This window comes from Kosakonia oryzae (assembly GCF_001658025.2).
Classification (GTDB): domain Bacteria; phylum Pseudomonadota; class Gammaproteobacteria; order Enterobacterales; family Enterobacteriaceae; genus Kosakonia; species Kosakonia oryzae.
This window is the reverse complement of record NZ_CP014007.2, coordinates 570,189-682,555: the sequence shown is the minus strand read 5'-3', so window position 1 is coordinate 682,555 and position 112,367 is coordinate 570,189. Positions and strand designations below refer to the sequence as shown.

Here is a 112,367-nt window from a genome sequence, read left to right as displayed (position 1 = left end):
CGCCCTGTTCTCTCGCCATAAAACAGCGCATTAATGCACTTAAAATGATCATTTTTCTGCCGTTAAGCACAATAATAGTGCAGTAAAGCACGCTAAAATCCCTTCCCTCAGCGCCTCCCGGAAAACAGTAAATTACAAGTTGCTGTTTTACATAGATAATAAATAAATCGATCAAAGTGGCACCATATGTGCTTATCATGTATATACAAGACAACGTCAGTAAGCATTTATCCTGCTATCAAACAAAGAAGGTAAACCGCATGAGTAGTGAATTTTCCCGTTATCGTGATGTTGAGATCAGAGCGCCGCGCGGCACGACATTGAATGCGAAAAGCTGGCTGACCGAAGCGCCGCTGCGCATGCTGATGAACAACCTTGATCCCGAAGTCGCGGAAAACCCGAAAGAGCTGGTGGTTTACGGGGGGATTGGACGGGCAGCGCGTAACTGGGAGTGCTTTGACAAAATGGTGGAAGCGCTGAAGCAGCTTAACGATGACGAAACGCTGCTGGTGCAATCCGGCAAGCCGGTCGGCGTGTTTAAAACCCACAGCAATGCGCCGCGCGTCCTGATCGCCAACTCCAACCTGGTTCCCCACTGGGCTAACTGGGAACACTTCAACGAACTGGACGCTAAAGGGCTGGCGATGTACGGCCAGATGACCGCAGGCTCCTGGATCTATATTGGCAGCCAGGGGATCGTTCAGGGCACATATGAAACCTTCGTCGAAGCGGGTCGCCAGCACTATAACGGTTCGCTGGTTGGCCGCTGGGTGCTGACCGCCGGTCTGGGCGGTATGGGCGGCGCACAGCCGCTGGCCGCCACGCTGGCGGGCGCCTGCTCGCTGAACATTGAGTGTCAGCAATCCCGCATCGATTTCCGCCTGCGTACCGGCTATGTGGATGAGCAGGCAACGGATCTGGACGATGCGCTGGCGCGTATTGAACGCTACACCCGCGAAGGCAAAGCCATCTCTGTTGCGCTGCACGGCAATGCGGCGGAAGTCTTACCGGAACTGGTTAAACGCGGTGTTCGTCCGGATATCGTGACCGATCAAACCAGCGCCCACGATCCGCTGAACGGCTATCTGCCGATTGGCTGGCAGTGGGAAGAGTATCGCGAACGCGCGAAGACGGAGCCAGCGGTGGTGATTCAGGCGGCGAAAGCCTCTATGGCGGAGCACGTTAAAGCGATGCTCGCCTTCCAGCAGCAGGGCATTCCAACCTTCGATTACGGCAACAATATTCGCCAGATGGCGAAAGAGATGGGCGTCAGCAACGCCTTCGATTTCCCGGGTTTTGTGCCTGCTTATATTCGCCCGTTGTTCTGCCGCGGTATCGGGCCGTTCCGCTGGGCCGCGCTCTCCGGCGATCCGGAAGATATCTATCGCACCGATGAAAAGGTGAAAGAGCTGATCGCAGATGATGCGCATCTGCACCGCTGGCTGGATATGGCGAAAGAGCGCATCAGTTTCCAGGGCCTGCCAGCACGTATTTGCTGGGTGGGTCTGGGGCAGCGCGCGCGTCTGGGGCTGGCGTTTAACGAAATGGTGCGTCGCGGCGAAGTCTCGGCACCGATTGTCATTGGCCGCGATCACCTGGACTCCGGCTCCGTTGCCAGCCCGAACCGCGAAACCGAAGCGATGAAAGATGGCTCCGATGCGGTTTCCGACTGGCCGCTGCTGAATGCCTTGCTCAATACCGCCAGCGGCGCAACCTGGGTTTCCCTGCACCACGGCGGCGGCGTCGGCATGGGCTTCTCACAGCATTCGGGGATGGTTATCGTCTGCGATGGCACGGATGAAGCGGCAGAACGTATCGCCCGCGTACTGCATAACGATCCGGCGACGGGCGTGATGCGCCATGCCGATGCAGGCTATGATTCCGCTGTTGCCTGTGCCAAAGAGCACGACCTCAACCTGCCGATGATTACAAAGTAAAACCGGTGGCGCGGCGATGGCCGCGCCGAACCATGACGGGAGAACGCGGATGCGCATTTTATGGCGTCACTGCCAGATTGCCACCATGGAAGCAGGCAAATACAACCTGATTCCCCATGCGGCGATGATCACCGATGGCCCGCGCATTGAATGGCTGGGCGAAGAGGGAACGCAGCCGGACGATGCGATTGATCGTGAAGTGGATCTGCACGGACGGCTGGTTACGCCCGGACTGATCGATTGCCATAGCCATAGCGTGTTTGGCGGCGATCGCAGTCAGGAGTTTGAGATGCGTCTCAACGGCGCAAGTTACGCGGAGATCGCCGCAGCCGGCGGCGGCATTATCAGTACCGTGAATGCCACCCGTCACGCCAGCCAGCAACAACTGCTGGAAAGCGCCCGCAAACGCATTCACGCGCTACGCAAAGATGGCGTTACCACGCTTGAGATCAAATCCGGCTACGGCCTCAGCTTTGCCGATGAAGGCAAAATGTTGCAAGTGATCCGCGCGCTTAGCGCAGAAATGCCACTCACTATCTTTAGCACCTGTCTCGCAGCGCATGCATTGCCGGGCGAGTATCAGGGGCGCGCCGACGACTATATCGACGAGATTTGCCAGCACTGGCTGCCCGCCTGGCACGCACAAGGGCTGGTCGATGCGGTCGATGCTTTTTGTGAACATCTGGCTTTTTCACCGTCGCAAGTGGAGCGGGTTTTCCATAAAGCGCAACAGCTTGGCTTACCGGTAAAACTGCATGCCGAACAGCTTTCACTGCTGCACGGCGCTGGTCTGGCCGCCCGCTACAACGCGCTTTCCGCCGATCATCTGGAGTATTTGTGTGAAGAGGATATCGTGCTGATGGCGGAGCATGGCACCACAGCCGTTCTGCTGCCGGGTGCCTTTTACTTTCTACGCGAGAGCCAGCAGCCGCCGGTGGCGCTACTGCGTCAACATCAGGTGCCGATGGCCATTTCCAGCGATCTGAACCCCGGCACGTCGCCGGTGTTGTCTCTGCGCCTGATGATGAATATGGCCTGCACGTTGTTCCGTCTGACACCTGAAGAAGCGCTGGCGGGAGTGACCTGTCATGCCGCCCGCGCGTTAGGTATCAGCGATCGCTGCGGTACGCTACAGGCAGGTAAAGAGGCCAGCTTTGTCGCGTGGGATGTTGCTCATCCGGCAGAACTCAGCTACTGGCTGGGTGGAACGCTGTCGAAACAGGTTATTTATCAGGGGGAGGAAGTGTGGCATGACTAACGGATTCGAATTACATCAGGGTCGGCTGCCGCTGCTGGTCAGCATGCCCCATCCCGGCACGCAATTGACGCCGGAGATCGCCCGCAGCCTTACCGTGCGGGCGCAGCGCCTGGAGGATACGGACTGGCATATTCCGCTGTTGTATCAGCCGATTCGCGAGCTGGGTGCCAGCGTGCTAAGCGCTAATTATTCCCGCTATGTCGTGGATTTAAACCGCCCGGCGGATGACAAACCGCTATACAGCACGGCGACCACCGGCCTGTTCCCGGGGACTTTTTTTGACGGCGAGCCGCTGTTCGAAGCGGGCAAAGCGCCGGATGACGCCACGAAAGCCGCCATTTTGCACAACATATGGCAGCCTTATCACCAGGCGCTGGCGCAGGAACTGGCACGGTTGCGCGACACCTTCGGCTACGCGTTGCTGTGGGATGCGCACTCTATCAAATCGGTGGTTCCTCGTCTGTTCGAGGGCAAACTGCCGGATCTGAATTTTGGCACTGCCGATGGGGCAAGCTGCGCGCCGGATCTGAGCCGCGCATTGCTGGACTGCTGCGATGCGTTTCCGCACTACACCAAAGTGCTCAACGGCCGCTTTAAAGGCGGGTATATCACCCGCCATTACGGCGCACCGCAACAGAACATTCATGCGGTACAACTGGAAGTGGCGCAGTGCTGCTACATGGATGAGACGAGCTTTGCGTTCTGCGAAGAGAAGAGCGAACGCTTTCGCGAACTGTTGAGCGCCCTGATAAACACGGCGCTGGCATGGGGCGAACAGAACCTGAGCCGCTAAATAAAAAGGGATGCGCTAAGCATCCCTTTTTCGTGGTGGGGTTTATCAGGCTTCGATATCGGCCATATCGCCTTTTTCTTGCAGCCAGTTGCGGCGATCTTCGGAACGCTTTTTGGCCAGCAGCATATCCATCATGGCAGTGGTTTGCTGCTCATCTTCATCGCTGATGACAAGCTGTACCAGACGGCGGGTGTTCGGATCGAGCGTGGTTTCACGAAGCTGCATTGGGTTCATCTCGCCCAGCCCTTTAAAGCGCTGCACGTTCGGTTTGCCTTTCTTGCGCTTCAGTTGTTCCAGCACGCCGGTTTTCTCTTCTTCCGTCAGCGCGTAATACACCTCTTTGCCGAGATCGATACGGTACAACGGCGGCAGCGCCACGTAGACGTGGCCTTGCTTCACCAGCGCGCGGAAGTGGCGCACGAACAGCGCGCACAGCAGTGTGGCAATGTGCAGACCATCGGAATCCGCATCGGCGAGGATACAGATCTTGCCGTAGCGTAGCTGGCTGAGATCGTCGCTGTCCGGATCGATACCGATCGCCACGGAAATATCATGCACTTCCTGCGAGGCCAGCACTTCGTCCGAAGAGACTTCCCAGGTATTCAGGATCTTACCTTTCAGCGGCATGATCGCCTGATATTCACGATCGCGCGCCTGCTTAGCGGAGCCGCCCGCCGAGTCACCTTCCACGAGGAACAGCTCGGTACGGTTCAGATCCTGCGCGGTACAGTCCGCCAGTTTACCCGGCAGCGCCGGACCGCTGGTCAGCTTTTTACGCACCACTTTTTTGGCGGCGCGCATACGGCGCTGGGCGCTGGAAATCGCCATTTCGGCCAGCAGTTCAGCGGTCTGAATATTCTGGTTCAGCCACAGGCTGAAGGCATCTTTCACCACACCGGAGACAAACGCGGCGCACTGACGGGAAGAGAGCCGTTCTTTGGTCTGCCCGGCGAACTGCGGATCCTGCATTTTTACCGACAGCACGTACGCGCAGCGTTCCCAGATATCTTCCGCCGAAAGCTTCACGCCGCGCGGCAGAATATTGCGGTATTCGCAGAACTCGCGCATGGCATCCAGTAGCCCCTGGCGCAGGCCGTTAACGTGCGTCCCGCCCTGCATAGTCGGGATCAGGTTGACGTAGCTTTCTGTCAGCAGCTCGCCGCCTTCCGGTAGCCACAACAGCGCCCAGTCCACCGCTTCGGTTTCAGCGGAGAAATTACCAATAAACGGTTTTTCCGGCAGCGTCGGCAGGCCGTTGACCGCTTCGCACAGGTAGTCGTTCAGGCCATCCTGATAACACCAGCGCTGCTCGGCGTTGTTCACTTCATCTTTGAAGAGGATTTCCACGCCGGGGCAGAGTACGGCTTTTGCTTTCAGCAGATGCGTCAGGCGGGAAACCGAGAAACGCGGGCTATCAAAGAAGGACTCATCCGGCCAGAAATGGACGCTGGTTCCGGTATTGCGTTTGCCGCAGGTACCGATAACCTGCAGATCCTCGACCTTTTCGCCATTTTCAAACGCAATGCTGTAAATCTGTCCGTCACGTTTAACCTGCACTTCCACGCGACGCGACAGGGCGTTCACCACAGAAATGCCAACGCCGTGCAAGCCACCGGAGAACTGATAGTTTTTATTTGAGAATTTACCGCCCGCGTGCAGACGGCAGAGGATCAGCTCAACGGCCGGAACGCCCTCTTCCGGGTGAATGTCCACCGGCATGCCGCGCCCGTCGTCGATAACTTCCAGCGACTGGTCGGCGTGCAGGATCACCTCCACGCGTTTGGCGTGCCCCGCCAGCGCCTCATCGACACTGTTATCAATGACTTCCTGCCCGAGGTGGTTTGGGCGAGTGGTATCGGTGTACATCCCCGGACGGCGGCGAACCGGCTCAAGCCCGGTGAGTACCTCTATGGCATCAGCGTTATAGGATTGCGTCATGGTTTGTTCGTAGATAGTGACCGCATCGTTTCCCTGTCGGCTCAATGCAGCCCAAGGAAATCGATAATCTGTGTGAAATGATTCTCAAAGCCCACAAAGGCATGATTCCCGCCCTCTTCTACAGTCTGGCGACAGGCATCGTAATAGGCCACCGCCTGGCGGTAATCGAGCACTTCGTCCCCGGTCTGTTGCAGCAGCCAGATAAGATCCGGCGCTTCAAGCGGGTCAACTTGCATCACTTTGAGCTCGTAAATATGGCGAGACTCTAGCACATATTGTTCCCCAGTGTAGGGATTCTCGTTATTGCCGAGGTAATCGGCCAGTAACTGAAACGGACGCACCGCCGGGTTGATCACCACCGCGGGCAGCATAAAGCATTGCGAGAGCCAGGTTGCGTAGTAACCGCCCAGCGACGATCCGACGACGCCAAGCTGCCGCCCGCCCTGCTCAAGCACCAGCGACTCCAGCAATTCGGCAGCCGCGGCGGGATAAGGCGGCAACTGCGGCACCAGCACGTCGATGTCGGGATAGTGCTGCGACAGCCATTGCGTCAACTGCGTGGCCTTCGCCGAACGCGGCGAACTGTTAAAGCCATGCAGATAGAGAAGAGTGGACATTAGTAGCCTTCTGAAGCCGTATCGGGGCGGAACTGCGTGCTCTCCAGCCGGCAGACTTCGGTATGCAGCGTTCCGTCGTCGTAGAGATCCAGCCAGCGCCAGCCCGGTGCAATGGTATCGAGCGTAAAGTTGGCGCAGTGCGGTTTGAACTGCACGCAGGTTGAAGGCGTCGCCAGCAGGCGGCGGCCATTCCAGTCGAGATCCAGCTCCTGGTGAATATGCCCGCACAGCAGGTGGCGCACATTCGGGAAGCGCTGAAGCACATTATTCAGCTCGCCCGCGTTACGCAGGCTGTGCTGATCGAGCCAGCTACAACCGGATGGCAGCGGATGGTGATGAAGCAACAGCAAGGTGTGCCGCTCCGGACTGTCGGAAAGTTTATTCTCCAGCCACTCAAGCTGAAATTCGCTCAATTCGCCGTGCGGGACGCCAAATACCTGGCTGTCCAGCAGCAGGATTTGCCAATGATCGCCGATAAATACGCGTTTTGCAGGGGATATTCCCGCGTCCTGTAATGCGCTGTACATAGCGGGCTGGAAATCGTGATTACCCGGTAACCAGACGCAAGGCGCAGTGAATCGTGCGATGCCTTCAGCAAAATGCTGATAAGCCGCAGCGGAGTGATCCTGTGCCAGGTCGCCGGTGGCGACGATCAGATCGCAAGGGCGCTTCTGGGCCTGGATAGCCTCCAGTACCGCCTGATAACTTTCCCAGGTATTGACCCCTAACAGCGTCTCGTGCTTTTCGGCAAACAGGTGAGAATCAGTAATTTGTAAGACCCTGACTCTGGACTCACCGGCCAGAGAGAGGTTTAACAGGCTTTCCAAATGGTGTCCTTAGGTTTCATGACGCTAACAAACCGGAATCGCCATTGCTCCATGTGCTAAACAGTAACGTAGCCAATCGGCCAGAAACTGATTAATTTGATGCTTTTCGTCGCGTTGATGCAACTTTTTATTAGGATAATCATAACGCGCTTTGAAACGAAAGATCTGCTGACTTGAACACACTTCAGCGACCATCGCGTCGTGGTACAGGCGCACCGTCATGGACGGCAGGCTCCAGTAGCTCACGGCAGGCACCGTCTGTTCAATTTCCACCAGCGTCGTATAACGCGTCGCTTCAACAATCGTTAACCGGTATTGTGCGTTAGTCACCTGATAGCTCACCGTTTGGCCCGCTTCATCATTACGCGGCAACAGACGACGCAATTGAGCGAAATTGGTTTCGCACAGGCGCATCATTTCAGGGAAGTCAGGTGTATAGCGCTTCATTTTTTCCACTCGTTTCGTAAGCTCTCATGATGCAGTTGCAGCCATTGCAGGGCGATGACAGATGCTGCGTTATCGATTTTCCCCTCTTCTACCCACTGGTAAGCCTGCTCCCGACTCACCACATGAACCCGAATATCTTCGTTTTCATCCACCAGACCATGAACACCTTCGGCCTGAGTGGCATCCACTTCACCGACAAAGACGGCAGAACGCTCGCTGGTGCCGCCAGGGCTTGCCAGATAGCTCAATACTTTTTTTGCGCGCCCGACGGTTAACCCTGCTTCTTCGACAGCTTCACGGCGCACCACATCTTCTTCGGTTTCACCTTCTTCAATCATACCGGCGACCATCTCCAGCAGCCACGGGCTTTCGCTGGTATCGAATGCCGCAATCCGGATCTGTTCGATCAGCACAACTTCGTCGCGCACTGGGTCAAAGGGTAGCAAGACTGCGGCGTGACCGCGTTCAAAAATTTCACGGCGTACTTCGCCGCTCATCTCACCATTGAATAAACGGTGGCGAAAGCGGTAAAGATCAAGCGAAAAAAAACCGCTATAGAGTGTTTCTCGTGCAATAATTTCTACATCGTTTTTTGTGAAAGTCATTTCGGGGGATATTGGCTTATTCATTGGCGACATCTCATTCGGAAATAATGACAAAAATCTGGATTTCAGACCCGTTTAATTACTGTTGCAAGCGCTATATGTTACATTGGTGCAAATTTATGCCAATGGCACGGAACGCCAAGCTGAGGCGATGCCCGTTTCTGCTAGAATCGGCGATTATTTTTTCCCAATTTAGACCAGCGCTAATACTGCTTCACAACAAGGAATGCAAATGAAGAAATTGCTCTCCCTCCTTATCGGTCTGAGCCTCACCGGTTTCAGCACCATGAGCCAGGCAGAAAACCTGCTTCAGGTATATCAGCAGGCTCGTTTGAGTAACCCGGATCTGCGTAAATCCGCCGCCGATCGCGATGCCGCCTTTGAGAAAATTAATGAAGCGCGCAGCCCTTTATTACCACAGCTCGGTTTGGGCGCTGATTATACGTATACCAATGGCTTTCGTGATAGTAATGGCGTCGATTCGAATGTGACCAGCGGCTCTTTGCAACTGACGCAAACTATTTTTGATATGTCGAAATGGCGCGCGCTGACGCTGCAGGAAAAAACGGCTGGCATTCAGGATGTCACCTGGCAAACCGATCAGCAAACCCTGATTCTGAATACGGCGACTGCCTATTTTAACGTGCTGAGCGCGATTGATGCGCTCTCTTACACGGAAGCGCAGAAACAGGCAATTTACCGTCAGTTGGATCAAACCACCCAACGTTTTAACGTTGGCCTGGTCGCCATTACCGACGTACAGAACGCCCGTTCTCAGTATGACAGCGTGCTGGCGAACGAAGTGACCGCCCGCAACAACCTCGACAATGCCCTGGAATCATTGCGTCAGATCACCGGCAACTACTATCCGGAGCTGGCGTCACTGAATGTCGATGGCTTTAAAACCGACAAACCGAAGCCGGTGAACGCACTGCTGAAGGAAGCGGAAAGCCGCAACCTGACGCTGCTGCAGGCGCGTCTGAGCCAGGATCTGGCGCGTGAGCAAATTCGCCAGGCGCAGGACGGCCATCTGCCGACGCTTAACTTAACGGCGTCCACCAGCGTTTCGAATACCAAATACAGCGGTTCTGCGACGCGTGGCAACCCAGTTGCCTCCTCTTCCTATGCGGATCGGGATATCGGTCAGAACTCTGTTGGCCTGAGCTTCAGCCTGCCGCTTTATAGCGGTGGTTCGGTAACGTCACAGGTTAAACAGGCGCAGTACAACTTTGTTGGCGCGAGCGAACAGCTGGAAAGCGCGCATCGTAGCGTCGTACAGAACGTGCGCTCCTCTTTCAACAACGTGAACGCGTCTATCAGCAGCATCAACGCCTATAAACAAGCGGTTGTTTCTGCCCAAAGCTCCCTGGATGCGATGGAAGCGGGTTACTCCGTGGGTACGCGTACTATTGTTGATGTGCTGGACGCGACCACCACGCTGTATAACGCCAAACAGCAGCTCTCCAGCGCGCGTTATAACTACCTGATCAATGAGCTGAATATTAAATCGGCGCTGGGTACGTTGAACGAGCAGGATTTGCAGGCGCTGAACAACTCGCTGGGTAAAAACGTCTCCACGGCGCCGGAAAGCGTCGCGCCGGAGAACCCGCAGCAGGATGCAAGCGTTGATAACTTCAGAGGCAACGTACAGCCTGCCGCAGCACGCACCAGCGTTAAACGTTAATTAATCAGCATCGATCCGCAACGGGGGCAATCCAGCCCCCGTTTTTACGTAAGGCAACGTAAAGGCCTCCCCTCCTCGCTTTAACTTCAACCACTCATCCTCTATCCTGAGCGTTTTACGTATGCCTTTGGGATCCAGGAAGATAACAATGAAACGGACAAAAAACATCCAACACGCGACGTTCCGCAAAAGCTGGAGCGCACGTCATTTAACACCTGTCGCACTGGCGGTGACTGCCGTTTTCATGCTGGCGGGCTGTGAAAAAAGCGACGAAACGGTTTCCCTGTACCAGAATGCGGACGATTGTTCGTCGGCAAACCCGGGGAAAAGCGCTGAGTGTAAAACCGCTTACAACAACGCACTGAAAGAAGCTGAGCGTACAGCGCCGAAATACGCGACGCGCGAAGACTGCGTGGCAGAATTTGGCGAAGGCCAGTGTCAGCAGACGCCGGTTCAGGCTGGCATGGCGCCGGAAAATCAGGCGCAGGCTCAGTCCGGCGGCAGCTTCTGGATGCCGCTGATGGCGGGCTATATGATGGGCCGCCTGATGGGCGGTGGCGCAGGTTTTGCCCAGCAGCCGCTGTTCAGTTCGCGTAATCCGGCAAGCCCGGCTTATGGTCAGTACACCGATGCTTCCGGTAAAGGCTATGGCGCAGCGCAACCGGGCCGCACCATGACCGTACCGAAAACGGCTATGGCGCCAAAACCGGCGACCACAACCACGGTGACCCGAGGCGGCTTTGGTGAGTCTGTCGCGAAGCAGAACACGATGCAGCGCCGTGTAAGCGGTACGCCGACCCGCTCAATGGGCGGTTGATGGTCATGGAAAGAATCGCAATTCCCGAACGCCCGGACTGGCGCGAAAAAGCCACCGAATATGGTTTTAATTTTCACACCATGTATGGAGAACCGTACTGGTGTGAAGAAGCGTACTACAAGCTGACGCTTGCTCAGGTTGAGAAGCTGGAAGAGGTTACCGCTGAGCTGCACCAGATGTGCCTGAAAGTGGTGGAAAAAGTGGTTGCCAGCGATGAGCTGATGGCCAAATTCCGCATTCCAAAGCACACCTGGGGCTTTGTACGCCAGTCGTGGGCAACGCAGCAACCGTCGCTCTATTCGCGTCTCGATCTCGCCTGGGATGGTGTGGGCGAACCCAAATTGCTGGAGAACAATGCCGATACGCCAACGTCTCTGTATGAAGCCGCTTTTTTCCAGTGGATCTGGCTGGAAGACCAGCTTAACGCCGGAAATTTGCCGGCGGGCAGCGATCAATTCAACAGCCTGCAAGAGCAGCTCATTGCGCGTTTCGCCGAGCTTCGCGAGCAGCACGGTTTCCAGTTGCTGCACTTCACTTGCTGCCGGGATACCGTTGAAGATCGCGGCACCGTGCAGTATTTGCAGGATTGCGCGGCAGAAGCGGAGCTGGCGTCGGAGTTCCTCTATATCGAGGATATCGGCCTTGGCGAGAAAGGCCAGTTTACCGATCTTCAGGATCAGGTGATTGGCAATCTGTTCAAGCTTTATCCGTGGGAATACATGCTGCGCGAAATGTTCTCCACCAAGCTGGAAGATGCCGGTGTTCGCTGGCTGGAACCCGCCTGGAAGAGCATTATTTCCAATAAAGCGCTGTTGCCGCTGCTGTGGGAGATGTTCCCCAATCATCCCAATCTGCTGCCTGCGTACTTTGCCGAAGACGATTATCCGCCAATGGAAAAGTACGTCGTGAAACCGATTTTCTCCCGTGAAGGCGCAAATGTGTCAATCGTTGAGAACGGGAAAACGGTCGAGGCGGTTGAAGGACCGTACGGCGAAGAGGGTATGATTGTGCAGCAGTTCCACCCGCTGCCAAAATTCGGCGACAGCTATACGCTGATCGGCAGCTGGCTGATCAACGATCAACCTGCAGGAATCGGCATTCGTGAAGATCGCGCGCTGATCACCCAGGATCTGTCACGTTTCTATCCGCATATCTTTACCGAATAACGTAAAAGCGCATCTCCGTGGTGACCATAACAACCCGGCCAAACGCGCCGGGTTTGTTTTTACAGGCCCAACCGCCATCCCTAAAGTACGCCAAACAGTTTCGGCAGAAACAGCGAGATCGCCGGAATATACGTCACCAGCATCAGCACGAAGAACAGGATCGCATAGAACGGCAGCATCGCTTTCACTACCTGCTCGATCTTCTGTTTACTCACCGCGCTGGCGACAAACAAGACCGATCCCACCGGCGGTGTAATCAGCCCAATACCAAGGTTGACCAGCATGATCATGCCGAAGTGCACCGGATCGATCCCCAGCGCATTTGTCACCGGCAGCAACACCGGCGTGAGGATCAGGATCAGCGGCGCCATATCCATCAGCGTGCCAATCAGTAACAGCATGATATTAATGCACATCAGAATAACGTACTTGTTATCCGAGATACTGGTGAACGCTTCGGTGATGCGGGCAGGAAGCTGCATATAAGTCATGATCGCGCCGAATGCAGCGGCAAAACCAATCAGGATCATCACAATGCTCACCGTTTTTACGGTGCGATACATCAGCTTCGGTAACTCCGACCATTTGTAATCGCGGTAGATGAACATCGTGACGAAGAAAGCCCACAGGCAGGCAATTGCCGCTGACTCCGTGGCGGTAAAGATCCCCGAGAGAATGCCACCCATGATGATCACCACTGTCATCAGCCCCCAAAGCGTATCAACAAAAATCTTTAACGCCTGGCGAAACGGTACGCGCTCGCCTTTCGGATAACCGCGTTTGTGGGCAAATGCCACGCACATCACCATCAAGGTAAAACTAAGCAGTAATCCCGGCAGGATCCCGGCGATAAACAGCGCAGCAATCGAGACTGTGCCGCCGGTTGCCAGTGAATAGATTACCGAGTTATGGCTGGGCGGCGTCAGGATCGCCTGCACCGATCCACTGGCAGTGACGGCCGCAGCAAAATCGCGCGGGTAACCTTTTTTATCCATCTCCGGGATCATCACCGAGCCTATCGAGGCAGTATCCGCGACCGACGATCCGGAGATCGCGCCGAAAAAAGTCGATGCCACAATATTCACCAGCGACAGGCCGCCGCGAATAAAACCGACAAATATATAAGCAAAATTCACCAGCCGACGCGCAATACCGCCCTCAGCCATAATCGCTCCGGCGAGAATAAAGAAAGGGATCGCCAGCAGTGAGAATTTATTAACGCCGTTGGTCAGTTGGATCATCACGGCTTCCAGCGGAATATCGATATACCATGCGCCCAGTACCGCGCTAATCCCCACGGCATAAGCGACCGGAACACCTACCGCCAGCATAATGGCTAACGTAAAAACGAGAATAAATGCATCCATAAACGTTCCTTACTGGATGATCGGATTAACCCGACGAGCCCACTATTACCACCGGGCGGTGATATTGCGCGCCACACAACATCTTTTCGAGAATAAACAGCAGCGTAATTGCCGAGCCGATCGGCAGCGGTAGATAGGTCTCACCGGCGGTAAAAAACGGGAATTCAGCGACAGGCTGCTCCCATAATTCGGCACACAGCGCGCTGCTGTACCAGAGAATAAAGAGGCTAATCGCCATCAGCATCAGATCGGCGACCACAAAACAGATCTTACGTACGCGTTCGCTTAAGCGGTCAGTGACCATACTGACGGCAATATGTGAACCCGCGCGGTAACTTACCGCTGCGCCGACAAAGGTAAACGTCACCATGCAAATAATGGCGATCGGTTCCGGCCAGGATAAAGCGCTGTTCATCACGTAGCGCGCAAAGATCCCCACCGGAATAATCGCCACCATAATCAGCAGCGCAATACCGGCGATCCACATTGATATTCGGTAAAGGATATCCATCAACAACGAATAGCGTTCAGCCATAACGATTTTCCCGCAGCAGAAAATAAAGATATCACCGACAAAATAATTATCGGGGCAAGGTTTCCCCTGCCCGTAGCCGTTATTGCACCTCTTTAATGCGGGTTATCAGATCCTGATGGTCTTTGCCGTATTTATCGCGTACTGATTGTGTCGCTTCGTAAAAGGCAGCGGTATCCATATCATGGAATTGCACGCCGCCCGCTTTCATGGCTTCCAGCGACTTCGCATTGTAGGTTTTCCATAATTCACGCTGTTCAGCCTGGGCTTCTTTTGCCAGCTTGAGGATCAATTCCTGATCCTCTTTTTTCAATTTATCCCATTTGACTTTAGAAAATAAAAACAGCTCCGGAATAATAAAGTGCTTACTCCAGGTGTAATTCTTCACAACGGGTAAATAGTTATGGGCAACAAAAGTTGGAGGGTTATTTTCTGTGCCATCAATCACGCCGGTTTGCATACCGCTAAATACTTCACTAACGCCCATGGCGACCGAGTTGGCTCCCATGGCTTTCAGCGTATCGAGTGCAATCGGGCTGCCCTGAACGCGGATTTTCATACCTTTCAGCTCTTCCGCTTTCGTGACTGGCGCTTTGGTAATCAAATTACGCGTGCCGGCATCCATCCAGCCAAGGAATACCAACCGCGATTTACTGCTTTCCGACAGGCGATTGCCAATCTCCTGGCCAATCATTCCGTCGAGCACTTTATGCATATGATCTTCATCACGGAAAATATAGGGCAGTGTAAAGACATTGATCTCCGGTAATATTGCTGCCACTGGCGTCATCGACACGCGAATAATATCTATTGCACCGATTTGCGCCTGCTCAATAACCTGTTTCTCATCACCTAACACACCGCCAGGAAAGGTTTTAATATCCAGTCGACCATCCGTAGCTGCACTGAGTTTTTCCCCCATATGTTTTACCGCAACAACATTGGGGTAATCTGCCGGGTGAACATCGGCTGCACGAAAAGTTTGGGCTAAAGAGGCGTGAGAGATAAACAGCAGAGCGGAACTAATACAGACTTTTAGTAAGGTTTTCGCTGAATTCATATTTCCGTGTCTCCAGAGGTTTACTGTTTTTGAGGTAAATAAGAGCGACCACGAACAAGGGTTCGGGGTAACACACCAAATAATTTTTATGGGATTGTCTGAGACAGTAGACTCTTTGAGAGTAGTCACTCGGCAGGATTCTTGCGACGATAACGTTCACAAAAAAGAGTAAATTCAGCACAGCGTTTTATTTTTGCAGTACAGGTCTTTTTATTTTCAAAAAAACCGTGTTTCAGAGGTGATTTTTTGCGATCTTCCTCGAATTTCTCTACATCCAGAAGAATAAAATGGGTGGCTACCAGGGCCACCCTTCATTTTAACCTACCTGAACCGAAAGCATGCTCAGCGAACCCATCTCAATACCGTCCACCGGGATAGTAATGGCCTCGGTGCCGTTCCATGCACCCAGCATATACAGCAGCGGCAGGTAGTGATCCGGCGTTGGGTTAGACAACGATCCGCCTTCATGGTCGAGGTAATTTACCAGCGGATGCTGCTCAGCCGGCCCCTGCCAGGTGAGGTTCGCTTTCACATAATCGTTGAACGATGTCGCCCACGGATACGGCGTATTTTCGCCATGCCAGCGCGCAGTACGCAGGTTATGCACCACGTTGCCACTCGCCACCAGCATAATGCCCTCATCGCGCAGCGCCGCCAGCTTGCGGCCCATCTCAAAATGCCATGCCGCGGGTTTCGTGCTGTCGATACTGAGCTGCACCATTGGGATATCGGCATTCGGGTACATCTTAATCAGTACGCCCCACGAGCCGTGGTCAAAACCCCAGGCTTCCTTATCAAGCACAACGGGCACCGGCGCCAATAAATCAACCAGGCGCTGAGCCAGTTCCGGCGATCCTGGTGCCGGATAATGGGTATCGTACAACGCCTGCGGGAAACCACCGAAATCATGAATAGTTTTCGGCGCTTCCATCGCGGTAACACCAGTACCGCGGGTAAACCAGTGAGCGGACACCACCACAATCGCTTTCGGGCGCGGCAGCGTCTCGCCTAACATTCCCCAGGCGCGGGTATAAACGTTATCTTCCAGAACATTCATTGGGCTACCGTGGCCCAGGAACAGTGCTGGCATACGAGATGCAGACATGGTGATATCCTTACTGAGTGTGTCAATTTGATAACGACACATTACGCCTTTTCATGGCGCGAAGAACTCAGATAACCATGATGAAGATCTTCAGTAATTTTGAATGTAAGCATCAAGTAAAGATAAGGCTCCGGCCTCGCTTTTCAGGTAACAAACTCTTACATTAATGAGAATGATTATCATAAAGGAGTGATTCATGTCGGTACCGTTAATTCTGACCATCCTGGCGGGTGCAGCGACCTTTATCGGCGCGATTCTTGGCGTATTAGGCCAGAAACCATCAAACCGCGTACTGGCGTTCTCACTCGGCTTTGCTGCCGGAATTATGTTATTGATTTCGTTAATGGAGATGTTGCCCGCTGCACTGGCGACGGAAAATATGTCACCGATGCTCGGTTACGGCATGTTTGTCGTGGGCCTGCTGGGGTATTTCGCGCTGGATCGCATGTTACCCCATGCACATCCGCAGGATTTAATGCAGGGAACGCAGCAAACCTTTCCGCGCGGTTTGCGCCGTACCGCCATTTTGCTAACCCTGGGCATCAGTCTTCACAACTTTCCGGAAGGCATCGCCACTTATGTCACCGCCAGTAACGACCTGGAATTAGGCCTCGGCATCGCTTTTGCGGTCGCGTTGCACAATATTCCTGAAGGACTTGCGGTTGCCGGGCCGGTTTACGCGGCAACCGGTTCAAAACGCAGCGCGGTATTCTGGGCGGGAGTCTCAGGGCTGGCGGAGATCCTCGGCGGCGTCCTGGCATGGTTGATCCTCGGCAGTCTGGTCTCGCCAGTGGTAATGGCGGCCATTATGGCAACCGTCGCCGGGATTATGGTGGCATTGTCGGTGGATGAACTGATGCCGCTGGCGAAAGAGATCGATCCCAACAACAACCCCAGCTACGGCGTGCTGTGCGGTATGTCGGTGATGGGCTTAAGTCTGGTGGCGTTGCAGACGATGGGATTTAGCGGCTGAGGATCGGGATGCTCTTGCTGAGGGCTGAAGCGTCTTACTCGCCCTGTCCGACGCGGCGAGTTTTCTTCAGCTCTTCGAGCACCCGTTGATAAGCTTTATAGATCGCTTCGCGATCGTGGCGGCAGGCTTTGCAATGACGTTTAAGTACGTGGACATAGCCGAAAACGACGATGACAATCGCCAGAAGCCAGTACCATGAGATAAACATATTGCCTCCCTTATTTCCGGCAAACATTGGTTAACAAACCAATGACAAAATAGCATTAACTTAATGACTTATAAGGCTTTAAAAGCGTTTTTCATGTCCATTGAACAGGTACCACTTTATAAGTAGCACCGTGAAATTTCAACGTGTGAATATTATAAACGCGACAAATATTGACGCAGGACAGGCAAAAAAAAAATCCGCAGCTTTTGGCCGCGGATTTTTTATCACTCACGCAAGTTAGCTGGCTTTGCGCTCATGTTCCTGGCGGTAGGCCACCAGATCTTCAATGGTCACAACAGCCATATTGTGTTGCTTAGCAAATTCGATGCACTCCGGCGCGCGCGCCATTGAGCCATCATCATTGGTTAATTCACACAGCACGCCCGCCGGTTTAAAACCCGCCAGCGTCACTAAATCGATTGTTGCTTCTGTATGGCCGCCACGGGTCAATACGCCGCCCGGCTGCGCGCGCAGCGGGAAAACGTGGCCAGGACGGTTCAGATCGGAAGGTTTCGCGCCATCGGCGATCGCCGCGCGAACGGTGGTAAGACGGTCAGCCGCCGAAACACCGGTTGTTACGCCATGCGCCGCTTCGATGGTAACGGTAAAACCGGTGCCGTAGGCACTGGTATTGTTCTCGACCATCATCGGCAGATCGAGCTGTTTACGGCGTTCGTCGGTCAGGCACAGGCAAACAATGCCGCTGCCGTGGCGAATAGTCAGCGCCATCTGCTCAACGGTCATGGTTTCTGCAGCGAAAATCATATCGCCTTCATTTTCACGGTCCTCGTCATCGAGCACCATCACACCACGGCCTTCACGCAGCGCGGCGAGGGCATGTTCAATACGTTCGAAAGGCGTGCCAAAAGAAGAAAGCAGCGTCTGATTCATGGTAAAAGACCTCAATAAAGTTATGGTTACCAGAATCAGGGCAGTCTTAGGAGTGTCGCAATGCGGCAAAAAAATAACGCGAGCGGGCGTCATTGCCCGACAGATTCGTTACTCTCTCCCATCCGGACTTTAACCGTCGGCCCCGGAATTACACCGGATCTGCTGACCTTCAAACGTTAGCCTGAAGCGCTCGCGGGCTTTCAGCATCTGCTGATTTACCGCCGGTGGGGAATTTCGCCCCGCCCTGAGAATAAGCGGGATAACTATAACGCCATTGATAATCTTCGGCAATCCATAACCTTCAAACAATTCTGGTTTATCACCTGGGGTTATCACACTACAATGACTTATTGAGCCTATCCGAGCAGGGAACCTAAAATGATTGACCCAAAGAAAATTGAACAGATTGCGCGTCAGGTTCACGAATCCATGCCCAAGGGGATCCGTGAGTTCGGGGAAGATGTGGAAAAGAAAATTCGTCAGACGTTACAGGCGCAGTTAACCCGCCTGGATCTGGTGAGCCGCGAAGAATTTGACGTGCAAACGCAGGTACTGCTGCGCACCCGCGAGAAACTGGCGCTGCTGGAGCAACGCCTGAGTGAACTCGAAAACCGGGGTAAAAGTGCAGAAGTCAAACCCGCTCCGGCCATTCCACCGGTAGACGATCAGGCGTAATTTCTTTTGCGCCGCATGGCGCGAGCGCTTTCCGGGCCTGCGCATTATGCAGGCCCGATAACCGGCTTAATCGCCCTGCTTCTGGATCTTTTTGATGATATTGGTGGTTGAACAACCATCTTCAAAGTTGAGCACCAGCACTTCCCCGCCGTTAGCCCAGACTTCTTTGCTGCCGGCAATATCTTCCGCTTTGTAGTCACCGCCTTTTACCAGCAGATCCGGCAGGATCCCGGCAATCAGACGCTGCGGCGTATCTTCTTCAAACGACACGACCCAGTCCACCGCTTCCAGCGCGCTCAGCACGATCATGCGTTGCTCCAGCGGGTTGACCGGGCGAGTTTCGCCTTTCAGCCGTTTGGTGGAAGCGTCACTGTTAACCGCAACAATCAGGCGATCGCCGAGCTTGCGCGCATTCGCCAGATAAGAGACATGCCCGGCGTGCAGAATGTCGAAGACTCCGTTCGTCATCACCACCTTTTCACCGCGCTTACGCGCCGCAGCGACTGCCGCTTTCAGCTCTTCTTCGCTCATCACGCCGAAGCCGGTTTCTGCACGGCCGCGCACGGCGTTTTCCAGCTCGATAGGCGATACCGTTGAAGTACCGAGTTTACCGACCACCACGCCTGCGGCGGCGTTTGCAAAATAGCAGGCTTCTTCCAGCGAATTGCCCGCCGCCAGCGTTGCTGCCAGCACGCCAATCACCGTATCGCCGGCACCGGTCACATCGTACACTTCCTGCGCCTGGGTCGGCATGTGCAGCGGCGCTTTGCCCGGTTGCAGCAGCGTCATACCCTGCTCGGAGCGGGTCACCAGCAGCGCAGAAAGGTCGTAATCGGCAATCACTTTCATGCCGCGTTCAACGATCTCGTCTTCGTTTTTGCATTTCCCGGCCACCGCTTCAAACTCCGACAGGTTCGGGGTCAGCAGCGTAGCGCCGCGATAGCGCTCAAAATCAGTGCCTTTCGGATCAATCAGTACCGGCACGCCCGCTTTACGCGCCAGCGCAATCATCTGCTGAACGCTGGACAGCGCGCCTTTGGCGTAATCAGAAAGCACCAGCGCGCCAATGCTGCTGAGCGCCTGGCTGATGCGCTCATGCATTGGCAATGGATCGACACCTTCAAACCCTTCTTCAAAGTCCAGGCGGATCAGTTGCTGGTTGCGCGACAAGACGCGCAGTTTAGTAATGGTGGGGTGAGTGGGAACAGAAACGAAGTCGCATTTTACATTGACATCCGCCAGCGCCTTGCTCAGCGCGCGCGCCGCATCATCAATACCGGTCAGACCCACCAGACGCGCCGTTGCGCCCAGCGAAGCAATGTTCATCGCCACGTTCGCCGCGCCGCCCGGGCGTTCTTCAATCGTATCGACTTTCACCACCGGCACCGGGGCTTCCGGAGAGATGCGGCTGGTTGGCCCGTACCAGTAACGGTCCAGCATCACATCGCCAACCACCATTACACCCGCCTGGTTAAACTCTGGCAGCGTCACTTTCATTCCTGTCTCCTGAGAGATACAAAATTTGCGCGCGATAATATCACACTTACGCCGGGGCGCACGGTTCCACCAGCCACTTGTTCCAACTGGTTTTGATCAGCTGGCGTTCGGCGACAAAACACGACAACGCCACATGCCCCGGCAACTCCTGTAATGCCAGGTGGTGCAACTCATCGCGCAGCGTGGTGTAAGCCTGCGTCAGCGCCAGTGCTTCCTGTTCATCCATAATGTTGTTCTGCGCCAGCCCTTCCAGAATGCGCACGTTATCAGACCAGCGCGTCAGCTTCGGTTTGTCATGCGCATAGCGCAGCACCAGATACTGAGCAATAAACTCAATGTCGGTGATACCGCCTTCATCGGCTTTCAGATCGAAGCGATCTTTATGCTTGTTGCTAAGATGGGCGCGCATCTTCTCGCGCATCTCGCGCACTTCGGTTTGCAATGTTGCGCCATCGCGCGGGCTCATCAGAATATCGCGGCGAATGGCATCAAACTCCACGGCCAGTTGCGGATCGCCGTACACCACGCGGGCGCGCGCCAGCGCCTGGTGTTCCCACGTCCAGGCTTCGTTTTTCTGGTAATCCGCGAAGGATTCGGTGGTTGTCACTAACATTCCCGCCGCGCCGGACGGGCGCAGGCGCGCATCCACTTCATAGAGAATGCCGGACGAAGTACGCGTGCTGAACAGGTGCATGATGCGCTGGGCAAGGCGCAGATAGAACTGGCGGCCATCGATCTCCCGCTCGCCGTCGGTCATCACATCCATCGGGCAATCGTGCAAAAAGACCAGGTCGAGATCGGAACTATAACCCAGCTCCCAGCCGCCCAGTTTACCGTAACCGACAACGGCAAACCCACGCCCTTCCCGATCGCGCAGATGCATTGGCTGACCATAACGCGCCACCATTTGCCCCCACGCCTGCTGTACTACCGCATCGATAATCGCTTCCGCAAGCCACGTCAGATGATCGCTCACTTTCATTACCGGTAGCGTACCGGCGATATCCGCCGCGGCGACGCGCAGCAACTGCGCCTGTTTAAACTGCCGCAGCGCTTCCAGTTGTTGCTCTTCATCATCCTCCGGAACGCGGAGCAGATATTGCCGCAGTTCGTCGCGGTAGGCGTTCATCGCCGTCGGCTGATAAAGCGTAGTGGGATCGAGCAGCTCATCGAGCAGGATCGGATAACGCGCCAGCTGGCTGGCCACCATCGGCGATGCCGCACAGAGCGAAATAAGATGCTTCAGCGCGCCGGGGAACTCGCTCAGTAGCTCAAGATAAGTGGTACGCGTAATGATGCCTGTCAGCAGCGGCGTCAGGCGCGACAACGGCACTGGCGCGTCGTCGCGCGAGCAGACATCGCTCAGCAAATGCGGCATCAGATGATCCAGCACCTGGCGCCCGCGCGGGCCGATGGTGCGCTTATCCATCTCTTTTCGGAAATCAGCAATCAGCGCCACTACGCGGCGGCGATCGTCATCGGAAAGATGCGCCAGCACCGGCGTGGTGTCATCTTCCTGCAGTGCATCCTGCCACAGTTCGCGCCAGTTTTCGGAAAGCACATCTTCCGGCGAGTCGCTCTCGTCGTCGCCGATCAACTCATTGAAGACGCGGCGTACAGCGGCCATATGCGTTTCCAGCGTGCTGCTGAGTTCATCCCAGCTTGCCACACCCATTCCCCAAGCAAGGCGGGCGCGGTTGAGATCGTCGCCCGGCAAGGTCTGCGTCTGTTCGTCATTAATGCTTTGCAGCAGGTTTTCCAGACGCCGCAACCACAGATAAGCTGCCCGTAACCTGCCAGCTTCGCCTTCCGGTAACAGGTGCAGCTGATCGATGGCTTCCAGCGTTGGTAACAGCGAGCGCGATTGCAGCGCCGGTTCACGGCCACCGCGAATCAGCTGAAAAACCTGCACGATAAATTCGATTTCACGAATGCCGCCCGCGCCCAGCTTAATGTTGTCTTTCAGGCCACGGCGGCGGACTTCGCGGGCAATCATGCCTTTCATATTACGCAGCGACTGGATCACGCTGAAATCGATATAGCGGCGGAAAACAAAGGGACGCAGCATGGCACGCAGCTCACGGGCGTGTTCACCGTCGTTATCGCCCATAATGCGCGCTTTCACCATCGCATAGCGCTCCCAGTCGCGCCCCTGCTCCTGGTAATAATCCTCCAGCGCGGCAAAGCTGAGCACCAGCGGGCCGCTATCGCCGAAGGGGCGTAATCGCATATCTACGCGGTAGACAAAACCATCCTGCGTTGGCTGGTCGAGCACCTTGATCAGCCGTTGCCCAAGGCGGGTGAAGAACTGCGCGTTATCCAGCTCGCGCCGGCCGCCACGGGTTGCCCCGTTTTCCGGCCAGGCGAAGATCAGATCAATATCAGAAGAGAAATTGAGTTCGCCGCCGCCAAGTTTGCCCATGCCTAAAATCAGCATCGGCTGCGCAACGCCCTGCGGGTTACAGGGCGTTCCCCATTCACGGCAGCAGGCGTCGTACAGCCAGTCGCGCGCGGCGACGATCAGCGTTTCCGCCAGCACGCTCAGTTGTTGCAGCACATCTTCTTCCGCCACCAGCCGCAGCGCCTGCACCCAGGCAATACGCACCATCACCCGACGGCGGAACTGACGCAGAACGCGCATCAGCGCCGCTTCATCCGTGACATCCCGCAGTGCCGCACTGAGCCATTGCGCGTAGTGCTGCCACTCCGTTGCCTGCGGCGGCGCGCTTTCCAGCTCGGCCAGCCATTCAGGATATGTGATGATACTGTCCTGAACAAAATCACTGAAAGTGAGTACTGACTGCGCCTGCGCACTGAGTGGCTGCGCGGTTAGCGCCTCCGGCAGACGGGAAAGCACAGTGTGCCAGTGCTGCGATAACGGCGAGGCATGCGGCATCCGAAGTATCCTTTAGTTAGCGTTTTCCGCTGTGCAGCCAGAACGGCTCCTGCGTAATTGCGGTATTACGAAAGTGTTCGATCTCGATTCTCTGGCGCGTTTCAATGGCATGGTACAGCCCCTGCCAGTTCTCCAGCCATTCGTTTGCCAGCGCACGATCGTAATGTCCCGCCAGCAGCAATGCGCTGTCGATATCACGCGCCAGGCGCGGCAACTGGTCGCGATAGCTGTCACCCAGCGGTTGCGCGAAGGCTTTTTTCAGCTCCGCCGCGCTGCGCGAAAGATGTATATCGGCGAAGCGTTTAAATGAATCGGCAAATTTTGCCTGCGCTTTTTCATCAAGGAAGGCGCGCCAGCCCTGGGTTACCAGCCACTCAGTCAACAGCAGTTTTGCCATTGCCGAAGGCGCATCCCATACCGCAGTGTCGGCAGAAACCGCCGAAGTCAGCGTGGCTTCCACCTGCGTCAGTAAATCACGTAAGTGAGCGCTCGCTTTACGCGGCACAATACCGCCAAAAAGCGCCAGCGTATGGCGGATTAATGCAATTGCACGCAACACATCCTGCTTTGCCGCGTTGTTGCCGCGCACCCACAGCTCTTCATGGTATTGCCACTGGGAAAGCGCCAGTTCCAGCGCGGCAGCAAAAGCTTGCTCAACGCTGGCCTTCGCTACAGTTTGCAGAATGGCCGTTGGACGGCGCTCGCGTGAAGCATTGCCCTGCGCCAGATGGTAACCGCGCGCTGCTTTGCTCAGGCTTCCCTGACGCAAAATGGAGAGCTTCACTAATTGGCGCGCCAGTTTAAGGATATCCGCCGGTTCGCCACTCAGCAGCTCCAGCTCCAGCTCGCAAATCGGCTCGGCGGACTCCCCGGCTTTCACTTCGCCGAGATCAAGGCCAATCTCAATTCGGCTCTCACCCACATTGACCAGCCATTTTTCACGGTAAAAATCGGTGCTGAACAGCGGACGCGTACGCGCCTGTAAATCGGCAGGCAGCTCGCCATCCGGCCACACTTCGGCGGGAAAGCGCGCCAGATCAAGCTCCGGGCTGGTAAGCGGAATATTGTATTCAGGACGTTGATGTAAACCGCCGATCACCCGTCCGGCAATTTTCATCGTCATCTCATACTGGCCGTCAAAACCCCGGATGCGCAGCCCCATATCATGGCCGCGCAGCCAGTTGTCCGGCGTCTCATAGTAAATATTTAGTAACTGGCTGGCAGCGATATGTTCTTCGGACAGCGTATGCAGATGGTGACGGAGCGTTTCCACGCTGTCGGCATTAACGATAAACTTTAATTCGATTTCCTGAGCCATGGCCTTGCACTTATGGTTATGTCACATCAGTGAAAATTTCGGCGAACTAACGCCCCTGATGTTTGTCAGTAGATAGTATTGTGTGCCAAATTGCCATGCAATGCGCAATTTGCCGGGTGCAAAAGTTCGTATAAGCGCGCAGTTTGACCCGGAAGATTCCGATTGATGCCACCTGCCGGGTGTCGTCAGACTGATGTCACTGTTTCCCATTCACATTTAACGAAAATAATGACTGCCTGATGCCAAAATTACGCCTGATTGGATTGACCCTGGTCGCACTGAGTGTGTCCGTTGGGATCCACGCTGAAGAAAAACGGTATGTTTCCGACGAACTGAATACCTGGGTACGTAGTGGCCCTGGCGATAATTATCGCCTTGTCGGTACGGTAAATGCCGGCGAGGAAGTGACTCTGCTGCAACAAAACAACGATTACGGCCAGGTGCGCGACAGCACCGGGCGCACCTCCTGGATCCCGCTGAAAGAGTTGAACGTAGAGCCAAGCCTGCGTACTCGCGTACCGGAGCTGGAGAACCAGGTCAAAACGTTGACCGATAAACTGAACAATATCGATAACACCTGGAACCAGCGCACGGCTGAAATGCAGCAAAAAGTGGCGCAAAGCGACGGGGTGATCAACGGCCTGAAAGACGAAAACCAGAAGCTGAAAAATGAATTAATCGTCGCGCAGAAGAAAGTGAACGCGGCGAATCTGCAACTGGACGACAAGCAGCGCACTATCATTATGCAGTGGTTTATGTATGGCGGCGGCGTGCTGGGCGCGGGCCTGATCCTCGGCCTGCTGTTGCCGCATATGATCCCAAGCCGCAAGCGCAAAGATCGCTGGATGAATTAAGCACATTCGCCATCTTCTCTACACTTACGTATTATCTGTCGACTTATGTGTAGAGGAGAGTGGCGTGAAGAGTTATCTGGTCGGTGGTGCTGTACGTGATTCGTTGTTAGGCCTGCCAGTCAAAGACAGAGACTGGGTTGTGGTCGGCGCCACGCCGGAAGAGATGCTTAACGCGGGCTACCAGCAGGTTGGTCGCGATTTTCCTGTCTTTCTTCACCCGCAAAGCCGCGAAGAGTATGCGCTGGCCCGCACCGAACGTAAATCCGGCTCGGGTTATACCGGGTTTATCGTTCATGCCGCTCCCGATGTCTCCCTTGAACAAGATTTACTGCGCCGGGATTTAACCGTTAACGCACTGGCGCAGGACGAAAATGGGCACATCATCGACCCGTTTAATGGTCAGCACGATCTGCGTAACCGCATTTTGCGTCATGTCTCCCCGGCTTTTAGCGAAGATCCTCTGCGCGTGCTGCGCGTTGCCCGTTTCGCAGCCCGCTATGCTCACCTCAGTTTTCGTATTGCCGACGAAACGATGTCGCTGATGCGCGCCATGACCGATGCTGGCGAACTGGCGCATCTGACCACAGAGCGTGTCTGGAAAGAGACCGAGAACGCGCTGCATGCCCGTAATCCTCAGGTCTATTTCCAGGTACTGCGCGACTGCGGCGCGCTGAAGGTGCTGTTCCCGGAAGTCGATGCGCTGTTTGGCGTGCCCGCTCCGGCGAAGTGGCACCCGGAAATCGATACCGGCGTTCACACCCTGATGACACTGACAATGGCCGCGATGCTCAGCCCGGAAGTGGACGTGCGTTTCGCCACGTTATGTCACGATCTGGGCAAAGCGCTGACGCCAAAAGAGCTCTGGCCGCGCCATCATGGCCACGGCCCGGCGGGCGTCAAACTGGTCGCAGGGCTGTGCCAGCGTCTGCGCGTACCGAACGAGATCCGCGATCTGGCAAAACTGGTGGCAGAGTTTCACGATCTGATCCACACCTTCCCCATTTTGCAGCCCAAAACCATTGTGAAATTGTTCGACTCAATTGATGCGTGGCGTAAACCGCAGCGCGTAGAGCAAATTGCTCTGACCAGCGAAGCCGACGTGCGCGGGCGTACCGGTTTTGAAGCCTGCGACTATCCGCAAGGACGTTTACTGCGTGAAGCGTGGGAAGTGGCTCGTGCCGTTCCAACCAAAGCGGTGATAGAGGCCGGTTTTAAGGGGGCGGAAGTTCGCGAAGAGTTGACGCGCCGCCGGATAGCCGCGCTGGCGCAGTGGAAAGCGCATCGTTGCCCTCAGCCCGCAGACTGAGGGCGCGGGCCTTAGAAGAAGACCAGATACACTGCCGCTGCGACGATAAAACGGTAAATCGCGAACGGAATAAAAGAGATGCGTTTAATCAGCTCAAGGAAGGTTTTGATGGCGATCAGCGCAACAATAAAAGCGGTGATGAAACCCACGGCAAACATCGGAATATCGCCGGTGGTGAGAAACCCCATGCTCTTATAGAGATCCAATGCGGTTGCGCCCAGCATCATTGGCACAGCCAGCAGGAAAGAGAATTCCGATGCGGCGTAACGGCTAACGCCCATCAGCATCCCGCCGGAAATGGTCGCCCCGGAACGGGAAAAACCCGGCCATAACGCCAGACACTGGAAGCAGCCAATAATGAACGCCTGGCGATAAGTCATATCATCCACGCCCTGCGCGCGCGGTACTTTCGGTTTCAGCACTTCTGCGGCAATCAGCAGGAAACCGCCGACCACCAGCGCGTAAGTCACGTTGAGCGGGTTAAACAGCGTCTTGATGGTGTCATGGAATACCAGCCCAATCACCACCGCCGGAATCATACCTAAAATGATATGAATCAGCGAAAGGCGTCCCGTACCGATGCCTTCGTGCGGCTGCTTGCCGAAGTGAATGCCAATCAAACCAAACAGGCGTCGCCAGAACATCACGACAACTGCCAGAATCGAGCCCAGTTGAATCACAACCTCGAACGTTTTTGCTGTATCGCCTTCAAATCCCAGCAAATGCCCGACTATAATCATGTGACCTGTACTGGAAACTGGCAGGAACTCCGTCAAACCTTCAACGACACCCAAAATGGCTGCCACCAGCAGCGAATGTAGATCGCTCATCAATAAACCCCTAAAAAAGATATAAAAAACGGCCCCCCGAGGAGTAGCCGTAAATGGCCATCATCTATGACCTGAATACTAGCGCTTGGTTTAACTATTATGAATTTAAATACTTTCTTTCAGATTTAACCCACGCTCAATGATAACGCCGACGCTCTGCGCCCGCGCCACGGCGCCGGGTTTGCTCAATTTGATGCGTATCCATGGCGACTGAAAACGCGCCAGCAGCAGTTCGGCCACCTCTTCCGCTACACGCTCGACCAGCGCAAAACGCCCGCCTTCTACATGACCGACAACCACATCGGCGATATCGGCATAGCTGAGGCAATCATTCACATCATCACTTTTCGCCGCCTGGCGGTTATCCCAGGCCATTTCGATATCGAACACCAGCTTCTGCTCAATGGTCTGTTCCCAGTCGTAAACACCAATAGTGGTGATTACCGAAAGCTGCTCAATAAATACAATATCCATCACATTCCACCCGCAGATTGTTTCAACACTGTGCAGCCAGGCCCGATCTTTCCTGCGCTCTGGCAGATTTTGCGCATTCACTGGATACCACTTTCCAGAATTTATGCGTATTATCCATCGATGCAGAGAATAAAACGACTTTTTCACAACGGAACAGCGTCATGAGTGCAATCGCGCCTGGAATGATCCTCCTTGCGTACCTTTGTGGCTCAATCTCCAGCGCCATTCTGGTCTGCCGCCTCGCCGGTCTTCCCGATCCGCGAGTAAGTGGTTCCGGCAATCCCGGAGCGACCAACGTTTTACGCATTGGCGGCAAGGGAGCAGCCGTAACGGTACTGATTTTCGATATTCTGAAAGGAATGCTGCCCGTCTGGGGCGCTTACGCGCTTGGCGTTACACCGTTCTGGCTGGGACTTATTGCTATCGCCGCCTGTCTTGGTCATATCTGGCCGGTATTTTTTAAATTTCAGGGTGGTAAAGGCGTAGCAACGGCGTTTGGCGCGATTGCGCCGATAGGCTGGGATTTAACGGGCGTGATGGCGGGAACCTGGCTTTTAACCGTGCTGTTGAGCGGTTACTCATCGCTGGGCGCGATTGTCAGCGCGCTGATCGCACCGTTTTATGTCTGGTGGTTCAAACCGCAGTTCACCTTCCCGGTGGCGATGCTTTCCTGTCTGATTCTGCTGCGCCATCATGACAATATTCAGCGCCTGTGGCGCCGCCAGGAAACCAAAATCTGGTCGAAGCTGAAGAAGAAAAAAGAAGAGTAAGCCCGGCGGCATCTCAGCAACCGGGCTATCGACGTTTACGCCGCCGGCAGATCCGCCAGTGGCCAGCGCGGACGAACCGTTACACCAAGCCCGGCATCATTTCCTGCTTTCAGACGTACCATGCCCGCATAGGCGATCATCGCACCATTATCGGTACAAAACTCCGGACGCGCATAAAAGACTTGACCGCGACGCTTTTGCATCATTTCCGCCAGTTTCGCCCGCAGAGTGCGGTTGGCGCTCACACCACCCGCCATCACCAGACGCGTAAAACCGGTCTGATCCAGCGCGCGTTTGCATTTGATCATCAACGTATCAACTACGGCATCCTCAAACGCTCGTGCAATGTCGGCACGGGTTTGCTCGTCATCGCCATTGGTGCGAATGGTGTTTGCAGCAAACGTTTTCAGCCCGGAAAAGCTGAAATCCAGCCCCGGACGATCGGTCATCGGGCGCGGGAAGACAAAACGGCCTTCCGTACCCTGCGACGCCAGTTTTGACAGCATCGGCCCGCCCGGGTAATCAAGCCCCAACAGTTTGGCGGTTTTATCAAATGCTTCCCCTGCGGCATCGTCAATTGACTCGCCCAGCAGTTCGTAATGACCAATGCCGGTAACGCTGATGAGCTGCGTGTGCCCGCCGGAAACCAGCAGTGCCACAAACGGGAAAGCCGGCGGGTTTTCTTCCAGCATCGGCGCCAGCAAGTGCCCTTCCATATGATGCACCGGAATCGCCGGGACATCCCAGGCAAAAGCCAGCGAACGTCCGACCGTCGCGCCAACCAGCAATGCGCCGACCAGGCCTGGTCCAGCCGTGTAGGCCACCGCATCAATATCTTTTGCCGCCAGCCCGGCTTCTTTCAGCGCGGCCTGAATCAGCGGCACGGTTTTACGCACATGGTCGCGGGAAGCCAGTTCCGGCACCACACCACCGTAATCAGCGTGCAGTTTTACTTGACTATACAGTTGGTTGGCTAAAAGCCCCTGCTGGTCGTCATAAATTGCGATGCCAGTTTCATCGCAGGATGTTTCAATGCCCAGTACGCGCATGGATCTGTTTACCTCTTTGCAATACCGCGCAGTGTAGGGCGAATGCCGGTCGATGTAAAACTTTGCTCACCCCTGGTGAGGAGTTCGTGTATACTCCTCACCCTTACAAAAGTCCCTTTCAAAAAGCGCGTCGGTGCTTTACAAAGCAGCAGTAGTTGCAGTAAAATTCCGCACCATTTTGAAATATGCTGGTGTGAACGCCAGCGGCAAACCGAATTAATCAAAGGTGAGAGGCACATGCCGGTAATTAAAGTACGTGAAAACGAGCCGTTCGACGTAGCTCTGCGTCGCTTCAAACGTTCCTGCGAAAAAGCAGGTGTTCTGGCGGAAGTTCGTCGTCGTGAGTTCTATGAAAAACCGACTACCGAACGTAAACGCGCTAAAGCATCCGCTGTGAAACGTCACGCGAAGAAACTGGCTCGCGAAAACGCACGCCGTACTCGTCTGTACTAATCTCTTGAGAGCGGCACGCTCTCAGATTTAGACCGAGTTGTAGTTGTAAGGCCGTGCTTCCGAAAGGAATGCGCGGCTTATTTTCGTTTATAACCTGATATAACCAGCGTGATTTGCGCCACATTCAGCGGCCTGAAGAACGGGGTTATAAAAGATCAAAACGGGGCCTATGGCTGGACGAATCCCACGTGTTTTTATCAATGACCTGCTGGCGCGCACCGACATCGTCGATCTCATCGACGCGCGTGTTAAGCTGAAAAAGCAGGGCAAGAACTACCACGCGTGTTGTCCATTCCATAATGAAAAAACCCCTTCTTTCACCGTAAACGGTGAAAAACAGTTTTATCACTGCTTTGGCTGCGGCGCGCACGGTAACGCCCTCGACTTTTTAATGAACTACGACAAGCTCGAGTTCGTGGAAAGCGTCGAAGAGCTGGCCGCCATGCACAACCTTGAAGTGCCTTTTGAAGCAGGCAGCGGGCCCAGCCTGATAGAGCGCCATCAACGGCAAACGCTCTACCAGTTGATGGACGGGCTCAACGCATTTTATCAGCAATCTCTGACGCAACCCGCCGCTGAACCGGCGCGCCAGTATCTGGCAAGGCGCGGTTTGAGTAGCGAAATTATTGCGCGTTTCGCCATTGGTTACGCCCCTCCCGGTTGGGACAACGTGTTAAAGCGTTTTGGCGGCAATAGCGAAAATCGCAAATCTCTGATCGATGCCGGCATGCTGGTAACGAACGATCAGGGGCGCAGTTACGATCGCTTCCGTGAACGGGTGATGTTCCCCATTCGCGACAAGCGTGGCCGGGTGATTGGTTTTGGCGGGCGTGTTTTGGGTAACGATACCCCCAAATACCTCAACTCCCCGGAGACCGATATTTTCCATAAAGGCCGCCAGTTGTATGGCCTTTATGAAGCGCAACTGGATAACGATGAACCTCAGCGCCTGTTGGTCGTCGAAGGGTATATGGACGTGGTCGCGCTGGCGCAGTATGGCATCAACTATGCGGTTGCTTCGCTGGGCACCTCCACCACGGCGGATCATATCCAGTTGCTGTTCAGAGTGACGAAAAACGTCATCTGTTGTTATGACGGTGACCGGGCGGGCCGTGATGCCGCCTGGCGTGCGCTGGAAACCGCGCTACCTTATATGAGCGATGGTCGTCAGCTGCGTTTTATGTTCCTGCCGGATGGTGAAGATCCGGATACGCTGGTGCGTAAAGAGGGCAAAGCGGCGTTCGAAGCGCGGATGGAGCAGGCTCAGCCGCTCTCCACGTTTTTGTTTAACAGCCTGTTGCCGCAGGCGGATTTGACAACGCCGGATGGCACTACGCAACTTGCTGCGCTGGCGCTACCGTTAATCAATCAGGTGCCAGGCGAGACGTTACGTATTCAGTTGCGGCAGCTGTTGGGGAATAAGATTGGTATTTTCGACGATGCGCAACTTGATCGTTTAATGCCAAAACAAGCGGAAAACAGCGCTCCGCGCCCCGCTCCGCAGCTAAAACGCACAACCATGCGTATACTTATAGGGTTATTGATCCAGAACCCGGAACTGGCATCAGCGGTTCCGTCGTTAGAAGGGCTGGATCAATCCAGGCTCCCCGGCCTTGGCTTATTTGCAGAACTGGTCAACACTTGCTTGTCACAGCCAGGCCTGACAACGGGGCAGTTGCTGGAGCACTATCGCGGCACTAAAGAGGCTGCAACCCTTGAAAAACTGTCGATGTGGGACGATATAGCAGATAAGGAAATCGCAGAAGAAGCGTTTACCGACTCGCTCAATCATATGTTTGATTCGATGCTTGAACGGCGACAGGAAGAGCTGATAGCTCGCGATCGTACGCACGGTTTAAGCAGCGAAGAACGCCGGGAGCTCTGGCAATTAAACCAGGAACTGGCGAAAAAATGAATTCAACGGCTTAAGTGCCGATAACCGATCGGGTTGATCCCGACAGCCGCGATGAGGGCCAGCGGCAAAAATATAAATACACCCTCGCGTTAAATGTTGGCTGTTTATTTCGCCGACCGACACCAACCCTCATGAATTTAAGTGTGGATACCGTCTTATGGAGCAAAACCCGCAGTCACAGCTGAAGCTTCTTGTCACCCGTGGTAAGGAGCAAGGCTATCTGACCTATGCCGAGGTCAATGACCATCTGCCGGAAGATATCGTCGACTCCGATCAGATCGAAGACATCATCCAAATGATCAACGACATGGGCATTCAGGTGATGGAAGAAGCACCGGATGCTGATGATTTGCTGCTGGCTGAGACCACTGCCGACACGGACGATGACGCTGCCGAAGCGGCTGCGCAAGTGCTTTCCAGCGTGGAATCTGAAATCGGGCGCACGACCGACCCGGTTCGCATGTATATGCGTGAAATGGGTACCGTTGAACTGCTGACCCGTGAAGGCGAAATTGACATCGCCAAACGTATCGAAGACGGGATTAACCAGGTTCAGTGCTCCGTTGCCGAGTACCCGGAAGCCATTACCTATCTGTTAGAACAATACGACCGCGTCGAAGCGGAACAGGCGCGTCTGTCCGATTTGATCACCGGCTTTGTCGATCCGAATGCGGAAGAAGATCTTGCGCCAACGGCAACGCATGTCGGCTCTGAGCTCTCCAGCGAAGAGATGGATGACGACGATGAAGACGAAGATGAAGACGACGATGACAACAGCGATGATGACAACAGCATCGATCCTGAGCTGGCACGTGAAAAATTCGGCGAGCTGCGTACCCAGTACGAACTGACTCGTGACACGATCAAAGCCAAAGGCCGCAGCCATGCTGCAGCGCAGGAAGAGATCCTCAAGCTGTCTGAAGTCTTCAAACAATTCCGTCTGGTGCCGAAACAGTTCGACTACCTGGTGAACAGCATGCGTATCATGATGGATCGCGTGCGCACTCAGGAACGCATCATCATGAAGCTGTGCGTTGAACAGTGCAAAATGCCGAAGAAAAACTTCATTACGCTGTTCACCGGCAATGAAACCAGCGAAACCTGGTTCAATGCCGCGCTGGCGATGAATAAGCCGTGGTCCGAAAAGCTGCATGAAGTGACGGAAGAAGTTCAGCGCAGCCTGCAAAAACTGCAACAGATTGAAGAAGAAACCGGCCTGACCATCGAGCAGGTAAAAGATATCAACCGTCGTATGTCCATCGGCGAAGCGAAAGCGCGCCGTGCGAAGAAAGAGATGGTGGAAGCGAACCTGCGTCTGGTTATTTCTATCGCCAAGAAATACACCAACCGTGGTCTGCAATTCCTCGATCTGATTCAGGAAGGCAACATCGGTCTGATGAAAGCGGTTGATAAGTTCGAATACCGCCGTGGTTACAAGTTCTCCACCTACGCAACCTGGTGGATCCGTCAGGCGATTACCCGCTCCATCGCGGATCAGGCGCGCACTATCCGTATTCCGGTGCATATGATTGAGACCATTAACAAACTCAACCGTATCTCCCGCCAGATGCTGCAGGAAATGGGTCGCGAGCCGACGCCGGAAGAGCTGGCCGAACGCATGTTGATGCCGGAAGATAAAATCCGCAAGGTGCTGAAAATCGCCAAAGAGCCAATCTCCATGGAAACACCGATTGGTGATGATGAAGATTCGCATCTGGGTGATTTTATCGAGGATACCACCCTCGAGCTGCCGCTGGACTCTGCCACCACCGAGAGCCTGCGTGCGGCGACGCACGACGTGCTGGCTGGTCTGACAGCCCGTGAAGCGAAAGTACTGCGTATGCGTTTCGGTATCGATATGAACACCGACCACACGCTGGAAGAAGTGGGTAAACAGTTTGACGTTACCCGCGAACGTATCCGCCAGATCGAAGCGAAAGCGCTGCGTAAACTGCGCCACCCGAGCCGTTCTGAAGTGCTGCGTAGCTTCCTCGACGATTAATTTGTCGCATCGTTATAACGAAAGGCTCCCACCGGGAGCCTTTTTTATTTCCGTCGCGCTACAGCCCTCTCGTCACCAGCGCATCATCCAGTTCGCGGTAAGCGGCGACCAGTTTATCCAGCGTCGCGCGATTTAACCCACTGGGATTCGGCAGTACCCAAATCTGCGTTACGCCGATGCTCATCGTCTGCTTGCCCCAGTTAGCACCTCTGACGCTGAATGCCTGCTCGAAAGCCTGCTTACCGAGGATCGCCAGCGCCGCAGGCTGATACTCTTCAATTTTCAGAACCAGCTCTCTGCCGCCAGTACGCAGCTCATGCAGCGCCACTTCGCTGGCCTGCACCGTCGGACGTTCCACCAGCATGGTGATGCCACAGCGCGTATCCAGCAGATGCCTCTCCTCTTCCGGTCGCAGCAGCCTGTCGGTAAAACCGGCCTGATGGATCACCTTCCAGAAACGGTTGCCAGGGTGCGCAAAGTGGAAGCCAGTATGGGCGGAAGATTTGCCCGGATTAATACCACAAAACACCACGCGCAGCCCGGGAGCGAGAATATCATTGATCATAGTTATCCCTGGTCAATTGTCATAAATACCAGTATAAGAGATTGAAAATCCGTTGTTTATAAAAACATCAGCCAGTATATTCTTGCTGGATTGCAGGGGTAAGTTACTTTATAATCCCCCCGCTATGGCCCCTTAGCTCAGTGGTTAGAGCAGGCGACTCATAATCGCTTGGTCGTTGGTTCAAACCCAACAGGGGCCACCAAATTTTTCCTTATAAATCCTGCATTTAAGCCACCTTTACCGGTGGCTTTTTTGTTTTTTAAATCCTTTGTGTCCGAAAGGTGCCGCTCAAGCTTTTGACAATCCCAACCACTCTGCCGTTTCTATCGCTATAGCTACGGTCGCAGAATGGCACAGCGCTTTTCCTTCCCGATGAAGCCATCACTCAAGCGACAATATTTTCCATACAGTGTCTTCAGAAGATTAATAAGACTCGTATCTCTTCACATGAGAATAACGTGTGACCGGAGCCAACATAAACAATTAATCAAAGCCTTATTAAAAAGAATTATTCTCTGCACTATAATTTCCTTAATAAATTATCTTCCTGATATATCTTAATAGAAATTATCAGACATGAATATAATGAAAAACGTGGCAGCAACTATTAATAACCACTATCACATACGCTAGAATAAATTTTATAGCACTGTCTGGATTGCTCCAGCGGCGTGAATTATGGGTTATTTTTTCATGAGCCATGTTATAAGGCGGAAACGGATAATGTATCGCTATAATGCATTTAGCTATCCGTGTTGAGATAACCTCTTATATAAAATATATCCAGGATGATTCAATGAAGAAAATGATTTTCGGTAACAATACCCAGTCAGGACATTCAGCCAGTAAACCTGAATTTAAAAATGGTCTGGAAGCTGCAACAGCAATAACAAACGGAATGCCAAAACAAGGTTATCTGTATATCCCTTTTGCCGCAGAGGATCTGGTTGATCAAAGTCTTGGCTTAAATTTACTTCGTCACCTTAAAGGGAAAAGGCTGTACCCTTTAATTGCACCAAATCAGAAAATTCTAATCGAGATGGAAAGACTACGGGCGGTGGAGATCACGAAATTAACGGAGCAAATAAATACCATCAGCGATAAATTGCAGGATGTAGATAAGTCTTTGAAAAATGAAGCTGGCTGGAATGCTGAAACTTTAAGGAATAGGGTTTCACCAGAAGTATTCGATACATTTACGACAGGTATCGCAAGATTATCGCAGCAACTGTCAGTATTAAAGAAAATGAGTTTCATACATAAGCCATTGAGCCAATTATCGTCGGTAAGAGATAAATTATATATCCTTGGGCACGGAGCGGCCGGAAGAAACATATTGGCAGCAGATCAAGCAGCGACTCTGGGGCAGATGACGGCAAAAAGCCTCGCGGAGCAATTACACTCATGCGGGCTACCCAAAACATTCTACGATCTGCGAATAACGGCCTGCTTCAGTGCAGATTCAATCGAACCGTTCTCATTTGAAGCCGACGAACTGGATGAAACGTCCGGAACGGTTAGCGAAAAAAGGAGAGGAATAAAAGGAATATTCAAGCCCCTGAAAGACACAAATCCCCTTGCGCTCACAATAAGTAAAGAAATGAAGCGTCTCGGTTACCACAATATTCGGGTAACGGGCTACCACGGTGCAGGGGTAACATACAGCCCTACGGAATTCAGGGCGCGCAGGCTTGAGAGAGGTACGGATATTCGCCGCTCACTGGTCAGACGTACTTTTTGATATGTTTGTTCAGGGGCGTTCCGACAAGCAGAACGCCCCCGTTTCAGGACGCTAATGCTCTTTCAGCCTCTGCAGATTTTTGATCATACTCATCCTGCGCCGCCGTCAATTGCGGCCCATATTCCAGCGCCCAGCGATACAGTGCCTCAAATGGCTGTCGAAGTGATTCGCCAAGCGGCGTAATACGGTATTCAACACCCACCGGCATTGTCGGCAACACTTCCCGGTGCACCAGCCCGTTGCGCTCCAGCCGTTTCAGAGCGTCGGCCAGCGCTTTATGGGTGATACCATCCAGTCTGCGGCGGATCTCATTGAAACGAGAAGGTTTTGTACACAGCACAGTCAGGATCAAAATCGACCATTTATTGGTGATGTGCTCAAGTATCGGGCGCGTTTTGCCCACATTTCCTAAAGCGCAGTCATCGATTTTTGTCATAGCGGTATATCCAATGATATCTAATATAAATAAAGTGCGTAATTGATACTAAATATAAAACTTATATCATCGATTTTCCACTCAACAGGAGAATCATCATGAACAGACTGCACAACAAAACGGCCCTCATACTGGGCGGCGCAAAAGGAATTGGCCTGGCGATAACCCAGCGTTTTGCCCAGGAAGGCGCGACGACATGGTTTACCTCTCGTCGCGAGGAAGAGTTAAAAAATGCCGCCGCTAAAATCGAAGGAGATGCGCTGCCGCTACGTGCTGATGTCAGCCAACACAGCGAACTGGCGCGCATAATGGAAAATATTCCGCAACTGGATGTGCTGGTGATTAATGCCGGCATGTCAGAGTACGCCACTCTGGAACAAGTTTCAGAAACACACTTTGAAAACACCTTCGGGTTGAATGTCCGCTCGCCGCTATTTGCCCTGCAAGCTGCGCTGCCGCTGCTCAAACCCGGTTCCAGCGTGGTGCTGATAGGGTCGATTGCCGATGTTATCGGAACGGAAGGTTATGGTGTTTATGGTGCCAGCAAAGCCGCACTGCGCTCTCTTGCCCGAACCTGGACGCGCGAACTGGCAGCCAGAGGTATTCGCGTTAACGTCGTTGCACCCGGCCCTATTGATACCGAAATGATGGCTGCGGCATCGGAAAATGTTCGTCAGGGCTTAACACAGGCCATTCCGCTGGGTCGCATGGGCCAGCCGGAAGAAGTGGCCAACGCCACGCTGTTTCTTGCCAGTGACGAAAGCAGCTATATCGCCGGTGCCGAGATTTGTGTCGATGGCGGGTTAACGCAAGTATAAAGGATCCTTTCAGGCCGCAAAGCATGCCAGCGGCGTGGCCTGAAAGCCGCAATGCGCGCACTTTTTCACGTATTTCGCCGATTTAAGCCCCCATAAGCGCAATTTTCACAGAAACACTAACGCATTGAAATATGTCCCATGTAATATGGATGCAGACTATTGCGAGATTCACATCTATAGTCCAGATTTGATGAATAACCACACCCCTTAATAAACTCTTAAGCGCTTTGACGAAACGCCATGAACAAACCTATAAAACGGCTTGAAATCATCAAATACGCCATCGAACTGGAGGATGACGGCATCATCCTCAGTCAGCTTCCTTTGTTGAAAAATGAAGTTACGGATCCGGAGTTAGCGTTTATCGTCCATGCGCTTGAAGAGAAGAATTACAGCGAAGCGATGCGCGCTATAACCTCCTGGCTGCAAAACCAGCGTTCCGTCGTGAGCTGGCAGGATCCGCTGGTGGCCGCCAGCAAGCTGGAACTGAAAGCGCTGGAAGAACAGCTGCGCGAACTGATTGATAAACGCAACGCGCGCATCCAGTTGCTCGACGAGTTCAACGATCTCTATTTAACCCGCCTCGGCCCGCTGATGTCGCAGATCCTGCGTCTGCGCAAAACCCTGGCGGAAGCCGCCGTTCGCCGGCAGGAAGCGGAAGCGCGCCGTCGCGAAGCGGATTATTTGCGCTGCCAGAAGTATCTGTCGCAGGCGGTGGAAGTGCTGGTTACCTTGACGCAGCGCTGGCAAAGCATGCCGCCGCACTCCTTGCAGGCTGCCGAAGCACGCAAACATCTGCAACAGCAAAGCGAGCTGATCGCCTCGCTGCTGGCCGAAGCGCAGGAGCTGGAACGCGGTCTGACGCGTGAAGAAGAACCGGCACGCCAGGCGCGTGACGAAGCGCGTCAGGAATACGAGAGCTATCAGGAACAGCAGCACGATGCCGAAAAACGCTTTAGCTTCGAGCAGAAGATGTCAGAGGATGAGCGTCACGAGCTGAAGCGCCTGTGGCGCCAGGCCAGCAAACTCTGCCATCCGGATCTGGTGGACAACGATTTTAAAAATGAAGCGCACAGCATAATGGTGCAGCTCAACCAGGCGCGCCAGCGCGGCGATCTTAGCGCTATCCGCGCTATTCTGACCCGCCTGCAGAAAGGGCTGGAACCGCTAATGGCCAGCGATCGTTTAAACGATCTGCAGCGCCTGCGTCAGCGTATTGCTGAAGTGAAACAGCATATCGCCAGCCTGATTGAAGAGCTGGCAACGCTCGAGAAAGAGGAATCCTGGCAGCTCGTATCGTCGCTGGGCGATCGGGAAACCTACTTCCGCCAGCAGGAAAAAGCGCTGGGCGAAATTCGCCAGACGCTGGAGCAGCAAGTCAGCGAAGCCGAATACGACGAAGTGGCCTGAAAGCAGCAAGCCCGGTGAAATACCGGGCTTCGTCATTATTTCTTGTGCCAGTACGCCTGCGCGCGCACCCGTTGCTGATCGATATTGTCGGTCGCATAGCGCTCCATCAGCGATTTCACCACCTCACCCTCCCCGGTCAGCCAGATGAAATAGTCCTCATCGGCGATGGTCAGCGAAGCCAGTTTATCGTGCAGCGCTTGCGGGTTATGACCAACCACCCATTGAATATCAAAGCCGCTCAGATGCGCCAGATAATCCTGATACGCCGCATCGGCAACCGTCACCACTGCCGTCACTTTCGGGCGAACCGCGAGCAGGCTTAGCGCTTCCAGACGGCGGCGCAGCGCAGGCATACCGGATTCATCGCACACATAGAGTTGCCAGGCGTAATCTTCCGGCACCACCAGCGAACCGCGCGGCCCGCCAATCGTCAATGTATCCCCAGCCTGCGCATTCACCGCCCAGTGGCTCGCCACGCCGCCGTCGTGAATATAGAAATCCACTACCAGTTCGTGCCGGCTGGCGTCATAGATCGGCGTGTAATCGCGGGATGCCGGGCGCGGTCCGTCGCCCCAGACGATGCCTTCGTCAGTCACCGTCGGCGGTACAAAGTGCGATCCCGGCTGCGGAAAGAAGACTTTTGTGTGATCGTCAAAACCGCGCGACGTAAAGCCTTCCAGCTGTTCACCGCCCAGCACAATGCGCTGAAAACCACTGCCAGCGCGTTCCGTGCGCAGAACAGTTAACTCGCGAAAGCGCAGTTCATTGCGTACGCGTTGGGGATAACGTGGAGAATGAGTTGTCATAATCGGCCTTCGTGAAAGTGAATACGATATATCTAAATGTTGTGCAAATGATAATGATTGTTGATTGCACAGAAGACAAGGCATTTTTATGATATAAATACAGGGAAAGCACCGATTGCCAAAGCATGAAATAATTTCTTTTATTATCAATAAAATAAAAAAACACTCACTCCAGCACTGTCTAAATAATTAATTTAGATATAAATTAGATATATCAATTTATCAGGAGTACAGCATGCGCCATCATCACGAGCGGGCCGACCGCGAACACCCGCACCACGGCGGTGGACGACGCCAGCGCTTTTTTGGTCACGGTGAGTTACGTCTGGTCATTCTCTACTTACTGAGCACAAACGCCAGCCACGGCTATGAGCTGATCAAAGCCATTGAATCGCTGACTCAGGGCAACTACACGCCCAGCCCTGGCGTCATTTACCCTACGCTCGATTACCTGCAAGAGCAGGGTTTCATTACCGTTGGCGACGAAGAGAATGGGCGCAGAACTATTGCGATAACGGCGCAGGGTTTGCGCTGGCTGGAAGAGAGCCAGGCGCAGATTGCAGAGATTCAGGAACGCATCCGGGTGCGTAACGTCGGTTATCAGCTGCGCAGAAACCCGCAAATGAAGCGGGCGCTGGATAACTTTAAAGCGGTACTGGATTTACGGGTGAATCAGGGGGAACTCAGCGCCGCACAGCTGAAGCAGATAATTGGCATTATCGACCGCGCGGCGCTGGATATTTCACAACTCGATTAAGCCATTTCTGGCATATCACGCAGACGGAAAACCTGAACCAGTTCGCGCAGATGCAGCGCCTGATCGTTCAGCGCCGCCGCCGCCGCAACTGATTCCTCCACCAGGCTGGAGTTCTGCTGGGTGGTTGAGTCAATCAGGCCAATGGCGCTATTAATCTGCGAAATGCCATCGGTCTGCTCGCGGCTCGCCTGGCCGATCTCACGCAGGATCACATCCATCTCCTGCACGTTGCTCACCATACCGTTAATCAACCCGCTGGCTTTTTCTACCAGCGCCATCCCTTCACGGGTCTGGCTGGTTGAATTTTCGATCAGATGGCGGATCTCATTCGCCGACGAGGCGCTTTTCTGCGCCAGTTGACGAACTTCGCCCGCAACCACCGCAAAACCGCGCCCATGTTCGCCTGCACGCGCAGCTTCAACCGCTGCGTTCAGCGCGAGGATATTGGTCTGGAAGGCAATGGAATCAATCAGGTTGATAATGTCAGACATCCGGTTTGAAGTGTCGTTAATGACGCGCATCTTCTCCGTGACCTGCTTCATCATCTCGCCGTTATTTTTCACTACCGTCGCCGCGCCCGCGGAAAGCTGCGTGGCTTCTGACGTGTGATCGGCGGTATTTTTTACCGTGGCGGTGATTTGCTCCATCGACGCTGCGGTCTGTTCCACCGAGCTTGCCTGTTCTTCTGTTCTGGCCGCCAGATCCTGGTTACCGGCAACAATCTGCGCCGCCGCGCTGGAAATGCTCTCCGAACCGTTCTGCACCTGATGAACAATTTCTACGAGGCGCTCTTTCATCTCCATTAATGCCTGTAGCAGAACCCCCGTTTCGTCGCGGTAATGTGAGTCGATCGAACGGGTCAAATCGCCATTAGCAATGGCTTCTGCGAAGGTGACAGCCTCACGCAATGGGCGCGTGATCATCCGTACAATGATCCAGCCAATCAGGCTGCCGAAGCCAATGCTCAACACCGCAAGCAAAATGAGGATCAGGCGGTTCGCGGAAAAATCGTGCTGCACGACCTCACCAGCCCCTTTCATCTGCGCATCCTGGATAGCAATCAGTTCCAGCACCTTTGCTTTGTAGGCATTCTGGATATTCACCGTGTTGCTCATCATCTCCTGTATCGCAGCCGCGCGATCGTTATTTTTCACGGCATCGAGAATACGAAAGCGAGAATCAAGGTACTGCTGGCGTACGGTGCGGATTTCAGCAAGGATTTTCTGTGATTTGTCATCATGCAGGTTTTTCGCCAGATCTTCGAGCAACGCGCTAACGTGGCTGCTGATCTCAGAGAGCTGCTTCTGCGACTCGGCGGTCCACTTCCCTTCGCTATCAAGTAGCATCAGTTGCTGAATGCTGACAAAAGAGTTGAAGTTATCGATCAGCTGATTGGCTTTAACAGTGGTTGGATAGTCATCACGCACGATTTCCTGCATTCCATTATTTGCGCGATCAAGGCTGGAGAGTGACATCGAGGAACTCACCACCATCAACACAATAAAAAAGCCGAACGCCAGAAATAATTTCGTGCCTATTTTTACATTATGTAAAAACATATTTTCTCCATGGGTTTGATTATTTTACCGACGAAAGTGTCGGGCGCTTAACCCTAAAGGCCCGCTTAAGTCCCTGGCGCAAATTAAACATATGCAGCCAAAACACGTTATCGGTAACCAAATCGCTAACTTTATGAGTTTGATCGTTTTTTTAATTATTTATTGATAGATCTGATAGTTAAGAACTATTAATCGCTGTTTATCGATCGTTATATTCGCGAGAAGAATGATTTGCGCAGCACATATTAATGCTGCTTAAAGAGGTTTAATTTGTGGTTAAGTAGAAGGGCGTTAAATATATTAATACTTCACATTGAGAACTAAAATTAATAATATTTTAACAAAAAATAAGAAATATCCTTACATATTCGTACTGTATTTATTCTTTAACAGATAAAAAAACCGCCACAGTATTGCATGGCGGTTTTTAATATAGAAACAAAACATTAATGCAAGACGGATACGGCATCCTGCAGGCGACCAGCACGATGTTTCACCATCGCCGAGACGGTAGCACTTTCCTCTACTAAACCGGCATTCTTCTGGGCGATGGCATCCAGCTCAGCCACCGCGCGCGTCAGATCGGAAAGCCCCTCAACCTGTTCGGAAGTGGATCGGCTAATCTGCCCAATCAGCGACGTTACGTTCTTCACCTGGCTGACAATATCTTCCATCGTACGGCCAGCGGCATGCACCTGCTCATAACCAGACTGCACTTTGCTGGCACTGGCATCGATAAGCTTACGGATGTCGTTTGCCGCACTGGCGCTGCGGCTGGCGAGATGGCGAACTTCACCCGCCACCACGGCAAAGCCCTTGCCCTGCTCCCCGGCCCGCGCCGCTTCTACCGCGGCGTTCAGTGCGAGGATATTGGTCTGAAAAGCAATGTCGTTAATCAGCGTCGTAATGGAGCCAATACGTTGCGTGCTATCGGCAATCTCATCCATGGTTTTGACCACGGTCTCCATCGCTTTACCGCCGTGGGTTGCCGCGCTGCTGGCGGAACTGGAGAGCTGATCGGCCGCCGAAGCGGTTTCCGAGTTAGTTTGCAGCGACGCCGCCATCTGGCTCATCGTCGCCACCGTCTGCTGCACATTCACCACGGTTTGGCGGGTGCGCTCATTCAAATCATCATTGCCTTTCGCCAGCGTCTCGCTGCCGCTAAGCACACTGTTAACCTGGCCAGAAACATCATTGATCAACCAGCGGCACATCAGCCCAAGCTGGCCGATGGCGCGCAACGTCAGCCCGAGTTCATCGCTACGGTTCAGCGGCTGTATGCTGTTGCTCTCGCCGGTAGCCACGCTGAGCGCCTGCCGGGCGACATTCTCCGCCGGGCGGACAATCTGCCACTCAACCGCCATACAACCCACCAGCATCGCCAGCGTGCCGATCGCCAGCGCCATCCCGCCTGCGCCGCTCAGCCACAGCCCGGCCATCTGCGCAATCCACAGCAGCGACATCACGCTGCGCGTACGCCAGCGCAGCGACAAGGAAGCGAGTTTTCCCCACCATCCTTTGCTGATCACCAACCCTTTATGCACCCGTTTATTACAGCGCCCTTCATTCAGCGCCTTATACAACGGTTCAACCGCGGCAATCTCCTCATCGGTCGCCTGGGTACGAATCGACATATAGCCGATAGTCTTACCGTTGCGCACCATCGGTACGGCGTTAGCGCGTACCCAGTAGTGATCGCCATTCTTGCGGCGGTTTTTCACCACCCCGCTCCACGGTTCGCCCTGTTTGAGGGTGTACCACATATCGGCAAATGCCGCTTTGGGCATATCAGGATGCCGCACCACGTTATGGGGCTGGTCGAGCAGTTCGCCCAGGGTGTAACCGCTGGCATGGATAAAAGCGTCGTTCGCGTGAGTAATGTAGCTTTGCTGGTCAGTCGTTGACATCAGAGTTGTATCAGCATCCAGCATAAAACGCTGCTGGCTGACATAAGGAGGAGAAGACATGGTTGCGTCCTGTGCGGGTTATATTGCTGTTAAAAATTGATGCGAATGTTATTTCGGCGATAATGAATTTATCTTTAGATGTTAAATTTGATTTAGATCGCAATTCGCAATAAAACCCTGGTTTTTATGGGTTCGTTAACTCTCTGATTTTAATAGTTTCACTATGTTACCACTAAACAGCGTTAACATAATTGCTCCATCATCGCGCATTAAGCGCACCATATTGGCGCAACGCCGCGCTAACCCGGCTAAATAAGTACAACTTTTAATCACAAAAGATACAAAATATTAACGTGGCGGCATGATTAAATTTTGTACGCCTGCGTTTTCACCTGGTGTTTATCCCGATTTCATCTGCCCACGCCGATGTGGCGCAATCCCTGCAATAATTAAATCGGTATCATGTGATACGCCAGCCCCCGGAGGCCATTTTGAACAGGTTACCTTCCAGCGCATCAGCATTAGCGTGCAGCGCTCACGCCCTGAATCTCATTGAGAAGCGAACGCTTGATCATGAGGAGATGAAAGCATTAAACCGAGAGGTAGTGGATTACTTTAAAGAGCATGTCAATCCGGGGTTTTTGGAGTACCGCAAATCTGTTACCGCCGGCGGGGATTACGGAGCCGTAGAGTGGCAAGCGAGCAGTCTCAATACGCTTGTCGACACCCAGGGACAGGAGTTTTTAGATTGCCTGGGTGGTTTTGGAATATTTAATGTGGGGCACCGTAATCCAGTTGTGGTTTCCGCCGTACAGAATCAACTCGCCAAACAACCTCTTCATAGCCAGGAACTGCTTGACCCACTGCGGGCGATGCTGGCCAAAACGCTGGCGGCCCTTGCGCCAGGCAAACTGAAATACAGCTTCTTTAGTAATAGCGGGACGGAATCCGTCGAAGCCGCCCTGAAACTCGCCAAAGCGTACCAGTCGCCGCGCGGCAAATTCACCTTCGTTGCGACCAGCGGCGCGTTCCATGGCAAATCATTAGGCGCGCTGTCCGCGACCGCAAAATCGACCTTCCGCAAACCCTTTATGCCGCTGCTGCCGGGCTTTCGCCACGTGCCGTTCGGCGATATCGAGGCAATGCGTACCCTGCTTAGCGAATGCCGTAAAACCGGCGACGATGTGGCGGCGGTGATCCTGGAACCTATTCAGGGTGAAGGCGGCGTGATCCTGCCGCCGGTCGGTTATCTGCCGGCGGTTCGCAAGCTGTGCGACGAGTTTGGCGCACTGCTGATCCTCGACGAAGTGCAAACCGGCATGGGCCGCACCGGTAAAATGTTCGCCTGTGAACATGAAAACGTGCAGCCGGACATTCTGTGCCTCGCCAAAGCGCTGGGCGGCGGCGTAATGCCGATTGGCGCGACGATCGCCACGGAAGAAGTTTTCTCTGTGTTGTTTGATAACCCGTTCCTGCACACCACCACCTTTGGCGGTAACCCGCTGGCCTGTGCGGCCGCGCTGGCGACCATCAATGTGTTACTGGAAGAAAACCTCCCGGCGCAGGCGGAGCAGAAAGGCGATATGCTGCTGGATGGCTTCCTGGCGCTGGCGCGCGCGTACCCGGATTTGGTACACACCGCGCGGGGTCGTGGCATGCTGATGGCAATCGAATTTGTCGATAACGAAACGGGCTACAACTTCGCCAGCGAAATGTTCCGCCAGCGCGTGCTGGTTGCCGGAACGCTCAACAACGCGAAAACCATTCGCATTGAACCGCCGCTGACACTGACCATTGAGCAGTGTGAGCAGGTGCTGAAAGCGGCAGGCAATGCGCTGGCAGCGCTGCGGGTAGCGGTAAACGCTGAGTAATTCGGTGCCCGGTAGCGTCTGCGCTTACCGGGCCTGCAAATCACCCATGCCGGAGAGGCAACGGCGCTCTCCGGCATTTTTTTGATGCTATTCCGGCAGCAAACCAATAAAACTGCGTTTTTTGCGCGGCTCGGACATCAGCGTCTCCAGCTTCTCTACGCACGCCAGGTAATGCGGTGTCTTCTTATGTGCCTCAACGGCCGCATCATCCTGATAGGCTTCGTAAATAAAAAAGCGGGTCTTCACTTTCGGATCCTGCAACACATCAAAACGCAGATTGCCCGGCTCGCGGATTGCGCCTTCATGATTGGCGCGAAACACGTGCAAAAAATCCTCCACGCAATCGGGTTTAATATTGATTTCCACCAGCGTCACATTCATGGTTGCTCTCCTTGTTTTTCTTCCAGCCAGAACTGATAAGCCTCATGGGCGCTCATATTGTCGTGAACCACTTTTTTCACCGCTTTCAGCATGGCGAGCGGCGCGCTGGACTGGAAAATGTTGCGCCCCATATCCACGCCGGATGCGCCCTGATCAATGGCGCGGAAACACATCTCCAGCGCCTCCTGCTCCGGCAATTTCTTGCCGCCAGCAATCACAATCGGCACCGGGCAACTGGCGGTGACTTTTTCAAACCCCTGCTCCACAAAATAGGTTTTTACAAACTGCGCGCCCATTTCAGCGGCGATACGGCTGGCGAGCGAGAAATAGCGGGCATCGCGCGTCATCTCTTTGCCAACGCCGGTCACCGCAAGCACCGGAATACCATAGCGGCTCCCCGCATCGACAAGCTTGATAACGTTGCCGATTGACTGATGTTCATATTCGCTGCCGATATACACCTGTGCCGCTACGGCCGATACATTCAGGCGCAGCGCATCTTCCATCGCCACCGCGACGCATTCATGGGAAAGCTCTGTCAGCATCGAATTTCCGCCGGAGGCGCGCAGCACTACCGGTTTGTTGGTGGCCGGAGGCACCACGCTGCGCAAGATGCCCCGCGTACACATCAGCACATCAGTTTCACCAAACAGCGGCGCAAGGGAGAGATCGATACGTTCAAGCCCGGTAGTTGGCCCCTGAAAGTATCCGTGATCGAAGGCCAGCATTACCGTGCGATTGCTCTTCGGGTTAAAGATCCTTGCCAGTCGCGACTGCATGCCCCAGTCCAGCGCGCCGCAACCTTTCAGGGTAAAGGGCACATTCCGTTGCGGTATGCCAGGGCCAAAATCCTTCCCCTCTTTATGATCGTCCAGGTCCGCCATCTCTCCTCCCGCGCAAAGCTGTGATTGAACTGTTGATTTTGTGATTGAAGATTGTTCAAAAGCGTAGGCGCTGAACTATATTTTCGACCATACGAGGATCACAGTTTTATCTATAACGCTGGTCGAGGGGGCCAAACCCATGAGTTACCTGATGGCACTGGATGCAGGAACCGGCAGCATTCGCGCAGTGATCTTCGACTTATCCGGGCGGCAAATCGCCGCAGGCCAGGCCGAATGGAAACACCTGAGCGTCGAGAACGTTCCGGGCTCAATGGAGTTCGATCTCGACAGCAACTGGCAGCTCGCCTGTCAGTGCATCCGCAAGGCGCTGGATAGCGCAGGCCTGAGCGGCGCGGATATTCAGTCCGTCGCCTGCTGCTCAATGCGTGAAGGTATTGTGCTCTACGATCGCAACGGCGATGCCATCTGGGCCTGCGCCAATGTCGATTCCCGCGCCAGCCACGAAGTAGCAGAGCTTAAAGAGATCCACGACTGGCAGTTTGAATCCGAAGTCTACAGCGTCTCCGGGCAGACATTGGCGCTCAGCGCCATGCCGCGCCTGCTGTGGCTGGCGCACCACCGTCCCGATATCTACCGCAATACCGCGACCATGACCATGATCAGCGACTGGCTGGCGTCGCGCCTCTCCGGCTGGTTGGCGGTCGATCCTTCCAACGCCGGAACCACCGGCATGCTCGATCTCTTCACCCGCGACTGGCGAGCGGAGCTGCTGGATATGGCCGGGCTACGCGCGGATCTTCTGTCGCCAGTGAAAGAGACCGGTAGCCTGCTCGGCGAAGTGACGCAACAGGCGGCGCAAGAGTGCGGGCTGCGCGAAGGAACGCCCGTGGTTATGGGTGGCGGCGATGTACAGCTTGGCTGCCTCGGGCTTGGCGTGGTTCGCGCCGGGCAAACTGCAGTGCTCGGCGGCACATTCTGGCAGCAGGTGGTTAATCTGCCGCAGGTGCGTACCGATCCAGAGATGAATATTCGCGTGAATCCGCATGTGATTCCCGGCATGGTGCAGGCGGAGTCGATCAGCTTTTTTACCGGGCTGACCATGCGCTGGTTCCGCGACGCGTTCTGCGCGGAAGAGAAGCTGATCGCCGAACGTCTCGGCACCGACGCCTATCAACTGCTGGAAGAGATGGCCAGCCGGGTACCTGCCGGTTCGTGGGGCGTGATGCCAATCTTCTCCGACGCCATGCACTTTAAGCAGTGGTATCACGCCGCGCCGTCGTTTATTAACCTCTCCATCGATGCGGAAAAATGCAATAAAGCCACGCTGTTTCGCGCGCTGGAAGAGAATGCCGCCATTGTCTCGGCCTGTAACCTGGCGCAGATTTCACGCTTCTCCGGCGTGCAATTCGACAGCCTGGTGTTCGCTGGCGGCGGCGCAAAAGGGGCGCTGTGGAGCCAGATTTTAAGTGACGTTACCGGCCTTCCGGTACGCGTACCGGAAGTGAAAGAAGCGACCGCGCTGGGCTGCGCAATTGCGGCCGGTTTCGGTGCCGGGCTGTATGACGACATGGCGGCAACCGGCGAGCGGCTGGTGCGCTGGAGCCAGACCTACCTGCCAAACCAGGCGCATCGCGAGTTGTACGACAACATGATGCTGAAGTGGCAAAAAATCTATGCCGATCAGTTGGGTCTGGTCGATAGCGGGCTGACGACGTCAATGTGGCGCGCGCCCGGCCTTGCGGAAAAAGCCTGACGCCCCTCCTCATCCGGCCCCTTTCCCCCTGTGGGGAGCGGGGTCACTATTTTGAATTCCATCACAATCATTACCTCCCGCTTTTCCCTTTTTGACGGCGACGGCTAAAGTAGAACTCATCCGACCACATAACAATAATTTTACACTGGAAGCGCGCATGAGCCATTACCCGTCGTTATTCGCCCCACTCGATCTGGGCTTTACCACATTGAAAAACCGTGTGCTGATGGGATCGATGCACACCGGTCTGGAGGAGCGCCCGGATGGCGCTGAACGGCTGGCGGCCTTCTACGCGGAACGCGCCCGTCACGGCGTAGCGCTGATTGTGACGGGCGGAGTCGCGCCTGCGCTCTCCGGCGTGACGATGGAGGGCGGTGCCGTATTACAGGATGCCAGCCAGCTTCCGCATCACCGCTTGATCACCGATGCCGTGCATCAGGAAGGCGGCAAAATCGCGCTACAAATTCTGCATACCGGCCGTTATAGCTACCAGCCGCATCTGGTGGCACCCTCTGCACTACTGGCGCCGATCAACCGCTTTACACCGCATGCCCTGAGCCACGACGAGATCCTCGCGCTGATCGATGACTTCGCCCGTTGTGCGCAACTGGCGCAGCAGGCCGGTTACGACGGCGTGGAAATTATGGGTTCCGAAGGCTATCTGATTAATGAATTCCTCGCCGCCCGCACCAACCAGCGGGAAGATGAGTGGGGAGGCGATGAAGCCCGCCGCCGCCGTTTTGCGCTGGATGTGGTGCGTAAGGTGCGTGAACGGGTCGGCCGCGAGTTTATTATTATCTACCGTCTGTCGATGCTGGATCTGGTCGAAGGCGGCGGTACGCTGGAGCAGACCATCACGCTGGCGCAGGCAGTCGAAGCGGCAGGCGCGAACCTCATTAATACCGGCATCGGCTGGCATGAAGCGCGGATCCCGACGATCGCCACGCCGGTTCCGCGCGGAGCCTTTAGCTGGGTGACGCGCAAGCTGAAAGGGAAAGTGGGCATTCCACTGGTCACCACTAACCGCATCAACGATCCGCAGGTTGCCGAGACGATCCTGAGTAACGGCGATGCTGATATGGTGTCGATGGCGCGTCCGTTCCTTGCCGATGCCGAGCTGCTTTCTAAAGCGCAAAGCGGTCGCGCAGATGAGATCAACACCTGTATCGGGTGCAATCAGGCGTGCCTCGATCAGATCTTCGTCGGCAAGGTGACCTCCTGCCTGGTCAACCCGCGCGCCTGCCATGAGACGCAAATGCCGGTACTTCCGGCGATACGCAAGAAAAACCTTGCCGTTGTCGGTGCTGGCCCCGCCGGGCTGGCATTTGCCGTGAATGCCGCTGCGCGCGGGCACAGCGTGACGCTGTTTGACGCCCAGGCGGAGATCGGCGGGCAGTTTAATGTTGCCAAACAGATCCCCGGCAAAGAGGAGTTTTACGAAACCCTGCGCTACTACCGCCGCATGCTCGAACTAACGGGCGTGGCGTTATGCCTGAACCAGCGCGTTGATCCTTCGATGCTGATGCTGTTCGATGAGGTGATCCTCGCTTGCGGTATTGAACCGCGTATTCCGCCGATCGAAGGCATCGATCATCCTAAGGTGCTGAGCTACCTCGACGTGCTGCGCGACAAAGCCCCGGTTGGCGAAAGTGTGGCGATTATCGGCTGCGGCGGGATCGGTTTTGATACCGCAATGTATTTAAGCCAGCCAGGCGAACCGACCAGCCAGAACATTGCCGAGTTTTGCGTGGAATGGGGGATCGACACCAGCCTGAAGGAAGTCGGCGGGTTGCGCCCGGAAGGGCCGCATCTGGCGAAAAGCCCGCGGCGCATTGTGATGCTGCAACGTAAAGCCGGTAAGCCGGGAGAAAACCTGGGTAAAACGACTGGCTGGATCCATCGCGCTACGCTGCTGTCACGCGGGGTGAAAATGATCCCGTCGGTCAGTTATCAGAAGATCGATGATGCCGGGCTGCACCTGTTGGTTGGCGGCGAACCGCAACTGTTGGCGGTGGATAATATCGTGATCTGCGCCGGTCAGGAGCCAAAGCGCGAGCTGGCGGAACCGCTGCGTGAGGCGGGCAAAGTAGTGCATCTGATTGGCGGGTGCGATGTGGCGCTGGAGCTGGACGCTCGCCGGGCGATTGCCCAGGGCACCAGGCTGGCGCTGGAGATTTAATTGGCGGCTTCGCCTTACCCGGCCAGGAACAGCGGCAAATATCACATGCCTGATAAGCGAAGCGCCATCAGGCATGCGGTTCATTTAACCGTTAGCGCTTCTTACGCACTTTCACCGCTTTAAGGATCACGAATTTGTTGTTGGTCGCGATCGTTTCGCAGTTACCAAAGACGCGCTTCAGCTTGCGGAAGTAATCCAGGTGGCGGTTGCCGACAATGCGCAGCTCGCCGCCATATTTCAGGCAAAAACGCGCATCGTTAAACATCTGCCAGGCAATATGATCGGTGATGGCGCTTTGCTGATGAAACGGCGGGTTGCACAGCACCGCATCAAAACGATCCGGCTCAATCCCGGCGAGCGAGTTGTTGATCATAAAATCGCTGCGCGCGCTGGCTTCCGGGAGATTGCTTTCCACATTCAGCCGCGCGGATGCCACAGCCATTGCCGACTCATCAACAAACAGCACGCGGCCAGGATTTTGCGCCAGCAGTTGCAGGCCAATCACGCCGTTGCCGCAGCCGAGATCCACCATCTCGCCTTCTATCCCTTCCGGCAGATGTTGCAGAAAGAAGCGTGCGCCGATATCCAGCCCGCTACGCGAAAAGACATTGGCATGGTTATGGATAGTCCAGTCGGTGCCATCCAGCTTCCAGCTGGCGAGTTGCAACCCGCTGGCCAGCGCAGGCGCAGTAAAGGTGCAGTTGATCAAACGCGCCTTTTTCCATGCCAGCGTGGTTGTCGTTGGGCCAAGAATTTTTTCGAACAGCGCCAGCGTCGAATTATGAATATCGCGCGCTTTCGCCCCGGCGATAATCCGCGTTTGCGGCGTCACCACATCGCGCAGCGCGTGCAGTTGTTGCTCCAGCAACGCCAGTTGTTTCGGGACTTTGATCAGCACCAGCGCCGGGTTGGCAGGCAGCGGGCTAAGGCTGTCTTGCAGCGTGACGGCGTTTTCATCCATCGCATTGATGCGCAGATTATGCTGCGTTGCTAATTCGGCAATGTATGAATCATTAATGCAAACCGGGTGATGCTCCGCCAGCGCACAGGCCAGCGCACCGAAGCTGTCATTAAAGATCAGAACCGGGCCTTCGACCTCATTCACCTGTTGCAGCAGATATTCGTCCGCCGCGTCCCACGCCTGTAATGACGCCTCTTCCACGCCGACAGGAAAGCGGTCTAAAGTAAATGATTGTCCGTTTAACTCAACCTGGCTCATCGCCCCTCCGAAGTGCTAAAATTCGCGCGTTTTATCGCTTAATTATCCGGAGATGTAAACACATTTCGCCATGAATACGCTTACCTACCTTCAGGGCTATCCTGAATCCCTGCTGGCGCAGGTAACCACGCTTATCGAACAGAACCGGCTTGGCGAGGTGCTGCAAAAACGCTATCCGCTCAGCCACGACATCACCACCGATAAAGCGCTGTATCAGTACACGCAGGAGATGAAAAACCAGTATCTGCGTAACGCCGCGCCAGTTAATAAAGTGATGTACGACAGCAAAATTCACGTGCTGAATAATGCGCTCGGCCTGCATACGGCGGTTTCGCGCGTGCAGGGCGGCAAACTAAAGGCGAAAGCGGAAATCCGCGTAGCAACGGTGTTTCGCGAAGCGCCGGAAGCGTTCCTGCGGATGATTGTGGTACATGAGCTGGCGCATCTGAAAGAGAAGGATCATAACAAAGCGTTCTATCAACTCTGCTGCCATATGGAGCCGCAATACCACCAGCTTGAGTTTGATACCCGCCTGTGGCTGACGCACCTGGCGCTGAAATAATCCCACCTTTGCGCCGGGCAAAAAACTGGTAGTCTGTTAGCCACTCTTTTTTGCCCGCCAGGCAGACCTATGTACAACATTGATGATTTCGATCTGAAGATCCTGACACTGCTGCAATCCAACGGTCGTTTAACCAACCAGGAGTTGAGCGAACTGATTGGCCTCTCCGCCTCGCAGTGTTCCCGCCGCCGTATTGCGCTGGAGCAGGCGCAGTTGATTCTCGGCTATCACGCAAGACTCGCGCCGGATGCCGCAGGCCAGGAGATGCTGGGCCTGATCGAAGTGCGTCTGCTGAACCATACGCCGGAGTGCGTGGCGAGCTTTCATCAGATGGTCAGCGGCGTGGATGCGATCATTGACGCCTATAAAACGACCGGTGACGCGGACTATTTACTCAAAGTGGCAGTTGCCGATCTGCCGGGACTAAACCACTTAATTAGCGGCATCCTCGCGCAAAATAAGAGCGTCGCGCATCTGAAAACCTCGGTGGTGCTGAATCGCCTGAAAGAGAACGGGTTGTTGATGCCGGGCAGCAGCGCATTGCCCTGAAATGGGGCGTAACGCCTCTTTCTGGTGCACCGCAGTGATGAATTCATGCATAAATTATCACCGATACGCACGCATCACCCGAAAATAACGCCATATACGCACGTAGCGTGCAAAATCATCTTTTCGACATTTCAATATGTTAACGAGTGAGTCGGCGCTTTATCCACCGTTCGCACTTCGCAACCCCGCCATCTGGTGCATTTATTGCAGGTGATACTTATCTTTATCACTCAAACGATTGTGCACACTTATGGATAACGTCCTTACCCCAGATAAACTCGCCCATAGCTGGCTGGAAGATGCGCTGGCACTGCTGTTTGGCACGCTGATGATCTCATTTGGCGTTGTGCTGTTTCGTCAATCCGGCGCGCTGACCGGCGGGACGGCAGGGCTGGCGTTTCTGATCCACTACACCACTCATGTTTCGTTTGGCGTGGCGTTCTTCCTGATTAACCTGCCGTTTTACTGGCTCTCCGTGCGCCGCATGGGCGCGCAGTTTACGTTGAAGACCTTCTGCGCCGTGGCGTTGGTATCGCTCTTTTCCGATCTGCATGGCCGCTTTATTCATATCGATCAGCTCAACCCGTTCTACGCCACGCTGTTTGGCAACATCATGATGGGTATTGGTTTTGTGGTGCTTTTCCGCCATAAAGCCAGCCTCGGCGGTATGAATATTCTGGCGCTCTGGCTTCAGGAAAAGAGCGGGATCCGCGCCGGGAAATTCCAGATGGTGGTGGATGCCTGCATCGTCACCGCTTCGCTGTTTGTGGTGAATTGGCCAATGCTGGTGGTGTCGGTTGTTGGCGCGACCATCCTCAATTTGATTATCGCCATGAACCACCGCCCCGGACGCTACGCGGTGTAATGGATTGAACCTCTGACCAACCCCAGGAGTTGTAACGTGTTCCAGAATGTTGATGCCTATGCGGGCGATCCGATCCTCTCTCTGATGGAGGCTTTCAATCAGGATAACCGTGGCGACAAGGTCAATCTCAGTATCGGTCTTTATTACAATGAGCAGGCGATCATTCCGCGCCTCAAGGCCGTACAGCAGGCAGAAGAGCGCCTGCAAAGCCAGCCGCAAAGCGCCAGCCTCTATCTGCCGATGGAAGGTTTTGCGCCTTACCGCAGCGCAGTGCAAACGCTGCTGTTCGGTGAGTTACATCCGGCGCTGCGTGCCGGGCGTATAACCACCATCCAGACGCTGGGCGGTTCCGGTGCGCTGAAAGTGGGCGCGGACTTTCTGAAAAGCTACTTCCCGGACTCCGAAGTCTGGGTCAGCGATCCGACCTGGGAAAACCATATCGCGATTTTCGCCGGTGCCGGGTTCACGGTGCATAGCTATCCCTACTTTGATAACGCCAGCCGCGGCGTCGATTTCGCAGCCATGCTCGCCACGCTGAAAACGCTGCCGCCGCGCAGTATCGTGCTGTTGCATCCCTGCTGCCATAACCCAACCGGGGCGGATCTGACGCGTAACCAGTGGGATCAGGTCATTGAAGTGCTTATTTCCCGCGAACTGATCCCGTTCCTCGACATCGCCTACCAAGGCTTTGGCGAGGGGCTGGATGACGATGCCTATGCCATTCGCGCCATTGCCAGCGCCGGTTTGCCTGCGCTGGTCAGCAACTCGTTCTCGAAAATCTTCTCGCTCTATGGCGAGCGCGTCGGCGGATTGTCAGTGGTATGTGAAGATGCGGACGCCGCCGCCCGCGTACTTGGGCAGCTTAAAGCCACGGTGCGGCGCAACTACTCCAGCCCGCCGAATTTCGGCGCACAGGTGGTTTCACTGGTGCTGAACGACCCGCAACTCAATGCACTCTGGCGTACTGAAGTGGAAGCGATGCGTAGCCGTATCAGCGAAATGCGTCACGCACTGGTGGCAGCACTGAAAAGCGCGTTACCGCAGCAGGATTTCAGCTTCCTGCTAAGCCAGCGCGGCATGTTCAGTTACACCGGTTTTAGCCCTGAGCAGGTGGAAAAGTTGCGTGAACTGTTTGGCGTTTACCTGATCGCCAGCGGCCGTGCTTGTGTGGCCGGTCTGAACCATCACAATATCGCCCGCGTGGCGCAGGCGTTCGCCGCCGTTCAATAAGCCCTGGCGGGTTCCGCAAGGACGCGGAACCCGGTTTGTTAATGCATGGTCATGCCACCGGTGACATTGATGGCCTGCCCGGTCATATACGAGGCTAACGGGCTGGCGAGAAAGGCGACCACGTTGGCGACATCCAGCGGCTGCGCCGTGCGCCCCAGCAGCACTTGCGAACAATCTTCCGCATAGATATCTTCCGCCGTTAAACCGCGCAAAACCGCACCTTCGCGCCGTTCGCGCCACTTCATTTCGGTCTCAACAATACCGGGACAAACGGCGTTCACCAGAATGTTATGCCGCGCCAGTTCGATAGCCATCACCCGCGTCAGCCCCAGCACCGCATGCTTGGTGGCGACATATTGCCCCATCAATCGGTAACCGTTTTTCCCGGCCTGCGACGCAATATTGATGATGCGCCCGGCGGATTGCGGTTTCATCACGCGGATCGCCGCTTCTGACAGGTAACTCAGCCCTTTAACGTTGATGTCCAGCAGCCGCTGCCAGTCGCTATCGCGCATTGCATCTACCGGGCTCATCGCCGAAACGCCGCAACTGTTGACCAGAATATTCACCCCGCCAAACGTACTCATCGCAGCGTCGATCAAGGCCTCCGCCTGCGGGCGCGAAGCGACATCGCAGGGTTGCAGCAGATAGCGTGAATGCAATTGTGCGGCTGTGGCGGCGATATCGCCGACAACAACATTCGCGCCGCCATGATGCAGCAGATCGGCAATCGCTTTGCCGATCCCCTGTAACCCACCGCTCACCACGGCGGTTTGCCCGCTAAAGTCGAGGGCAATCATGGTTAGTTACGCCGAAACGGGTCATCGCTGATCCCGGCTGCAAGCACCTGTTTTGCGTACTCCTGCGCCGAGAAAAGCGAATGGTCGCGATAGTTGCCGCAGGCCAGCGGCGTCACAGCCGGAACATCCGTCGCGTCAAGTACGCGGCGCAGGACGCACGTCAGAGCGGCAGCCACATCGGCAGGTTTGTGCTCATCCCACAGGATCAGGTAGAAACCGGTACGGCAGCCCATCGGCGAAATATCGATAATGCCGTCCAGCTCCTCGCGCAGGCCAAAGGCCAGCAGATGCTCCAGCGTGTGCAGCGCCGCCGTGGGAATGGCGTCGGTATTCGGTTGCAGCAAACGCAAATCAAACTTTTGCACCACGCTGCCCAGCGCGTGGCGTTCAACACCGGCAACGCGAACGTAAGGGGCTTTTACTTTGGTGTGGTCGAGCGTAAAGCTTTCAACAACAGGCATGATTTTCTCCTCAGGGTTACCGCGACGACTCGCGGCGCAGACGGCGCGCCAGGCGGGTGCCGAGGGTCTGGATTAACTGCACAATGACAATCAGAACAAGGGCGGTCACCAGCGTGGCAAACGCATCAAAGCGCTGGTAGCCGTAAGTAATGGCGAGATCGCCGATGCCGCCGCCGCCAACCGTTCCGGCCATCGCGGTGGCGCCCAGCAGGCCAATGGTGGCGGTCGTTAATGCAAGGACCAGCGAAGAGGCGGCTTCCGGCAGCATAAAGTGCCAGATCGTCTGCAACGGAGAAGCGCCCATCGCATCCGCCGCTTCCAGAATGCCGTCATCAATATCCAGCAGTGAACTCTCCACCAGCCGCGAAATATACGGGGCGATAAAGACAATCAGCGGCACAATCGCCCCGGCAGTACCGATGGTGGTGCCAACCAGCAAACGGGTGAAAGGCAGAATGGTGATCAGCAAAATGATAAAAGGCAGCGAGCGCACGACGTTGATCACCGGGTTTAGCACCTGATGAACCACGCGATTAGGCACAATGCCGCCGGGTCGGCAAATCACCAGTACAATTCCCAGCGGAATGCCAAGCAACGAGCCAAATCCTAACGACACGCACACCATCACCAGCGTGTCATGCAGCGCCAGCACAAACTGGTCACCGGTTACGGCAGTATCAAATAACTCAAACATCGCTGATTTTTACCCCCGCCTCGTGAAGATCGGCAATCGCGCTCGTTATCGCCGCGTCATCTCCCTGAATTTGCACAATCATAAAACCGATAATGCGGTTCTGGACTTCCGACATGCTGGCAAAAAGAATATTGATTTCAATCGCATAACTTTTAATGATGCGGTTGATGATCGGCTGTTGCGCGGTGCTGCCGACAAACTCCAGCCGCAAACCGCGCCCGTGCGCCTGAAGCAATGCATCAACGCGCGCCGGAAGCCGGTCATGGATCACCGACTGCACAAAGCTGGCGGTTACGGCATGACGGGGTTCAGCGAACAACGTAAACACTTCGCCGTGCTCCACGACCCGGCCCCGCTCCATCACCGCCACTTTGTTGCAAATCTTTTGCACCACTGACATTTCATGAGTAATCAACACAATAGTGATGCCATAGCGCTGATTAATCTCTTTCAGTAGCAGCAGGATCTGTACGGTCGTGTGCGGATCCAGCGCCGAGGTCGCTTCGTCGCACAGCAGCACTGAAGGGTTGGTTGCCAGCGCACGGGCGATGCCAACGCGCTGTTTCTGCCCGCCGGATAACTCGTCCGGATAGCTGTGCGCCTTGTCGCCAAGGCTGACGAAATCGAGCAGTTCCGTAACACGCGCCTGAATAAAAGCTTTATCTTTGCCTTGCAGAATCAATGGGATGGCTACGTTATGGAAAACGGTTTTCGCATTCAGCAAATTAAAATTCTGAAAGATCATGCCGATGTTTTTTTTGATCGCCTGCAAGCGCTTTCCGGTTACGCCCTGCAGCGATTCGCCATTCAGCACGACATCGCCTTTCCCTGGCGATTCAAGACGATTGATTAAACGTAGCAAGGTACTTTTCCCTGCACCGCTGTAACCAATAATCCCGAAAATATCGCCCTTTTCAATTTTCAGCGTAATGTTATCCAGCGCCTGGATTTGGTGGCCGTTACGCGCAAAGGTTTTACTGACGTTACGAAACTCAATCATCGGATTATTTATTTAAAGTAATCAGGCAACAGATAGCCGCTATATTGCGATTGCCCGTGAATATAATTTTTGAATTCGGCTGAGTGATAGCCAGCAATAATATCTTTGGCAAACTGCGCATCTTTATTTTTGCCCGCGATGGTCACCACATTAATAAAGTTGCTGGTGGGATCTTCCAGTTTTAATGCTGAAGCCAGTTTCATTCCGCTGGAAACCGCAAAATTACCCTGAATTAATCCATAATCCACATCCGGCAGGGCGCGAACCTGCTGGGCGTTATCCATCTCTTTCAACACGATTTTATATGGGTTTTCGCGGATATTGCGCTGGGAGAAGGTGGCCGGATCGCTCTTTGGATCGATCTTTATCCAGCCCAGGCTTTGCAGCACCAGCGCGGCGCGATACTCGTTCGAGGGCTGATTCGGTACTGAAACCGTGGTGCCCGCCTCGGGTTTCGCCAGTTGTTTTATCTTCGCGGAATAGAGGCCCATCGGCGGTGTCGGCACCTGCACAATGCCGATATTATCGATGCCTAAACGTTCATTCACCGATTTAAGGTACACCGGGTGCTGCATGATATTGGCTTCAATATTCCCGCGCGCCACCGCGTCATTCACCTGAATACCGTCGCTGAAATCTTTAAATTCGACGGTGTAGCCTTTCGCCTGCAGGAAAGGGACCACGCCTTTTTCAAACTGCTCTTTATAAGGGCCAGGGTTAAAACCTACGCGGATGAGTTTAGTTTGTGCATCCGCCGCCTGCGCCAGCGAAGAGGAAGTGGCGAATAAAGCAAAGATAACACCCAATATGACTGGCCTGCTCATTAACAATGTCCCCATCAGAGTAAATTTCGATCTGATTAAATCACAGGCGATATATTTTTATTTTGCTTTTTTGTCATAACGATAATTGCCTACAGAATATTCAAAAAATAAAAAACCATTGCCGCTTTTATTCTTTAGTGAATCCGCCATTTGCTGTTATGCCATAGGGAATAATAAATATTGTGTTGAGCAAACTATGCCTGATTTTTCCCCTTCACCGTTGATCGATGCGCTGGAAGAGAACCTGTTTAGCGCGCTGGAAAAGGTGGCGGCAACCATTGATACCGCCGCGTTGCCGCTCGTCGATCTCTCCAGCGGCAGCCCTGGGCAACCCACACCGCCGGAAATCATTGCCCGCCTGCAACAGGCCGTTGCCGATGAGCAGAACCACGGCTATCCCTCGTTCTGGGGCAAAACACAGGTGCGCCAGGCGATTGCCGATTTTTACCGGCAACGCTATGGCGTCGAACTGGATCCGGAGCGGGAAGTGGCGGTTTTCCAGGGATCGCACATCGGCGTCAGCGGTCTACCGCGCGCACTGCTCCACCCGGGACAATACCTGATCTCTACCGACCCTTGTTACCCCATTTATCGTTCAGCGGCGCTACAGGCGCAGGCTCGCTTTTATGGCATCCCGCTGGAGGAAGCCAATGACTTTTTGCCGGATTTCAGCCGCGTGCCCGCCGACGTCGCCCGTCATGCCGGTTTGTTGATGCTCAATTATCCGCACAACCCCACCGGCGTACTGGCCACACCAGCGTTGTTCGCGGCAGCGCTCGATTTTGCCCGCGAGCACCATCTTCCGGTGGTGCATGATTTTGCCTATGCGGCGATTGGCAGCCATGCAGAGGAAGCGCCATTAAGCCTGCTGGCAATGCCCGGCGCTAAAGCGTGGGGCGTGGAGACCTATACGCTGTCGAAAACCTTCAGCATGGCGGGCTGGCGTTTTGGTTTTGCTGTCGGCAATGCGTCTGTCATTCAGGCGTTTAAAAAGCTGCATACCCACAGCTACAGCACCGTTTTTGGCGCGGTGCAGGATGCGGCAATCGCGGCGTTAGCGCTGCCGCCACAGCGTATGCAGCAACTGGTGGCGGTTTACCATCGGCGACGCAAATGGGTGCTGGCAACGCTGGCCGCGATGTCATGGCCGGTACATGCCAGGCAAGGCACATTCTTTCTCTGGCTGCCCGTACCTGCAGGCTTTAATGCCGCTACGTTTTCCGCTTTACTGCTGAACGAGGCGCATGTGCTGGTTGCGCCGGGTTCTGGCTTTGGTAAAGGAGGCGAGCGGTTTATTCGTATCAGCCTGACGGCCAGCGATGAAGCGCTCGAAACCGCACTTTCACGCATTGCCGCGCTGCGTCTCTTTCCCGGTTGAGACCATTTGTGCTTCTGCGTAGCAGTGCACTGGTTTTGTCATTCTGACGTGGTAGAGTGCACAAATCCCCCCTTTACGGAGAAATTGCGCCCTTATGATACGTTTCGCTGTCATAGGTACAAACTGGATCACCCGCCAGTTTGTCGACGCCGCCCATGAGACGGGCAAATATAAACTCACCGCCGTTTTTTCCCGCAGCCTTGAACAGGCGCAAACGTTCGCCAACGACTACCCGGTAGAACATCTTTTTACCTCTCTGGATGAGATGGCGAAAAGCGATGCCATTGACGCGGTGTATATTGCCAGCCCGAACTCTCTGCATTTCCCGCAGACCCGGCTGTTTCTGAGCCACAAAAAGCATGTGATCTGCGAAAAGCCGCTGGCCTCGAACTTACAGGAGGTCGAAGCGGCGATTGCCTGCGCGCGGGAAAATCAGGTGGTACTGTTTGAAGCCTTCAAAACCGCCAGCCTGCCGAACTTCATCCTGCTGAAACAGTCGCTGGCGAAAGTGGGCAAAATGCGAAAAGCCTTTATTAACTACTGCCAGTACTCTTCGCGCTACCAGCGTTATCTGGATGGCGAAAACCCAAATACCTTTAATCCGGCGTTCTCTAACGGTTCGATTATGGATATCGGCTTCTACTGCCTGGCATCTGCAGTAGCGCTGTGGGGCGAGCCGCACAGCGTGCAGGCCACCGCCAGCCTGCTCGACAGCGGCGTTGATGCGCACGGCGTAGTGGTAATGGATTACGGTGATTTCAGCGTCACGCTGCAACACTCGAAAGTGAGCGACTCCGTTTTGCCAAGCGAAATCCAGGGTGAAGCCGGTTCGCTGCTGGTAGAAAAGATTTCCGAATGCCAGAAAGTGTCGTTCGTGCCGCGCGGCAGTAAAGCGCAGGAGCTGACGCAGCCGCAGCATATCAACACCATGCTCTATGAAGCAGAGACCTTTGCCCGGCTGGTGGAAGAGAATGAGATCAACCATCCGGGGCTGGCTATCAGCCGTACCACGGCCAAACTGCAAACGGAAATCCGCCGTCAGACCGGCGTGAAATTCCCGGCAGATGATGTAGGTGTCGAACTCACTGCGTAAAGGTTCGTAAACCAGGGAGGCCGACTCATTGACGGCATGAATGGACTGACATATTTTGTTACTCGCAAAGGGGAGTAACTTCATTGCCGGTGGATCGTCATTACGATGCGTTACTGCATCCGGTCGCCGGGCGTCTACACCGACGTAAGTGAGACCTTGCCGGAAGGCGAGACTCCCTGCATCTAAAGCAAGCGGCTGACGTCTTTCGACGTTAGCCGTTTTTTGTTTTAGGTAAGGAATTCATTATGAATACAGTCGGCACACCGATGTTATGGGGCGGGTTCGCTGTCGTGGTCGTGATTATGCTGGCCATCGACCTCTTGCTTCAGGGACGACGCGGCGCGCACACCATGTCCATGAAGCAAGCGGCCGTATGGTCGATCGTCTGGGTTAGCCTCTCATTACTCTTTAATGCCGCGTTCTGGTGGTATCTGACGCAAACCGAAGGGCGCGCGGTGGCCGATACGCAGGCGCTGGCGTTTCTCACCGGTTATTTGATTGAAAAAGCGCTGGCGGTGGATAACGTCTTTGTCTGGCTGATGCTGTTCAGCTACTTTGCGGTTCCGGCGGCGCTCCAGCGGCGGGTGCTGGTTTACGGCGTACTCGGCGCGATTGTGCTGCGTACTATCATGATCTTCGCCGGTAGCTGGCTGATCTCGCAATTCTCATGGTTGCTGTATGTGTTTGGCGCTTTCCTGCTGTTTACCGGCGTGAAGATGGCACTGGCGAAAGAAGATGAGACCGGGATCGGCGATAAGCCGCTGGTGCGCTGGCTGCGCGGGCATTTGCGCATGACAGATCGCATCGAAAGCGAGCACTTCTTTGTGCGTAAAAATGGCCTGCTGTTCGCCACGCCGCTGTTGCTGGTGCTGATTCTGGTGGAATTGAGCGATGTGATTTTTGCCGTTGACAGCATTCCGGCGATCTTTGCGGTGACCACCGATCCCTTTATCGTGCTGACCTCAAACCTGTTCGCGATTCTCGGTCTGCGCGCCATGTACTTCCTGCTGGCGGGCGTCGCGGAGCGCTTCTCAATGCTGAAGTACGGGCTGTCGGTGATCCTGGTGTTTATTGGCATCAAGATGCTGATCGTGGATTTCTTCCATATTCCGATCGCCATTTCGCTCGGTGTGGTCGGCGGGATCCTGGCGCTGACGCTGCTGATCAACGCCTGGGTTAACCACCAGAACGACAGGAAAAAAGCACAGGAATAAACCCAATCTGCCGTCAGCGGGCGGCAGACTCTTTATGCACCGCGGTTTCGACTTTAAACGGATCGATACCGCGTCGCTGCATACGCCAGAAACGAATAATGTTCAGCCCGTTCATTACCAGAAAACTGCCTTCAATCAGCGTACCGCCAATCGATCCGAGCCAGAAGTTGTGGATCACCCAGCAACCGGTCGAACACCAGATAACACAGCGCATCGGCAAACCTTTAAAGCGGAACAGCGCCCAGGTACTGACGATCGTTCCCGCCACCGGCAACAACTCGATCGGATTGTGGAATTTTGCCAGCCCCAGCCCGCCAGTCAGCACAATGAACAGCACCATCACCCATACATTGCGGGTGCGCAGCGTGATCAGCGTTCGTATTGCGTTGAGCATGGCGCTCGATCCGGCGGGAAATGCGCCCATAAGAAAAAAGTGCACGCCGATAATGGCGCTGTAGAGCGAGAGCTGCTTTTTGAAGCGCCGCTCATCACGATTGATGAAGGTTGTAATACCAATCAGAAAGGCAATGACACCAACGCCCTGGGCAAGCCAATACGCGGTCATGAAAAATCCTTGTCAGGTCCAAAAAAGAAAATGTTACCGCAGGTCAGCACTGACGTAGTTATCAAAATATTCCGCGCCAGGGCTACCCTGGCGGCCCTGACGCGAAAGAGAAAGGTCAATCAGAGCGTAACGCCGCTTTTGAAAATGGCTAACTCGCGGAAATCGTTTTTCTCGTTACAGGTTTGCTTACCGTTAGCGATATCGACAATCACATCAACAAACTCGTTCAGCAGTTGCGGCATCGCTTTGCCGTGAATCAGTTGACCTGCGTCGAAGTCGATCCAGTGTTTTTTCTTCCCGGCCAGTTCGCTGTTGGTGGCGATTTTCACCGTTGGCACAAAACCGCCGTACGGCGTACCGCGACCGGTACTGAACAGCACCATATGACAGCCTGCGCCCGCCAGTGCGCTGGTGGCAACAGCATCGTTACCCGGCGCGCTCAGCAGATTCAGGCCGTGAGTTTTCAAACGTTCGCCGTAGCGCAGCACGTCCACGACCTGGCTGGCCCCTGCTTTCTGTGTACAGCCGAGGGACTTCTCTTCCAGCGTAGTAATGCCGCCTGCTTTGTTACCCGGCGATGGGTTTTCATAAATCGGCTGATTGTGGGCGATAAAGTACTGTTTGAAGTCGTTCACCATGGTGACGGTCTTCTCGAAGGTACTTTCGTCGCGGCAATGGCTCATCAGAATACGCTCAGCACCGAACATTTCCGGCACTTCGGTCAGCACGGTAGTACCGCCGTTACCGATCACATAATCGGAGAAACGACCGAGCATCGGGTTCGCGGTGATACCGGACAGGCCATCTGAGCCGCCGCATTCCAGACCGAATTTCAGCTCGCTCAGTTTACCCGGCTCGCGTTTGTCGTTACGCATCGCCTGATAGAGCTCATGCAAATGTTCAAGCCCGGCTTCCACTTCGTCGTCCTGGTGTTGGCAAATCATAAAGTGAACGCGTTCCGGGTCGAACTCACCCAGCGTCTCGCGGAAAGCATCGACCTGGTTGTTTTCACAACCCAGACCAATTACCAGCACCGCTCCGGCGTTAGGGTGACGCACCATGTTTTGCAGCATGGTGCGGGTGTTGATGTGGTCGTCGCCCAACTGGGAACAACCATAGGTGTGGCTGAACAGGTAAACGCCGTCGATACCTTCGGCATCCTGGGTCTCTTTCAGGAAACGGTTCTGGATCTGGCGGGCGATGCCGTTAACACAGCCCACGGTCGGCAGGATCCACAGTTCGTTGCGGATCCCGACTTCACCATTTGCACGACGGTAGATCTGAATGTCCCGGTCCACCGCCTGTGCGCCTTCATCCTGAAAATCAGGTTGATAGCTATACTCGTCCAGATCGCTCAGATTGGTACGCGCGTTATGGGAATGAATGTGCTCGCCCGGCGCGATATCAGATGTCGCATGACCAATTGGCAGACCATACTTGACAACATTTTCACCTTCGGCAATGGCTTGCAGCGCAAACTTGTGCCCGCGCACCACCGCCTGGCGCAGCCGAACGGTCTGGTTGTCGACAACGACTTCCGTCCCTTCAGCGAGATCCGCCAGTGCTACCGCAACGTTATCCAGCGAATGGATCTTGATGTATTGCATATCAACCTCAAACGGCCTTAGTTCAGTTCAATCGCGAAGTAATCACGCGCATTGTTAAAGCAGATATTTTTCACCATCTCGCCCAGCAGCTGGATATCTGCCGGCGCTTCACCAGCTTCCACCCAGCGGCCAATCATCTGGCACAGAATACGGCGGAAGTATTCGTGACGGGTGTAAGACAGGAAGCTGCGGCTGTCGGTCAGCATACCGACGAAACGGCTCAGCAGGCCGAGTTGCGCAAGCTGGGTCATCTGACGTTCCATGCCATCTTTCTGGTCGTTAAACCACCAGCCGGAGCCGAACTGCATTTTGCCCGGCATACCTTCACCCTGGAAGTTACCGACCATGGTGCCCAGCACTTCGTTGTCACGCGGGTTCAGGCAGTAGAGGATGGTTTTCGGCAGCAGGTTTTCTTCATTCTGCTTGCTCAGCAGTTTGGAAAGCTCTTCTGCCAGCGGACGGTCGTTGATGGAGTCAAAGCCGACATCCGGCCCCAGCAGTTTGAACTGGCGCAGGTTGTTGTTACGCAGCGCACCAATGTGGTACTGCTGCACCCAACCGCGACGTGCGTATTCCGCGCCCAGCCAGACCAGCACTGCGGTTTTGAACTGCGCGATCTCTTTTTCGCTCAGGCTTTCACCCGCCAGGCGGCGGGCCAGGATGCTATCCAGCTCGGCTTCGCTGGCTTCGGCGAACAGCACAACATCCAGCGCATGGTCGGAAACTTTACAACCGTGTGCAGCAAAGTGATCCAGACGTTTGGCCAGTGCAGTTTGCAGATCGGCAAAACGGCGAATGTCGGTATCGGACACTTCACCCAGTTTCGCCATGTAATCGTTAAAGGTCGCCTGTTCAATGTTGAACGCTTTATCCGGACGCCAGCTCGGCAGCACTTTGACAGTAAAAGTTTTGTCTTTGGCGACAGCAGCGTGATGCTCCAGAGAGTCGATCGGATCGTCAGTGGTGCCGACCATTTTCACATTCATCTGCTGCATGATGCCGCGCGCGGAGAATTTATCCTGCGCCAGCAGTGCATTACCCTGCTCCCAGATTTCATCCGCTGTCGCCGGGGAAAACAGCTTACCTGTAATACCAAATGGGCGACGCAGCTCAAGATGTGTCCAGTGGTATAACGGGTTACCGATCGTATGCGGCACCGTTGCCGCCCAGGCGTCAAACTTCTCACGATCGGACGCATCGCCGGTACACAGGCGCTCAGGCACACCATTGGTACGCATCGCGCGCCATTTGTAGTGGTCACCTTTCAGCCAGATGTCATACAGGTTTTTAAAGCGGTAGTTTTCAGCGATCTGCTGCGGCGGCAAGTGGCAGTGGTAGTCGAAAATCGGCTGGTCTTTGGCGTAGTCGTGGTACAGGCGGCGCGCAAATTCGGTATCTAATAGAAAATCTTCAGTCATAAACGGGGTCATTATCGTCTTCCTCTCAACGAGTGCGTCTGATGCTTACCTTTGATGCTGACAAAGTTATCACACCAATTTCTATAGACCGAAGATATTTTCGTGAGTTGGATCAATAAAAACGGACAAAAATTTACGCTTCCGCGCGATAAATACCCCGCCAGACCGCGCCAAATCTGGCTTCTTCCAGCAAAGTTAAAGACCACACAAAGAAAAACGCTTTTGTGATATCACTCACCTTTTCAAGTTGTATGACAAGTTATCGTTCAGCCGTCGAACACATAGCCGACGGAATGCATTCCCGATAACTCATTAAATCGGTCTTGACGGTACGGATGCCGGATTAAAAAAACGCTTACTTGTGGCAAGGTTTGGGCCGTACCGGGGGACTCTCCCGGTTACGTCCTCCCGTTTTCACCCTCCGAACACCATTGAAGGGTGACCGCGCAAGCGGTAATAACATAACGATGAGGTTTACATGCGTAAAATCAAAGGATTACGTTGGTACATGATAGCACTGGTGACGGTCGGCACCGTATTGGGCTATCTGACACGTAACACAGTGGCAGCCGCGGCTCCGACATTAATGGAAGAGCTGCACATTTCTACCCAGCAATATTCTTACATCATTGCAGCGTATTCCGCGGCTTATACCGTTATGCAGCCTGTAGCCGGCTATGTGCTGGATATTCTGGGCACCAAAATTGGTTACGCTTTCTTCGCCATTACCTGGGCTGTATTCTGCGGCGCAACTGCGCTGGCAGGCAGTTGGGGCGGCCTGGCGCTGGCACGTGGTGCGGTCGGTGCGGCTGAAGCCGCTATGATTCCGGCGGGCCTGAAAGCCGCGTCTGAATGGTTCCCGGCAAAAGAACGTTCTATCGCGGTTGGCTACTTCAACGTCGGTTCTTCTATTGGTGCCATGATCGCTCCGCCGCTGGTGGTGTGGGCAATTGTGATGCACAGCTGGGAAATGGCATTCATCATCTCTGGTGTGCTGAGCTTCGCATGGGCAATGGCCTGGTTGTTCTTCTATAAACACCCGCGTGACCAGAAAAAACTGAGCGAAGAAGAACGCGACTACATCATTGGCGGTCAGGAAGCACAGCACCAGACCAACAATGGCAAGAAAATGTCCGTCTGGCAGATTCTGGGCACCCGTCAGTTCTGGGGTATCGCACTGCCGCGCTTCCTGGCAGAACCGGCCTGGGGTACTTTCAACGCATGGATCCCGCTGTTCATGTTTAAAGTGTACGGTTTCAACCTGAAAGAAATCGCCATGTTCGCCTGGATGCCGATGCTGTTCGCTGACCTGGGTTGTATCGTTGGGGGCTACTTGCCGCCGCTGTTCCAGCGCGTGTTTGGTGTCAACCTGATCGTTTCCCGTAAAATGGTGGTGACCATGGGTGCGCTGCTGATGATCGGCCCTGGCATGATCGGCCTGTTCACCAGCCCGTACGTGGCAATCGGTCTGCTGTGCATCGGTGGTTTTGCTCACCAGTCTCTGTCCGGCGCGCTGATTACACTCTCTTCTGACGTCTTTGGTCGTAATGAAGTGGCAACAGCAAACGGTCTGACCGGTATGGCTGCCTGGACTGCCAGTACGCTGTTTGCTCTGGTCGTCGGTGCGCTCGCGGATACCATTGGTTTCAGCCCGCTGTTCGCTGTACTGGCACTGTTTGACCTGATGGGCGCCGTGGTGATTTGGACGGTGCTGAAAAACCAGACCGCCGATGAGGTGGTGAATCATACGGTTGTCGGAACCGCTGCGCAAAATTAGCGATTCACAAAAGTATGACAGAACAATGTAAAAGCCGCCGCAGGGCGGCTTTTTCGTCAGAGATGATGGTGAGAATGCGGTAAAAGTGGTATAACAAATCTACTCTCGCCTTTCTTTTCCCTGGAGCCTATATGGAAATTTCCGAGTCACGTCGTTTGTATCAGCAGCTTGCCGCCGAGCTGAAGAGCCGTATCGAGCAAGGCGTGTATCTTGTGGGAGACAAACTGCCCGCTGAGCGCTTTATTGCCGATGAGAAAAGCGTCAGCCGGACCGTGGTTCGCGAAGCGATCATTATGCTGGAAGTAGAAGGGTACGTTGAAGTTCGCAAAGGCTCCGGCATCCATGTCATTTCCAGCCAGCCGCGCCATACGCAAGCACCGGATGAGAGCCTGGAGTTTGCCAATTACGGCCCGTTTGAACTGTTGCAGGCACGTCAGCTTATCGAGAGTAATATTGCTGAGTTCGCCGCCACTCAGGTGACGAAACAGGACATTATGAAGCTGATGGAAATCCAGGATAACGCCCGCAAAGAGAAGTGCTTCCGTGATTCAGAGTGGGATTTGCAATTCCATGTTCAGGTCGCACTGGCCACGCAAAATAGCGCACTGGCGGCGATTGTTGAGAAGATGTGGACGCAGCGCGTACATAACCCGTACTGGAAAAAACTGCACGACCATATCGATTTACGTACCGTCGATAACTGGTGTGACGATCATGACCAAATTCTGAAGGCGCTGATCCGCAAAGATCCGCACGCGGCGAAAGTAGCCATGTGGCAGCATCTGGAAAACACCAAGCTGATGCTGTTTAACGAAACCAGCGATGATTTTGAGTTCAACGCTGACCGCTACCTGTTTGCCGAAAACCCGGTGGTTCACCTTGATACTGCCGCTACCGGCACGAAATAAAAAATCGCTATTCAGGCGCACACTTACGTTGCGCCGCTCCCTTTTAGGGTCAGTGAATGGTATAGAGTGTCAGCCTTTGTAAATACCCTCGCCACCCCCTCTCCTGGCAAGCAAAATCGTTTGCGAGCGTTATTCTGACTGACGCACACGGTCAGCTTTTGTTACAATTAGATGCATTTCGCCATTGAATGAGTTAGCGCTTACTCACAACGTCTTTTAGCTGGATAACAATCGCACCCGGATGTGCCATGCGCGGTCATAATATATTAGAGCCCGCCGCCGTGTTGTTCTGTGCCAGTAACCGACGTGACGTAAACCGATGTACCAGGAACACCGAATGGAACTTTTAAGCCAATTACTTCATGCCCTCTGGAGCCAGGATTTCGAAACACTTTCGCATCCCGGCATGATCGGCATGCTCTATTTTGTTTTATTTGTCATCTTATTTCTGGAAAACGGTCTGCTTCCGGCGGCGTTTCTGCCTGGTGATAGTCTTCTGGTGCTGATCGGCGTGTTGATTGCTAAAGGCGCGCTGGGCTACCCGCAAACCATCCTCCTGCTGACCGTTGCGGCCAGCCTTGGCTGCTGGCTGAGCTACATCCAGGGACGATGGCTTGGCAATACGCGCATCGTACAAAACTGGCTGTCACATCTGCCCGCGCATTATCATCAGCGCGCGCATCACCTGTTCCATAAGCATGGCCTTTCTGCGCTATTAATCGGGCGTTTTATTGCCTTTGTTCGCACATTGTTGCCAACGATTGCCGGACTTTCTGGTCTGAGTAATACACGCTTTCAGTTTTTCAACTGGGTGAGCGGCCTGCTGTGGGTGTTGATCCTGACATCGCTTGGTTACCTGCTGGGTAAGACGCCGGTGTTTCGTAAGTATGAAGATGCGCTGATGTCCTGCCTGATGTTGCTTCCGGTCGTATTGCTGGTGATTGGCCTGATCGGCTCGCTGGTGGTGCTGTGGAAGAAAAAATATCGCGATCGAGGCTAAGAATATGGAATTGCAACGTCCCTTGCTGCGCAGGTTATTAATGGGCTTAATGACGATGGCGATTTTCAGCGTCATGTTCATTACCTGGGCGACGCTGCAAAACCGCGAATCCACGCTGGCGATTCGCCCGGCGACGCAGAACGTCAGCGTGCCGGATGGTTTCTCCGTCTGGCACCATCTGGACGCCAACGGCATACAATTCAAAAGTATTACGCCGAAAAACGATACGTTATTGATTACTTTTGAATCCAGCGACCAAAGCGCAGCGGCGAAAGCCGTCCTCGATCGTACCTTACCCCACGGCTATATCATCGCCGCCCAGGATGATGGCAACGGCCAACCCTCTGCGTGGCTGGCGCTTCTGCGTACTACCACTCACCGATTCGGTTAATCCTTCCAGGATTCTGAATCTTTTCACTCACTTTGGTGTTTAGCAGTTTACTTACTATGCTTGAGTAAACGGAACCAGGGTTCACTTTGTACAACTGGATGCTGGCGCAACAACCGTTTCGCTGGCCAACAATGGAAGGTTTCGATGATGAAAAACCGCATCGCACTGGCGTTGGCTCTTCTTTCTCTGAGCGCTATTGCACAAGCTGCAAGCCCCTGTCAGGAGAAAGAACATGATATCCAGCGCGAAATCAGTTATGCCGAAAAACATAACAACCAGAGCCGAATTGAGGGGCTGAAAAAGGCGCTGCATGAAGTGCGCGCTAACTGTTCAGATACCCAACTCCGCGCCGCTCACCAGAAAAAAATAGCCGGGCAGAAAGAAGAGGTTGCCGAGCGCCGTCGCGATCTGGCGGAAGCAAAGCAGAAAGGCGATGCGGAGAAAATAAGCAAACGCGAACACAAGCTGAAAGAAGCACAGCTTGAACTGAAAGAGCTGGAGGCTCGCGATTACTGATTTTTAAGGACGTTACCACTCACTCACCTGGAGAAAATTATGTCAAAAGATAATGCCGATCATCTGCGCGCTGAACTGAAATCCCTCGCGGATACGCTGGAAGAAGTGCTGAGTAATTCTGGTGAAAAATCGAAAGAAGAGCTGAGTAAATTGCGGGGAAAAGCAGAGCAGGTTCTGCGTGACAGCCGTCATCGCCTCGGCGAAACGGGTGATGTTATTGCCAAACAAACACGTGAAGCCGCCGCGCGTACTGATGAATATGTCCGCGAAAACCCATGGGCCAGTGTAGGCATCGGCGCCGCTATTGGGGTGGTGTTGGGCGTGCTGCTGACGCGTCGTTGATATGACGGAGCCACGACACGCGCAGGGGCCAGGCAAAAGCGCACTGGGGATCGGCCAGCGTATTCTGACGATCCTTGTAGAGATGGTTGAGACCCGCCTGCGGCTGGCGGTTGTCGAGCTGGAAGAAGAGAAAGCCAATCTGTTCCAGCTGTTGATGATGCTGGGTCTGACCATGCTTTTTGCCGCATTTGGCCTGATGAGTCTGATGGTGCTGATTATTTGGGCCATTGATCCGCAATATCGCCTGAACGCGATGATTGCCACCACGGTAGTGTTACTGGTGCTGGCGCTAATTGGCGGCATCTGGACGCTACGTAAAGCGCGCGCATCAACACTGTTGCGCCATACCCGGCAGGAGCTTGAAAATGACCGCGCCCTGCTGGAGGACGATAAATCGTGAGCAACAAAGCAGAGCGTCTGAAACGTAAAGCGCGCCTGCTCAGCGAGATCCAGCAGCAACGGCTGGATCTCACCGCCGGGCGTCGCGACTGGCTTGAAGCCACCAGCCCTTACGATCGCGGCTGGAATACCCTGCTCAGCCTGCGTTCATGGGCATTAATTGGCAGCAGCGCGCTCGCAGTCTGGTCGGTTCGCCATCCGAATATGCTGGTGCGCTGGGGTAAACGCGGTCTCGGCATCTGGAGCCTGTGGCGCCTGGTTAAAACCACGCTCAACTCACCGCGTTAATGCGTTAAGGGCGGTCGCGACGATCGCCCTTCTCTTCTTACTCAGTTTTTTTGAAAAAATTCGACAGTTTTCCTTGCTAACAATCTTTTCCCGCCACGATTACTATCCTCTCCATCGACAGCAAGCACGCGGCATCTGCCCGTAATTGCACACTATTTACTGATAGCCGCAGCAGTGGCCCCCTGGAGAGAAAGATGAAAAAATTAGAAGATGTTGGTTTTCTGGTCGCACGTATCCTGATGCCGATTCTGTTTATCGTGGCTGGCTGGGGAAAAATTACCGGTTATGCAGGTACGCAGCAGTATATGGAAGCCATGGGCGTGCCGGGGTTCCTGCTGCCGTTGACCATTCTGCTTGAGTTCGGCGGCGGTCTGGCGATTCTGTTCGGTTTCCTGACCCGTACCACCGCGCTGTTCACTGCGGCCTTCACACTGCTGACCGCATTCATCTTCCACAGCAACTTTGCGGAAGGCGTGAACTCGCTGATGTTTATGAAAAACCTGACCATCGCTGGCGGCTATCTGCTGCTGGGCATCACCGGTCCGGGTGCTATCAGTATCGACCGCGTGCTGAATAAAAAATGGTAAGCACTCTATACTGAGTAAAGAGATCAAAGCGAGGAGTTCACTCCTCGCTTTTTTGCTATCAGAAGGAGGAAGCAAAATGGGACAACTGATTGACGGCGTCTGGCACGACACCTGGTATGACACCAAATCCACCGGTGGGCGGTTTAAACGCTCCGTTTCCGCATTTCGCAACTGGCTCACTGCCGACGGCGCGCCTGGCCCCTCCGGCGAAGGGGGCTTCGCCGCAGAGAAAGATCGCTATCATCTCTATGTTTCACTGGCTTGCCCGTGGGCGCACCGCACTCTGATCCTGCGTAAACTGAAAGGCCTGGAGCCGTTTATCTCTGTTTCCGTCGTTCACCCTTTGATGCTGGAAAATGGCTGGACGTTCGATGACGATTTCCCGGCAGCAACCGGCGATACCCTTTATCAGCACGAATTTCTCTATCAGCTTTATTTGCATGCCGATCCGCACTACAGCGGTCGCGTCACCGTGCCGGTGCTGTGGGATAAAAAGAATCACACCATTGTCAGTAATGAATCAGCGGAAATTATCCGCATGTTCAATACCGCCTTTGACGGACTGGGTGCCAGAGCCGGGGATTACTACCCGCCGGAACTGCGCGCGCAAATCGATGAGCTTAATAGCTGGATCTACGACAACGTCAACAATGGCGTTTATAAAGCGGGTTTCGCCACCAGCCAGCAGGCCTACGACGAAGCTGTTGTGAATGTCTTTACCTCGCTGGAACGGCTGGAGCAGATCCTGGGTCAGCACCGTTATCTGACCGGCGATCGGCTGACAGAAGCCGATATTCGCCTGTGGACCACGCTTATCCGCTTCGATCCGGTATATGTCACCCATTTTAAATGCGATAAACACCGCATCAGCGACTACCTCAATCTGCACGGTTTTCTGCGCGATATTTACCAGATGCCGGGCGTTGCTGAAACCGTCGATTTTGCGCATATCCGCAATCACTATTTCCGCAGCCACAAAACCATCAACCCAACCGGGATCATCTCTGTCGGGCCGTGGCAGGATCTGGATGAACCTCACGGGCGCGACATTCGTTTCGCCTGATCTTTCGGGCGCGTGACCGCGCGCCCAAATTATTTCCCGCCGGGTTTATCGCTTTGTATTTTTGCCGTCTATTCTTACTTTGATCGTTTAGAAAACAACGAATTGACCATTGATCGAGGTTAAAAATGGACTGGTATTTTAAGGTACTGGGTAACTATGCCACCTTCCACGGACGGGCGCACCGGCGCGAGTTTTGGATGTTCGTTCTGGTCAATATCATCCTTTCCGGCGTGCTGATGGTGGTGGACCACATTCTTGGCTGGCAGTTTGGCGGCGGGTTTGGCCCATTGAGCCTGATTTACACATTACTGGTACTGGTGCCTTCGCTGGCGGTGCAGGTTCGCCGTCTGCACGATACCGATCGCCGCGGTCGCTGGTTGTTGTTGCTCCTGCTTCCGGTGCTGGGCTGGTTAATGTTGCTGGCCTTTTACAGCCAGCGCAGTACGCCGGAGGAGAACCGTTTTGGGCCGCAGCCGAAAGCGTTTCCCTGAAAGCTTTATTTACCGGCAAATAGCTTGGGGATTTCACGCAGACACCAGGCTTTACCTTCACCCATGCTGTCGCGACGCCATGCCATAATGATATCCACTTGGCTGGTATATTCCGGGCTCACCACCCGCAACCGCCCTTCGGCAATATCCTGTTCCACCAGCGGGTAAGGCATTGTCGCCACGCCGAGGCCGGCCAGCAACGCCTGGCGTTTATCTTCAATGGTACTGACCGTCAGACGCGGCTGTTTATCCAGCAGTTGTACTGTTAATACCGGCCGTTCGCGGGCGGTATCCGCCACCGCCACGCCACGGTATTTCACGCGAGTGACTTCCGACAGCGGTTCCGGCTCCTGATGAATCGGGTGATCCGGCGCGGCCACATACACATTCATTACCGAGTAGAGCTTGCGGGAGTTAATTTCCGACGAGGAACGAAAGTGCATATCCGGCGCGACAACGATATCCGCACGCCCCTGCTCCAGCCGTTCCCACGCCCCGGCCAGCACTTCGGTAATAATCGATAATTGCGTATTGGCTTTCGCCGCCAGCCTCTCCACCAGCGGGAAGAGTTCAACCGTCGGCACCAGCGCTTCGGTGACCAGCGTCAGATGCGTTTCCCAACCGCGCGCCAGCGCTTCGGCATCGGTCGTCAGTTTATCTGCCGCTTCCAGCAGCACGCGTCCGCGCTCCAGCAGCATACGCCCGACGTTGGTGAATTTGGTCCGGTGGCCGGAGCGGTCAAACAGCACCACGTCCAGTTCTTCTTCCAGTTTTTGCATGGTGTAGCTGAGTGCGGAAGGTACGCGCCCCAACTCATCCGCCGCAGCGGCAAAGCTTCCGCGCCGATCAATCGCATCCATCACGCGCAACGCTTCCAGCGTAAGTGCCCTTTCTTTCGCCATTTATTGTTCTCATTCAGTAAATTTGAACATACCTGGCAGAATATCTGGCTAACAATGCATCGTCCATACCTTTAACATTGTTTTAAGTAAAGAGAGGTCAATAACGATGATTACTACCCGTACTGCAAAACAATGCGGACAAGCTGACTTCGGCTGGCTTCAGGCCCGCTACACGTTTTCTTTTGGACACTACTTTGACCCGAAACTGTTAGGTTATGCCTCCCTGCGTGTACTGAACCAGGAAGTCCTTGCTCCAGGTGCCTCCTTCCAGCCACGGGCCTACCCGAAAGTGGATATTCTGAACCTGATCCTTGAAGGTGAAGCGGAATACCGCGACAGCGAAGGGAACCATGTGCAGGCGAAAGCCGGTGAAGCGCTGCTTATCGCCACTCAGCCCGGCATCAGCTATAGCGAACATAACCTGAGCAAAGACAAGTCGTTAACGCGTATGCAGTTGTGGCTTGATGCCTGCCCGGAGCGCGAAAATCCACCGGTGCAGAAAATGACGATTGCCGATGCAGCGCAACAACTGCTGGCTTCGCCGGATGGTAGCCAGGGTAGTTTGCAACTGCGTCAGCAAGTGTGGCTGCACCATATCGAGTTGAAAAAAGGCGAAGAGCTGACAATTCAGCTACATGGCCCGCGCGCCTATCTGCAATCGATCCACGGCACGGTGCATGCGGTGACGCATTGCGAAGCGAAGGAAGCCCTGACCTGCGGCGACGGCGCTTTTATTCGTGATGAGGCTAACATAACGTTAGTTGCCGATACGCCGCTGCGCGCTTTGCTGATAGATTTACCAGTGTGACAGTTATGTTTTAGCAGGTGAGTATATGAATAGCAGCGTAACTAAAATATCTATTGAGAGCGCCCTCACACAGCCTACGCTCCATGAACCGCTTCCGGTCTTTGGGTTTGAAGAGATGCTGACCGAGCTGGAAGCCATCGTCGCCGAAGCCGAAATCCGGCTGGCCGAAGAAGAAGCCGCCTGATCTCCTGCCCTGGTTTATGCCGGGGCATTTTCATTCTGTTTGCCGCGCATAACGCTGGGAAAATCAAAGGCTCAGCGTTGCCTTACAGCAGTACAAAGACAATCTCAAAGCAGTGGATGACTGCGTGTTGCCGGGAAAAGTGGGCAATCATCTCCATCTGCTGTCCGACGCCAGCGTAAACACTTCAGGCCTGAATGGCAGGGCTATCTGCCGGTTTATTAGCCTATCCACGCCGGAGGGTTAATCTCCAAACTGACGGGCGCGAAATTGCCCCGGCGTAATGCCAAAACGCATTTTGAAAGCGGCGATAAAGGCGCTGACATTCTCATAGCCACATTGCGTCGCCGTCTCGCTCACCGTTTTGCCGCCCAGCAGCAACGCCATCGCCGCCAGAACCCTCGCCTGCTGTCGCCACTGGCTGAAGCTAAGCCCGGTCCCGGCACGAAATAAGCGGCTTAAGGTTCGCACGCTTAACCCGTAGCGGCTCGCCAGTTCAGCCTGAGGCTGCGTGCTGTGCGGCTTTTCCAGCAGCGCTTCAGCCACCTGCCTGGCGCGCCGGTCCTGCGGCAGGATAAGTTGCAACGGGGCGGGAGACATTCGTTTCAATTCATCCATCATCACCGCCAGGAGGTGTTGCTGCGGCATAAGATCGGCAGCATCGCACTTTGCCAGCCGGGCCATCAATAGCATCAGGAAAGGATCGGCTGGCCAGACACCTGCCGCAGGCAATACCATGCCACGTACTTGCAGGCTCTCTCCCTCAACCTCACCGACCGTCCAGGCGCAGTGCTGCAACTGCGGCGGAAACCAGCCTATCGTTGCGGGCGTCAGCGCCCATTGCGCCTGCTCCGTCTGAACGATCATCATACCGCGACGAATGCAGAACAGTTGGCCGGTATCATGCTGATGCCAGTGGGTTTGATGCTTTCGCTGATGCGTGAGTTTCTGGCTTTGCACTATCATCATGGCCGATTCACCGTATTTATTGTCCTGTTACGGCTAATATACCAACAGCCATCAACGATATCCTCTGCTCACCCTAATACAGAGGATGACGACCATGACAGAAACCCACCGTGTAGCGCAGGCTTTGCGCGAGATTATCTGCAACCCGGCGCATGACGACGCGACCATTTGCGCATTTTTTTCACCAAAATATCAACAATATGTCGATGGAAAGCGGCTGGATTTTGCAGGCTTTGTCAGCCATATGGCGGCGTTGAAACAACTGACCGAACGTATTGAGCTAACCATCCTGGCTATTGCAGGTGAAGACGGTAACGTGCTGACACACCATCGGGTGAGGGTGCGCAAGAAGGTGGGGGATTTTGCTGAGATCGAGGTGTTTGCCCATTTTACGCTTCAGGACGGGCTGATTATCCGCTGCGAAGAACTCACCCGGCTGATGAGCGGCGCAGCGGAAGATCGTTCACTGGGCAGCGTGAATTGAGCGCCGCGCCTTGCTGTAACCGGTAACGTCCTGCACGAAGCGGCGCAGGATCTCTGCGGCATCCGGTGCCGGAAGCACACCAGCAACTAAGCGATCGGCATCGGTGCCCTCTTTTTCAATGTTAGCGCGGTTAAGACGCAGCAGATCCGTGGCGATTTCCGGCGTCATTTCCGGGTGGAACTGTACGGAAACCGCGCGCGGGCCATAGCGGACGATTTGATGATTATCATGCGCAGACGAGGCCAGCACCGATGCCCCTTCCGGCAAGCGCGTGACCGTTTGCCGGTGCGTCAGATGCGCCGGAAAAGGCTCCGTCAGATGGCTGAGCAGCGGATCGTTTGCCGCTGCGGCATTCAGGTAGACCGTTTGCGTTCCCGCTTCCCGGCCTTGCGGATGATATTCCACGTCGCCACCCAGCGCCCATGCCATTAACTGATGACCATAACAAACGCCAAACAGCGGCATTTGTATCGCCATTGCATCGCGGATCCATTCGGCCGTCTTTTCACTCCATGGCAGTCTGTCCGAAACCATCGCCCACGAACCCGTGATGATCGCCACCCGGCTGGCATCCGGGGCGGGCAGCGTTTCGCCCTCGAAAACGCGCACAATGTCCACTTCTTCCGGCAAATATCCAAGCAGTTCGCAAAACCAGAGCGGGATATCGCCATGAGCCTGGCGTAGCGGTTCCGGGGCACTTCCCACCTGAATAATAAGCACTGACTTATGTTCCATAACGGCAACGACTCCCGTAGCAATAAAACCCTTCTGGACAGAGTAGCGCTTTTCGTCATGCGCCCGGGTGGATATTTTTTTATATGGTTAGAAGCAATGGAGCTTAAGGGAAGAGAATGTTGTTGATGGTTGGCGATGTACGCCTGACCAGGACTTAGCCGCCATCAAACATAGTAGACAGCCATTTATCTCACGCCGCAGAACTGCACAAAAGCAAAAACCCGCCGAAGCAGGTTTTACCTGAAAATTGAAACTGACCGGTAAGCCGCGTTCTTTCATAGAAAGCGGAGTGGACAGTCATTCATCTCTCGCCACAAAACCACAGAAAAGCAAAAATCCACCGAAGCGGGTTGTGCCTGAAAAATTGAAACTGACCGGTAAGCCGCGTTCTTTCATAGAAAGCGGAGTGGACAGTCATTCATCTCTCACCACAAAGCCACAGAAAAGCAGAGCCGCAAAAAAGCAAAAACCCGCCGAAGCGGGTTGTGCCTGAAAAATTGAAACTGACCGGTAAGCCGCGTTCTTTCATAGAAAGCGGAGTGGACAGTCATTCATCTCTCGCCACAAAACCACAGAAAAGCAAAAATCCACCGAAGCGGGTTATGCCTGAAAAATTGAAACTGACCGGTAAGCCGCGTTCTTTCATAGAAAGCGGAGTGGACAGTCATTCATCTCTCACCACAAAGCCACAGAAAAGCAGAGCCGCAAAAAAGCAAAAACCCGCCGAAGCGGGTTGTGCCTGAAAAATTGAAACTGACCGGTAAGCCGCGTTCTTTCATAGAAAGCGGAGTGGACAGTCATTCATCTCTCGCCACAAAACCACAGAAAAGCAAAAATCCACCGAAGCGGGTTATGCCTGAAAAATTGAAACTGACCGGTAAGCCGCGTTCTTTCATAGAAAGCGGAGTGGACAGTCATTCATCTCTCGCCACAAAACCACAGAAAAGCAGAGCCGCAGAAAAGCAAAAACCCGCCGAAGCGGGTTTTGCCTGAAAAATTGAAACTGACCGATAAGCCGGGTTCTGTCGTGGACAGTCATTCATCTAGGCCAGCAATCGCTCACTGGCTCAAGCAGCCTACCCGGGTTCAGTACGGGCCGTACCTTGTGAACCCCTATTTGGCCTTGCTCCGGGTGGAGTTTACCGTGCCGCGAACTGTTGCCAGACGCGCGGTGCGCTCTTACCGCACCCTTTCACCCTTACCTGATCCCACTTGCGTGGGCCATCGGCGGTTTGCTCTCTGTTGCACTGGTCGTAGGCTTGCGCCCCCCAGGCGTTACCTGGCACCCTGCCCTATGGAGCCCGGACTTTCCTCCCCTCTGCCCGTCTCCCCCGAAGGAGGACTACAACAAAGCGGCGACTGTCTGGTCAGCTTCGGCGCGCAGTATAGTGGGTTTGCGCGCGCCTGTCACCCTTCCGTCAGCATTCCAACCTGCAATGTGGCTGCAATATTGCGTGACGCGCGGTAAATATTGTCAAACGCGCCGCGGAACGCCTCTTCCAGCGTAGTAATGCCGGTCAACACGCTGAACACCGCATCAATACCGTACTGGTGAACCACGCCAACATCGCTGGTCAGACTGCCGGCAATCCCGATTACGGGTTTGTGGTATTTTTTAGCAACGTGCGCCACGCCAACCGGCACTTTGCCGTGAATGCTCTGACTGTCGATACGCCCTTCGCCGGTCACCACCAGCGAACAGTCATGAATATGCTCTTCGAGATTCAACGCCTGGGTCACAATCTCAATACCGCTGCGCAGTTCCGCGCCGAGGAAAGCCATCAGCGCCGCGCCCATACCGCCTGCCGCGCCAGAGCCTGGCACCTCTTTCACATCCACGCGCAGTGATTTTTTAATGACATCGGCGAAATGGCTCAGGTTGCGATCCAGCTCGACAATCAACGCTTCCGTCGCCCCTTTTTGCGGGCCAAAAATGCGTGATGCGCCCTGCTCGCCGATCAGCGGGTTAGTTACATCGCAGGCCACACGAATCGTACAATCGCTCAGGCGCGGATCCAGCCCGGAAATATCAATCGCATTCAGGCTTATCAGGCTGCCGCCGCCGTAACCAATCTCGGTGCCGTTCGCATCGGTCAGTCTGGCCCCCAGCGCTTGTACCATACCCGCACCGCCATCGTTGGTCGCACTGCCGCCAATGCCGATAATAATGTTGGTCGCCCCATGTTCCAGCGCATGCAAAATAAGTTCCCCGGTGCCGCGCGAAGTGGTAATCAAAGGGTTACGTAATTCCGGTGGCACCAGCGCCAGACCGCTGGCCGCCGCCATTTCAATAAATGCGGTTTTCCCGTCGCCGGACATCCCCCACCGGGCATCAACATCATTCCCCAGCGGGCCTGTAACGTGCGCGGTGTGCACAGTACCTTTAGTGGCGGCAATCATGGCTTCAACTGTTCCCTCGCCGCCGTCGGCAACCGGAACTGACACGTAGTGAGCATCGGGAAAAATTTCCCGAAATCCTTTTTCTATCGCCTGAGCTACTTCAGTAGCAGAAAGGCTTTCTTTATAAGAGTCTGGGGCGATTACGATTTTCATAATTGTGAGCCTGATAGTGCCGCGCACTTCACCCTTCAGGCTCACTGCGGCCTGAAGATGTGGATGTACAAGAAATCCAGGGCGCAGAGCCGCGCCCTTCTTAATTAACGAGTCACTTCGATTTTCGCCAGTTTCTCGTAGTAGCAAGCAATAGCACTGTGGTCGGCATTGCCCAGACCATCAGCGCGCAGCGCCTGCATCATTTCCATCACTGCGGCGGTCAGCGGCAGTTGAGCGCCCACGCCATGCGACGTATCCAGCGCGTTGGAGAGATCTTTGATGTGCAGATCGATACGGAAGCCCGGTTTGAAGTTGCGATCCATCACCATTGGCGCTTTCGCGTCCAGCACGGTGCTGCCCGCCAGACCACCACGGATAGCCTGATACACCAGATCCGGGTTAACACCGGCTTTGGTTGCCAGCGTCAGCGCTTCAGACATCGCAGCAATGTTCAGCGCCACAATCACCTGGTTTGCCAGTTTGGTGACGTTGCCCGCACCGATATCACCGGTGTGCACGACAGAACCGGCCATGGATTTCAGCAGATCGTAGTATTTGTCGAAGACAGCTTTGTCGCCGCCCACCATCACAGACAGCGTACCGTCGATCGCTTTCGGTTCGCCGCCGCTTACCGGCGCATCAAGCATTTGCACGCCTTTCGCTTTCAGCGCGTCACTGATTTCACGGCTGGCCAGCGGCGCGATGGAGCTCATGTCGATCAGCACGGTGCCCGCTTTAGCGCCTTCAATAATGCCGCCTTCACCCAGCGCCACTTCTTTCACGTGCGGGGAGTTCGGCAGCATGGTGATGATGACATCGCACTTCTCAGCAACCGCTTTCCCGTTCGCTGCCGTTTCCGCGCCCGCGGCGATAAGTTCAGCCACCGCTTCCTGGTTACGGTCCACGACCACCAGTGAGTAACCTGCTTTAATGAGGTTTTTACTCATTGGTTTACCCATGATGCCAAGGCCAATGAAACCAACTTTCATCGTCATAATTGCGTCTCTCTTTTAAAGGGTGGTTTGGTTATTTTTTAAAGGTGTCGGCCAGTTTCTGCGTCGCCGAACGGAATACGCCCAAATCGCTGCCAACCGCAACGACGGTCGCCCCCCATTCCAGGTAGCGGCGAGCATCAGCTTCCACCGGCGCCAGAATGCCGCTCGGTTTGTTGTGCGCTTTCGCGCGGGCAAAAATGTGCTGAATGGTGCGCTGAACTTCCGGGTGCGCCGCGTTACCGATGTAACCCAGCGTCGCCGCCAGATCGCTTGGGCCGACAAACACGCCATCCACGCCGTCGGTGGTAAGGATTGCATCAAGGTTATCCACACCGGCCTGGCTTTCGATTTGTACCAGGATGGTGATATTGGCGTTGGACTGACGGAAGTAATCCGGCACGGTGCCGAACATATTGGCGCGATGGGAAACCGACACGCCGCGAATGCCTTCCGGCGGATAACGAGTTGCCGCTACCGCATTCACCGCTTCTTCTTCGGTTTCCACAAACGGGATGAGGAAGTTGTAAAAGCCGATATCCAGCAGGCGTTTGATGACCACCGGATCGTTAGTCGGCACGCGCACTACCGGCGCGCTGACGCTGCCTTTCAACGCCATTAACTGCGGTACAAAAGTGAGCACGTCGTTTGGGGCGTGTTCGCCGTCCAGAAGCAGCCAGTCAAAGCCTGCCAGGCCCAGAACTTCAGTGCTGATATGACTACCCAGCGCAGACCAACAACCGATTTGAATCTGTTGGGCCGCCAGCGCGGCCTTGAATTTGTTTGGGAAGATATCGTTATTCATCTTTTGTACCTTAAATGTGTCGTTGCTTATTTCTTCAATTCCATACGTTTGATGTCGCCGACCACGAACAGATAGCAGACCATCATCATCAGTGCTGAACAGCCTACGAACACCAACGCACCGTTGAAAGAATGCAACTCTTTAACCATGTATCCGATGACCAGCGGCGTCACGATAGAAGCCACGTTACCAAATACGTTGAATACACCACCGCACAGACCGACAATCTCTTTCGGCGCGACGTCGGAGATAACCGGCCAACCCAGTGCGCCAAAACCTTTACCGAAGAAGGCGAGCGCCATCAGTGCGACGACCATCGCCGTGTTATCGGTGTAGTTACACAGAATGATGCTGGAAGCCAGTAACATCCCGACCACGATAGGGAATTTACGCGCCATCGTCAGGGTGGAGCCGCGCTTAATCAGATAGTCAGAAAACAGGCCGCCCAGCACGCCACCGGCAAAACCACACAGCGCCGGAATGGACGCGACAAACCCCACTTTCAGTATCGACATGCCTTTTTCCTGCACCAGGTAAATCGGGAACCATGTCAGGAAGAACCAGGTAATGGTGTTCAGGAAGTATTGCCCGAAAAAGACGCCAAGCATCATGCGGTTGCACAGCAACTGCTTGATATAATCCATTTTTGGACCCGCATTTTTGCCATCGTCGGCTTTTTTGTGGTCCATATCGACAACCGCGCCGTTTTTCTCAATATACTCCAGCTCTTCGCGGCTCATACGCGGGTGATCGGTCGGGTTGTGGACAAATTTCATCCAGGCAAAGGTCAGCACAAAACCGATCACGCCCATTACGGTGAAGACATGTTCCCAGCCCCAGGCAAAGGTCAACCAGCCCAGCAGCGGCGAGAACAGCGCCAGTGAGAAGTACTGTGCAGAGTTAAAAATCGCTGATGCCGTACCGCGCTCTTTCGCCGGGAACCAGGCCGCAACGATGCGGGCATTTGCCGGGAATGAAGGCGCTTCAGAGAAGCCCAGCATAAAACGCATGAAAAACATGGAAATGCCGGCCCAGGCGATCGGGAAAACGTCGACAAAACCTTGCAGGAAAGTAAAGAGCGACCAGAAAAAGAGGCTCCATGTGTACACTTTTTTAGAGCCGAAGCGGTCAAGCAGCCAGCCGCCAGGGATTTGCATCAGCAGGTAAGCCCAGCCGAAAGCCGAAAAAATGTAGCCCATCGATACAGCATCCAATTGCAGCTCTTTCGCCACTTCTGTCCCTGCAATGGACAATGTGGCGCGGTCTGCATAATTCACTGCTGTTACGATAAATATAATCAGCAGAATTAAATAACGGGTCGGCAACCCCCGTTTTGTTTCCACGACAGAATCTTCGATAGTCATTTTAAATTTCCTTGGGCGCCGCTAACTTTAAAATATAATTATTGAGACGTTTCTTATCTGATTTTATTTAAGCACTCGAAACTTATTATCAGATAATGGCACTTTGATTTTATTAGCCTTCAGTATAATCACCGACAGGACGCCACACACTGGTGGGTTGCTCAATTTTAACATTGCGCGAAAAGATTATTTTGAGCATTTGCACATAAGCCTGGGCGCTGATGCACAGATCTCACAATATGCAGCCCCGCCAGATGGGGAATCAGGATAATAAGTGATTTAGATCACATTTTAATATTTAAACTCCTGACATTCTTATTTCAGCAAACAAGATTTTTATTCCCGATATTAATTCCAGAATAAAGAATAATTCCGCTTTTATAGAGCAATGCATCGTATAAGTTAGCTGGAGATTACTTGACAATGTCCAACATTGAAATTAGACAGCAACCGCCAGGGGCGTTTTATATTAAGGTACACGACACGGATAATGTCGCTATCATCGTCAATGACAATGGCTTAAAGGCGGGAACCCGTTTTCCGGACGGTCTCGAGCTAATTGAGCATATTCCACAAGGCCATAAAGTGGCGCTGGTTGATATCCCCCAGCACGGCGAAATCGTGCGCTATGGCGAGATCATTGGCTACGCCATGCGCGATATCCCCCGCGGTAGCTGGATTGATGAATCCATGGTTGAGCTGCCGAAAGCACCGCCGCTGAATACACTGCCGCTGGCGACGAAAGTCCCGGAGCCGCTGCCGCCGCTGGAGGGGTATACCTTTGAAGGCTACCGCAACGCGGATGGAAGCGTCGGCACCAAGAACCTGCTCGGCCTGACCACCAGCGTGCACTGCGTTGCGGGCGTGGTCGATTACGTCGTGAAGATCATTGAGCGCGATCTGCTGCCGAAATACCCGAACGTTGACGGCGTGGTCGGCCTGAATCACCTGTATGGCTGCGGCGTGGCCATTAACGCACCGGCGGCAGTCATTCCCATTCGCACCATTCATAACATTTCGCTGAACCCGAACTTCGGCGGCGAGGTCATGGTAATTGGCCTGGGCTGTGAAAAATTGCAGCCGGAACGTCTGCTGGAAGGGACCGAGGATGTGAAAGCCATCCCGGTCGACAGCGCCAGTATTGTTCGTTTGCAGGATGAGCAGCATGTGGGTTTCCGCTCAATGGTTGAGGATATTCTGCAGGTTGCCGAGCGCCACCTGGCCAAGCTGAACCAGCGTAAACGCGAAACCTGCCCGGCCTCCGAACTGGTAGTTGGTATGCAGTGTGGCGGCAGCGATGCATTCTCCGGCGTGACGGCGAACCCGGCGGTGGGCTATGCCTCCGACCTGATTATTCGCTGCGGCGGTACAGTAATGTTCTCCGAAGTGACCGAAGTACGTGATGCGATTCACCTGCTGACGCCGCGTGCCATCAACGAAGAAGTGGGCAAACGCCTGCTGGAAGAGATGGCCTGGTACGATAACTATCTCGATATGGGTAAAACCGACCGCAGCGCTAACCCTTCTCCGGGGAACAAAAAAGGCGGCCTGGCGAATATCGTGGAAAAAGCGCTGGGTTCAATCGCGAAATCCGGTAAGAGCGCCATCTCTGAAGTGCTCTCTCCGGGTCAACGTCCGACCAAACGCGGGCTGATTTATGCCGCAACACCGGCGAGCGACTTCGTCTGCGGTACGCAACAGGTGGCTTCCGGGATCACCGTACAAGTGTTTACCACCGGGCGTGGCACGCCGTACGGCCTGGTTGCCGTACCGGTAATCAAAATGGCGACCCGCACCGAGCTGGCAAATCGCTGGTATGACTTAATGGATATTAATGCCGGGACGATCGCCACCGGCGAAGAGACCATCGAGGATGTGGGTTGGAAGCTGTTCCACTTTATCCTTGATGTCGCCAGCGGCCGTAAGAAAACCTTCTCCGATCAGTGGGGGCTGCATAACCAGCTCGCCGTGTTTAACCCGGCTCCGGTGACTTGATTTTAATAACAAAAGCGTAAACCTCACTTTTCAGCATGGCTTCGGCCATGCTTTTTTTTTGCCTGCTTTTTCTTTCACAACCTTCCTTTCACTTTCGAAATTTTCATTTTCCAGATGTCAATCACAAAAAAACATTACGAAAGCCTATAAATTCTTTCGAAGAAAACAAACGAAAGATTTCGGAGGCAGTGTGTATATCATTTCGACGAAAACCATGCTTAACAAAGCACAACGTGAAGGTTACGCGGTGCCCGCATTCAATATCCACAATCTCGAAACCTTACAAGTGGTGGTCGAAACTGCAGCCGAATTGCGCTCCCCGCTGATTGTTGCGGGCACACCAGGGACATTCAGTTATGCAGGCGTCGGCAATCTGGTCGCTATCGCCGGTAATCTGGCCAGCCACTTCAACCAGCCACTGGCCATTCATCTCGATCACCATGAAACGTTCAGCGACATAGAAGCCAAAGTTCAGGCCGGTATTCGTTCGGTGATGATCGATGGTTCCCACTTCCCCTACCACGACAATGTTGCACTGGTGAAAGCGGTAACGGATTTATGCCATCGCTACGACGCTAGCGTGGAAGCGGAGCTGGGCCGCCTCGGCGGGCAGGAAGACGATCTGATTGTCGATGCAAAAGACACCCGCTACACCAACCCGCAACAGGCCAAAGATTTCGTCGAGAAAACCGGTATTGATTCGCTCGCAGTGGCGATTGGCACCGCACACGGCCTTTATACCGCCGAGCCGAAACTCGATTTTGAACGGCTGGCGGAAATACGCCAACAGGTTGATATTCCGCTGGTTTTGCACGGCGCATCCGGGCTGCCCGCAGCGGATATTCGCCGTGCCATCGCGCTGGGCGTGTGCAAGGTGAACGTCGCTACCGAACTGAAAATCGCCTTCTCAGACGCGTTAAAGGCCTGGTTTGCTTCGCACCCGGATGCCAGCGATCCGCGCCACTACATGGTTCCGGCCAAAACGGCCATGAAAGAGGTGGTGCGCAAAGTGATCGGCGTCTGCGGCTGCGAAGGCAAACTGTAACGCCACAACCTTTTGAAAATATTGCGTAATAACCGGAGGAAGACGTGAAAGAGATTATTGCCCGCCATAAAGCGGGGGAGCACCTCGGTATCTGTTCTGTTTGCTCAGCGCACCCGCTGGTCATTGAAGCCGCGTTGCGCTTTGATTTATCGACCGACGCGAAAGTATTGATCGAAGCAACCTCGAACCAGGTCAATCAGTTTGGCGGCTATACCGGCATGAAACCCGCCGATTTCCGCGACTTTGTCTACCGCATCGCCGATGAGGTCGGCTTTCCACGGGAGCGGCTAATCCTTGGCGGCGATCACCTTGGGCCTAACTGCTGGCAAAACGAAGACGCCACCGCCGCGATGGAAAAATCCGTCGAGCTGATCAAAGCCTATGTGGCTGCCGGTTTCAGCAAAATCCATCTGGATGCATCGATGTCCTGCGCCGACGATCCGGTTCCGCTGGAACCGCATGTTGTCGCCGAACGCGCCGCACGTCTGTGCCAGGCGGCGGAAGAAACCGCCAGCGACGCGCTGAAAAAAAACCTGACCTACGTGATAGGTACTGAAGTTCCGGTTCCCGGCGGCGAAACCAGCAGTATCAATACGGTTCACGTTACGCGCGTCGAAGATGCTGCTCGCACGCTGGAAACGCACCGTGTCGCTTTCCATGCATTAGGGCTGGATGACGCGATGAACCGCGTTATTGCTATCGTCGTGCAGCCAGGCGTTGAATTCGATCATACCCAGGTGATCCACTATCAGCCGCAGGCGGCAGAAGCGCTTTCCGGCTGGATCCGCCAGACGCCGATGGTCTACGAAGCGCACTCCACTGATTACCAGTCCCGCCAGTCTTACCGCGCACTGGTACGCGACCACTTCGCCATTCTGAAAGTGGGCCCCGCGCTGACCTTTGCGCTGCGCGAAGCCATTTTTGCGCTGGCGCAGATGGAAAACGAACTGATTGCGCCGGAAAACCGCAGCCGCGTACTGGAGGTGATTGATGAAGTCATGCTTAACGAACCGGATTACTGGAAAAAGTACTACCGTCCAACCTGGAGCCAGTCGATGGTGGATATCCACTTTAGCCTTTCGGATCGTATTCGCTACTACTGGCCGCACCCGCGCATTCGCCAGAGCGTTGGGAAACTGCTGGCGAATCTCAGCGACACAACGCTGCCGTTAGGGCTGATTAGCCAGTATTTACCCGTACAACTGGAACGTGCGTCGCTAAATGAGATCGCCGCAACGCCGCACAGCCTGATCATTGACAAAATACAGGATGTATTGCGCGCCTATCGCTATGGATGCGCCCCTGAAATTGCCTGATGACTGGAGAATGTATGAGCCAACTGTTTGTCCGTACCGGAATTGAATTTACCTCGCGCCAGCATGTGCTGACGCATATTGGCGAGGAGATGCTGGCGCAGGGCGTCGTGCATGAAAGCTATCCGGCAGCACTCCTGGCGCGCGAAGCGATTTACCCGACCGGCATTGCCCTTGAACACCATGCGGTGGCCATCCCGCACTGCGAGGCAGTACATGCTAAGTCCCCGGCACTGTATCTGATCCGCCCGGATAAACCGGTTTATTTTCAACAAGCTGACGATGATGCCGAAATCGCCGTCTCGCTGATTATCGCCCTGATTGTGGAAAACCCGGCCGAGCAATTGAAGTTGTTACGACGTCTTTTTAGTGAGCTGCAAAACCCGAACACGCTGGAGGCGCTGCTGGGTACGCCTGCCGATAACCTGGCGACGCTTTTTCGGGACACGATCCTGGAGCCTGAGAAGTGCGAGCAGGCTTAATAACATACTGATAATAAAAGGAGTACCCTATGAAACGTAAAGTAATTGTCGCCTGCGGCGGTGCGGTCGCCACCTCCACCATGGCAGCGGAAGAGATCAAAGAACTCTGCGCCGACCACCAGATCGAACTCGACCTCGTGCAGTGCCGGGTGAATGAAATTGAAACCTATATGGATGGCGCAGATCTGATCTGCACCACCGCGAGAGTCGATCGTACCTTTGGCGATATTCCTGTTTTGCACGGCATGCCTTTCGTCTCCGGCGTGGGCATTGACGCGCTGCAACAAAAAATCCTGACGATCCTCAGGGGGTAACGCGATGTTTAGCGAAATTATGCGTTATATCCTCGATTTAGGTCCTACCGTCATGCTGCCGGTGGTGATCATCATCTTCTCGAAATTGCTGGGGATGAAGCTCGGGGATTGCTTTAAATCGGGCCTGCACATCGGGATTGGCTTTGTCGGTATTGGGCTGGTGATTGGCCTGATGCTGGACTCCATCGGCCCGGCGGCAAAAGCAATGGCTGAACATTTCCAGATTAACCTGCATGTGATTGATGTCGGCTGGCCTGGCTCGTCACCGATGACCTGGGCGTCACAGATCGCGCTGGTCGCCATCCCGGTCGCGATTGCTGTGAATATCCTGATGCTGGTCACCCGCATGACGCGCGTGGTGAACGTCGATATCTGGAATATCTGGCACATGACCTTTACCGGCGCCATGCTGCACCTCGCTACTGGCTCTTACTGGATCGGCATACTCGGCGTCGTGGCGCATGCGGCGTTCGTCTTCAAGCTGGGCGACTGGTTTGCAAAGGACACGCGGGATTTCTTTGGGCTGGAAGGGATTGCCATCCCGCACGGTACCTCTGCTTACCTCGGCCCCATTGCCGTACTGGTTGATACGATTGTCGAAAAAATCCCCGGCCTGAATCGCATTCACTTTAGCGCCGACGATATTCAGAAACGCTTTGGCCCGTTTGGCGAGCCAGTCACCGTAGGGTTTGTGATGGGGATTGTCATTGGTCTGCTGGCAGGCTACGACCTGAAAGGCGTACTGCAACTGGCGGTAAAAACGGCCGCCGTGATGCTGCTGATGCCGCGCGTCATCAAACCGATTATGGATGGGCTAACGCCTATCGCGAAACAGGCGCGTAAACGGCTACAGGCTAAATTTGGCAGCCAGGAATTCCTGATTGGCCTCGACCCGGCGCTACTGCTTGGCCACACCTCAGTGGTCTCCGCCAGTTTGATCTTTATTCCGCTAACCATTTTGATTGCGGTGCTGGTGCCGGGTAACCAGGTACTGCCTTTCGGCGACCTGGCAACCATCGGGTTCTTTGTAGCGATGGCGGTTGCGGTACATCAGGGCAACCTGTTCCGCACGCTGATCTCCGGCATCATTATCATGAGCATCACGCTGTGGGTCGCCACGCAAACCATCGGCCTGCATACGCAGCTTGCCGCCAACGCAGGCGCGCTGAAAGCGGGCGGTCTGGTGGCATCAATGGACCAGGGCGGTTCGCCGTTCACCTGGCTGCTTATTCAGCTTTTCACCTGGCAAAACGCGGTGGGTTTTGTGGTGATCGCTGTCATTTATCTGGCCGGTGTGCTGCTGACCTGGCGCAGAGCACGCAACTTCAGAGCGGCCGAAAAAGCCTCGCTCGCCGCACAAAGCCAGACCGTATCCTGATCCCCGGGGAGCCCCGCTCCCCCTTTGTTGTTCCTGGAGAGTGTTATGAAATCAGTGGTTATCCATGCTGAGGGCCACGTCTGCGTTGAAGAACGTCCGGAACCTCAGTTGCAGCACGATGATGATGTCAAAGTCAGGGTAGTCAGTTCCGGACTGTGCGGTTCTGACATCCCGCGTATCTTTGCCGGCGGTGCGCATTTTTATCCGATTACCCTGGGACATGAATTCAGCGGTTATGTTGAAACCTGCGGCAAGGCAATCAACGATTTACACGCCGGAGATGCGGTGGCATGCGTGCCGTTGTTGCCCTGCTTTGATTGCGCGGAGTGCCGCCGCGAGTACTTCTCCTTGTGCAAGCGCTACCAGTTTGTCGGCTCGCGCAGCGACGGCGGTAATGCCGAATACATCGTGGTGAAACGGGCGAATCTGATCGCGTTGCCGAAGGAAATGGCGATTGAAGATGGCGCATTTATTGAACCTATCACCGTCGGCCTGCACGCTTTCCACCTTGCTGGCGGTTGTGAAAACAAAAATGTGATCATTGTCGGTGCCGGTACCATTGGCCTGCTGGCCATGCAGTGCGCACGGGCGCTTGGCGCCAAAAGCGTTACCGCTATCGATATCAACCCCGACAAGCTACAACTGGCCAGCGAACTCGGCGCAACCTACACCTTCAATAGTCACGAGCAGGATATGAGCGTGATTGCCGCAGGCCTGGAAGAGGCGCGTTTCGACCAGTTGGTGCTGGAAACAGCAGGAACGCCGCAAACCGTCTCACTGGCAATCGAAATCGCCGGGCCGCGCGCACAACTGGCATTGATCGGTACCCTGCATCACGACCTGACGTTAACCGCGCCCGTGTTCGGCCAAATTCTGCGCAAAGAAATGACCCTGATTGGCAGTTGGATGAACTACTCCGGCCCGTGGCCGGGCGAAGAGTGGACAACGGCTACACGCCTGCTGACAGAGAAAAAGCTGATGCTGGAGCCGTTGATCGCCCATCGCGGTGATCCGGACAGTTACGCCCGTGCAGTACAGAACCTTAACGGTGCGCCAATGCAGGGCAAAATCCTGTTACGGCTCGATTAAGCGAGAGAGCCAGCAACCTGCGCTGGCTCACATTTCCTTTCGAAAGTTAGCGTTCAACTTTCACAATCCTTCGATTACACTAGAGGAAGTTACTTATCAGGCAAAATTAATATGAACTCATTTGAACGAAGGAATAAGATCGTCGAACTGGTTAACTCACAGGGAAGTGTGCTGGTGATTGACCTTTCGAACAACTTTGGCATTTCTGAAGTCACCATCCGCGCAGATCTGCGTCTGCTGGAAGAGAAAGGCCTGGTAACACGCTTCCACGGCGGCGCCGCAAAACCCGGCGCAACGATGCTGGATAACGAAAATCAGGAAGTGGTGCTGGAAGAACGCTACCGGCTGGCGAGCGATCCGAAAAAACGTATCGCCCAGGCCGCCGCCAGCATGATCGAAGAGGGTATGACGGTGATCCTCGACAGCGGCAGCACCACCATGCTGATTGCTGAGGCCCTGACGAAAAGAACCAACATTACCGTTATTACTAACAGCCTTCCTGCCGCATTTGCCCTGTCGGAAAACAAAGACATCACCCTTGTGGTTTGCGGCGGTACCGTACGGCATAAAACGCACTCCATGCACGGCACTATTGCCGAACGCTCTTTGCAGGGCATCAGCGCAGATTTAATGTTCGTCGGTGCGGATGGCATTGATGCGACGAACGGCATCACCACCTTTAATGAAGGCTACTCCATTAGCAGCGTGATGGCCGCCGCCGCGCATAAAGTCGTGGCAGTCGTGGATGCCAGCAAATTCAATCGTCGCGGTTTTAATCAGGTGCTGCCGATGGAGAAAATCGATGTGGTGATCACCGATGACAGCATCAGCGACAAGGACAGAGCCGCGTTTCGCAAAATGGAGAAGGAACTGGCGGTAGTGTAAAAAGCGGGTCTACGGCGCTGCGATCGCTGATGCGGCTTTTCAGCGCCTGTATTGCTCGGGTTATTGCTGATCCAGCGCGTACTTGTACAACGCGTTTTTCTTCACGCCGTGGATCTCCGCCGCAAGGGCTGCGGCTTTCTTCAGCGGCAGTTCAGCCTGCAACAACGCCAGCGTACGCAGCGCATCGGCGGGTAACTCATCTTCCTGCGCTTTATGGCCTTCGACAATCAGCACCATCTCGCCTTTACGGCGGTTTTCATCCTCTTTCACCCATGCCAGCAGTTCGCCTACTGGCGCGCCCTGAATGGTTTCCCAGGTTTTGGTCAGCTCGCGGGCCAGCACAACATAACGGCTCTCGCCCCACACTGCGACCATATCTTCCAGACTTTCCAGTAAACGGTGGGTGGATTCATAGAAAATCAGCGTGCGGCTTTCCGTTTCCAGCGCTTTTAACGTATCGCGACGCCCTTTCGATTTGGCAGGCAGAAACCCTTCGTAACAAAAACGATCCGACGGTAATCCCGCAGCGCTCAACGCGGCAATCGCAGCGCACGGGCCAGGCAAAGGTACAACGCGGATGCCCGCTTCACGGCAGGTGCGCACCAGATGATAACCCGGATCGTTGATCAGCGGCGTTCCGGCATCCGAGACCAGCGCAATGTTCTGTCCCTCTTTCAGCTTTGCCACCAGCGTTTCCGCTTTCTGCTGCTCGTTATGGTCATGCAGGGCGAACAGGCGGGCATTAATAGCAAAGTGTTGCAGCAATAAACCGGTGTGGCGGGTATCTTCCGCCGCAATTAAATCAACGGCCTGCAACACGTTGAGGGCGCGTTGCGTAATATCAGCCAAATTCCCAATGGGAGTAGGTACAATATAAAGCTGACCCTGAGAATTCTCCGCCGATTCGTGTTGTTTCATTGTTTCATCCGTATTGCCGATTTAATATTGAGCATTGCGTAAAAATTATCACTGGATACAGTATGCTACCGTCAAGATTTCTACGTTCGAAAGCCACGCGCTGCGTGCCTGTGGTGCTGGCCGCCCTGCTGTTTGCAGGCTGCGGTACCCAGTCGACAGACCAGAGCACCACGCATCTGCAAGGCGCGGCGCAAGCCGATTCTGGCTATTACCTGCAGCAGATGCAGCAAAGCACAGATGATAGCAAGACCAACTGGCAATTACTCGCCATTCGTGCACTGCTTAAAGAGGGCAAAACCCAGCAGGCAAGCGAACTCTTCAGCCAGCTACCGCAGAATCTGAACGACAATCAGCGTAAAGAATATTCTCTGCTCGCCGCCGAAATGAAACTGGTGCAGAAAGATTTCGCCGGCGCACAGGCGCTGCTGAGTAAGATCGATCCGGCCGATCTGGAGCAAAATCAACAGGCGCGTTACTGGCAGTTAGGGATTGAAGCCGCGCAAGGCAAGCCATCCCTGACATTGCTGCGCGCGCTGATTGCCCAGGAGCCGCTGTTAACGAAACCCGAAGAGAAGCAGAAAAATATCGATGCCACCTGGCAGGCGCTGGCTTCGATGACGCAGGATCAAGCCAGAGCGCTGGTGATCAACGCCGATGAAGTCACCTTGCAGGGCTGGCTCGATCTGCAACGCGTCTGGTTTGATAACCGCAACGATCCCAACATGCTGAAAGCGGGCATTACCGACTGGCAAACCCGCTACCCGCAAAACCCGGCGGCGAAAATGCTGCCGACCCAACTGTCGAATCTGCAAAACTTCAAACCGGCATCGGCCAATAAAATCGCGCTGCTGCTGCCATTAAATGGCCAGGCCGCTGTTTTTGGCCGGGCGATTCAGCAGGGGTTTGAAGCCGCTAAAAACGGTGTTTCCACCGTTTCCGGCCCGGCTGTTCCGCAGCAGGTGGCGCAGGCGGCGAATGCTGCGGTGGTTAGCCCATCGCAGACCAGCGTCAGCGATTTAACCAGCGCCGCCGCGCCGGATGCACAGCAGGTGCAGGCACCGGATAGCGCCGCGCAGAGCGAAACCGACACCCAATCCAACACCACAGCAGAGCAGAATCCCGCAGCGGTAACGCCGCCTCAATCTGCTGATGCCAATGCGACGCAGCCGGTTGCCGCGCCGGCCGTGGCCGGTACGCCAGCAAACCCGGGCGCTGAACTGAAAATTTACGATACCAGCGCACAACCGATGGATCAGATCCTCAACCAGGTACAGCAAGATGGCGCGAGTATCGTGGTCGGCCCGCTGCTGAAAAACAATGTTGAAGAGCTGATGCGTAGCCACACTACGCTGAACGTACTGGCGCTCAACCAGCCGGAAAACGTCGAAAACCGCGCAAATATCTGCTACTTCGCGCTCTCGCCGGAAGATGAAGCACACGATGCCGCGCGTCATATCCATGAACAGGGCCGTCATGCGCCGCTGCTGCTGGTGCCGCGCAGCAATCTGGGCGAACGAATCAGTAAAGCCTTTGCCGAAGAGTGGCTGAAACTCGGCGGCGGCGTGGTTCTGGAACAGAAATTTGGCTCTACCGCTGAATTGCGAATGGGCCTGAATGGTGGTTCCGGTATTGCCATGACTGGCAGCCCGGTGGTTGCCAGCCTGCCGCAACAGCAGGGCGTGACTATTGGCGGCCTGAATATTCCGGCTCCGCCGACCGACGCGCAAATCAGCGGTAGCGGCAGCGTGGATTCCGTTTATATCGTGGCAACGCAGGATGAGATCGCGCTGATTAAACCGATGATTACCCTGCGCACCGGTAGCCAAAGCAATGTGATGCTGTACGCCAGCTCGCGCAGCGCACAGGGCGGTGCAGGCCCCGATTTCCGTCTGGAGATGGAAGGCCTGCAATTTAACGAAATCCCGATGCTGGCAGGCGCGAATCCATCGTTAATGCAGCAGGCGCTGAAGAGCGTTAACAATGATTATTCACTGGCGCGCCTGTATGCCATGGGCGCAGATGCCTGGTCGCTGGCGAACAACTTCTCGCAGATGCGTCAGGTTCCGGGGTTTGAACTGAACGGAAATACCGGTGATTTAACCGCCACCCAGGATTGCGTGATCAACAGGAAGTTGTCATGGCTCAAATACCAGCAGGGGCAGATCGTCCCGGCCAGTTAACCCGTAAACAGACCGGCGACGCGTGGGAAGCCAAAGCGCGTCGCTGGCTGGAAAGCAAAGGACTGCATTTTTTAGCCGCCAATGTGCGCGAGCGCGGCGGCGAAATCGATCTGATAATGCGGCACAAAACTACCACCGTTTTTATTGAAGTGCGCTATCGCAGATCGTCACGTTTTGGCGGCGCTGCGAGCAGTATCACACGCGCGAAACAAGCCAGGCTTCTGCAAACAGCCCGTTTATGGCTCGCCCGGCACAATGGGAGTTTTGATACTGTGGATTGCCGGTTTGATGTGGTAGCCTGCACCGAAAATGACGTTGAGTGGATACAAAACGCCTTTAACGACCACTCATAATTACAAAATGATAGGGATTACTGTGCTCGAACGAATTAAAGTCTGCTTTACGGAAAGCATTCAAACCCAAATTGCGGCGGCGGAAGCGTTACCTGATGCCATTTCCCGCGCAGCCATGACGATGGTTCACTCCCTGCTTAACGGCAACAAAATCCTCTGTTGTGGCAACGGCACTTCTGCCGCCAATGCACAGCATTTTGCTGCCAGCATGATCAACCGTTTTGAAACAGAACGTCCCAGTTTACCTGCCATTGCACTTAATACCGATAATGTGGTCTTAACCGCGATAGCAAATGATCGTCTGCATGATGAGATTTACGCCAAGCAGGTTCGCGCGCTCGGCCACAGCGGGGATATCCTGCTGGCCATTTCCACGCGCGGCAACAGCCGCGATATCGTTAAAGCCGTGGAAGCGGCGGTAACGCGTGATATGTCCATCATAGCGCTGACCGGCTACGACGGTGGTGAGCTGGCGGGTCTGCTGGGGCCACAGGATGTCGAAATCCGTATTCCTTCCCATCGCAGCGCACGCATCCAGGAAATGCACATGCTGACAGTGAATTGCTTATGCGATCTGATTGATAACACGCTTTTTCCTCACCAGGATGATTAAGGAGTACACATGAAGGCATTCACGCCCCTCGCAGTCCTTATTTCCGCGCTGCTGTTACAAGGTTGTGTTGGCGCAGTCGTGGTCGGTTCTGCAGCCGTTGGCACTAAAGCCGCAACGGATCCGCGAACCGTTGGCACCCAGGTGGATGACAGCACGCTGGAACTGCGCGTCAACAGCGCGTTGTCCAAAGATGAGCAGCTTAAAAAAGAAGCGCGTATCAACGTTACCGCGTATCAGGGGAAAGTTCTGCTGACCGGGCAGGCCCCGAATACCGAACTCTCTTCCAGAGCGAAACAGATTGCCGTAGGCGTTGAGGGCGCAACCGAAGTATTCAACGAAATTCGCCAGGGCCAGCCGATCGGCCTCGGTACGGCGTCTTCCGACACCTGGATCACCACCAAAGTCCGCTCGCAGTTGTTGGGCAGCGATCAGGTGAAATCCTCTAATGTGAAAGTGACCACCGAAAATGGCGAAGTGTTCCTGATGGGTCTGGTCACTCAGCGTGAAGGCCAGGCAGCGGCAGATATCGCCAGCCGAGTCGGCGGTGTGAAACACGTAACGACGGCATTTACCCTGCTGAAATAACAGAAAAGCCCGGCCAATTTGCCGGGCTTTTTTTTGCTCTGTCAAACCTCAGAACAACGCAATAGCGCCAGTGACCGCCCCGCACAGCGCCACCAGCCCACCGGTCAGCCACAACGCTTTTAACGGAAACGATTTACGCAGCATGATCAGCGACGGCAGGCTTACCGCTGGCAGCGTAATCAACAGCGCCAGCGCTGGCGCCATTCCCATACCCGCCAGCATCATGGTCTGCACAATCGGGATCTCGGCGGCCGTCGGGATCACAAACAGGCAGCCGACAATCGCCATCGCAATCACCCACAACAGCGTGTTATCGATCGCGCCATCCGCATGCGGGAATAACCAGACGCGCGCAGCGCCCAGTACCAGAACAGCGAGAATATAGACCGGAATGGTGCTCCAGAAGAGTTGCCATAAGGCTTTGCCCCAGCGCGCCATAAAGCTGCCCTGCGGCTCCGTAAGCGTAATATCCACCGCTTCCGCCTGCTGCGGGCTCTCTTTGACCAACGCCTGTACCAGTAAAGCAACACCCAGCACCGTCACCAGACCCGCGACGAGACGGATTGCGGCAAAATGCCAGCCAAGAACAAAGCCCATAAACACCAGCGTAGCCGGGTTAAGCAGCGGGTTGCCCATCCAGAATGCCAGCGCGCCGCCCATTGAGACGCGCTGACGGCGCATACCTGCCGCCACCGGTGCGGCACAGCAGGTGCACATCATGCCAGGCAGAGAAAACAGCGTACCAAACAGCGTGCCGCTAAAGCGTTTTTGCCCCAGCGTACGCAGTAGCCAGTCGCGCGGGATCAATACCTGAATCAGCGAACCCAGCACTACGCCCAGTACGGCCGCTTTCCAGACGGCAAGAAAATAGACCAACGCATAATCCCATGCCGCCTGAATCGGGCTGGAAGCGGCCTGTGCAAGAATAGATTTACCGATGCTGTGCGTCTCGGCAGCAGTGAAGGCTTTACCGTAATAAGGCTGCCATTTCACGTACCAAAGACCAACGATAACCACAAGAAAGAACAGCGCGGGTTTCCACCACTGAAGAGGTGTTGCCGCCTGAGGTGAAGACTGACCAGTCATAACATTCCCCGGGGAAATAGGTGATAAGCCGGGGAATAGTACGCCGGGAAAACTATTTTGCCAATTGCGAGCCTGCAGCAATCGCGCGTAACTGCGCGGAAGCGACAACCTCGACGCGATTTTCCGCGGGCGTGAAGGACAATGTCAGCAACGCGCGGGCGACATCCTGTGCGCGGATCGACTTCCAGTTGCCCGGCAGCAAACGAAACAGCGGTGCGAGCAGAGATTCACTGGAGCGCGGCTTTTCGCGCTCCCCCAGCAGCATCGACGGACGGGCAATCACCAGCCGGGGCCACTCCTGCGCGATGAGCGCTTTTTCCATTTCACCTTTTACCCGGTTATAGAAAAACGGTGAACGCGCGTTTGCGCCCAGCGAGCTGACCACCAGCATCTGCCTGGCACCAAGCCGCAGCCCGGTTAATGCCGTATCGACCACCAGCGTATAATCCGCAAGCACGAAAGCCTCTTCGCTCCCCGCTTCGCGCCGCGTGGTGCCAAGGCAGCAAAAAACCGTATCCACCGCGCCATTCACCTGCGCCAGCGCATCGCTTAACTGCGGATCATGTGGATTTTCAACATCGGGAAATCCCGACAACGGACGGCGCGTTGGCGCTACGATCGTGCCAATCCGCGCGTCTTTGCTCAGCAATCGCAGCAGATGTCCGCCAACCAGGCCCGTTGCGCCCGTAATCATTACGCGTGGCATTTACTCTCCTTTTGCAGATGAATCTGCCTTGCAATACCCGCCAGCTAAACCAGGCTTAGTAGTCTGATGGGTTATCAGTATGGATAACAACGAACGCTGAAGCCAAAACAACGGAGGAATTATGAGCAAGAAAATTGCAGTCTTGATCACCGACGAGTTTGAAGATTCAGAATTCACCTCTCCGGCACAGGAATTTCGTCAAGCCGGCCATGAGGTAATCACCATAGAGAAGCAAGCGGGGAAAACCATCCACGGCAAACAAGGCGAAGCGGAAGTGGTGATTGATAAAGCCATTGATGAAGTGCGGCCAGCGGATTTTGACGCCCTGCTGCTACCGGGCGGCCACTCACCCGATCATTTGCGCGGCGACGAACGGTTTGTCACCTTCACCCGCGATTTTATCAGCAGTGGTAAGCCCGTCTTCGCCATTTGTCACGGCCCGCAGTTGCTGATCAGCGCGGACGCCATCCGCGGGCGTAAGCTGACAGCGGTGAAACCTATTGTCGTCGATGTGAAAAACGCCGGGGGCGAGTTCTATGACCAGGAAGTGGTGATCGATAAAGATCAACTGGTGACCAGCCGCACCCCCGAAGATTTGCCTGCGTTTAACCGCGAGGCGTTGCGCTTACTGGGTGCCTGAGTCGCGGATCCAGTGTAATTTTTTACCAAAACCCAGCGTGTTGTCAGTGAATTTCAATTCGTGAAGGCGAATCTCCCACATAGGGGCTGACAACATGCGCGCAACAGGAAAGCGACGGTTGTACTGCGCACGCGGTGCCTCGCTTTCCTCCCCTTCCAGACGACGGATCTCCCCGGTAAATTGCACGCCGCGAATCAGCGCCACGGTTTTCGGCTGACCGTTGACGGTTCCCGCCACCTTCGCCTGAAGCCCGGTCATCTGTGAGTGACGCGTGTGATCTTCACTGAGAATGTAAAACGCCACTTTTTGCGCATCGTAAACGTAAAACGCATTCGCACACCACAATTCGCCCCGGTTCGCCACGCACCAACTGACAACATGCTGTTTCGCCAGCCAGCGGTTAATGGCTGCAAGCGTCTCCATTTTTTCTCTTCCTCGTGTTATTTTTTCGTTCACATTAACACAATGAATAATGTCATGACGCTCTGGTTTCTTTATCTTATCCGCACCGCCGACAACATGCTGTATACCGGCATTACCACCGATGTGGCGCGTCGCTTTACGCAGCATCAAAATGGCAAAGGGGCAAAAGCGCTGCGGGGAAAAGGCGCGCTGGCGCTGGTTTTTTCAGCTCAGGTGGGAGAAAGATCGCTGGCGTTACGGCTGGAGTACCGCATCAAGCAGTTAACCAAACGCCAGAAAGAGCGCCTCGTCGCCGGAGATGGCACATTCGAGGCGCTACGGGAAAGCCTGCAAGCAGCAGCTGTTAAAGGCGATCGAAGTGATCGCTGTATTCCACCTGGCCATTGACGCCATTCAGCGCATCATCAGCAAGAGGGTGAACTAAAAACGCCTCATCCGTTTGCGGCCAGCGGCAACGCAGATCGTACTGCGAGGCTTTTTTAAACCCCAGACGGCCATAGAACGCCGGATCGCCCAACGTGACGACTGCGGCATAACCAAACTCATTCAGCGAATCCAGCCCTTCATAGACAAGCTGGCGCGCAATGCCCTGGCCGCGATACTGCTCATCGACCGCCAGCGGCGCAAGCCCGACCCATTGCAGCTCTTCACCGGCAACCGTGACCGGGCTAAAGGCCACATAGCCCACAACCTGACCTTCATCATCGGTTGCGACAAATCCCAGCGTGATCAAACCGTCCTCACGCAGATTGTGCACCAGCATGGCTTCGCCTTCACCACCAAAACTACGACGCAATAACGCGTCGATACCGGGTGCATCAATGGGAATTTCAACTCTAATCAGCATGGCTCACCTACAGAAGGTTGTGTCGTTGCAGGCGGCGCTTGCAGGCCGGCCTCAACAAATTCCGCCAGTTGCAGCAGCATCACCCGCAGGGGTTTTGGCATCTGCTCCAGTTCAATGGCGTCCATCAGATTTTTTACGTACAGCCCGAGCTCCGTATCGCCTTCAATCGCCAGCCGACGCTGGAAAAAGAGCGTGTCCGGATCCTGCTTGCGTGCGGCAATCATCAGCAAATCGCTGGCGTCCGCGCTGAAGCTGACATCGGCATCAGCTGACTCACGCACAATCAACTGACCATTATCAACAGAGGTATACCACGTCAGACCGATATCCCGTACCTGAATACTTAACCAGCGACCTTCGAGAAACTCAAGCTCTCCGTCCGCCAGCGCCTGCTGGAATTGCCATCGCAGCACCTGCTCCAGCACCTGACGCTTGATGGCGAAAGGCGTGAGCTTAACCGGAACACTTAATAATGCCGGGCCGAAGTGAACAAGACGTGAGCGCAATGATTCCAACACGGGCTTAACTCCCAGAAATGATAATTGCGGCTATTTTGCCATATTCCCGTCACAGCATAGCGGCGCAAATCAACAATCCGGCAATAAATAGACGGCAGTTATGGCTCCATCAATACGCATTTAACTGCCTTAAATCAAAAATTGTCGCCAGCAGGTTAACTAAAATCCCAGTTCGTTAACAATTTGGCGACCCTGCGGGGTACGTCCGGGCCTTCTGGCCCGCTGATTGCAGGATACACTATGGAGTTGCTCTGCCCTGCCGGAAACCTTCCGGCATTGAAGGCGGCTATCGAAAACGGCGCCGACGCGGTTTATATCGGGCTGAAAGATGATACGAACGCCCGCCATTTTGCCGGACTCAACTTTACGGAGAAAAAACTCCAGGAGGCGGTGAGTTTTGTTCATCAGCACCGCCGCAAACTGCATATCGCCATTAATACTTTTGCTCACCCGGATGGCTACCAGCGCTGGGAGCGGGCCGTGGATATGGCCGCACAGATGGGTGCCGATGCGCTGATCCTTGCCGATCTGGCGATGCTGGAATACGCCGCCGAGCGTTATCCGCATATTGAGCGTCATGTATCCGTGCAGGCCTCCGCCACTAACGAAGAAGCCATCCGCTTTTACCACCGTCACTTTGATGTCGCACGCGTGGTACTGCCGCGCGTTTTATCCATTCATCAGGTGAAACAACTGGCGCGTGCAACGCCCGTTCCGCTGGAGGTCTTCGCTTTCGGCAGCCTGTGCATTATGGCCGAAGGCCGTTGCTACCTCTCCTCCTATCTCACCGGTGAATCGCCCAATACCGTCGGCGCCTGTTCGCCCGCGCGTTTTGTCCGCTGGCAGCAAACACCGCAAGGGCTGGAATCCCGTTTGAATGACGTGCTGATCGACCGCTATCAGGAGGGTGAAAACGCGGGTTATCCCACGCTGTGCAAAGGGCGTTATCTGGTGGATGGCGAGCGTTATCATGCGCTGGAAGAGCCCACCAGCCTGAATACGCTGGAGCTGTTGCCGGAATTGTTGGCAGCCAATATCGCCTCGGTAAAAATCGAAGGCCGCCAGCGCAGCCCGGCGTATGTCAGCCAGGTGGCGAAGGTGTGGCGTCAGGCTATTGATCGTTGCATGGCCGCGCCGCAGGGCTTTGTCCCGCAATCCGCATGGATGGAGACGTTAGGAGCCATGTCGGAAGGCACACAAACCACGCTCGGCGCATATCACCGTAAATGGCAGTAGGTAGACAATGAAATATTCATTAGGGCCGGTCCTTTATTACTGGCCAAAAGAGACGCTGGAAGATTTTTACCGCCAGGCTGCCAGCAGCAGCGCTGATGTGATTTATCTTGGCGAGGCGGTGTGCAGCAAGCGTCGCGCGACCAAAGTGGGCGACTGGCTGGAGATGGCAAAAACGCTCGCCAGTAGCGGCAAACAGGTCGTGCTCTCCACGCTGGCGCTGGTGCAAGCCTCCTCAGAATTAAACGAACTGAAGCGCTATGTTGATAACGGCGAATTTCTGCTGGAAGCCAGCGATTTAGGCGTAGTGAACATGTGCGCTGACCGTAAATTGCCTTTCGTCGCCGGGCACGCCCTTAACTGCTATAACGCCGTGACGCTGCGTCTGCTGCTCAAACAAGGCATGGTGCGCTGGTGCATGCCGGTCGAGCTTTCCCGGGACTGGCTGGTCAATCTGCTCGAACAGTGCGAAACGCTGGGCATTCGTCGGCAGTTCGAGGTAGAAGTGTTGAGCTACGGCCATCTGCCGCTGGCATATTCCGCCCGCTGCTTTACCGCGCGCTCGGAAGACAGACCGAAAGATGAGTGCGAAACCTGCTGCATTAAATACCCGAACGGACGCAGCATGGTGTCGCAGGAGAACCAGCAAGTGTTTGTTCTCAATGGCATCCAGACGATGAGCGGCTATGTCTATAACCTCGGCAATGAACTGGTTTCGATGAAAGATGTTGTCGATATCGTGCGTCTGTCGCCGATGGGACCGGAAACGTTCGCCATGCTGGACGCGTTTAAAGCGAATGAAACGGGCAACGCGCCGCTGCCGCTCACGTCTCACAGCGACTGTAATGGCTACTGGCGCAGGTTGCCTGGCTTGCAGTTAGAACTTTAATAAAGCTCACTTTGTTAACAGCTTTCAGCAAAGGTTAATGCACTATAAAAGTTGCAGCTTTTCTGGCCTGTCCCGCTACTCTGGGCCAGGCTGGAAGAAGACCTTCAATCTGATGACGATGCTGTAGCAAAGTGAGTTTCTATGTCTGAGAAAACAATTCCCTTTTCGGTGCTGGATCTCGCGCCGATCCCACAAGGCTCCTCTGCCCGCGAGGCGTTTACCCATTCGCTGGATCTGGCGAAATTGGCTGAGAAGCGTGGCTATCACCGTTACTGGCTGGCGGAACACCACAATATGACAGGCATCGCCAGCGCCGCGACGTCGGTGCTGATTGGCTATCTTGCCGCCAATACGCAAACCCTGCACCTGGGTTCCGGCGGCGTGATGCTGCCGAACCACTCGCCGCTGGTGATTGCCGAGCAGTTTGGCACGCTAAATACACTCTATCCGGGACGCATCGATCTGGGTCTCGGCCGCGCACCAGGCAGCGATCAGCGCACCATGATGGCGTTACGTCGCCATATGAGCGGCGATATTGATAACTTCCCGCGCGATGTAGCCGAACTGGTGGACTGGTTTGACGCCCGCGATCCGAACCCGCATGTCCGTCCTGTGCCGGGTTACGGCGAGCAGATCCCGGTCTGGTTGCTGGGTTCCAGCCTGTACAGTGCGCAACTGGCCGCACAACTCGGCCTGCCGTTTGCTTTTGCCTCGCACTTTGCGCCGGATATGTTGTTCCAGGCGCTGCATCTCTATCGCACGAATTTCAAACCTTCCGCGCGGCTGGAGAAACCTTATGCAATGGTGTGCATCAACATTGTTGTCGCCGACAGCAACCGCGATGCGGAATTCCTCTTTACCTCCATGCAGCAGGCATTTGTGAAACTGCGCCGGGGTGAAACGGCGCAGTTGCCGCCGCCAATCGCCAATATGGATCAGTTCTGGTCACCGTCGGAGCAGTATGGCGTACAGCAGGCGCTGAGCATGTCGCTGGTCGGGGATAAAGCGAAGGTGCGCCACGGGCTGGAGTCGATCCTGCGGGAAACCGACGCGGATGAAATCATGGTTAATGGGCAAATTTTCGATCACCAGGCACGGCTCTACTCGTTTGAGCTGGCGATGCAGGTGAAAGAAGCACTGCTCGGATAGTTTTTGTCTGTGCCGGATAGCGGTTTGCACCTTATCCGGCCCGGTGGCTTTGCAGGCCGGGTAAGCGCAACGCCACCCGGCCTGAAATTACTGATAAACCGGCAGCAGATTGAAGCTGGAAAGCAGGTGTACTACGGCGTTACCGATGCCAAACAGCAGAATCAGGATAATCATTGGCTTGCCGCCCCAGACGCGAAACGCCGGGCTGCCAAAGCGTTTACGTGACGCATTCGCCAGCAGCGCAGGAACAATCGCCGCCCAAATCGTTGCCGCCAGCCCCGCATAACCAATGGCATACAGAAAACCATTCGGCCACAGTAAACCACCGACAATCGGCGGTACAAACGTCAGCAAAGCCGTTTTGAAGCGCCCAGCCGGTGAATCGTCAAACCCAAACAGATCCGCCAGATAATCGAACAGCCCCAAAGTCACGCCCAGGAATGAGCTGGCAACTGCAAAGTTGGAGAAAATCACTAACAGCAGATCCAGGCTACGGCTATTCAACACGCCGCTGAGCGCCTGCACCAGCACATCAATGTTGCCGCCCTTCGCAGCGATCTCAATAAATGCCGGACGCGGGATATTGCCCATCGTCACCAGCAGCCAGACAACATACAGCCCCAACGCCAGTAACGTGCCGTAGACCAGGCAACGGGTGATAGTGCGCGGATCTTTGCCGTAGTATTTCATCAGGCTTGGAACGTTGCCGTGATAGCCAAATGAGGCAAGGCAAAACGGCAGCGTCATCAGCAAATAGGGCGTATAGGATGCGTCGCTTTGCGCCACATTAAACAATGTCGCGGGCTGCACGTGCCCGAGCAGGCTGCCAAAGGTGAGGAAAAACGTGATCACTTTCGCCCCAAGCACGATCGCCGTCATGCGGCTGACTGCGTGCGTGGAGAGCCAAACGATAAAAGCAACGCCTAACGCAAAGCACAATCCCGCCAGACGCGGCGACACGTTCAGCGACATTTCGGCAAAAGTATGATGCAGAATGGAGCCGCTCGCCGAAATGTAAGCGTAAGTCAGAATATAAAGCACGAAGGCAATCGAGACGCCATTCACCAGATTCCAGCCTTTTCCCAGCAAATCTTTGGTGATGGTGTCGAAACTTGCCCCGCTGCGATAGTTAAGGTTGGCCTCAAGAATCATCAACCCCGAGTGCAGCATGCAGAACCAGGTAAACAGCAGTGCCAGCAGTGACCAAAAGAACCACGCGCCGGACATCACTACGGGCAACGAGAACATGCCTGCGCCAATGATGGTGCCGCCGATAATTACCACCCCGCCGAACAGCGAAGGGGAAGCCTGTGTGGTTGTCAGTGTCGACATCTGAAATATTCTCCTGTGGATTCAAAGCCTGGATTCAGGCCGCTGCATTGTACCAGTACAAGAGTACATTGCAGATAAAAAAAACCCCGATCGTTTTGACCGGGGCTGTATCTTTTTCTTTACAGATCGTAAGGAAAATTATGCGTCGTTGCGACGACGGCTGGTGCTTTCGTCACGATCGCGGCGCGGAGCACGACGTTCGCCACCAAAACTACGGCCTTCCTGACGCTCACCGCTGAAACGACGGCCTTCGCTACGACCGCCTTCACGACGTTCGCCACCAAAACCACCACGGCGCTCACCGCCACCGCGACGTTCGTTACGCTCGCGCGGCTGAGCATCGCCCAGCAACTGCATATTCATCGGTTTGTTGAGAATACGCGTACGCGTGAAGTGCTGCAGAACTTCACCCGGCATACCTTTCGGCAGCTCGATAGTAGAGTGAGAACCAAACAGCTTGATGTTACCGATGTAACGGCTGCTGATATCGCCTTCGTTAGCAATCGCGCCAACGATATGACGTACTTCAACACCGTCATCACGGCCCACTTCAATGCGGTACAGTTCCATGTCGCCAACATCACGACGTTCACGACGCGGGCGATCTTCACCACCGCGCTCGGAACGCTCGCCGCGCGGGCCACGGTCGTTGCGATCGCCACGGCGTTCGAAACGGTCATCACGTTCGCGGAATTCGCGACGCGGACGCATTGGCGCATCCGGTGGCAGAATCAGCGGACGCTCGCCCTGTGCCATTTTCAGCAATGCAGCGGCCAGCGTTTCAATGTCCATCTCTTCTTCGGAAGAAGGCTGGATTTTTGCCAGCAGCGCGCGGTATTGATCCAGATCGCTGCTTTCCAGCTGCTGCTGTACTTTCGCGGCGAATTTTTCCAGACGGCGTTTGCCCAGCAGTTCTGCGTTCGGCAGCTCGACTTCCGGAATGGTCAGCTTCATGGTGCGTTCAATGTTGCGCAGCAGACGGCGCTCGCGGTTCTCAACGAACAGCAGTGCACGGCCAGCGCGACCCGCACGACCGGTACGGCCGATACGGTGAACGTAGGATTCAGAATCCATCGGAATGTCGTAGTTAACGACCAGGCTGATACGCTCAACGTCCAGACCACGCGCCGCAACGTCGGTAGCGATCAGGATATCAAGACGACCATCTTTCAGGCGTTCCAGAGTCTGCTCACGCAGCGCCTGGTTCATGTCGCCGTTCAGCGCGGCGCTGTTATAACCGTTGCGCTCCAGGGCTTCAGCCACTTCCAGCGTCGCGTTTTTGGTACGAACGAAGATGATCGCCGCATCAAAATCTTCCGCTTCGAGGAAACGAACCAGCGCTTCGTTTTTACGCATGCCGTACACCGTCCAGTAGCTCTGGCTGATGTCCGGGCGAGTAGTTACGCTGGACTGAATGCGCACTTCCTGCGGCTCTTTCATAAAGCGGCGGGTAATGCGACGGATCGCTTCCGGCATGGTTGCAGAGAACAGCGCGGTCTGATGACCTTCCGGGATCTGCGCCATAATCGTTTCAACGTCTTCGATAAAGCCCATGCGCAGCATTTCGTCGGCTTCATCCAGAACCAGACCGCTCAGTTTAGAGAGATCCAGCGTACCGCGTTTCAGGTGATCCAGCAGACGCCCCGGCGTACCGACGACGATCTGCGGCCCCTGGCGCAGGGCGCGTAATTGCACGTCATAACGCTGGCCGCCGTACAGGGCAACAACGTTTACGCCATGCATATGTTTAGAAAAATCGGTCATTGCTTCAGCTACCTGAACCGCCAGTTCGCGGGTCGGAGCAAGCACAAGGATCTGCGGCGCACGCAGGTCCGGATCGATGTTATGGAGCAGCGGAAGAGAAAACGCTGCGGTTTTACCGCTACCAGTCTGGGCCATGCCCAGTACGTCACGACCAGACAGCAGGTGCGGAATGCACTCAGCCTGGATCGGAGATGGTTTTTCGTAACCGAGATCGTTCAGGGCTTCAAGGATAGGAGCCTTCAGGCCCAGATCTGCAAAAGTGGTTTCGAATTCAGCCATGTAGTACAAGTGCCTCTATGTCATTGGCGGCCAGTCTACATAACTCATCGTGAAAATGATTAGCAATTTTCATTGAAAAGTGTGAACCGGCTCAAAGTAGGTTGATTAACGAACAATGAAGCCCTCACCCGTGAAGATGATGGCAATCAAAAGAGATTACGGGCTGATATGTTCGTCAGCTATTGCTGGTCCGATTCTGCCAGGTCATCGTGCTCCTGGCCCAAGAGCGCTAATTCCAACAATGCGTAACGGTGCTCAACAAAATTATGGACGTTGTTGGCAACCGTTAGTTTGAACAGTGCCGTGGCGCTGTCCTTATCCCCCAGACTTAGGTAATACTTACCTAAATAGAAGTTGGTTTCACTGAGATGCTCAGCGAGCGAGGTGTTATCCGTTGCGTCTGCCTTCAGGCGATCCATTAGCGTTGCTTCGCTAATGTCACCGAGGTAGAACTCGACAATATTCCATCCCCATTGTTCCTTGTCCGATTTCTCGAAGCGCTGTTTCAGTGCTTCTTTTGCCTGCTTCTCATTAAGCTTTCGCTCAACGATGTAAAGCCACAGGCTGCGGAAAGGATCATTAGGATCGTCTTGATAAAACGCCAGCAGATCATCTTGCGCTAACTTATCGCGACCGCCGTAATACAATGCGATCCCGCGATTTAAGTGCGCGTAGTTGTAAGTTGGATCAAGCTCAAGTACAGAATCAAACGCTTCATAGGCAGCATCAAAATTGCCTGCCTGCGTTAAATAAATGCCTAAGTAGTTGAATACTTCAGGCATATCCGGTCGAATTGCCAGCGCTTGTGAGAAATCATTCCGCGCTAAGGCCCTCAGACCGAGACTATCATACAACACTCCGCGCTCATATAAAAGCTGTGCGCGTTCGTCATCGGTTAAAGCCCGACTGGCAAGAATTTGTTCCATGCGTGCCAGAATCACTTCTTGCTGCAAAGTCGGTTGCAATGGCACCGCGAGGACTTCGCTCTTACGCCAGGCAGAGTTGCTGCATCCTGCCAGCGTTAAAGCTGTCGCAACGAAACACCAGCGCAAAAAAGGCTTCATTTCCCACTCCCGAAGACAACAATTGGATGAACGTCCTGTCCCCCGGCTGCAAACATGGCGTCCTGCCTGCGAATAAACCCTCCGCCTGATGGCGGAGGGCAAAGGCAACCTTACTCGCCCTGCTCTGCTTGTGGCGCTTCTAACGCTTCAGCTGGCTGAGTTTGTTCAGTCGCTTCTTTGATACTCAGACGAATACGGCCCTGGCGATCAACCTCCAGAACTTTCACCGGAACTTCCTGGCCCATCTGCAGATAATCGGTCACTTTCTCAACGCGCTTATCAGCGATCTGAGAGATGTGTACCAGACCTTCTTTACCGCCGCCGATGGCAACAAACGCGCCAAAGTCAACGATACGGGTCACTTTACCAGTGTAGATACGGCCCACTTCGATCTCAGCGGTGATTTCTTCGATACGGCGAATAGCGAATTTCGCTTTTTCACCATCGGTGGCCGCGATTTTCACGGTACCGTCGTCTTCGATTTCAATAGTAGTGCCCGTTTCTTCGGTCAATGCACGGATAACAGAACCGCCTTTACCGATAACGTCTTTGATTTTGTCCGGGTTGATCTTGATGGTGTGGATACGCGGTGCAAATTCAGAGATATCACCACGCGGCGCATTAATCGCCTGTTCCATCACGCTCAGGATATGCAGACGTGCGCCTTTCGCCTGGTTCAGCGCAACCTGCATGATCTCTTTGGTGATACCTTCAATTTTAATATCCATCTGCAGCGCAGAGATACCGTCGCGGGAACCCGCCACTTTGAAGTCCATATCGCCCAGGTGATCTTCATCGCCAAGGATGTCAGACAGAACAACAAAGTTGTCGCCTTCTTTCACCAGACCCATTGCGATACCTGCAACGGCTGCTTTCACCGGCACGCCCGCATCCATCAGCGCCAGAGAAGCGCCACACACGGAAGCCATGGAAGAAGAACCGTTGGATTCGGTGATTTCAGAAACCACACGAACGGTGTACGGGAATTTTTCTGCATCCGGCATCACAGCCAGCACGCCACGTTTTGCCAGACGACCGTGACCGATCTCACGACGCTTCGGCGAACCGACCATCCCGGTTTCCCCTACGGAGTACGGAGGGAAGTTATAGTGGAACAGGAAAGAGTCAGTACGCTCGCCCATCAGTTCGTCGATGATCTGAGCATCACGCGCAGTACCCAGCGTTGCCGTTACCAGCGCCTGAGTTTCACCACGGGTGAACAGTGCAGAACCGTGAGTACGCGGCAGAACACCGGTACGAACGTCCAGACCACGGATCATATCTTTTTCGCGGCCATCGATGCGCGGTTCGCCAGCCAGTACGCGGCTACGAACAACATTTTTCTCGATAGCGTGCAGGATTTCGCCCAGCTCGTTAGCGTCCAGCGTTTCGTCTTCGGCAGTCAGCGTCGCGATAGTTTCAGATTTGATCACATCAACCTGAGCATAACGTTCCTGTTTGTCGGTGATGCGGTATGCATCGCTCAGACGAGATTCTGCCAGCGCGGCAACGCGTGCATTCAGCGCTTCGTTTACCGCTTCCGGCTGCCAGTCCCAACGCGGTTTGCCGGCTTCTTTCACCAGTTCGTTGATGTTCTGGATAACGACTTGCTGCTGTTCGTGGCCAAATACCACAGCACCCAGCATTTGATCTTCGCTCAGCAGTTCTGCTTCGGATTCCACCATCAGAACAGCCGCTTCAGTACCGGCAACAACCAGATCCAGCTTGCTCGCTTTCAGCTCTTCCTGGGTCGGGTTCAGCACGTACTGGTCGTTGATGTAGCCCACGCGAGCGGCGCCAATCGGACCATTGAACGGAATACCGGACAGAGACAGGGCTGCGGAAGCACCGATCATCGCGACGATATCCGGGTTAACCTGCGGGTTAACGGAAACGACGGTGGCAATAACCTGAACTTCATTAACGAAGCCTTCCGGGAACAACGGGCGAACCGGGCGGTCAATCAGACGCGCAATCAGGGTTTCACCTTCGCTCGGACGGCCTTCACGACGGAAGAAACCACCGGGGATTTTACCAGCAGCGTAGGTACGCTCCTGATAGTTAACGGTCAACGGGAAAAAGTCCTGACCTGGTTTCGCTTTTTTCTGGCCAACTACGGTCACAAATACCGCGGTGTCATCCATGCTTACCATTACGGCAGCGGTGGCCTGACGAGCCATCATGCCGGTTTCCAGCGTAACGGTATGTTGACCGTACTGGAATTTACGAACGATCGGATTCAGCAAAATTCTGTCCTTTCTTAATGAATGTCAGCACACCAAAGGCGTGCTGACAATTAAACCGAATCTTCATGCATCCTCGCGACTAATGACAACCCTGACCCGCCCCATTGCGGATAAAGCCTCTCATTAGCCGCGCGAACCTCTGCAGTGAAGACATACATGGCAACAATACATTAGTTTACTGCCAATTGCTGCCGCCTGGTTGAAAAAAGGGGCCATAAAGGCCCCTTCTTGAAACTCGCCAGACTTAGCGACGCAGACCCAGACGCTCGATCAGCGCGGTGTAACGTGCAACGTCTTTACGTTTCAGATAGTCAAGCAGTTTACGACGGCGAGAAACCATGCCCAGCAGACCACGACGACTGTGGTGATCTTTTTTGTGCTCTGCAAAGTGGCTCTGCAGGTGGTTGATCTGTGCAGTCAACAGAGCAATCTGAACATCGGTAGAACCGGTGTCGTTTGCATCACGACCAAACTCAGAAACGATTTTAGCTGTAGCTTCAGTACTTAGAGACATTTTAAAACTCCAAAGTATTTATAAATGAAAGGATGCCGATCTCTAATTCAGCACCCCAGGGTTTAACGCCGGGCAATGTTAAATACATGGCCCAACGTTAAGCGGCAATATTCTACTCGTAGTGACAGGTTCTCGCAAGGTAAGTCCGTTATACAGCAGGATACTCTACAACCAGACGACGCGGCGCCACACGCGCATCAT

The 112,367-nt window shown here is 54.5% G+C and carries 115 protein-coding genes, 1 tRNA gene, 1 other RNA gene and 1 riboswitch (2 of these 118 cut by a window edge); of the genes, 62 read left to right on the top strand and 55 right to left on the bottom strand.

The genetic code is table 11. From position 1 onward, the window contains the following. A protein-coding gene (locus AWR26_RS03330) for a hypothetical protein (RefSeq protein WP_139227932.1) crosses the window boundary here: on the bottom strand, positions 1–175 show its 5' portion. It extends 80 nt beyond the left edge of the window; 175 of the gene's 255 nt are visible here — the first part of the coding sequence; it begins with the start codon at positions 173–175; its stop codon lies off the left edge, out of view. An 85-nt stretch (positions 176–260) separates the two neighbouring features. Between AWR26_RS03330 and hutU the strand changes: the two genes are divergently transcribed. From hutU to hutG, 3 genes are read left to right on the top strand one after another with little or no spacing between them, the layout of a single operon-like run. Continuing rightward, the gene (gene hutU / locus AWR26_RS03325; RefSeq protein ID WP_064563557.1) at positions 261–1,937 is read left to right on the top strand and encodes a urocanate hydratase; all 1,677 of its coding nucleotides are present in this window, start codon (positions 261–263) and stop codon (positions 1,935–1,937) included. Between the two features lie 49 nt (positions 1,938–1,986). Next, positions 1,987–3,195, top strand: coding sequence for an imidazolonepropionase (hutI, locus tag AWR26_RS03320; RefSeq protein WP_064563555.1), 1,209 nt, complete (start codon positions 1,987–1,989; stop codon positions 3,193–3,195). Further along, a complete protein-coding gene (gene hutG / locus AWR26_RS03315; RefSeq protein ID WP_064563553.1) occupies positions 3,188–3,988 on the top strand; it encodes an N-formylglutamate deformylase in 801 nt (266 codons plus the stop codon). The genes hutI and hutG overlap by 8 nt, the downstream gene beginning before the upstream one ends. 45 nt (positions 3,989–4,033) lie before the next feature. On the opposite strand, the gene parE is transcribed toward hutG, so the two are convergent. From parE to nudF, 5 genes are read right to left on the bottom strand one after another with little or no spacing between them, the layout of a single operon-like run. Beyond that, positions 4,034–5,926, bottom strand: a complete 1,893-nt coding sequence (parE, locus tag AWR26_RS03310; protein ID WP_064563551.1) for a DNA topoisomerase IV subunit B — start codon at positions 5,924–5,926, stop codon at positions 4,034–4,036. 41 nt (positions 5,927–5,967) lie between these two features. Further along, positions 5,968–6,543 carry an esterase YqiA gene (yqiA, locus tag AWR26_RS03305; RefSeq protein ID WP_064563549.1) on the bottom strand — a complete coding sequence of 192 codons (576 nt, stop codon included), beginning with the start codon at positions 6,541–6,543 and terminating at the stop codon, positions 5,968–5,970. Then, positions 6,543–7,370, bottom strand: coding sequence for a 3',5'-cyclic-AMP phosphodiesterase (gene cpdA, locus AWR26_RS03300; protein ID WP_064563548.1), 828 nt, complete (start codon positions 7,368–7,370; stop codon positions 6,543–6,545). The genes yqiA and cpdA overlap by 1 nt, the downstream gene beginning before the upstream one ends. Before the next feature lie 24 nt (positions 7,371–7,394). Beyond that, positions 7,395–7,817 carry a DUF1249 family protein gene (locus AWR26_RS03295; RefSeq protein WP_007370088.1) on the bottom strand — a complete coding sequence of 141 codons (423 nt, stop codon included), beginning with the start codon at positions 7,815–7,817 and terminating at the stop codon, positions 7,395–7,397. Then, positions 7,814–8,446, bottom strand: a complete 633-nt coding sequence (gene nudF / locus AWR26_RS03290; protein WP_064563546.1) for an ADP-ribose diphosphatase — start codon at positions 8,444–8,446, stop codon at positions 7,814–7,816. The genes AWR26_RS03295 and nudF overlap by 4 nt, the downstream gene beginning before the upstream one ends. A gap of 208 nt (positions 8,447–8,654) precedes the next feature. On the opposite strand from nudF, the gene tolC reads away from it, so the two are divergent. The 3 genes from tolC (at position 8,655) to AWR26_RS03275 (ending at position 12,089) form a co-directional block, all read left to right on the top strand. Continuing rightward, complete coding sequence (gene tolC, locus AWR26_RS03285; protein ID WP_064563544.1) at positions 8,655–10,106, top strand: outer membrane channel protein TolC; 1,452 nt, start codon at positions 8,655–8,657, stop codon at positions 10,104–10,106. A 148-nt stretch (positions 10,107–10,254) separates the two neighbouring features. Next, on the top strand, positions 10,255–10,923 hold the full coding sequence (locus tag AWR26_RS03280) for a DUF1190 family protein (protein WP_035887827.1): 669 nt from the start codon (positions 10,255–10,257) through the stop codon (positions 10,921–10,923). A 5-nt stretch (positions 10,924–10,928) separates the two neighbouring features. Beyond that, positions 10,929–12,089: a glutathionylspermidine synthase family protein gene (locus AWR26_RS03275; RefSeq protein WP_064568944.1), complete on the top strand. Its 1,161-nt coding sequence runs from the start codon at positions 10,929–10,931 to the stop codon at positions 12,087–12,089. Positions 12,090–12,169: 80 nt separating this feature from the next. Here AWR26_RS03275 and AWR26_RS03270 read toward each other — a convergent pair whose 3' ends face one another. The 4 genes from AWR26_RS03270 to ygiD all read right to left on the bottom strand — a co-directional run bounded on the left by AWR26_RS03270 (position 12,170) and on the right by ygiD (position 16,153). Next, positions 12,170–13,456, bottom strand: coding sequence for a TRAP transporter large permease (locus tag AWR26_RS03270; protein WP_043956491.1), 1,287 nt, complete (start codon positions 13,454–13,456; stop codon positions 12,170–12,172). A 25-nt stretch (positions 13,457–13,481) separates the two neighbouring features. Further along, positions 13,482–13,991: a TRAP transporter small permease gene (locus tag AWR26_RS03265; protein ID WP_064563542.1), complete on the bottom strand. Its 510-nt coding sequence runs from the start codon at positions 13,989–13,991 to the stop codon at positions 13,482–13,484. Positions 13,992–14,070: 79 nt separating this feature from the next. Beyond that, positions 14,071–15,048, bottom strand: coding sequence for a TRAP transporter substrate-binding protein (locus AWR26_RS03260; protein WP_064563540.1), 978 nt, complete (start codon positions 15,046–15,048; stop codon positions 14,071–14,073). Between the two features lie 316 nt (positions 15,049–15,364). Further along, on the bottom strand, positions 15,365–16,153 hold the full coding sequence (gene ygiD / locus AWR26_RS03255) for a 4,5-DOPA-extradiol-dioxygenase (RefSeq protein WP_064563538.1): 789 nt from the start codon (positions 16,151–16,153) through the stop codon (positions 15,365–15,367). Positions 16,154–16,349: 196 nt separating this feature from the next. Here ygiD and zupT point away from each other — a divergent pair, with 196 nt between their 5' ends. Further along, the gene (zupT, locus tag AWR26_RS03250; protein WP_064563537.1) at positions 16,350–17,126 is read left to right on the top strand and encodes a zinc transporter ZupT; all 777 of its coding nucleotides are present in this window, start codon (positions 16,350–16,352) and stop codon (positions 17,124–17,126) included. A gap of 34 nt (positions 17,127–17,160) precedes the next feature. On the opposite strand, the gene AWR26_RS03245 is transcribed toward zupT, so the two are convergent. Both AWR26_RS03245 and ribB read right to left on the bottom strand, forming a co-directional pair. Next, the gene (locus tag AWR26_RS03245; protein WP_007370077.1) at positions 17,161–17,334 is read right to left on the bottom strand and encodes a hypothetical protein; all 174 of its coding nucleotides are present in this window, start codon (positions 17,332–17,334) and stop codon (positions 17,161–17,163) included. A gap of 237 nt (positions 17,335–17,571) precedes the next feature. Continuing rightward, positions 17,572–18,225 carry a 3,4-dihydroxy-2-butanone-4-phosphate synthase gene (ribB, locus tag AWR26_RS03240; RefSeq protein ID WP_035887841.1) on the bottom strand — a complete coding sequence of 218 codons (654 nt, stop codon included), beginning with the start codon at positions 18,223–18,225 and terminating at the stop codon, positions 17,572–17,574. A gap of 106 nt (positions 18,226–18,331) precedes the next feature. Further along, positions 18,332–18,481: riboswitch (FMN riboswitch) on the bottom strand. A gap of 122 nt (positions 18,482–18,603) precedes the next feature. On the opposite strand from ribB, the gene ubiK reads away from it, so the two are divergent. Next, entirely contained in the window at positions 18,604–18,900 is a 297-nt protein-coding gene (gene ubiK, locus AWR26_RS03235; RefSeq protein WP_064563535.1) for a ubiquinone biosynthesis accessory factor UbiK, read from the top strand. Positions 18,901–18,966: 66 nt separating this feature from the next. On the opposite strand, the gene hldE is transcribed toward ubiK, so the two are convergent. The 3 genes from hldE to AWR26_RS03220 are packed head-to-tail and all read right to left on the bottom strand — an operon-like array spanning position 18,967 to position 24,611. Beyond that, a complete protein-coding gene (hldE, locus tag AWR26_RS03230; protein ID WP_064563533.1) occupies positions 18,967–20,397 on the bottom strand; it encodes a bifunctional D-glycero-beta-D-manno-heptose-7-phosphate kinase/D-glycero-beta-D-manno-heptose 1-phosphate adenylyltransferase HldE in 1,431 nt (476 codons plus the stop codon). 46 nt (positions 20,398–20,443) lie between these two features. After that, positions 20,444–23,293: a bifunctional [glutamate--ammonia ligase]-adenylyl-L-tyrosine phosphorylase/[glutamate--ammonia-ligase] adenylyltransferase gene (gene glnE, locus AWR26_RS03225; RefSeq protein WP_064563531.1), complete on the bottom strand. Its 2,850-nt coding sequence runs from the start codon at positions 23,291–23,293 to the stop codon at positions 20,444–20,446. A gap of 16 nt (positions 23,294–23,309) precedes the next feature. Next, complete coding sequence (locus tag AWR26_RS03220; RefSeq protein WP_064563529.1) at positions 23,310–24,611, bottom strand: CYTH domain-containing protein; 1,302 nt, start codon at positions 24,609–24,611, stop codon at positions 23,310–23,312. 239 nt (positions 24,612–24,850) lie between these two features. Between AWR26_RS03220 and AWR26_RS03215 the strand changes: the two genes are divergently transcribed. Together AWR26_RS03215 and AWR26_RS03210 are read left to right on the top strand one after the other, a co-directional pair. Next, positions 24,851–25,465, top strand: coding sequence for a TIGR04211 family SH3 domain-containing protein (locus AWR26_RS03215; RefSeq protein ID WP_064563527.1), 615 nt, complete (start codon positions 24,851–24,853; stop codon positions 25,463–25,465). 64 nt (positions 25,466–25,529) lie between these two features. After that, positions 25,530–26,771 (top strand): multifunctional CCA addition/repair protein, encoded by a 1,242-nt coding sequence (locus tag AWR26_RS03210; protein ID WP_007370069.1) that lies wholly within the window; start codon positions 25,530–25,532, stop codon positions 26,769–26,771. Positions 26,772–26,782: 11 nt separating this feature from the next. On the opposite strand, the gene bacA is transcribed toward AWR26_RS03210, so the two are convergent. Then, a complete protein-coding gene (bacA, locus tag AWR26_RS03205) occupies positions 26,783–27,601 on the bottom strand; it encodes an undecaprenyl-diphosphate phosphatase (protein WP_064563525.1) in 819 nt (272 codons plus the stop codon). A gap of 105 nt (positions 27,602–27,706) precedes the next feature. Further along, entirely contained in the window at positions 27,707–28,075 is a 369-nt protein-coding gene (folB, locus tag AWR26_RS03200) for a bifunctional dihydroneopterin aldolase/7,8-dihydroneopterin epimerase (protein ID WP_064568943.1), read from the bottom strand. Positions 28,076–28,236: 161 nt separating this feature from the next. Here folB and plsY point away from each other — a divergent pair, with 161 nt between their 5' ends. Beyond that, the gene (plsY, locus tag AWR26_RS03195; RefSeq protein ID WP_064563524.1) at positions 28,237–28,845 is read left to right on the top strand and encodes a glycerol-3-phosphate 1-O-acyltransferase PlsY; all 609 of its coding nucleotides are present in this window, start codon (positions 28,237–28,239) and stop codon (positions 28,843–28,845) included. Between the two features lie 35 nt (positions 28,846–28,880). Here the strand turns inward: plsY and tsaD are convergent, their stop codons facing one another. Then, positions 28,881–29,894 (bottom strand): tRNA (adenosine(37)-N6)-threonylcarbamoyltransferase complex transferase subunit TsaD, encoded by a 1,014-nt coding sequence (gene tsaD / locus AWR26_RS03190; protein ID WP_064563522.1) that lies wholly within the window; start codon positions 29,892–29,894, stop codon positions 28,881–28,883. A gap of 237 nt (positions 29,895–30,131) precedes the next feature. Between tsaD and rpsU the strand changes: the two genes are divergently transcribed. The 3 genes from rpsU (at position 30,132) to rpoD (ending at position 34,264) form a co-directional block, all read left to right on the top strand. Beyond that, positions 30,132–30,347 (top strand): 30S ribosomal protein S21, encoded by a 216-nt coding sequence (gene rpsU / locus AWR26_RS03185; RefSeq protein WP_001144069.1) that lies wholly within the window; start codon positions 30,132–30,134, stop codon positions 30,345–30,347. A 169-nt stretch (positions 30,348–30,516) separates the two neighbouring features. Next, the gene (gene dnaG / locus AWR26_RS03180; protein ID WP_007370063.1) at positions 30,517–32,262 is read left to right on the top strand and encodes a DNA primase; all 1,746 of its coding nucleotides are present in this window, start codon (positions 30,517–30,519) and stop codon (positions 32,260–32,262) included. A 157-nt stretch (positions 32,263–32,419) separates the two neighbouring features. After that, positions 32,420–34,264, top strand: a complete 1,845-nt coding sequence (gene rpoD, locus AWR26_RS03175) for an RNA polymerase sigma factor RpoD (RefSeq protein ID WP_043956476.1) — start codon at positions 32,420–32,422, stop codon at positions 34,262–34,264. Between the two features lie 58 nt (positions 34,265–34,322). On the opposite strand, the gene mug is transcribed toward rpoD, so the two are convergent. Further along, positions 34,323–34,829 carry a G/U mismatch-specific DNA glycosylase gene (gene mug, locus AWR26_RS03170; protein ID WP_064563520.1) on the bottom strand — a complete coding sequence of 169 codons (507 nt, stop codon included), beginning with the start codon at positions 34,827–34,829 and terminating at the stop codon, positions 34,323–34,325. 126 nt (positions 34,830–34,955) lie between these two features. Between mug and AWR26_RS03165 the strand changes: the two genes are divergently transcribed. Further along, positions 34,956–35,031, top strand: a tRNA-Ile gene (locus AWR26_RS03165). Between the two features lie 594 nt (positions 35,032–35,625). After that, entirely contained in the window at positions 35,626–36,570 is a 945-nt protein-coding gene (locus tag AWR26_RS03160) for a hypothetical protein (RefSeq protein ID WP_064563518.1), read from the top strand. Between the two features lie 43 nt (positions 36,571–36,613). On the opposite strand, the gene AWR26_RS03155 is transcribed toward AWR26_RS03160, so the two are convergent. Next, entirely contained in the window at positions 36,614–37,006 is a 393-nt protein-coding gene (locus AWR26_RS03155; RefSeq protein ID WP_064563517.1) for a winged helix-turn-helix transcriptional regulator, read from the bottom strand. 98 nt (positions 37,007–37,104) lie between these two features. Between AWR26_RS03155 and AWR26_RS03150 the strand changes: the two genes are divergently transcribed. After that, positions 37,105–37,824, top strand: coding sequence for an SDR family NAD(P)-dependent oxidoreductase (locus tag AWR26_RS03150; RefSeq protein WP_064563516.1), 720 nt, complete (start codon positions 37,105–37,107; stop codon positions 37,822–37,824). Positions 37,825–38,064: 240 nt separating this feature from the next. After that, positions 38,065–39,234, top strand: coding sequence for a hypothetical protein (locus AWR26_RS03145; RefSeq protein WP_064563514.1), 1,170 nt, complete (start codon positions 38,065–38,067; stop codon positions 39,232–39,234). Between the two features lie 35 nt (positions 39,235–39,269). Here the strand turns inward: AWR26_RS03145 and AWR26_RS03140 are convergent, their stop codons facing one another. Next, the gene (locus AWR26_RS03140) at positions 39,270–40,040 is read right to left on the bottom strand and encodes a siderophore-interacting protein (RefSeq protein ID WP_064563512.1); all 771 of its coding nucleotides are present in this window, start codon (positions 40,038–40,040) and stop codon (positions 39,270–39,272) included. 235 nt (positions 40,041–40,275) lie between these two features. On the opposite strand from AWR26_RS03140, the gene AWR26_RS03135 reads away from it, so the two are divergent. Further along, on the top strand, positions 40,276–40,797 hold the full coding sequence (locus AWR26_RS03135) for a PadR family transcriptional regulator (protein WP_064563510.1): 522 nt from the start codon (positions 40,276–40,278) through the stop codon (positions 40,795–40,797). Here AWR26_RS03135 and AWR26_RS03130 read toward each other — a convergent pair. Both AWR26_RS03130 and AWR26_RS03125 read right to left on the bottom strand, forming a co-directional pair. Next, positions 40,794–42,356: a methyl-accepting chemotaxis protein gene (locus AWR26_RS03130; RefSeq protein ID WP_064563508.1), complete on the bottom strand. Its 1,563-nt coding sequence runs from the start codon at positions 42,354–42,356 to the stop codon at positions 40,794–40,796. The genes AWR26_RS03135 and AWR26_RS03130 overlap by 4 nt on opposite strands. Before the next feature lie 446 nt (positions 42,357–42,802). Further along, positions 42,803–44,323: a methyl-accepting chemotaxis protein gene (locus tag AWR26_RS03125; protein WP_064563506.1), complete on the bottom strand. Its 1,521-nt coding sequence runs from the start codon at positions 44,321–44,323 to the stop codon at positions 42,803–42,805. Positions 44,324–44,754: 431 nt separating this feature from the next. Here AWR26_RS03125 and ygjG point away from each other — a divergent pair, with 431 nt between their 5' ends. Beyond that, on the top strand, positions 44,755–46,134 hold the full coding sequence (gene ygjG / locus AWR26_RS03120) for a putrescine aminotransferase (protein ID WP_074922557.1): 1,380 nt from the start codon (positions 44,755–44,757) through the stop codon (positions 46,132–46,134). A gap of 87 nt (positions 46,135–46,221) precedes the next feature. Here the strand turns inward: ygjG and lsrG are convergent, their stop codons facing one another. Together lsrG and lsrF are read right to left on the bottom strand one after the other, a co-directional pair. After that, positions 46,222–46,515, bottom strand: coding sequence for a (4S)-4-hydroxy-5-phosphonooxypentane-2,3-dione isomerase (lsrG, locus tag AWR26_RS03115; RefSeq protein WP_043956467.1), 294 nt, complete (start codon positions 46,513–46,515; stop codon positions 46,222–46,224). Then, on the bottom strand, positions 46,512–47,399 hold the full coding sequence (lsrF, locus tag AWR26_RS03110; RefSeq protein WP_064563504.1) for a 3-hydroxy-5-phosphonooxypentane-2,4-dione thiolase: 888 nt from the start codon (positions 47,397–47,399) through the stop codon (positions 46,512–46,514). The genes lsrG and lsrF overlap by 4 nt, the downstream gene beginning before the upstream one ends. A gap of 139 nt (positions 47,400–47,538) precedes the next feature. On the opposite strand from lsrF, the gene lsrK reads away from it, so the two are divergent. Next, on the top strand, positions 47,539–49,113 hold the full coding sequence (lsrK, locus tag AWR26_RS03105; protein WP_064563502.1) for an autoinducer-2 kinase: 1,575 nt from the start codon (positions 47,539–47,541) through the stop codon (positions 49,111–49,113). A 157-nt stretch (positions 49,114–49,270) separates the two neighbouring features. After that, positions 49,271–51,292, top strand: a complete 2,022-nt coding sequence (locus tag AWR26_RS03100) for an NADPH-dependent 2,4-dienoyl-CoA reductase (RefSeq protein ID WP_064563500.1) — start codon at positions 49,271–49,273, stop codon at positions 51,290–51,292. Between the two features lie 91 nt (positions 51,293–51,383). Here the strand turns inward: AWR26_RS03100 and rlmG are convergent, their stop codons facing one another. Beyond that, the gene (gene rlmG, locus AWR26_RS03095; protein WP_064563498.1) at positions 51,384–52,511 is read right to left on the bottom strand and encodes a 23S rRNA (guanine(1835)-N(2))-methyltransferase RlmG; all 1,128 of its coding nucleotides are present in this window, start codon (positions 52,509–52,511) and stop codon (positions 51,384–51,386) included. A gap of 70 nt (positions 52,512–52,581) precedes the next feature. Here rlmG and AWR26_RS03090 point away from each other — a divergent pair, with 70 nt between their 5' ends. From AWR26_RS03090 to AWR26_RS03075, 4 genes are all read left to right on the top strand, one after another. Then, on the top strand, positions 52,582–53,073 hold the full coding sequence (locus AWR26_RS03090; protein ID WP_007369996.1) for a M48 metallopeptidase family protein: 492 nt from the start codon (positions 52,582–52,584) through the stop codon (positions 53,071–53,073). Positions 53,074–53,142: 69 nt separating this feature from the next. Next, complete coding sequence (locus AWR26_RS03085; RefSeq protein ID WP_007369995.1) at positions 53,143–53,622, top strand: Lrp/AsnC family transcriptional regulator; 480 nt, start codon at positions 53,143–53,145, stop codon at positions 53,620–53,622. Between the two features lie 250 nt (positions 53,623–53,872). Beyond that, positions 53,873–54,487, top strand: a complete 615-nt coding sequence (locus tag AWR26_RS03080) for a YitT family protein (protein ID WP_064563496.1) — start codon at positions 53,873–53,875, stop codon at positions 54,485–54,487. A gap of 36 nt (positions 54,488–54,523) precedes the next feature. Then, complete coding sequence (locus tag AWR26_RS03075) at positions 54,524–55,717, top strand: amino acid aminotransferase (protein WP_064563494.1); 1,194 nt, start codon at positions 54,524–54,526, stop codon at positions 55,715–55,717. Between the two features lie 38 nt (positions 55,718–55,755). On the opposite strand, the gene AWR26_RS03070 is transcribed toward AWR26_RS03075, so the two are convergent. Genes AWR26_RS03070 through AWR26_RS03050 form a run of 5 tightly spaced genes read right to left on the bottom strand, consistent with a single transcriptional unit; the run spans position 55,756 to position 59,496 of the window. After that, positions 55,756–56,517, bottom strand: a complete 762-nt coding sequence (locus AWR26_RS03070; RefSeq protein ID WP_064563492.1) for an SDR family NAD(P)-dependent oxidoreductase — start codon at positions 56,515–56,517, stop codon at positions 55,756–55,758. Positions 56,518–56,519: 2 nt separating this feature from the next. Continuing rightward, complete coding sequence (locus tag AWR26_RS03065; protein WP_064563489.1) at positions 56,520–56,978, bottom strand: S-ribosylhomocysteine lyase; 459 nt, start codon at positions 56,976–56,978, stop codon at positions 56,520–56,522. A gap of 16 nt (positions 56,979–56,994) precedes the next feature. After that, positions 56,995–57,672: a methionine ABC transporter permease gene (locus tag AWR26_RS03060; RefSeq protein ID WP_007369990.1), complete on the bottom strand. Its 678-nt coding sequence runs from the start codon at positions 57,670–57,672 to the stop codon at positions 56,995–56,997. Then, complete coding sequence (locus tag AWR26_RS03055) at positions 57,665–58,672, bottom strand: methionine ABC transporter ATP-binding protein (RefSeq protein WP_064563487.1); 1,008 nt, start codon at positions 58,670–58,672, stop codon at positions 57,665–57,667. Before AWR26_RS03055 ends, AWR26_RS03060 begins: the two co-directional genes overlap by 8 nt. Before the next feature lie 8 nt (positions 58,673–58,680). After that, complete coding sequence (locus tag AWR26_RS03050) at positions 58,681–59,496, bottom strand: MetQ/NlpA family ABC transporter substrate-binding protein (protein ID WP_064563485.1); 816 nt, start codon at positions 59,494–59,496, stop codon at positions 58,681–58,683. Positions 59,497–59,692: 196 nt separating this feature from the next. Between AWR26_RS03050 and AWR26_RS03045 the strand changes: the two genes are divergently transcribed. The 3 genes from AWR26_RS03045 (at position 59,693) to AWR26_RS03035 (ending at position 63,181) form a co-directional block, all read left to right on the top strand. Then, positions 59,693–60,874, top strand: coding sequence for an aminotransferase class I/II-fold pyridoxal phosphate-dependent enzyme (locus tag AWR26_RS03045; RefSeq protein ID WP_064563483.1), 1,182 nt, complete (start codon positions 59,693–59,695; stop codon positions 60,872–60,874). Between the two features lie 94 nt (positions 60,875–60,968). Continuing rightward, positions 60,969–61,967: a Gfo/Idh/MocA family protein gene (locus AWR26_RS03040; RefSeq protein WP_064563481.1), complete on the top strand. Its 999-nt coding sequence runs from the start codon at positions 60,969–60,971 to the stop codon at positions 61,965–61,967. Positions 61,968–62,212: 245 nt separating this feature from the next. Next, positions 62,213–63,181, top strand: coding sequence for a TerC family protein (locus AWR26_RS03035; protein ID WP_064563479.1), 969 nt, complete (start codon positions 62,213–62,215; stop codon positions 63,179–63,181). A 13-nt stretch (positions 63,182–63,194) separates the two neighbouring features. Here AWR26_RS03035 and AWR26_RS03030 read toward each other — a convergent pair whose 3' ends face one another. From AWR26_RS03030 to uxaC, 3 genes are all read right to left on the bottom strand, one after another. Next, a complete protein-coding gene (locus AWR26_RS03030; protein WP_064563477.1) occupies positions 63,195–63,746 on the bottom strand; it encodes a YgjV family protein in 552 nt (183 codons plus the stop codon). Between the two features lie 119 nt (positions 63,747–63,865). Beyond that, positions 63,866–65,353 (bottom strand): UxaA family hydrolase, encoded by a 1,488-nt coding sequence (locus AWR26_RS03025; protein WP_064563475.1) that lies wholly within the window; start codon positions 65,351–65,353, stop codon positions 63,866–63,868. A 17-nt stretch (positions 65,354–65,370) separates the two neighbouring features. After that, complete coding sequence (uxaC, locus tag AWR26_RS03020) at positions 65,371–66,783, bottom strand: glucuronate isomerase (RefSeq protein ID WP_064563473.1); 1,413 nt, start codon at positions 66,781–66,783, stop codon at positions 65,371–65,373. Positions 66,784–67,249: 466 nt separating this feature from the next. On the opposite strand from uxaC, the gene AWR26_RS03015 reads away from it, so the two are divergent. The 11 genes from AWR26_RS03015 to AWR26_RS02965 all read left to right on the top strand — a co-directional run bounded on the left by AWR26_RS03015 (position 67,250) and on the right by AWR26_RS02965 (position 74,533). Further along, positions 67,250–68,548, top strand: a complete 1,299-nt coding sequence (locus tag AWR26_RS03015; RefSeq protein ID WP_043956446.1) for an MFS transporter — start codon at positions 67,250–67,252, stop codon at positions 68,546–68,548. 131 nt (positions 68,549–68,679) lie between these two features. Further along, positions 68,680–69,456, top strand: a complete 777-nt coding sequence (exuR, locus tag AWR26_RS03010) for a transcriptional regulator ExuR (protein ID WP_064563471.1) — start codon at positions 68,680–68,682, stop codon at positions 69,454–69,456. Positions 69,457–69,793: 337 nt separating this feature from the next. After that, positions 69,794–70,456, top strand: coding sequence for a DedA family general envelope maintenance protein YqjA (gene yqjA / locus AWR26_RS03005; RefSeq protein ID WP_064563470.1), 663 nt, complete (start codon positions 69,794–69,796; stop codon positions 70,454–70,456). Between the two features lie 4 nt (positions 70,457–70,460). Then, positions 70,461–70,847: an EnvZ/OmpR regulon moderator MzrA gene (gene mzrA / locus AWR26_RS03000; RefSeq protein ID WP_064563468.1), complete on the top strand. Its 387-nt coding sequence runs from the start codon at positions 70,461–70,463 to the stop codon at positions 70,845–70,847. Positions 70,848–70,994: 147 nt separating this feature from the next. Beyond that, the gene (locus AWR26_RS02995; protein WP_064568942.1) at positions 70,995–71,363 is read left to right on the top strand and encodes a DUF1090 domain-containing protein; all 369 of its coding nucleotides are present in this window, start codon (positions 70,995–70,997) and stop codon (positions 71,361–71,363) included. A gap of 39 nt (positions 71,364–71,402) precedes the next feature. After that, positions 71,403–71,705, top strand: a complete 303-nt coding sequence (locus AWR26_RS02990; RefSeq protein ID WP_064563466.1) for a DUF883 family protein — start codon at positions 71,403–71,405, stop codon at positions 71,703–71,705. Between the two features lies 1 nt (position 71,706). Further along, on the top strand, positions 71,707–72,105 hold the full coding sequence (locus tag AWR26_RS02985; protein WP_007369973.1) for a phage holin family protein: 399 nt from the start codon (positions 71,707–71,709) through the stop codon (positions 72,103–72,105). Then, positions 72,102–72,392, top strand: coding sequence for a YqjK-like family protein (locus tag AWR26_RS02980; protein ID WP_043956440.1), 291 nt, complete (start codon positions 72,102–72,104; stop codon positions 72,390–72,392). Before AWR26_RS02985 ends, AWR26_RS02980 begins: the two co-directional genes overlap by 4 nt. 194 nt (positions 72,393–72,586) lie before the next feature. Then, positions 72,587–72,979 carry a DoxX family protein gene (locus AWR26_RS02975; RefSeq protein ID WP_064563465.1) on the top strand — a complete coding sequence of 131 codons (393 nt, stop codon included), beginning with the start codon at positions 72,587–72,589 and terminating at the stop codon, positions 72,977–72,979. A gap of 76 nt (positions 72,980–73,055) precedes the next feature. Next, positions 73,056–74,042 (top strand): glutathione S-transferase family protein, encoded by a 987-nt coding sequence (locus AWR26_RS02970; protein WP_064563463.1) that lies wholly within the window; start codon positions 73,056–73,058, stop codon positions 74,040–74,042. A gap of 125 nt (positions 74,043–74,167) precedes the next feature. Beyond that, positions 74,168–74,533, top strand: a complete 366-nt coding sequence (locus AWR26_RS02965) for a DUF805 domain-containing protein (RefSeq protein WP_064563461.1) — start codon at positions 74,168–74,170, stop codon at positions 74,531–74,533. A 5-nt stretch (positions 74,534–74,538) separates the two neighbouring features. Here the strand turns inward: AWR26_RS02965 and AWR26_RS02960 are convergent, their stop codons facing one another. Further along, complete coding sequence (locus tag AWR26_RS02960) at positions 74,539–75,435, bottom strand: LysR family transcriptional regulator (protein WP_064563459.1); 897 nt, start codon at positions 75,433–75,435, stop codon at positions 74,539–74,541. A gap of 106 nt (positions 75,436–75,541) precedes the next feature. Here AWR26_RS02960 and AWR26_RS02955 point away from each other — a divergent pair, with 106 nt between their 5' ends. Beyond that, on the top strand, positions 75,542–76,243 hold the full coding sequence (locus tag AWR26_RS02955) for a pirin family protein (RefSeq protein WP_064563457.1): 702 nt from the start codon (positions 75,542–75,544) through the stop codon (positions 76,241–76,243). A gap of 25 nt (positions 76,244–76,268) precedes the next feature. Further along, positions 76,269–76,427, top strand: coding sequence for a hypothetical protein (locus AWR26_RS02950; protein ID WP_167351136.1), 159 nt, complete (start codon positions 76,269–76,271; stop codon positions 76,425–76,427). Positions 76,428–76,667: 240 nt separating this feature from the next. On the opposite strand, the gene AWR26_RS02945 is transcribed toward AWR26_RS02950, so the two are convergent. Next, the gene (locus AWR26_RS02945; protein ID WP_064563455.1) at positions 76,668–77,393 is read right to left on the bottom strand and encodes an AraC family transcriptional regulator; all 726 of its coding nucleotides are present in this window, start codon (positions 77,391–77,393) and stop codon (positions 76,668–76,670) included. A 94-nt stretch (positions 77,394–77,487) separates the two neighbouring features. Here AWR26_RS02945 and AWR26_RS02940 point away from each other — a divergent pair, with 94 nt between their 5' ends. Further along, on the top strand, positions 77,488–77,877 hold the full coding sequence (locus tag AWR26_RS02940; protein WP_082934064.1) for a nuclear transport factor 2 family protein: 390 nt from the start codon (positions 77,488–77,490) through the stop codon (positions 77,875–77,877). On the opposite strand, the gene AWR26_RS02935 is transcribed toward AWR26_RS02940, so the two are convergent. Further along, a complete protein-coding gene (locus tag AWR26_RS02935) occupies positions 77,857–78,612 on the bottom strand; it encodes a glutamine amidotransferase (RefSeq protein WP_064563451.1) in 756 nt (251 codons plus the stop codon). The genes AWR26_RS02940 and AWR26_RS02935 overlap by 21 nt on opposite strands. A gap of 485 nt (positions 78,613–79,097) precedes the next feature. Between AWR26_RS02935 and AWR26_RS02930 the strand changes: the two genes are divergently transcribed. Next, positions 79,098–79,355 (top strand): hypothetical protein, encoded by a 258-nt coding sequence (locus AWR26_RS02930; RefSeq protein ID WP_156525204.1) that lies wholly within the window; start codon positions 79,098–79,100, stop codon positions 79,353–79,355. Then, the gene (locus tag AWR26_RS02925; RefSeq protein WP_156525203.1) at positions 79,348–79,605 is read left to right on the top strand and encodes a hypothetical protein; all 258 of its coding nucleotides are present in this window, start codon (positions 79,348–79,350) and stop codon (positions 79,603–79,605) included. Before AWR26_RS02930 ends, AWR26_RS02925 begins: the two co-directional genes overlap by 8 nt. 2 nt (positions 79,606–79,607) lie before the next feature. On the opposite strand, the gene rnpB is transcribed toward AWR26_RS02925, so the two are convergent. From rnpB to AWR26_RS02900, 5 genes are all read right to left on the bottom strand, one after another. Beyond that, positions 79,608–79,987: RNase P RNA component class A (gene rnpB / locus AWR26_RS02920), an RNA gene on the bottom strand. Between the two features lie 32 nt (positions 79,988–80,019). After that, positions 80,020–81,165, bottom strand: a complete 1,146-nt coding sequence (gene garK / locus AWR26_RS02915) for a glycerate 2-kinase (protein WP_064563449.1) — start codon at positions 81,163–81,165, stop codon at positions 80,020–80,022. Between the two features lie 104 nt (positions 81,166–81,269). Further along, positions 81,270–82,160, bottom strand: a complete 891-nt coding sequence (garR, locus tag AWR26_RS02910) for a 2-hydroxy-3-oxopropionate reductase (protein ID WP_064563447.1) — start codon at positions 82,158–82,160, stop codon at positions 81,270–81,272. 31 nt (positions 82,161–82,191) lie between these two features. After that, positions 82,192–82,962, bottom strand: a complete 771-nt coding sequence (gene garL / locus AWR26_RS02905) for a 2-dehydro-3-deoxyglucarate aldolase (RefSeq protein WP_064563445.1) — start codon at positions 82,960–82,962, stop codon at positions 82,192–82,194. 26 nt (positions 82,963–82,988) lie between these two features. Continuing rightward, positions 82,989–84,326, bottom strand: a complete 1,338-nt coding sequence (locus tag AWR26_RS02900) for an MFS transporter (protein WP_064563443.1) — start codon at positions 84,324–84,326, stop codon at positions 82,989–82,991. Between the two features lie 423 nt (positions 84,327–84,749). On the opposite strand from AWR26_RS02900, the gene garD reads away from it, so the two are divergent. The 8 genes from garD (at position 84,750) to AWR26_RS02860 (ending at position 92,827) form a co-directional block, all read left to right on the top strand. Then, positions 84,750–86,321, top strand: coding sequence for a galactarate dehydratase (garD, locus tag AWR26_RS02895; protein ID WP_064563441.1), 1,572 nt, complete (start codon positions 84,750–84,752; stop codon positions 86,319–86,321). A 190-nt stretch (positions 86,322–86,511) separates the two neighbouring features. Continuing rightward, positions 86,512–87,366, top strand: a complete 855-nt coding sequence (locus AWR26_RS02890; protein WP_064563439.1) for a tagatose bisphosphate family class II aldolase — start codon at positions 86,512–86,514, stop codon at positions 87,364–87,366. A 44-nt stretch (positions 87,367–87,410) separates the two neighbouring features. Continuing rightward, positions 87,411–88,682: a tagatose-bisphosphate aldolase subunit GatZ gene (gene gatZ, locus AWR26_RS02885; RefSeq protein WP_064563438.1), complete on the top strand. Its 1,272-nt coding sequence runs from the start codon at positions 87,411–87,413 to the stop codon at positions 88,680–88,682. Between the two features lie 14 nt (positions 88,683–88,696). Continuing rightward, a complete protein-coding gene (gene gatA, locus AWR26_RS02880) occupies positions 88,697–89,161 on the top strand; it encodes a PTS galactitol transporter subunit IIA (RefSeq protein ID WP_064563436.1) in 465 nt (154 codons plus the stop codon). 29 nt (positions 89,162–89,190) lie between these two features. Beyond that, on the top strand, positions 89,191–89,475 hold the full coding sequence (gene gatB / locus AWR26_RS02875) for a PTS galactitol transporter subunit IIB (RefSeq protein WP_064563434.1): 285 nt from the start codon (positions 89,191–89,193) through the stop codon (positions 89,473–89,475). 4 nt (positions 89,476–89,479) lie between these two features. After that, the gene (locus AWR26_RS02870) at positions 89,480–90,853 is read left to right on the top strand and encodes a galactitol-specific PTS transporter subunit IIC (protein WP_064563432.1); all 1,374 of its coding nucleotides are present in this window, start codon (positions 89,480–89,482) and stop codon (positions 90,851–90,853) included. 45 nt (positions 90,854–90,898) lie between these two features. Beyond that, on the top strand, positions 90,899–91,942 hold the full coding sequence (gene gatD / locus AWR26_RS02865; RefSeq protein WP_064563430.1) for a galactitol-1-phosphate 5-dehydrogenase: 1,044 nt from the start codon (positions 90,899–90,901) through the stop codon (positions 91,940–91,942). A gap of 111 nt (positions 91,943–92,053) precedes the next feature. Beyond that, positions 92,054–92,827 (top strand): DeoR/GlpR family DNA-binding transcription regulator, encoded by a 774-nt coding sequence (locus tag AWR26_RS02860; RefSeq protein ID WP_064563427.1) that lies wholly within the window; start codon positions 92,054–92,056, stop codon positions 92,825–92,827. 60 nt (positions 92,828–92,887) lie between these two features. Here the strand turns inward: AWR26_RS02860 and rsmI are convergent, their stop codons facing one another. Beyond that, positions 92,888–93,745, bottom strand: a complete 858-nt coding sequence (rsmI, locus tag AWR26_RS02855) for a 16S rRNA (cytidine(1402)-2'-O)-methyltransferase (RefSeq protein WP_007369950.1) — start codon at positions 93,743–93,745, stop codon at positions 92,888–92,890. Positions 93,746–93,807: 62 nt separating this feature from the next. Here rsmI and AWR26_RS02850 point away from each other — a divergent pair, with 62 nt between their 5' ends. The 4 genes from AWR26_RS02850 to dolP are packed head-to-tail and all read left to right on the top strand — an operon-like array spanning position 93,808 to position 97,476. Next, a complete protein-coding gene (locus AWR26_RS02850) occupies positions 93,808–95,925 on the top strand; it encodes a penicillin-binding protein activator (RefSeq protein WP_064563425.1) in 2,118 nt (705 codons plus the stop codon). Then, the gene (locus AWR26_RS02845; protein WP_064563423.1) at positions 95,883–96,278 is read left to right on the top strand and encodes a YraN family protein; all 396 of its coding nucleotides are present in this window, start codon (positions 95,883–95,885) and stop codon (positions 96,276–96,278) included. Before AWR26_RS02850 ends, AWR26_RS02845 begins: the two co-directional genes overlap by 43 nt. A 22-nt stretch (positions 96,279–96,300) precedes the next feature. After that, on the top strand, positions 96,301–96,891 hold the full coding sequence (diaA, locus tag AWR26_RS02840) for a DnaA initiator-associating protein DiaA (RefSeq protein WP_043956418.1): 591 nt from the start codon (positions 96,301–96,303) through the stop codon (positions 96,889–96,891). A gap of 9 nt (positions 96,892–96,900) precedes the next feature. Further along, entirely contained in the window at positions 96,901–97,476 is a 576-nt protein-coding gene (gene dolP, locus AWR26_RS02835; protein ID WP_064563421.1) for a division/outer membrane stress-associated lipid-binding lipoprotein, read from the top strand. Between the two features lie 48 nt (positions 97,477–97,524). Here dolP and AWR26_RS02830 read toward each other — a convergent pair whose 3' ends face one another. Beyond that, the gene (locus AWR26_RS02830) at positions 97,525–98,562 is read right to left on the bottom strand and encodes a permease (protein ID WP_064563419.1); all 1,038 of its coding nucleotides are present in this window, start codon (positions 98,560–98,562) and stop codon (positions 97,525–97,527) included. A 52-nt stretch (positions 98,563–98,614) separates the two neighbouring features. Further along, on the bottom strand, positions 98,615–99,268 hold the full coding sequence (locus AWR26_RS02825) for a Rossmann-fold NAD(P)-binding domain-containing protein (protein ID WP_064563417.1): 654 nt from the start codon (positions 99,266–99,268) through the stop codon (positions 98,615–98,617). Between the two features lie 121 nt (positions 99,269–99,389). Between AWR26_RS02825 and AWR26_RS02820 the strand changes: the two genes are divergently transcribed. After that, complete coding sequence (locus tag AWR26_RS02820) at positions 99,390–99,908, top strand: type 1 glutamine amidotransferase domain-containing protein (protein WP_064563415.1); 519 nt, start codon at positions 99,390–99,392, stop codon at positions 99,906–99,908. On the opposite strand, the gene AWR26_RS02815 is transcribed toward AWR26_RS02820, so the two are convergent. After that, complete coding sequence (locus AWR26_RS02815) at positions 99,894–100,331, bottom strand: YhbP family protein (protein ID WP_064563413.1); 438 nt, start codon at positions 100,329–100,331, stop codon at positions 99,894–99,896. The two genes, AWR26_RS02820 and AWR26_RS02815, sit on opposite strands and share 15 nt — an antisense overlap. A gap of 54 nt (positions 100,332–100,385) precedes the next feature. Between AWR26_RS02815 and AWR26_RS02810 the strand changes: the two genes are divergently transcribed. Continuing rightward, entirely contained in the window at positions 100,386–100,718 is a 333-nt protein-coding gene (locus tag AWR26_RS02810) for a GIY-YIG nuclease family protein (protein ID WP_064563411.1), read from the top strand. On the opposite strand, the gene AWR26_RS02805 is transcribed toward AWR26_RS02810, so the two are convergent. Beyond that, a complete protein-coding gene (locus AWR26_RS02805; protein WP_064563409.1) occupies positions 100,675–101,178 on the bottom strand; it encodes a GNAT family N-acetyltransferase in 504 nt (167 codons plus the stop codon). The genes AWR26_RS02810 and AWR26_RS02805 overlap by 44 nt on opposite strands. Next, positions 101,172–101,696, bottom strand: a complete 525-nt coding sequence (ubiT, locus tag AWR26_RS02800; RefSeq protein ID WP_064563407.1) for a ubiquinone anaerobic biosynthesis accessory factor UbiT — start codon at positions 101,694–101,696, stop codon at positions 101,172–101,174. Before ubiT ends, AWR26_RS02805 begins: the two co-directional genes overlap by 7 nt. A gap of 240 nt (positions 101,697–101,936) precedes the next feature. Here ubiT and ubiU point away from each other — a divergent pair, with 240 nt between their 5' ends. From ubiU to AWR26_RS02785, 3 genes are all read left to right on the top strand, one after another. Then, entirely contained in the window at positions 101,937–102,932 is a 996-nt protein-coding gene (ubiU, locus tag AWR26_RS02795; protein ID WP_064563405.1) for a ubiquinone anaerobic biosynthesis protein UbiU, read from the top strand. 7 nt (positions 102,933–102,939) lie between these two features. Then, positions 102,940–103,818, top strand: coding sequence for a U32 family peptidase (locus tag AWR26_RS02790; protein ID WP_064563403.1), 879 nt, complete (start codon positions 102,940–102,942; stop codon positions 103,816–103,818). A 141-nt stretch (positions 103,819–103,959) separates the two neighbouring features. Beyond that, positions 103,960–104,967 (top strand): luciferase-like monooxygenase, encoded by a 1,008-nt coding sequence (locus tag AWR26_RS02785; protein ID WP_007369936.1) that lies wholly within the window; start codon positions 103,960–103,962, stop codon positions 104,965–104,967. A gap of 87 nt (positions 104,968–105,054) precedes the next feature. On the opposite strand, the gene mtr is transcribed toward AWR26_RS02785, so the two are convergent. The 7 genes from mtr to truB all read right to left on the bottom strand — a co-directional run. Further along, on the bottom strand, positions 105,055–106,299 hold the full coding sequence (mtr, locus tag AWR26_RS02780; protein WP_043956406.1) for a tryptophan permease: 1,245 nt from the start codon (positions 106,297–106,299) through the stop codon (positions 105,055–105,057). Between the two features lie 138 nt (positions 106,300–106,437). Then, a complete protein-coding gene (locus AWR26_RS02775; RefSeq protein ID WP_043956405.1) occupies positions 106,438–108,342 on the bottom strand; it encodes a DEAD/DEAH family ATP-dependent RNA helicase in 1,905 nt (634 codons plus the stop codon). After that, entirely contained in the window at positions 108,335–108,415 is an 81-nt protein-coding gene (gene yrbN / locus AWR26_RS25880; RefSeq protein WP_107147034.1) for a protein YrbN, read from the bottom strand. Before yrbN ends, AWR26_RS02775 begins: the two co-directional genes overlap by 8 nt. Before the next feature lie 106 nt (positions 108,416–108,521). Next, complete coding sequence (nlpI, locus tag AWR26_RS02765; RefSeq protein ID WP_043956404.1) at positions 108,522–109,406, bottom strand: lipoprotein NlpI; 885 nt, start codon at positions 109,404–109,406, stop codon at positions 108,522–108,524. A gap of 110 nt (positions 109,407–109,516) precedes the next feature. Beyond that, positions 109,517–111,652 carry a polyribonucleotide nucleotidyltransferase gene (pnp, locus tag AWR26_RS02760; protein ID WP_043956403.1) on the bottom strand — a complete coding sequence of 712 codons (2,136 nt, stop codon included), beginning with the start codon at positions 111,650–111,652 and terminating at the stop codon, positions 109,517–109,519. A gap of 244 nt (positions 111,653–111,896) precedes the next feature. Then, positions 111,897–112,166 carry a 30S ribosomal protein S15 gene (gene rpsO / locus AWR26_RS02755; RefSeq protein WP_064563401.1) on the bottom strand — a complete coding sequence of 90 codons (270 nt, stop codon included), beginning with the start codon at positions 112,164–112,166 and terminating at the stop codon, positions 111,897–111,899. 148 nt (positions 112,167–112,314) lie between these two features. Continuing rightward, positions 112,315–112,367, bottom strand: partial view of a tRNA pseudouridine(55) synthase TruB gene (truB, locus tag AWR26_RS02750; RefSeq protein ID WP_043956402.1) — the final stretch only. Its footprint extends 895 nt past the window's final position; only the last 53 of its 948 coding nucleotides appear in the window; the start codon falls outside the window, past its right edge; it ends in the stop codon at positions 112,315–112,317.

What these genes read in the sequence shown, in the direction of transcription:
- AWR26_RS02965 (WP_064563461.1), top strand. Translation starts at nt 74,168, where the DNA reads ATGGACTGGTATTTTAAGGTACTGGGTAACTATGCCACCTTCCACGGA.
- ygiD (WP_064563538.1), bottom strand. Translation starts at nt 16,153, where the DNA reads ATGTCTGCATCTCGTATGCCAGCACTGTTCCTGGGCCACGGTAGCCCA.
- lsrG (WP_043956467.1), bottom strand. Translation starts at nt 46,515, where the DNA reads ATGAATGTGACGCTGGTGGAAATCAATATTAAACCCGATTGCGTGGAG.
- exuR (WP_064563471.1), top strand. Translation starts at nt 68,680, where the DNA reads ATGGAAATTTCCGAGTCACGTCGTTTGTATCAGCAGCTTGCCGCCGAG.
- AWR26_RS02790 (WP_064563403.1), top strand. Translation starts at nt 102,940, where the DNA reads ATGAAATATTCATTAGGGCCGGTCCTTTATTACTGGCCAAAAGAGACG.
- mzrA (WP_064563468.1), top strand. Translation starts at nt 70,461, where the DNA reads ATGGAATTGCAACGTCCCTTGCTGCGCAGGTTATTAATGGGCTTAATG.
- bacA (WP_064563525.1), bottom strand. Translation starts at nt 27,601, where the DNA reads ATGAGCGATCTACATTCGCTGCTGGTGGCAGCCATTTTGGGTGTCGTT.
- AWR26_RS03015 (WP_043956446.1), top strand. Translation starts at nt 67,250, where the DNA reads ATGCGTAAAATCAAAGGATTACGTTGGTACATGATAGCACTGGTGACG.
- AWR26_RS02955 (WP_064563457.1), top strand. Translation starts at nt 75,542, where the DNA reads ATGATTACTACCCGTACTGCAAAACAATGCGGACAAGCTGACTTCGGC.
- AWR26_RS02950 (WP_167351136.1), top strand. Translation starts at nt 76,269, where the DNA reads ATGAATAGCAGCGTAACTAAAATATCTATTGAGAGCGCCCTCACACAG.
- AWR26_RS03270 (WP_043956491.1), bottom strand. Translation starts at nt 13,456, where the DNA reads ATGGATGCATTTATTCTCGTTTTTACGTTAGCCATTATGCTGGCGGTA.
- AWR26_RS03025 (WP_064563475.1), bottom strand. Translation starts at nt 65,353, where the DNA reads ATGCAATACATCAAGATCCATTCGCTGGATAACGTTGCGGTAGCACTG.
- AWR26_RS03150 (WP_064563516.1), top strand. Translation starts at nt 37,105, where the DNA reads ATGAACAGACTGCACAACAAAACGGCCCTCATACTGGGCGGCGCAAAA.
- ubiU (WP_064563405.1), top strand. Translation starts at nt 101,937, where the DNA reads ATGGAGTTGCTCTGCCCTGCCGGAAACCTTCCGGCATTGAAGGCGGCT.
- AWR26_RS02870 (WP_064563432.1), top strand. Translation starts at nt 89,480, where the DNA reads ATGTTTAGCGAAATTATGCGTTATATCCTCGATTTAGGTCCTACCGTC.
- AWR26_RS02975 (WP_064563465.1), top strand. Translation starts at nt 72,587, where the DNA reads ATGAAAAAATTAGAAGATGTTGGTTTTCTGGTCGCACGTATCCTGATG.
- garR (WP_064563447.1), bottom strand. Translation starts at nt 82,160, where the DNA reads ATGACGATGAAAGTTGGTTTCATTGGCCTTGGCATCATGGGTAAACCA.
- AWR26_RS02775 (WP_043956405.1), bottom strand. Translation starts at nt 108,342, where the DNA reads ATGGCTGAATTCGAAACCACTTTTGCAGATCTGGGCCTGAAGGCTCCT.
- lsrF (WP_064563504.1), bottom strand. Translation starts at nt 47,399, where the DNA reads ATGGCGGACCTGGACGATCATAAAGAGGGGAAGGATTTTGGCCCTGGC.
- AWR26_RS02785 (WP_007369936.1), top strand. Translation starts at nt 103,960, where the DNA reads ATGTCTGAGAAAACAATTCCCTTTTCGGTGCTGGATCTCGCGCCGATC.
- AWR26_RS02960 (WP_064563459.1), bottom strand. Translation starts at nt 75,435, where the DNA reads ATGGCGAAAGAAAGGGCACTTACGCTGGAAGCGTTGCGCGTGATGGAT.
- rpsU (WP_001144069.1), top strand. Translation starts at nt 30,132, where the DNA reads ATGCCGGTAATTAAAGTACGTGAAAACGAGCCGTTCGACGTAGCTCTG.
- mug (WP_064563520.1), bottom strand. Translation starts at nt 34,829, where the DNA reads ATGATCAATGATATTCTCGCTCCCGGGCTGCGCGTGGTGTTTTGTGGT.
- gatA (WP_064563436.1), top strand. Translation starts at nt 88,697, where the DNA reads ATGAGCCAACTGTTTGTCCGTACCGGAATTGAATTTACCTCGCGCCAG.
- yrbN (WP_107147034.1), bottom strand. Translation starts at nt 108,415, where the DNA reads ATGAAAATTGCTAATCATTTTCACGATGAGTTATGTAGACTGGCCGCC.
- AWR26_RS03030 (WP_064563477.1), bottom strand. Translation starts at nt 63,746, where the DNA reads ATGACCGCGTATTGGCTTGCCCAGGGCGTTGGTGTCATTGCCTTTCTG.
- hldE (WP_064563533.1), bottom strand. Translation starts at nt 20,397, where the DNA reads ATGAAAGTGACGCTGCCAGAGTTTAACCAGGCGGGTGTAATGGTGGTT.
- garK (WP_064563449.1), bottom strand. Translation starts at nt 81,165, where the DNA reads ATGAAAATCGTAATCGCCCCAGACTCTTATAAAGAAAGCCTTTCTGCT.
- hutU (WP_064563557.1), top strand. Translation starts at nt 261, where the DNA reads ATGAGTAGTGAATTTTCCCGTTATCGTGATGTTGAGATCAGAGCGCCG.
- yqjA (WP_064563470.1), top strand. Translation starts at nt 69,794, where the DNA reads ATGGAACTTTTAAGCCAATTACTTCATGCCCTCTGGAGCCAGGATTTC.
- nudF (WP_064563546.1), bottom strand. Translation starts at nt 8,446, where the DNA reads ATGAATAAGCCAATATCCCCCGAAATGACTTTCACAAAAAACGATGTA.
- gatB (WP_064563434.1), top strand. Translation starts at nt 89,191, where the DNA reads ATGAAACGTAAAGTAATTGTCGCCTGCGGCGGTGCGGTCGCCACCTCC.
- AWR26_RS03040 (WP_064563481.1), top strand. Translation starts at nt 60,969, where the DNA reads ATGATACGTTTCGCTGTCATAGGTACAAACTGGATCACCCGCCAGTTT.
- AWR26_RS03055 (WP_064563487.1), bottom strand. Translation starts at nt 58,672, where the DNA reads ATGATTGAGTTTCGTAACGTCAGTAAAACCTTTGCGCGTAACGGCCAC.
- mtr (WP_043956406.1), bottom strand. Translation starts at nt 106,299, where the DNA reads ATGTCGACACTGACAACCACACAGGCTTCCCCTTCGCTGTTCGGCGGG.
- hutI (WP_064563555.1), top strand. Translation starts at nt 1,987, where the DNA reads ATGCGCATTTTATGGCGTCACTGCCAGATTGCCACCATGGAAGCAGGC.
- AWR26_RS02990 (WP_064563466.1), top strand. Translation starts at nt 71,403, where the DNA reads ATGTCAAAAGATAATGCCGATCATCTGCGCGCTGAACTGAAATCCCTC.
- rpsO (WP_064563401.1), bottom strand. Translation starts at nt 112,166, where the DNA reads ATGTCTCTAAGTACTGAAGCTACAGCTAAAATCGTTTCTGAGTTTGGT.
- AWR26_RS02935 (WP_064563451.1), bottom strand. Translation starts at nt 78,612, where the DNA reads ATGGAACATAAGTCAGTGCTTATTATTCAGGTGGGAAGTGCCCCGGAA.
- AWR26_RS03050 (WP_064563485.1), bottom strand. Translation starts at nt 59,496, where the DNA reads ATGAGCAGGCCAGTCATATTGGGTGTTATCTTTGCTTTATTCGCCACT.
- garD (WP_064563441.1), top strand. Translation starts at nt 84,750, where the DNA reads ATGTCCAACATTGAAATTAGACAGCAACCGCCAGGGGCGTTTTATATT.
- AWR26_RS03215 (WP_064563527.1), top strand. Translation starts at nt 24,851, where the DNA reads ATGCCAAAATTACGCCTGATTGGATTGACCCTGGTCGCACTGAGTGTG.
- AWR26_RS02970 (WP_064563463.1), top strand. Translation starts at nt 73,056, where the DNA reads ATGGGACAACTGATTGACGGCGTCTGGCACGACACCTGGTATGACACC.
- AWR26_RS02810 (WP_064563411.1), top strand. Translation starts at nt 100,386, where the DNA reads ATGACGCTCTGGTTTCTTTATCTTATCCGCACCGCCGACAACATGCTG.
- ubiK (WP_064563535.1), top strand. Translation starts at nt 18,604, where the DNA reads ATGATTGACCCAAAGAAAATTGAACAGATTGCGCGTCAGGTTCACGAA.
- AWR26_RS02900 (WP_064563443.1), bottom strand. Translation starts at nt 84,326, where the DNA reads ATGACTATCGAAGATTCTGTCGTGGAAACAAAACGGGGGTTGCCGACC.
- dolP (WP_064563421.1), top strand. Translation starts at nt 96,901, where the DNA reads ATGAAGGCATTCACGCCCCTCGCAGTCCTTATTTCCGCGCTGCTGTTA.
- AWR26_RS03130 (WP_064563508.1), bottom strand. Translation starts at nt 42,356, where the DNA reads ATGTTTTTACATAATGTAAAAATAGGCACGAAATTATTTCTGGCGTTC.
- AWR26_RS03090 (WP_007369996.1), top strand. Translation starts at nt 52,582, where the DNA reads ATGAATACGCTTACCTACCTTCAGGGCTATCCTGAATCCCTGCTGGCG.
- AWR26_RS02940 (WP_082934064.1), top strand. Translation starts at nt 77,488, where the DNA reads ATGACAGAAACCCACCGTGTAGCGCAGGCTTTGCGCGAGATTATCTGC.
- AWR26_RS02995 (WP_064568942.1), top strand. Translation starts at nt 70,995, where the DNA reads ATGAAAAACCGCATCGCACTGGCGTTGGCTCTTCTTTCTCTGAGCGCT.
- AWR26_RS03060 (WP_007369990.1), bottom strand. Translation starts at nt 57,672, where the DNA reads ATGTTTGAGTTATTTGATACTGCCGTAACCGGTGACCAGTTTGTGCTG.
- folB (WP_064568943.1), bottom strand. Translation starts at nt 28,075, where the DNA reads ATGGATATTGTATTTATTGAGCAGCTTTCGGTAATCACCACTATTGGT.
- AWR26_RS03065 (WP_064563489.1), bottom strand. Translation starts at nt 56,978, where the DNA reads ATGCCTGTTGTTGAAAGCTTTACGCTCGACCACACCAAAGTAAAAGCC.
- AWR26_RS03035 (WP_064563479.1), top strand. Translation starts at nt 62,213, where the DNA reads ATGAATACAGTCGGCACACCGATGTTATGGGGCGGGTTCGCTGTCGTG.
- AWR26_RS02860 (WP_064563427.1), top strand. Translation starts at nt 92,054, where the DNA reads ATGAACTCATTTGAACGAAGGAATAAGATCGTCGAACTGGTTAACTCA.
- AWR26_RS03155 (WP_064563517.1), bottom strand. Translation starts at nt 37,006, where the DNA reads ATGACAAAAATCGATGACTGCGCTTTAGGAAATGTGGGCAAAACGCGC.
- AWR26_RS03160 (WP_064563518.1), top strand. Translation starts at nt 35,626, where the DNA reads ATGAAGAAAATGATTTTCGGTAACAATACCCAGTCAGGACATTCAGCC.
- AWR26_RS02945 (WP_064563455.1), bottom strand. Translation starts at nt 77,393, where the DNA reads ATGATGATAGTGCAAAGCCAGAAACTCACGCATCAGCGAAAGCATCAA.
- AWR26_RS03260 (WP_064563540.1), bottom strand. Translation starts at nt 15,048, where the DNA reads ATGAATTCAGCGAAAACCTTACTAAAAGTCTGTATTAGTTCCGCTCTG.
- rpoD (WP_043956476.1), top strand. Translation starts at nt 32,420, where the DNA reads ATGGAGCAAAACCCGCAGTCACAGCTGAAGCTTCTTGTCACCCGTGGT.
- AWR26_RS02830 (WP_064563419.1), bottom strand. Translation starts at nt 98,562, where the DNA reads ATGACTGGTCAGTCTTCACCTCAGGCGGCAACACCTCTTCAGTGGTGG.
- dnaG (WP_007370063.1), top strand. Translation starts at nt 30,517, where the DNA reads ATGGCTGGACGAATCCCACGTGTTTTTATCAATGACCTGCTGGCGCGC.
- AWR26_RS03145 (WP_064563514.1), top strand. Translation starts at nt 38,065, where the DNA reads ATGAACAAACCTATAAAACGGCTTGAAATCATCAAATACGCCATCGAA.
- AWR26_RS03045 (WP_064563483.1), top strand. Translation starts at nt 59,693, where the DNA reads ATGCCTGATTTTTCCCCTTCACCGTTGATCGATGCGCTGGAAGAGAAC.
- AWR26_RS02805 (WP_064563409.1), bottom strand. Translation starts at nt 101,178, where the DNA reads ATGCTGATTAGAGTTGAAATTCCCATTGATGCACCCGGTATCGACGCG.
- AWR26_RS02985 (WP_007369973.1), top strand. Translation starts at nt 71,707, where the DNA reads ATGACGGAGCCACGACACGCGCAGGGGCCAGGCAAAAGCGCACTGGGG.
- gatD (WP_064563430.1), top strand. Translation starts at nt 90,899, where the DNA reads ATGAAATCAGTGGTTATCCATGCTGAGGGCCACGTCTGCGTTGAAGAA.
- AWR26_RS03135 (WP_064563510.1), top strand. Translation starts at nt 40,276, where the DNA reads ATGCGCCATCATCACGAGCGGGCCGACCGCGAACACCCGCACCACGGC.
- lsrK (WP_064563502.1), top strand. Translation starts at nt 47,539, where the DNA reads ATGAGTTACCTGATGGCACTGGATGCAGGAACCGGCAGCATTCGCGCA.
- AWR26_RS03280 (WP_035887827.1), top strand. Translation starts at nt 10,255, where the DNA reads ATGAAACGGACAAAAAACATCCAACACGCGACGTTCCGCAAAAGCTGG.
- nlpI (WP_043956404.1), bottom strand. Translation starts at nt 109,406, where the DNA reads ATGAAGCCTTTTTTGCGCTGGTGTTTCGTTGCGACAGCTTTAACGCTG.
- tolC (WP_064563544.1), top strand. Translation starts at nt 8,655, where the DNA reads ATGAAGAAATTGCTCTCCCTCCTTATCGGTCTGAGCCTCACCGGTTTC.
- parE (WP_064563551.1), bottom strand. Translation starts at nt 5,926, where the DNA reads ATGACGCAATCCTATAACGCTGATGCCATAGAGGTACTCACCGGGCTT.
- ribB (WP_035887841.1), bottom strand. Translation starts at nt 18,225, where the DNA reads ATGAATCAGACGCTGCTTTCTTCTTTTGGCACGCCTTTCGAACGTATT.
- uxaC (WP_064563473.1), bottom strand. Translation starts at nt 66,783, where the DNA reads ATGACCCCGTTTATGACTGAAGATTTTCTATTAGATACCGAATTTGCG.
- AWR26_RS03070 (WP_064563492.1), bottom strand. Translation starts at nt 56,517, where the DNA reads ATGATTGCCCTCGACTTTAGCGGGCAAACCGCCGTGGTGAGCGGTGGG.
- rsmI (WP_007369950.1), bottom strand. Translation starts at nt 93,745, where the DNA reads ATGAAACAACACGAATCGGCGGAGAATTCTCAGGGTCAGCTTTATATT.
- garL (WP_064563445.1), bottom strand. Translation starts at nt 82,962, where the DNA reads ATGAATAACGATATCTTCCCAAACAAATTCAAGGCCGCGCTGGCGGCC.
- AWR26_RS03140 (WP_064563512.1), bottom strand. Translation starts at nt 40,040, where the DNA reads ATGACAACTCATTCTCCACGTTATCCCCAACGCGTACGCAATGAACTG.
- AWR26_RS03275 (WP_064568944.1), top strand. Translation starts at nt 10,929, where the DNA reads ATGGAAAGAATCGCAATTCCCGAACGCCCGGACTGGCGCGAAAAAGCC.
- yqiA (WP_064563549.1), bottom strand. Translation starts at nt 6,543, where the DNA reads ATGTCCACTCTTCTCTATCTGCATGGCTTTAACAGTTCGCCGCGTTCG.
- AWR26_RS02850 (WP_064563425.1), top strand. Translation starts at nt 93,808, where the DNA reads ATGCTACCGTCAAGATTTCTACGTTCGAAAGCCACGCGCTGCGTGCCT.
- AWR26_RS03295 (WP_007370088.1), bottom strand. Translation starts at nt 7,817, where the DNA reads ATGAAGCGCTATACACCTGACTTCCCTGAAATGATGCGCCTGTGCGAA.
- hutG (WP_064563553.1), top strand. Translation starts at nt 3,188, where the DNA reads ATGACTAACGGATTCGAATTACATCAGGGTCGGCTGCCGCTGCTGGTC.
- AWR26_RS02845 (WP_064563423.1), top strand. Translation starts at nt 95,883, where the DNA reads ATGGCTCAAATACCAGCAGGGGCAGATCGTCCCGGCCAGTTAACCCGT.
- AWR26_RS03220 (WP_064563529.1), bottom strand. Translation starts at nt 24,611, where the DNA reads ATGGCTCAGGAAATCGAATTAAAGTTTATCGTTAATGCCGACAGCGTG.
- AWR26_RS03085 (WP_007369995.1), top strand. Translation starts at nt 53,143, where the DNA reads ATGTACAACATTGATGATTTCGATCTGAAGATCCTGACACTGCTGCAA.
- tsaD (WP_064563522.1), bottom strand. Translation starts at nt 29,894, where the DNA reads ATGCGCGTACTGGGCATTGAAACATCCTGCGATGAAACTGGCATCGCA.
- AWR26_RS02820 (WP_064563415.1), top strand. Translation starts at nt 99,390, where the DNA reads ATGAGCAAGAAAATTGCAGTCTTGATCACCGACGAGTTTGAAGATTCA.
- AWR26_RS02825 (WP_064563417.1), bottom strand. Translation starts at nt 99,268, where the DNA reads ATGCCACGCGTAATGATTACGGGCGCAACGGGCCTGGTTGGCGGACAT.
- AWR26_RS03080 (WP_064563496.1), top strand. Translation starts at nt 53,873, where the DNA reads ATGGATAACGTCCTTACCCCAGATAAACTCGCCCATAGCTGGCTGGAA.
- AWR26_RS03245 (WP_007370077.1), bottom strand. Translation starts at nt 17,334, where the DNA reads ATGTTTATCTCATGGTACTGGCTTCTGGCGATTGTCATCGTCGTTTTC.
- AWR26_RS03100 (WP_064563500.1), top strand. Translation starts at nt 49,271, where the DNA reads ATGAGCCATTACCCGTCGTTATTCGCCCCACTCGATCTGGGCTTTACC.
- zupT (WP_064563537.1), top strand. Translation starts at nt 16,350, where the DNA reads ATGTCGGTACCGTTAATTCTGACCATCCTGGCGGGTGCAGCGACCTTT.
- AWR26_RS03265 (WP_064563542.1), bottom strand. Translation starts at nt 13,991, where the DNA reads ATGGCTGAACGCTATTCGTTGTTGATGGATATCCTTTACCGAATATCA.
- glnE (WP_064563531.1), bottom strand. Translation starts at nt 23,293, where the DNA reads ATGCCGCATGCCTCGCCGTTATCGCAGCACTGGCACACTGTGCTTTCC.
- AWR26_RS02815 (WP_064563413.1), bottom strand. Translation starts at nt 100,331, where the DNA reads ATGGAGACGCTTGCAGCCATTAACCGCTGGCTGGCGAAACAGCATGTT.
- AWR26_RS03125 (WP_064563506.1), bottom strand. Translation starts at nt 44,323, where the DNA reads ATGTCTTCTCCTCCTTATGTCAGCCAGCAGCGTTTTATGCTGGATGCT.
- plsY (WP_064563524.1), top strand. Translation starts at nt 28,237, where the DNA reads ATGAGTGCAATCGCGCCTGGAATGATCCTCCTTGCGTACCTTTGTGGC.
- rlmG (WP_064563498.1), bottom strand. Translation starts at nt 52,511, where the DNA reads ATGAGCCAGGTTGAGTTAAACGGACAATCATTTACTTTAGACCGCTTT.